Source organism: Chryseobacterium sp. T20 (assembly GCF_047345655.1).
GTDB lineage: Bacteria > Bacteroidota > Bacteroidia > Flavobacteriales > Weeksellaceae > Chryseobacterium.
Genome location: NZ_JBLFDU010000001.1, coordinates 864805 through 980147 on the forward strand (window position 1 = coordinate 864805; position 115343 = coordinate 980147).

The following is a 115343-nucleotide window of genomic DNA, read 5'->3' on the forward strand; positions in this document are numbered from 1 at the left end:
TTCCTGATTTACTTCCTCCTTTTACAGCCGCAATAATTCCGAGGGTGGAAAGTGCAAAAAACATGGTCTGGTCACAGATAATGGCAATACTCAAAAGCCCTTCGCCATAAAAGGCACTGATTAAGGGAAATCCGATGAATGAAGTATTGCTATAACCACTTGCTAATTCCAAAGTACTTCTGGACCGCCTTGAATATCCCCTGCTCTTACTGTAAAACATCATAAAGAAAAAGCAGAACACAGAAACTAAAAATGTGGCTGCAATGGGGAACAGCATTTCTGTTGTCCATTTTACTTTAGGCAGATATTTAAACGAAACTGCCGGAAGAGCAAGATAAAGAATCCAGGTATTGATACCTTTATGGGCATCGGGGTGGATAGATTTTGTTGCTTTGAATATCATTCCTGCAATGATACACACTGCAATCAGAACAAAATTTACCATAACTGTAATAAAATATGAGGCAAATTTACGGCTGATTTTTGAGTTGGAAGGGTAAAATTTATATTTTTTTCGGTAGAATTTCTAATGAAACTTTTCAGTATTAAACCTTATAGGTTTGGAGACCTACCTGCCGGAAATTTATACCCCTTGTCAAGGTTTTGAATCTTGACAAGGGTTTAGCTGCTTGAAATAATTTTTTCAAAATATTTTTTAATCCTTCATCACATCCCAAAGGCTCATTACTTCAATTTTTTCCAAAGGTTTTGAAAGGGTAATTCTTTTTGAAGTTCCCGGCAAGAGATCAAAGAAATTATCACTGAAATGAGTATCTCCTATCAGATAAACATCTTTGGCTAAAATATCTGTTGATATTTCAATTTCAGTAGATGAAATTTTTCTGATTTTAATTTCCGGGTTTGACAGTTTTAAATCTTTAGGCTTATTAAAAAAGAACAGTTTTTCAAATTTTGTGTCTTTTTCAAAACTGATTTTTAAAACAGCTTTAGACAAATCAAACTGACCCATTTCTGATTTACTGATACTGCATATTTTCTTACTTATATCTGCATTGATAACCTCTGACTGATTGGTTTTCCAAAGTGTTTTTCCTTTAAAATCAATGAGTTCAAACTTAATATCTGCGTTAAATTCTTTCACAAGATCACTGATCAGATAAATATCATAACTTTTATCGGTTTCAGCTACTGATACCAACACCGGTTCAAAGCTTCTTTTTGCCTGATAATGGAAGGCTTTCCAGTTTCCAAGATAATCAATGGAAGACCATGAAACTACCGGCCAGCAATCGTTAAGCTGCCAGTACAAGGTTCCCATATTATAGGGTTTTGCACGGCGGTGCGCTTCAATAGCGATCTGCATTCCTCTTGCCTGTAGCAGCTGTGAAACATAATTGTATTGTATAAAATCTGTTGGGATTTTATAATCACGCTTCAGGTATTCATTAATGATATCCCACCCGCGGGCATGTTTTTCGTGAGCTTTGATGGTTGGATTCTGAAGGCTTAAATCCGGAGTTCCGGAGAACATTGATTTTGTGGTTTCAAGACTGGGCGTACCCTGAAAGCCATATTCGGACATGAAACGTCCTACTTTTTCATTGTAAATTTCAAAAGGTTGCTCACCCCACCAAACACCCCAGTAATGGGAATCTCCTTCGGTAAGGCTTTCTTTGTGCCCCCAACCGATGGAGGGAGAACTTGGCCAATATATATTTTTATCCGATTTCAGATTTTCTGCCAATGCATTGGGAATTACATCATGAAACAGCTTTTTATAATCTTTCCAAACCTGAAGTGAATCATTTTTTGAATATTTGAACTGTTTCTGATAGCCCCAGTTGACAATCGCTTCGTCAATTTCATTATTTCCGCACCACAAAGCAATGGACGGATGATTCTGAAGTCTGTTCACCTGATCTTTTACTTCTTCTTTTACATTGTTTAAAAATGCATCATCTGCCGGATAAAAACTTCCTGCAAACATAAAATCCTGCCAGACTAAGATTCCGTTTTCATCGCAGGCTTTGTAAAACTCATCATCTTCATAGATTCCTCCACCCCAGATACGGATCATATTCATATTGGCTGCTTTGGTATCTTTGATCAGCTTCCGGTATTTTTCTTTTGTCATTCTTGGTGAAAAACTATCTCCAGGAATCCAATTCGTTCCTTTGATATACAATGGCTGTCCATTCACTTTAAAAGAGAATGATTTTCCTTTTTCATCTTTTGTCTGAACCAACTCAACGGTTCTTAAACCTATTCTGATATTTTTACCATCAATATTCTGTTGATCTTTTGAAAGCTTTACTTCGAAATCATAGAGATGAGCTTCACCACGCCCGTTGGGTTGCCAGAGTTTCATCCCGCTTGTTTTATAAGGAACCGATATTGTGTTACTTCCTTTTTTTAAAGATATTTTTTGGTGAATTTTATTAAGATCCAAGGTATAGTCACCAGCATTTTGAGCATAAATTTCTACATCAAAATGTAAATCATTCACCCCTTTATCAGATCTGTTCTGAATGTCTTTAACAGTAATAATTTTGGCATTATTCCAGAATTCCAGCTGAACATCTTTCCAAATTCCAGCCGTAACTAATCTTGGTCCCCAATCCCAGCCAAACTGATATTGAGCTTTTCTCACAAAACTTCTTGGTGACTCCGGCATGGTGAACGGAACTTTTTTCGCTAATTCCTTTCCTGTATTCACCGCAGATTTAAACTTAATCTGAACTGTATTTTTTCCTGTTTTCAGATATGGTTTCACTGGAATTTCCCATTTCCTGAACATATTATCTGTTTTCTTTAACAGTTTTCCGTTAAGATAAATTTCTGAGAATGTATCCAATCCATTAAAAACAAGATCAATATTGTCATTTTTCAATTCCTGAGAGGAAACTGTAAATGTTGCCTGATAATCCCAGTCTTCGTTTTCAATCCATTGTACTTTCTTTTCATTTTCATCTTGATAAGGATCGGGGATCACCTTGCTATTCATTAAATCCAGATGAACGGTTCCCGGCACTTTCGCAGGAAGCCAGTTTTGATCTTTTGAATTTCTGAACTGCCAGTTTTCAGAAGATAAATTTCTTTGGGAAAACTGTGCTGAAAGGATGTTCTGTGTAAAAAGGAAAGCAAAAAGGATCGTTCTATTCATCAATAATTTTGTTTGTATCTTACTATCAGTAGTTCTGTCATTCCGAGGCACGAAGGAATCTTCATCTTATTAGTTTAGATTCCTGCTACGCCTGGAATGACAAGCTGAGTGCATATTAATCATTTTATTTACTCCTCAACGCAACCACTTCACTCGCATTGGCAAAAGCCCCACCATCAGTAATGGCTGAAGAATGGAAGTATCCAGCATGGGTAACGGCTCTTATCCCTTCGATATTGGATGAACGAAGTCCGCCTCCAACAAGGATTTCTATTCTTCCATCGGAAAGTTCAACCAGTTTCTTAAGATTTTCTTTTCCTTCAGATACATTCGGTTTCTGGCCGGAAGTAAGGATGGTTGTAAAACCACATTCGATTACTTTTTCCAGAGAATCTTCCAAACTTGCGGCACGGTCAAAAGCACGGTGAAAAGTACACGGAAGCGGTTTTGCCAATTCGACTAAAACTTTATTCTGTTCTATATTGACCTCATCATTTTCATCCAGAATACCGAATACGAAACCGTCTGCATGTAAGGATTTTAAATGAACCAAATCATTTTTCATCTGCTCAAATTCCGAATCCGAATAGGTAAAATCTCCACCTCTTGGACGGATCATTACAAAAATCGGGATCGTAATTTTTTCACGAAGCTTCTTCATCGTTTCAAAATCCGGTGTGGTTCCGCCTTCACTGAGTCCATCACATAATTCTATTCTGTCTGCCCCATTTTCAAAAGCAATGATTGCTGATTCAGGATTAAAACAAGCTATTTCTATTTTTGACATTGTATTATCTATTAAATTTTATTTCGGTTCGTCTTGCCATACATCCGCAATCAGAAAGGAACCGTTTTCTTTTATTACTTTTATCACAGAGGGATATTGAGCTTTAAAGCCATCATCTCTCAATACTACCTTGAAAATATATTCATCTTTTGATGAGGATTTTAAATCACAGCTTTCAACTTCAATAGTATTCCAATCCTGAGCAGAGATCAAAAATCCTATACCGACTCCAGCTTTACTGGTATCAAACTTAGACTTCCATTTATCCTGAAATTCTTTGTCGGTAAGGCTTCCATCAACATCCAGATCAACATTCATGGCATCAGTTTTATAATCAAAATAATCTTTTGTGGTGATCTTCTTCATATTCTTTTCTTCACTTCCGATATCGGCCTTAAAATAATCTACAATGCTTTTCTTCATCCATTTTTGAGCTTCTTCAGCTTCATTGGACTCATTATGCAAAACTATTTTTTCTTCTGTCTGTACTGGTTTTACATCTGTTTTAATCCCCTTCTTTTCTTCCTTGCAAGCAATGATGAGAAATAAGGAAGCGATAATCGTTCTTTTCATATTTGTTTTATGTTTTGGCTAAAGCCAATAGGTGTCATTGATTTGTTTAAATGGGCTAAAGCCCATTTCTATTGAATTTTTAATTATTTTAAAGCAAATTCCGGTTTTTCCAGACGGTTTCCTTTCTGATCATAAACGGCAAAGTTGAAGCCATCCTGAATACAATAAGATCCATATTCTCCCTGTTTATTGATAGCAATAAAACCGACCTGAATATCCTTCAGATTTTTGTTTCTTCGCTGAGCAATTTTTACGATTCTTTCTACAGCTTCTTTACAGGCTTCCTGTGGATTTCTGCCCTGTCTCATCAATTCCACCACAAGATGCGTTCCTACCGTTCTTATCACTTCTTCACCATGACCTGTTGCGGTAGCGGCTCCCACTTCATTATCTACAAAAAGACCTGCTCCGATAATTGGGGAATCTCCTACTCTGCCATGCATTTTGAAAGCCATTCCGCTGGTTGTACAGGCACCCGAAAGGTTCCCCTGGGCATCCAAAGCAATCATTCCTATGGTATCGTGATTTTCAATATTGGCAATGGGCTTATACTGGCTGGTCTTTAACCATTCTTTCCATTCTTTTTCTGATTCAGGAGTGAGAAGATTTTCTTTTTTAAAACCTTGTGAAAGGGCAAACTGCAATGCTCCGTCACCTACCAGCATAACGTGAGGTGTTTTTTCCATAACAGCTCTGGCAACGGAAATAGGGTTTTTAACGTGTTCCAGACAGGCTACAGAACCGATATTATAATTTTCATCCATGATACAGGCATCCAGCGTTACTCTTCCGTCTCTGTCCGGACGTCCTCCATACCCTACACTTCTTTCTTTTGGATCTAATTCTACAAGACGGACTCCTTTTTCTACAGCATCCAAAGCTTTTCCTCCTTTTCCAAGGATTGTCCAAGCTTCTTCATTCGCTTTTAATCCGAAATTCCAGGTGGAGAGTACGATAGGTTTGTTGATGATTTTTTTACTTTCAGGCAGATTTCCGGCCATCACATCTAAAGGATTAATGGTAAGGGCTGCTGTGGCAATTCCCAGTTTTTTAATAAAACTTCTTCGGTTATTGTTCATTGTATGTCAAAATTATTTAATACAAAGCAAATATCTTAAAAAAATTCGTTGAAAGTCTTATGGCTTTTTCACTATTTTTTCTTTCCTATTTTTTCTTATTTTTATATTGGTTATTATAATGAATATTTATGTTTAAAACGTTTAGAAGAATGGATTGCTTTAAGGAATTATCTGATGAAGAAATTCAGGTCCTTGCAAGCATCAGTACTCCCAAACTTCTTCGGAAAAAAGAAAAACTTTTAGAGCCCGGTCAGCCATTTAACCATTTATTTATATTGACAGGTGGTCTTCTGAGATTTTTCTTTGATGATGAAAACGGAGTTGAAATCAATACTTTCCTACCCTCAGAAAAAGAGGTTGCTTTTATGGAAAGTCCGGAATCTTATTCCCCAGAAGGCGCAAAAAAGTATACCATACAGGCTGTCATTGATTCTCAAATTATTCTTTTTAATAAAGGTGAATTTGAGCAGGTTGCATTTCAGCATAAAGGCATTTACAATTTGTATTTAAAATCTTTAAAGCAGATTATCAGCATCTTATCCGCACGTACAGAGCAGTTTTGCAAAAGTTCTCCGCTTTCCCGCTATGAAGATTTCCTGAGCAGCCATCCGTTTGTGTGTCAAAATGCAAACAGAAAGTATATTGCCAATTTTTTGGGTATTACCCCTAATTCTCTTTCCCGCATAACTGCCCGCGACAATAAAAAAAAGAATCAAGGAAAAAAATAACTTAAGAATATTTTTAATTGTTCTGTTCAGTATAATTTTGTCCGGTCAAAAACTTGTTCTTCACCAATAAAAAAAACCAAATGAAAAAAAATACAATCATCTTCAAAGCATTACATCTTATAGAATAGTCTTTACATCTTAACAGAGTAGTATGTGATTGTCCGGATTTTCATCCGGGTGTTAATCTGTATTTTCTTAAGTCAACATTTTATTACCATTTTATACCAATTTATGCAAAGAATAACCACCATTCTCTGCCTGTTATTAGCATGCAATTTTGTGCAGGCCTCTACAGGCAATGTTGAAGACAAAATAGCCGATGGAGCATCCTGGCTGATCTTACTTGTATTGCCTATTGCAGGGATTTATCTCTTCTGGAAGGTTCATATTTATCCGGAAAAAGTAGCAGAAAAGAAAAACCATCCCCAGCTGAACGCGATCAAAAGCATGTGCCTCCTTTCTCTGATCTTTGGTGGTCTTTTATGGCCGGTTGCCTTAATCTGGGCCAACTATGACTATGGAAACCAGACGACGACTCCTGAAAAAGAGACAGACAACACAGATTTGCCTGAAGAAGAATTTAAACCTATCGAAAATTAAAAAACATGCTGGAATTACTCATCGCAATATATGCCGGAATATGCTGGCTTCTTATTAAAAAATTAAAACTGATCCCGTGGACATTTACCACACAGGTTGTTGTTTACTCACTCCCTATTTTTGGATCCATAGCTTTAATATTAAGCCTGAACTACTTTTGCCCTATTACTTCTGATGTAAAGGTAGTCAACCGAAGTGTGGATATTACTACTCAGGTTTTAGGAAAGGTAAAGAAAGTATATGTAAAGACCAATCAGGAAGTAAAAAAGGGTGATACTTTATTTGTAATTGACAGAGAACCCTATGTGCAGGAAATTAAATCACTGGAAGCTAAGCTGAGCAGTATGAAAGCCACTGTACACTCTTATGATGCAGACATTTCGGCTTCCAGAAAAAATATTTCTGCATTACAATCACAGCTTGATCTTGCCAACAAAAGGGTAGCCCAATATCAGGAGCTTGTACAGGCAGGAGCAGCCAACAAATTTGATCTTGAACAGGCGACAACCAATGCACGTGATCTGCAATCCAGAATCAGTGCAGCACAGTCACAGCAGCAGTCTTTGGAAACAAAATCCAACGCTTCTTATGGTGGGGAAAATTCATCAGTATCTGAGATTCAGGCTAAACTGGACCAGGCAAAATGGAATCTTTCCCAAACCGTTGTTCTGGCACCTACAGATGGGATAATTCCGAATGTACAGCTGAATGAAGGAGCTATTATGGCGCCTTTCAAATCCGCATTTGTTCTGATTCAGAAACAGCAGTCTGTTATTGGATTTTTTGCTCAGAACGAGCTTGAATCAGTAAAAAAAGGAAATGAAGTAGAGCTTGCTCTTAAAACAGAACCGGGAAAAGTAGTAAAAGCTAAACTTGAATATGTAATTGATGCTACCAGCCAGGGGATTATGAATAATGCGGGAGGTATGCTGGGTGGAAACGGTTCTACAGCCGGACTTCCTGATACTGCAAGGCAACTACCCGAAACTGATGGAAAGCTTATTGCCAAGTTTGTACTGGAAGATAATCAGAAACATCTTACAGTGGGAGCAAGAGGAGCTGCAGTGATCTATTCTGATCATGTTAAACCTCTTCATCTTATCCGAAAAGTAATGGTGCGTATCAACAGTAAAATCAATTATTTGATTCCTAAACTTCATTAACATGTATAAAAAGTTAATTTTATTGAGCGCAATTGCTATAAGTTTAAGCTCATGCATCGGTTATAAAGAAGCTACGAAGGAAAATATAAATGAGCTGAAAGAAAAGAGTGAAATTGCTTCTCATATACAAATTCCGGATGACTGGATTTTTGACAGAAAAGCAAATTCAAAATCAATTTCTTATGACTGGATCACTGATCTTAAGACCTCTCAACTGGAAGCCCTGATTAATGAAGGAATGTCATATAATGCGGATCTGATTATTGCCAGAGAAAAGCTTAATCAGGTTGAACTGGCAATGGAAATTGCCGGAAGCGATCTTTATCCTAGTGTAAGTGCTGTTGCCAATACTTCCAATAATTTGGTCAGCGGCAGTCAGGTTCAACGTCTTGCACTAAAAGCCAATTGGGAAATTGATCTTTGGGGTAAAAATAAATCTTCACAGATGGCAAGTACCAGCAGCTATTTTTCTGCAAAACATCAGAATACACTACTGCATCAATCTATTGCCGGGATGATTGCCAAGGCTTATTTTCTGAATATTGCCGGAAACATTCAGGAAGATAAGGTTGAAGGTTATATTCAGAAGTCTAAAGAACTTGAAAAGCTCTATATCATTCAAAAGAAAGTAGGAACGGCCAATGCTCTGGATATTTCCAATATCTCTGCAGAAATTATTTCCCTGCAGGGCTATCTTGAGAAGATTAAAAATGCCAATACACAGTCCAGAAGATCTCTGGAACTTCTCACCGGAAAATACCCGGCGGGAAAACTGACGACCCAAAACTCTTTTAACCCTATAAAAAGTAATATTCCTGAGTCTTTCCCTCTTGAACTTCTGGAGAACAGATCAGATATACAGGCCAGTCATTTTCAGATTGAAAAAGTTTTTTATGAAGTACAGGAAGCTAAAGCAGCAAGACTTCCATCATTAAATATAAGCTCATCACTTGGGAGTGCAGGAAGTAATGTGGAATCTATTAATTCTTTATTTTCCAATCCTTTGGTAAAAGTGGGTGGAGGATTAGTTTCTCCTCTATTCAATGGTGGAAAGCTTAAAAAGAATGTAGAAGTAAAAAATTCCCAGCAGAAACAAGTCGTAGAAGAATATTCAAAAGCTGTTCTGAATGCATTGAACGAAGTGGAATCTTCTTTAGCGAATCTCCGTTCTATTGAAAAGCAGATGACTTATACGACTAACGCTGTCAATGAGCTGAAAAATAATATTACCCTCACTAAGAAACAAATAAAGGTAGGTACCAACAACAGTTTTGTACTGATCCGTAAACAAAGAGACCTTTTGAAAAGTGAAATGAACCTCATCAATCTGGAACTTCAGTACAGAATAGAGCGTATAAATCTTTATATGGCTCTAGGTGCGGAGAACTTCATTTATTCATAATTTTATACTTGAAGAGACTGCAGATTTTTTCTGCAGTCTTTTTTTATAAGGTATTAATGAGGCAGTCGATCTCTGAAATATCCATATACCCATGTTCCGGCAATTGCACTTAACAAGGTAACGGATACTGCTAAAGCTCCTGTTCCAATCTGAGCAAAAAGAGGTCCCGGGCAGGCTCCGGTAATGGCCCAGCCAAAACCAAATATCAATCCGCCATAGATCTGACCTTTGTTAAACTTTTTAGGTGCCAGTGTAATAGGTTCCCCATCAATTGTTTTTATCTTGAATTTTTTAATCAGCCACACTGAAATCATTCCTACCAATACAGCACTTCCAATGATTCCGTACATATGGAAAGACTGCAGACGGAACATTTCCTGTATTCTGAACCAGCTGATTACTTCTGCTTTCACAAAAATAATCCCGAAAATAATTCCTGCGGCAAGGTATTCCAGATTGTGATACCATGGATGGGTAGCAGTACTTTCGTTGACACAAGTGGTATCCTGATCACATATATACTGTTCTTTTTCTTTGATCATGATGTAATTCTCTTTTTAAATTATACTTATAGGGAAAGGATGATAGGCAAAATAAGATTAGCCATTAAAAAGCCCCCAATCATAAAACAGACTGTTGCCACCAAAGAAGGCCACTGTAAGTTGGAAAGCCCCATGATTGCATGACCGCTGGTGCATCCTCCTGCGTATCTTGTTCCGAAACCAACCAAAAATCCACCCACTACCATCATAATAAATCCTCTCAGAGTCAACAGGCTTTCGAAATTCATCAGTTGTTCCGGAACCAGATTACTGTAATTTGTGATTCCATATCCTGCCAATTCTGCTTTCAGATTGGGATTGACTATTATCTCATTAGGATTGACCAGAAGATGGGCTGCAATCATTCCTCCGAAGAAGATTCCCAGTACAAAAAATAAATTCCAGGCTTCTTTTTTCCAGTTGTATTTGAAAAAATTCACATTGGCAGGAACACAGGCTGCACAGATATGTCTCAGCGAGGAACTGATTCCAAAGGATTTATTTCCCATAATCAATAAAGCGGGAACGGTAAGTCCAATCAATGGTCCGGCAACATACCACGGCCAGGGTTCTTTTATAATTTCTAACATTTTTTTATTTTTTAATTCAATTTATTTAAAATTTTAGTCTGACAGACAAAATCACTTTTCGGAATCTCTGTAGAGCTAATTGCTTTAAAACCTCCTTCAATTTCTGAAAAGTTTCTGTATCCTCTTGCCTGAAGAATACTTGCGGCCATTGTACTTCTGTAACCGCTACCACAATGCATGTAGAAATGTTCTGTTGGTTCTATTTTATGAATCCATTCGTTGATATAAGCCAGAGGTTTGCTGTAAGCTTCATGAATATGTTCTGCGTTGTATTCACTTTCTTTTCTTATATCAATAATTTTTGCTTCTTTTTCTTTGATTTCAACTTCAAACTGTTCTGCAGAGATGCGGTTGACAAAGTCTGTTTCTTTTCCGCTCTTTTTCCAGCTTTCAAAGCCTCCATCCAGAAAACCTAAAATATGATCAAATCCTACTCTGCTCAAACGGGTTACCGCTTCTTCTTCACTTTCTTTTTCAGTGACCAGCAGAATAGGTTGGTTGACATCTGCAATTAAAGCACCTACCCAAGGAGCAAAATCACCATCCAAACCTATATTGATGGACTGTGGGACAAAACCTCTGACAAAATCATGGTTGTTTCTTACATCTAAAATCAAAGCTCCAGATGCTTCAGCAATTTCTTCAAACTGTTCAGGTGGAAGAGCATGCAAACCTTTTGAAAGAACCTCATCAAAACTGCTGTACCCTTTTTTATTCATCATCACATTCATTCCGAAATAAGCTGGCGGAGGCAAAAGCCCATCTGTTACTTCTTTTATAAAACTCTGCTTATCCTTTTGATTCAAGGCATAATTGGTTCTTTTTTGATTTCCCAATGTATCTACTGTTTCTTTCTGCATATTTTTACCGCAGGCAGAACCGGCTCCATGAGCAGGATAAACCGTAATATCATCATGTAAAGGCAGAATTTTATGATACAAACTATCATATAAAAGGCCTGCCAGTTCTTCCTGAGTCATATTCGCTCCTTTCTGTGCGAGATCCGGACGCCCTACATCACCAAGGAATAAGGTGTCACCGCTAAAAAGAGCTTTTTCAATACCATCTTCATCAATCAATACATAACATGAACTTTCAAGCGTATGTCCTGGTGTATGAAGAACTTTAATTTTAATATCTCCCAGTTCAAATATCTGTTCATCTTCTGCAATAACAGCATCAAACTCGGGATTGGCTGTCGGTCCATAAACAATTGGAGATCCGGTTTTATGGCTTAAATCCAGATGTCCACTTACAAAATCTGCATGAAAATGAGTTTCAAAGATGTATTTCAATTCTACTCCATCTTCTTTCAGCTTATTGATATAAGGCTGTGTTTCTCTTAAAGGATCAATAATTGCGGCTTCTCCCGCCGAAGTAATATAGTAAGCGCCCTGTGCAAGACATCCTGTATAAATCTGTTCTATTTTCATTGTATTTTATTTTGATTTGTTATCTGATACAAATTTCCTGCTTTCTGCTTTCCTGTACAGCTACTTTTGTTACATAAGAAAATTAAAGAAAGATTTCTTTTGTGATGATATAAATACCCATTACCAGAATAAACCATCCGAATGCAGGTTTCAATTTTTTGCCGTCTATCTTTTTTGATAGTTTTGAGCCCATTATAATTCCTGCAACAGCAATGACCGTAATAGAAATCAGCAGTTTCCATTCTACTTTCACCTGGTTTACTGAAGAAAGGAAACCGATTAAAGAATTAAAAGAAATAATCACTAATGAAGTTCCTATCGCGGTTTTCATGGGTACTTTTAAAAGATTCACTAATGCCGGGATAATCATAAAACCGCCACCTGCTCCTACCAATCCAGTTAAAACACCTACCATTGAACCCTGTCCTGCTGCCAGAAAAGCACTATTCTTATTCGTCATGCTTTCTAAAGGTTCTTCTGAAGAATTTCTTTTTATCATTTTATAGGAAGCCAGAATCATTAAACCTGCAAAAATCAGTAGTAAAAAAATATTTTTGGTAACTGTAAAGTTCTGCATCTGGAATACGTTTTCAGGAATTAAAGGAAGAAGATATATTCTGGTCAGAAAAATAGAAATTATTGAAGGAATCCCAAATACCAGCGCCATCTTAAAATTAACCAATCCTTTTTTAAAATAGGACACAGAGCCTACAAGACTGCTGATTCCCACTACAAAGAGAGAATATTCTGTTGCCAGAAAAGCATCAATCCCAAAAAGATAAACAAGTACGGGAACAGTGAGAATACTTCCCCCACCTCCTATTAAACCGAGAGAAACTCCTATTAAAACTGCGGCTGCATATCCTATAATTTCCATTTTTATTCAACTAATTCTGATGCAAAAATGGGAATGCGGGATGGAATCTACAGCTACTTTTGTTACATAAGGAGATTTTTTAACATGAATGAACACTAATCACTTCACGAAGGACATAAAGAAGTTAGAGTAATTCCTCTTCTTTGAGATTGCTTCACCTTCGGTTCGCAATGACTTTGGCCAACCGTCAAAAATTCAAAGAATTCTTGCCACCCCTCCAGAAAAGGGGAATATGAGAACCTTTGATTGAAGTGAAATGAATGTTATCAGTTCAGGGTTTTCAGAAGGGTGATTTTGTTTCTGCCTAACTTGAGTTTTCCGTCTTCTTCCAGTTGTTTCAAAAGTCTTGATACCACTACTCTTGCGGTTCCCAGCTCATTAGCCAGCTGTTCATGGGTCGTATGAATAGTTTCAGAACCGGTGAGTTCAGATTTTTTCTGCAATAGGTTGAGAAGTCTTTCGTCTACTTTTTTGAAAGCAATGGCATTGATGATATCTAATAGTTCTTCAAATCTTTTATGATACAATCGGAAGATATAATCCAGCCATTCCGGATGTTCTTTGATAAATAAAGAGACTTTGTCTACCGGTAAGAAAAGGATTTCAGCATCTTCTTCAATCTCAGCTTTTACAATGCTTTTTTCATTATGCATACCGCCCAGAAAAGACATAATACAGCTTTCTCCTGCTTTGATATAGTACAGTAAAATTTCACGCCCGTCTTCTTCCGTTCTGATCACTTTCAGCATTCCTTTCATCACAATAGGAATGGAACGGATGGAAGCATTTTCATCCAGAATAATATCTCCTTCATGATAATTTTTCGTTGTACCATATTGGTACAGCTTTTCTACCAGTTCCGGTGATGATGAAAATTCGGAAGAAAGTATGGTGTCGTTCTGCATTTTTTTTATTCTAATTTACGCCAATTTCATCAACAAACAACCATGCTTTGGAATCTGCACCGGGATTTCCTGCCGGAATAATGCCTGCATTTTCAATAGTTACTTTCAGGTATTTCGCGTTCTGCGTTCCTACATTCAGTTTGATTTTTCCATTAGCATTTTTAATTTCTGCAGTTCCGATTTCTTTGATCAGTTTAAAATTTGTGTTATCATCAGAAATATAAATCTTTGCAGATTTAGCCAAATGAATCCAGCTTCCTTTATTCTCAAGAGTATTGAAATACACTTCTGAAAAAGTTGTTTTCTGCCCAAAATCTATTGTTGCCACTACATCTTTTCCCTGAAAGCCCAGCCATGTTTTACCCAACTGTTTTACATTTCCGATAATACCGTCTACTAAGGTGAAAGCACCTCCAAAAGAATAGTTTTCACTAGGTGGTTGTTCTAAAGTTATCTTTTTTCCGGTAGTCTTTGAAATGGTAAATTGTTGTGTAGAAACCGCACTCTTCAATTGCCCGTCTTCAAAATAGGCTGATTTAACCGTTAAAGAATTAGGAATCTGAACCGCCCCCTGATACGTTTTAGAATTGAGGGAAGGGTTGGTTCCGTCCAAAGTATATCTGATTCCGTTTGAATTCTGTGATGTTGACAATTCATAAACAATTCCGTTATTGGAAGGAATTACTTTTCCGGTGATGTTATAAATGCTTCTTGCATAGTTGACCTTCATACCATCCAGAACTTTAAACTGGTTAATCACTCTGTTTTCAAATTCTTTATAGTTCTTAGGATCTGATGTTCCCCATCCCACTTCAGAAAGTGCCATTAATCTTGGGAAAATCATGTACTGTACCTGCTTAAAATCTAAAATATATTCCGTCCACAGATTCGCCTGAACTCCCATGATATATTGAGACTGTTCCGCATTCAGTTCGGAAGGAATAGGATTGTAAGCGTATACTTTTTCTAAAGGCGTAAATCCTCCAAAAGCATTAGGTTCAGACTGTGGATCTCCCTGATAGTGGTCAAAATAACAGTAAGCACCAGGAGTCATTACGGCAAAGTGTTTTGATTTTGCAGCTTCAATACCTCCGTTCACGCCCGTCCAGCTCATTACGGCAGCATTCGGAGCTAATCCGCCTTCTAAAATTTCATCCCAGCCAATGATTTTTCGTCCTTTGCTGTTAACATATTTTTCAATCCGATGAATAAAGTAGCTTTGTAAGCCATGTTCATCTTTTAAATTATTTTTCTTAATCAGTTCCTGACAGTGTGCACATTCCTTCCATCTTGTTTTCGGGCACTCATCACCGCCAATATGAATGTATTGGGAAGGGAATAATTTGATTACCTCATCCAAAACGTTTTCCAGAAAGGTAAAGGTTTCATCTTTCGGGCAGAAAACATCATCAAAAACACCCCATTTTGTAGCAGGTTCAAAAGGCCCTTGGGTACATGCCAGTTCAGGATATGCAGACAGTGCAGCCAAAGCATGCCCAGGCATTTCAATTTCAGGGACCACAGTAATGTGTCTCTCCTGAGCGTATTTTACCACCTCTTTTATTTGTTCCTGGGTATAAAAATAAGGTCCGTAAGGCTTTCCGTCAAACGTATTATCAACATAAGCTCCAATCATGGATTCTTTACGCTTTGAGCCAATTTGTGTCAGTTTAGGATATTTTTTGATTTCAATTCTCCAACCCTGATCATCCGTTAAATGCCAATGAAAAGTGTTCAGTTTATACATCGCCAGATAATCGATATACTGTTTCACCTCATCAACAGTGAAAAAGTGACGGCATACATCCAAGTGCATTCCCCTCCATGCAAATTTTGGCTGATCTTCGATTTTCATTACCGGAATTTTCTTTCCCTCTTTATACTGCTCAATAATCTGAATCAAAGTTTGAAGAGCCAGAAAATACCCTTGTTTCGTATAGGACTTAATATGAATTTGATTTGGAGAAATTTCTATTGAATAATATTCTTTTTTCTGCTGAGTCTCTGCTTCCGAAGACGAAGGAATGACAGAGTTTGTTAAATGAATCTCACCACCCTTCTGAGCATATTGAAATTGTAACTGAGAACCAATCCTTTTTTTGAAATATTCTGTTTCCTCTTTTGGCAGGTTACCGCTTAGTACAAAAGTTTTGGGGATTACAAATTCTCCCTGTAAAAGTTGAACTTTTTGAGGATAAGGGATTAGGTTTAATTTATTTTGAGCAAAAATCACGTTTGAAATCAATACAAAAAGTACTAAAAAAGTCCGTATCATTGGATGTGGTTAAGGTTTGAGCTAAGATAATTATTTTTCAAAACTCTTTGAACCTTTTTTAAAAACAAAATGTAAACATTTTAAATAGTTTATATGCTTATGAAATAAATAATTTACAATTAATAAACCATATCTATAGAAATTATTCTATTATATCCTGTGCATTATGGTTTGTTTTTTGATCAATTTAGTCGACTTAAAAAAATTAAAAGGTTTAAATTTGTAAAAAAATAGGATGAAAAAAAACATTTTCCTGGCAGTCGGATTATTATTCTCAATGTCAACTCAGGCACAAATCTTTGATATTATAAAATCTGCTGTTAAAGATAAAACAGGTGTAGATCTTAATACTCCGGTAAAAAGTAATGGTACCGCAACTTCTACTAAAACTACCACTACAGCTTCCGGTTCCAACAATTCATCTGCCAACCTTGGAAACCTTACTTCTACTCAGATTTCTTCAGGATTAAAAGAAGCTTTAAGTATGGGCGTAACGGATGGAGTAAAAAAACTGGCCGTAACGGATGGTTTTTTTAAAAATGAAGCGGTAAAAATTCTAATGCCTGAAAAATTAAGAAAAATCGACACTACCTTACGTTCTATCGGGATGGGAAGCCTTGCTGACGAAGGCGTGAAACTACTGAACAGAGCAGCTGAAGATGCCGTAACAGAAGCAGCTCCTATTTTTACAAATGCCATTACTTCTATGACAATTACAGATGCTAAAAATATCTTGCTAGGGAGTAATAATGCTGCAACAAGTTACCTGCAGGGAAAAACTCAGACTCAACTTTTCAATGCTTTTCAGCCCAAAGTAAAAGCTTCTTTAGGAAAAGTTGGTGCTGATACGCTTTGGAAAAATCTGATTTCAAAGTATAATACATTTACCGGACAGGCTGTTACTACAGATCTTAACGAATATGTTACTACAGAAACCATTAATGGAGTTTTTAAAATGGTAGCAGATAAAGAAAGTGGGATCAGAAATACACCTGCAATGAGAACTACGAGTATTTTGCAGAAGGTATTTGGGGCTCAGGATGGGAAATAAATGAGAAGTTAGATATTAGAGGTTAGAAGTTAGAAGTTAGTTAACATGCTAACGTTTAGATATAAAAGCTGTTTCGTGATGAAGCAGCTTTTTTGTTTGGTTTTAATTTCTTTTGTCTTGAAACAAAAGAAACAAAAGTTCAAGACCTGGAACTCTCCGCTAAAAATAATTCCTGTTCTCTAAAAATTCTAAACTTGCGCGAAATCATTATTTCTTAATCGGTTCTGAATTGGTCTCGCGCTTCGGACAGGAGAATTTTCTTAACGTTCACAGGACTTATTTTTTTAACGCTACGATGTCCTATGTCGGTTTAATGTTTATCTATAGAAAAATTTGCCAGAATTTTAAACGATCAAAAACTATTTACGTAATGAAGCAGCTTTTTTTTAGGTTTTAATTTCTTTTGTCTTAAAACAAAAGAAACAAAAATTCAAGACTGGGAACTCTCCGCTAAAAATAAGTCCTGTTCTCTAAAAATTCTAAACTTGCGCGAATTCTTTATTTCTTAATCGGTTCTGAATGGGTCTCGCGCTTCGGACAGGAGAATTTTCTTAACGTTGACAGGACTTATTTTTTTAACGCTGCGAGTTCCGATGTCGTTTATAAAAAAATTTCGGCCTCCCAAAGTGAGGCCGAAATTTTTTTTATTTATTATCAGATTAGAACTGCATCTCAGGAATTTCTCCTTCAATAATCAGATCTGCTTCTGTTGCTTTGATAATATCTTCTACTGAAACTCCCGGTGCTCTTTCCACCAGTTTGAATCCTTGTGGAGTCACATCAAGAACAGCTAATTCCGTAACTACTTTTTTCACACAGTTTACACCCGTTAAAGGAAGTGTACATTTCTTAAGAATTTTACTTTCTCCTGCTTTGTTTACGTGCATCATGGCAACGATAATATTTTCAGCAGAAGCCACAAGGTCCATCGCACCTCCCATTCCTTTTACCATTTTTCCCGGAATCTTCCAGTTGGCAATATCTCCGTTCTCTGAAACTTCCATCGCTCCAAGGATCGTAAGGTCTACTTTCTGACCACGAATCATCCCGAAACTGAAGGCTGAATCAAAGAATGAACCTCCTTCCAGAATAGTAATAGTCTGTTTTCCGGCATTGATGATATCAGCATCTTCTTCTCCTTCGAAAGGGAAAGGTCCCATCCCCAAAACTCCATTTTCACTCTGGAATTCTACGGAAATACCTTCCGGTACATAGTTGGCAACCAAAGTAGGAATCCCAATTCCCAGGTTTACATAATAACGATCTTTCAGTTCTTTTGAAATTCTTTTGGCAATTTGTTCTTTTGTAAGCATAATAAAAACTTAGACTGCAATTTAATTATTTTCACGTGAATACAAAAGGGCTTTGTTGTATTCAACAATTAACACTGTTAGTTAAAATAATATCTGTAATTTTGTTCCATTATTTTTTAATAGAATGAAAATACTTTTTAGATATCTTAAACCTTATCAGTGGCTGATAATCATCTCGTTATTTTTGGCTACGATCAACCAGGTTTTCTCTTTATTTGCCCCGGCTATCACAGGAAACATCCTTGATCAGCTGGTTACGCATCCTAACTTTTTTGATAAAGAAAAGCTATTACCCAGAAACCTGAATGAATATTTATACGGAAGCTCTGTATATCATGGTGCTTTTTACTTCTTGGGTCTGCTTATCGGAACTGCAATGGTGAGCAGAATTGCCAAAGCTTTTCAGGATTATGTAGTCAGTGTGATTACCCAAAAGTTTGGAGCGAAAATATTTACAGACGGTTTAAAACATTCTATGGCACTTCCCTACCAGGAGTTTGAAGATCAGAGAAGTGGTGAAACCTTGTCAATTTTAACGAAAGTAAGAGAAGATACAGTCAAATTCATCACAAATTTCATCAATATTTTCTTCGGAATTCTGGTGAGTATTATTTTCGTTTCCGTGTACGCGATCCGTTTACACTGGTCTATTATGCCTGTTTATATCTGTGGAATTTTCTTTATTGCAATTGTTACCAATTTGTTGAGTAAGAGAATCAAAGTGATCCAGAAAAATATCGTCACTGAAACCACCGCTTTAGCCGGAAGTACTACTGAAAGCCTTAGAAACATTGAGATCGTTAAAAGTTTAGGATTAACCAATCAGGAAGTCATCCGTTTAAATAACAACACGTATAAGATTCTTGGTCTTGAATTAAGGAAAGTGAAAAGCATCCGTTCTTTGAGTTTTATTCAGGGAACAATGGTCAATTTTCTTCAACAGTTAATTACCCTGACTCTTTTATTTTTAATTTTTAAAAACATTGTGACTCCGGGTCAATATCTGTCTCTGATGTTTTACGGTTTCTTTATTTTCGGGCCTATGCAGGAAATCGGGAATATCATTATTTCTTATCGTGAGGCAGAGGCTTCTCTTCAGAATTTTGACCGTTTGATGAAAAAAGAAGTAGAAGAAAAACCTCTTCACCCGAAACAAATCGGAGCTATTGAGGAACTGGAATTCAAACATGTTTCTTTCAAGCATCAGTCTGCCCAGTACAAAGCTTTAAATAACATTTCTTTTGATCTTAAAAACGGTGAGACTATTGCCTTTGTAGGACCGAGTGGTTCCGGAAAAAGTACTTTGGTGAAACTATTGGTTGGATTGTACAGACCTCAGGAAGGGAATATTTTTTATAATGGAATCAATGGAAAGGAATTTGATTTTGATGAGCTGAGAAATCAAATTGGTTTTGTAACACAGGATACCCAATTATTTGCAGGAACAATTAAAGAAAACCTTCTTTTCGTTAATCCTTCCGCTACTGAAGAAGAACTGGCCGTTGCTTTACAGAAATCAAGCTGCACTGCATTATTGGAAAGAGCTGAGAAAGGAATTGAAACGGTTATTGGTGAAGGCGGTCTGAAGCTGAGTGGCGGTGAAAAACAAAGAATTGCCATTGCAAGAGCACTTTTGAGAAAACCTCATCTGTTGATTTTTGATGAAGCAACATCAGCACTGGACAGTATTACCGAAGAAGAAATTACTACGACTATCAAAGACATTTCGAAAGAAAGAGAACAGATTACCGTTCTTATAGCACACCGTTTAAGTACGATTATGCATGCAGATAAAATTTATGTTCTTGAACGCGGACAGGTAGTAGAAACAGGTTCCCACGCCAATCTTATTGATGAAAAAGGACTTTACTACGCCATGTGGAGACAACAGATCGGAGAAAGAAAAACACTTACTCCTCAAGCATAAAAAAAGCGCTGAACATCTATTCAGCGCTTTTTATTTTTATTGTTTGAACTTATTCTTTAGTTCTTACGGTTCTCTGCTCAATTCTTTTTTCAAATTTTTCTCCCTGGAAAATTCTTTGAATCATGATTCCCGGAATATGAATTTCGTTAGGATCTAACTGTCCCGGTTCTACCAGTTCTTCTACTTCAGCAATGGTAATTTTTGCCGCACCTGCCATCGGATGGTTGAAGTTTCTTGCTGATCCTTTAAAGATCAGATTTCCTGCATGATCACCTTTCCATGCTTTTACGATGGAAAAGTCTGCATCGTAAGCGTGCTCCAGAATATGAGGTTTTCCTTTGAAATCTTTTACTTCTTTCCCTTCTGCTACTTCAGTTCCGTAACCTGCAGGTGTATAAAATGCCGGAATTCCCGCCTGAGCAGCTCTGCATTTTTCCGCTAAAGTTCCTTGTGGAGTAAGTTCTACATCCAGTTCACCTGAAAGCATCTGTCTTTCAAATTCAGCATTTTCTCCTACATAAGAAGAGATCATTTTCTTGATCTGTCTTTTGTGAAGCAATAATCCTAACCCGAAATCATCTACTCCCGCATTGTTTGAAATGCAAGTCAGATCTTTCACATCGCTTTCTACCAAAGCATTGATTGAGTTTTCAGGAATACCACAAAGTCCGAATCCGCCAAGCATCAGTGTCATTCCATCATTAATTCCTTCGATGGCCTCCTTTGCATTTTTTACTCTTTTATCTATCATGAAACATTAGATTTTTCTGTTGGCTAAATTTAATAAATTTTCTTGTATATCCTATGAATGGAAACTGTACTGAATTCAATGCATTTTTTCAAAACTGCTCCAAAACATTTAAAAACATAATAATCAAAACATTACATTAAAAACCGAACAAGTCTGTTCATTTTTTGTCTTATTTCTCGTCAATTTCATCTATATTTGCCCTCTCAAAGCCGGAAATACTGTATTAGTTCCGGTTATCATCTAAACACAACTTTAATGTAGAAATTATTTCAATGGTGTACAAATACTACCCTTTTCACTTCTTTTGATCGCTACAGAGATCTGTTTCAACACCCTTCATCACATTATCATATATAAATATCAAAGCTTACAAAAAAAAACATGAAAAAATTATTTACCTCAGCATTACTTGCACTGGTACTCAGCATCAATGTATGCGCACAGGAAAAAACTTATTTCGATGAAAACTGGGAAAAAACCACTCAGGACAACATGGAATATTACCGTGAAACGACTCCTAAAGGAAAACTTACCCTCATCAAAGATTTCTATAAGGACGGAAAACTTCAAATGGAAGGTTTCGCTTCTGATACAACTCCCAACAGTGAGGTTTTCGATGGAAAAGTAACCTGGTATACACCTGAAGGAAAAGTCTTGAATTTTATCACTTATTCTAACGGCCAGCAGGTTGGCCCCGCTCAGTCTTATGACGAAAAAGGAAGGCTGACAGAAGATATAGTATATAAAGCAGATGGAAACTTCTCAGGAAAAATGTTCACTTATAAAGATGCTGAAGATGGAATAGATTTTAATATTCTGATCGATTACGAAAACTCATTTCCTACAAAAACTACCGTTTATGATGACGACATCAAAGGGATCAGACATGAAACGATCATTGACAAGGACAGCAATACCGAGACGAAATATTACGGTGAAAAGGGCAAGTATCTGGGAAGCGGTACCTCTTCTCCTTCAGGGGAAAATATGATGGTAGATTACTACTCAAGCCCAATGAGGATTTCTAAGATAGAAAAATACAGAAAAGACGGCAGTGTAAAAGAGGGGGTAACCTATAGCAAAACCGGAAAGATCTTACAGGAACAGAAAATGAACAAAAAAGATGGCTATAAAACTACCTATGACGAGTCGGGTAAAAAAATAGGGCATCTGGTATATCAATATGATAAAGAAAACGATATTTACAATCCAATGGATGGAGAAGACTATCAGCTGTCCTATGAATACACACAGGTTTCATCTATAGATACCTACGAAAAAGGCTCAATTGTAAATAGCAAATACTTTGATGAAGACAAAAAATTATCGTCTGAGAAGTTTTTAAAAGATGATGTTATACAGGAAATCAAATATTATTCTCCGGATGGAAAGCTGAAATCTACATTAACTTACCAGGATGGTATTCCATATAATGGTACTACTTATGAAGGCTTTAATGAAACCCTCTATAAAGAAGGTGTTATTGTAAATATCAAAAACTATTATGAAGGGCTTAATAAACTGAATTATGAAAAAAAGCTGAATGCTAAGCAAACAGGTTATGAAGCAACTGTTTATGACACTAAAGGAACTGTTCTATATACTTTTACACAACCTTTCAGTGAAGATGGTGAAGATTATTATTTCACAGCACAAATCACACAGTATGTAAAAGGTAAACCAGCCAATAAATCTTCTGTAAAAGCTGGTGTTATTCAATCCGGAAAAATCAGGCTGAAAACATTTGATGGAGCCAAAGAACTTGAACGCAGCGGGAAATGGATTCTGTTAAAGCTTTATAATATGGATGGAAAGCTTATTCAGGAAACAAAGACTCTTGCTGATACTCAGGATGAAACTGCTTCTGCTGAAAACCAGACGTTACTTAATGAGGATGATCTGTACTATCCATTTGACTAATTACCATGTATCTATATCAAAGGCGGTTTCAATTTTTTTTGGAATCGCTTTTTTATTTAACTAGAGACTCTCACAAAGATTGGTAATTTAATATATCTTATTTTCAACACTTAAGAAAAATCAAAAATTTTTAAAAACTTATGTGTACTTTTTCAGCGTGAGAATATGCTTTTCATCTTACTAAAATGCTTAAAAACTTTTGTGACTTTTGCGGTTTGTTTTTGCCCACAGATGACACAGAATTTCACAGATAATTATGGCGCATTATATTTATTTACATCAATAAAAAGAAGCTATCATTGCTGACAGCCTCTCCATTATAATTGTGTTTAGTTTACCTTACTGAATAATCAGCTTTAAAGTAAATAGTTTTCTTCCGTGTACTTTCACAAAGTAAACGCCTGCCGGAAGATTTTCATTCACCAAAGAGAAACGTTGGTTATTGATATTTTTCGATACATACAATAATTCTCCCGAAGCTGAAACCAATTCAATTTTTTCAATCGGGTAATCGCTTTTAATAAAAGTAGGCTGTCCCGGTTTGGTTGGGTTTGGATACAACACTACGTTTTTCTCTGTACTTCTTGTTTCTTCAGTTCCTAAAGTAGGTGAAGCCACCTGGAATTGTACTCTGTTTGAAACTTCCGTATAGGAATCATTGGTAAACATGACCATGTAATAATTTCCTGGTGTTGCAGGTACAGCTGTTCCCTGAATGGTTTTTGTTCCCTGAGTCACTCCATCAAAATAAGTATAAGAAACAAAATTATCATCCGGAGTCTGAACACTTTGAGGATAAATTCCTAACCAGTCTTTGATGATTCCCGGAGAATCTGTCCATGAAGCCGTAATATTTTCTCCTAAAGTGTATACAGGTTTGTTGATCCAAAGATCGGTAACAATATCTCCTACTTTAAAGAATACCTTCTCCCCGATTCCGTTATATCCATCTTCCAACAGATACTGAGCATAATAATATCCTTTTGGAAGTCCTGTAAAATTCAATGTTCCGGATGCAGTTGTCACATAGCTCCATTTGATAGAAGCTGTAGTTCCCGGAGTCTGTCCCATTTTATAAATTCCGATCCAGTCTTTCTGTAAGTTCGGTCCATCTGTAAAATTAATGGTAACCGTTCCTCCTACCGGATACGTATCAGCGGTAGTCTGCAACTGTACTTTCGGTCCTACATAGAAATTTTTTCTTGGAGTGATTTCTGTATATCCTCCATTTGCAAAGAATCCTGCAAAATACTGACCTTTAGTAGCCAGACCATTATTGAAAGTTACTGTTCCTGCAGTCTGCCCATTTGTATAAATATACCCTTGTGAAGTGGTAGAAGCCGGCGTTTGTCCTTTTTTATAGATTCCTACCCAATCCTGCTGATTTCCCGGACCACCTGTAAAAGTAGCTGTGATAGCTTCATTCTGAGTATATTCTGTTTTGTTTAAAGTAAATGTAGGATTTGAAACCACACTTCCTGTAATTTCGAACTGCTTCACATCACTCCAATCGCTCCATTCAAGGTTTCTGTCTCTGTAACGTGTTTTCACATAATAGATTCCGTTGGGAATAGAATTCGCTGCCAATGTCGCTTTTGTGATGTCTACTCCATCATTCAAATTTTTCGTTTTATCAGGAGTTCCGTTTCCATCTTTTCCAAACCAGTTTTCAAAATCGCGGTAGAATTCCTTTTCAATTACAGAAAAATTCGAGGCTTTACTGATCTGGAACTGTGTTGTATTTAAAAGCTCTCCATTAGAAGACGAAAATGCACTTCCGTTCAATGTCAAAGGCAAAGTAATTGGCCCTGAGAAAGTATTTGTAATGGCTGGTTTTGCCGGTTTAGGCTGATTTTTATATCTGTGGAAGGAATCTACCAATACATTGTTTTTCTTGTTGTAAACTCCACCGATGGAATAGCATTCAATATCTACTTTTCCGGTTGGAATATCTACTTCCACAATCTGATAAGTCCAATCTGTCAAAGTTTTCTGAACATCGTCAAAATCCTGTTCATTAGACATTCCCCAATATTGATCCCAGGCTGTTCCTCCGGAAATAATCTGATAGTTCGGTGTATTTTTAAGCTGACCTCTGTGGTATAAATGGTGGTGAGCTCCAACGTGCATTAAATATTTATCAGAAGTTACCAGAAGCGGTACGGCATTTTCTCTTACCCAGCTAGAAATATCTCCTACGTATTGTTCAGCCTGATACGGTCTGTGACTCAAAGAAATAATCCAGTCTACAGTAGAATCATTGTTGGCAGCTGTTAAGATCTGCTGAAGCCATGTCTGTTGTGCTGACCCTGTATGTTCAGAACTTAAACTTACAAATAATACATTTCCTGCCTGCTGGGCATAATAATTCTCATTTCCTGAGCTTATTCCTTTATAACTGATTTCATCAATATAAAAATGGGCATAGTAAGAATTCATTCCCATCGTTCCGTAGGTTTCATGGTTTCCTACTGTTGTCTGAATAGGCAGATAAGGTGATAATTTGATATTCTTTTTAAAGTGGACATTTTCATAGTGGTCCAATGTACCTACGTCTACCTGGTCACCTACCATAAAAGTAAGCGCAATATTATCTGACGGATCTGAAGTAGCTCCGAATTTTTCTTTTAGTTTTTTATACGCATTCAAAGTAAGCGTATCATATCTTGGCTCTGCTTTGATCTGGTTGTCCCCCATAATAAGGAAACGGATCTTTCCATTGGCAGTTACAGCCTGTCCCGGTAAAGGAAGTGTTCTGAAATTATAAACAGCAGACTCAGTGGTTCCTGTTTTAATCTTATAATAGTATTTCGTGTTCGGCTGAAGATTAGCAATCTTTGCTGTGTGATAATAGTAATTGTTGTTGTATCCCGTATCTGAGAAGATATTGGTAGTTCCCGTTACGGTTACATTCAGGTTCGTTGGAGAATCTCCGTAGATCACTGTTGTTTCATTATTGGAAGCTGTTTTCCAATTGACGATCATAGAATTCGGGGTGGGGTTTTGTAAATAAGGATACAAAGCCTGCCCGAAAGCCATCTGGACCGCGAAACAAAAAAAGAAGAAATAATGTTTCATAATCGTTTTAGTTTTAAAATAACATATAGAATTTCGAATTGTAAATCAACTATTTAAAAATCCTTGCTCAGATTTTTTTACTTCGGGCAAAAGTAGAGTTCCCATATAAACTCTGTCTGATGGTACTTTAAAGAAACCGTTAATTTTTTGGCAAAACCGGAATGAAAAAATTATAGTTTTTAGCACATTAAATATTTGGTGTATTCAAAAACTATTTTGTACATTTGCAACCTGTTATTCAACCTCTGACGAAGAACGTGTAAGTTGCTTAGCTTTAACATTTTATTTTATTAATAATGGATTTATTAAAGTACGTACAAGACAAGTACATTGCGAAAAAAGAATTCCCTGAATTCAAAGCAGGTGATACAATTACTGTGTATTACGAAATTAAAGAAGGACAAAAGACTAGAACTCAGTTCTTCAAAGGAACAGTTATCCAATTAAGAGGTACTGGTTCTACAAAAACTTTCACTATCAGAAAAATGAGTGGTGATGTAGGTGTAGAAAGAGTATTCCCTATTAACATGCCTGCACTTCAAAAAATCGAAGTTGATAGAAGAGGTAGAGTTAGAAGAGCTAGAATTTACTACTTCAGAGACCTTAGAGGTAAAAAAGCAAGAATCAAAGACGCTGCTTACAAGAAGAAATAATTCAGACAACAATAAATACAAAAAGAGGCTGTTTACATGTAAACAGTCTCTTTTTTTTTGTTTCAATATTTTTTACTTTTTATAGGGAGTTCCTTCTCCTATTTCCAGAAATTGTTTCAGACTGCCTATAAATTGCAGCCAACCATTTGAACAGATCTCATAACATTCAATAGCCGGGTTCAGACCGATATGAGTAAGTTTTATCTGGCTTAACTCTTTCTTTTCCTCTATTTCCCATACAATTGTTGTCCCGATCCACTCTGTTTTGTTTTTTAATTCAGGAAGAGCAATTAATGAGTCTTCAACAGACCATACAACTTTTGCATTGGCGGTTAATTCTTTCACACGCATTGTTTTGTGAATCTGATCTCCAAATCTTATGGTGAAAAGATTTCCAATCTCCGAAGAGGAACCTTCAAACAATTCAGTCCACCAAAGAGGAATTTCATGAGTCAAGGCATGATATACTTTATCTACAGTAGCGTTGATCTCAATTATATGTATGTAATTCTCAACGTTATGGGTATTCATCGTTTTCATAAAATTATTGTATTAGGTAATACAATTTTATGAAATTAACTCTGAATCAGGCTTTTCATAGGACAAGAAATATACGTTGAAATTCTTGAGCAGAAGTCGTTTTTGGAATTTTGTATTATTACATCAACCCCTGTCAAGGTTAAAACCTTGACAGGGATCATAATCAGTACTTTTTATCAGCAGCAAAAAGACTATTCATTCTTCATAAGATATTGCAGAGGTGTTGAACCTGTCTGTTTTTTGAAAAACTCAATAAAAGCACTGTCTGATGAAAAGTCCAGGATATGCGACACCTCTCCTATTGAATTACCTTCCACCAAAAGTTCAATAGACCGTTGTAGCCTCCATTGCTGTCTCCAATCCTGATAAGACAGTCCGGTTTCTTTTTTAAAAATACGGCTGATCGTTTTCTCCACTGCTCCGGTTATTTCTGCAAGATCTTTCAACATTGGAGGTATAGACTGACGGAGTGTCCATTCTTCAACGATTCTCTGAAAACGTCTGTCCTGCGGCATTTTAAGTTCGAGTTTTTCTTCCGTAGCCCTTTGCATTTCATCCCAGAATACATTTAAAAGATTGGTTTGATCACTTTTGAGAGCTGACCATTCCCAGAAACAAATCCTTTCAATAATTTCTTTTAACAAGGCGTTGACATGAAGAACTTTCAGATCCGATTTTATATAGTTTTGGGAATAATCTTCATCAAAATAGATGGATCTATAGGCAACAATATTCCTGAAATTCACACGATGAACTTCATGGGCAGGAATCCAAAGCATTCTGAACGGAGGAAGAACCAGCTGTCTGTCGGAAGTAGTCACTGTCATACAACCTGATGGCGCATACAACAACTGAGACTTTGTTTTATGAAAGTGAAAACCAGAATCATGCAATACCATATCAGAAGCTATTCCAATTACTTTTTCGTGAAGAGTATCTGCATTAAAGCTTTCATTTTGCTTCAGTATAGCCATGTCCTATTTTTGATATTTTTTGTTTTTATATCATTATAAATATACATGGATTTTTTGGAAACTTTGCAGAAAAAAAATGAAAAAGACAAATCCAATCTGGTTGCTGACTTTACTTGTAATGCTTCCTCAGTTTGTAGAAACCATCTACAGTCCAGTTTTACCAATGGTACAGGAGAAGTTTGGAGTGAATGAAGAATCAGTTACCTTAACAATCAGTTTATATTTTATAGCATTTGCGCTGGGTGTAGCATTCTGGGGTATTCAATGCGACAGAATCGGAAGAAAAAAATCATTGGAATATGGTCTCATTACCTATGGAATCGGAACTTTGGCAGCTGTTTTTGCTTCTGATTTTATGATTCTTCTTACAGCCAGGATTATCTCTGCATTTGGAATTTCAGTAGGCTCTATTGTGACCCAGACCATTTTAAGAGACAGCTATGACAAAGATAATCTGAGTAAAGTATTTTCCTGGATCGGAATCGGCTTATCCATCAGTCCTGTCATCGGAATGATTACCGGTTCTGTATTGGCTTCTTCTGTGGGACATCAAGGTGTATTTATAGCATTATGTATATTGTCCCTATTATTCTTCATTCTCTCCAGAGAAAAAATTTCTGAAACTCATCATACTCCAAAAGAAATTAGTATCAGTATTTTGGGAAATTTGCTCAAGCGGATGCTTCGTGATCAGGACATCATCAGATGCTGTTTATTAATCATGAGTTTTAATGTCCTTCTGTTTTCATACTATTCGCTGGCTCCGTTTATCTTTAAAGAAAATCATTATTCTTCTTATATCTTTGGGTACAGCAGTATGATACTGGCTACAGGTACATTTGCAGGCGCAAAACTTAACAGGCATCTGTTATTCAAGAACATACAACCTAAGTGTTTAGTTAAAGCAAGTACATGTACAGCATTTACCGCCTCCATTTTTGTATGGATTCTGACAGGTACAGGAATATACTTTTTAATTCCTTATTTCTTTATTGTGATGGCTTTCAGCATTGCCATCCCTAATATACTGAGTACAGCGCTTATCAATTATAAGAGCGAAACAGGAAGTGCAGGTGCTTTGTTAGGATTGATTTATTATATCCTGATAGGTTCAGGACTTATAGCCATTGGATTGATACAAAACCTGGGAATCGCATGTGTATTATTTTCAGGAATTGGAGTTTGTACTTTATTGCTGTTTGGGAACAAAAAGAATTGATTTTGAAACATTAAGTTTAATGAAAGTGATAGGATGAGTTAAGTTTCATCAAAGATGAAAAATTAAGCAAAATGTTTATAAAGCTTATTATTTTTAATCACTTGCAAAAAACTTAATGTTTCAAATATTTTATAGTTAGAATGAATTTATTGTATGAAATTATAAAGTGCTTCAATAAATTTAGGGTAGACTTCGATATGGGGAAGATGCCCTACATTTTCAATCTCTACAAGCTTTGAACCCGCAATTTCACGTTGGGTTTTCTTTCCCAATTCCTGATATTGTCCCATCTTAGGCTGAAGTTCTTTCGGTGCCCTGTCCTTTCCTATTGCTGTTCTGTCTCTTGTTCCAATGATAAGCAATGTAGGAACTTTAATATTTTTAAATTCATAACATACCGGCTGATTATAAATCATATCTGTGGTAAGTGCCGCATCCCAGGCTACCTGAGGATAATCTTTATGAAGAGTCCATCCTGCAACTAAGTCAAGCCATGGTTGGTATTCTTCTTTCCATTTGTTGTCGTAATAGAATTTAAGCTGATAATTTTTATACGTTTCGGCTGTATTTTTAAGTTCGGACTGATAAGCCTGATCAATGGTCTGATACGCTGCAAAAGTTTTATAATCTTCCAGCCCGATCGGATTTTCAAGAATCAGTTTCTGTACTTTCTCAGGATACAACAAAGTGAATCTGGTTGCCACCATTCCTCCCATTGAATGTCCTAATACTATGGTTTTATCAATTTTCAATTCATCCAGAACCGCTTTTGTATTTTCTGCCAGCTGTGAAAAAGAAAACTGATAAGCATGAGGTTTTGATGATTTTCCAAATCCTATCTGATCAGGAATTACTACTCTGAATCCTTTAGCAGAAAGATCTTTCGCCGTTCTTTCCCAATAGGCTCCATTAAAGTTTTTTCCATGAAGAAGCATGATCACTTTTCCATTGGATTTTTGGGGCTGCACATCCATATAGGCCATTTTCAAATCTTCCCCCTGAGACTTGAAATTGAGATAATGTACTTCGTAAGGATATTGATAATCAGACAGCATTGCATCCAGAGGTTTTACCTGTGAAAACATAAAACCGGAGACTGTCAAAGTAAAAACAGTCATTATATTTCTGAAATGTTTCATGAAACGTTTATTTTAAAGATTAAAATTAAAAAAAACCGCTCCAAAAGGAACGGTTTCAACTGTTATTTTTAGTTAAATATTTTTATAGATATTATGCTATTGAAACTTCTTTTTCTTTTTTTGAAGGTAAATTCATCAAAACAATAGCAAAAAGAATCAGGACAATTCCTACCCACTGGATCAAAAATACTTTCTCTCCCAGCAAAACAAAAGCCATGGTAACAGAAACCGGAAGTTCCAGTGATGAAACAATACTTCCAAGTCCCAATCCTGCATTTGGAAACCCAACATTGAATAAGATTGGCGGGATAATAGTTCCAAAAAGAGCCAGTACAAATCCATACGTGAGAAATATTGAATAATTAAATGAATGGATATGTTCTGTATTATCAGTAAAATTCAGGTATAATGATTTTAAACCGTCAAAATACATAGGCCCTATCTGAGCAAAGAATAAGAATGCAAAAACTACAACAGAACCACCTGCCAGCATAATGATACTCTTTCTGAAAACCGGAAGATGAGTAGCCAGTGTGTTAGAAGTGAACATCGTCAAAGTATAGGAAGCTGCTGCCATCAATCCCCAGAAAACCCCATGCCAGTCCAGCTCTATTTCCATATTAATAAGATTAGTTGCCAGAACGGTTCCCAGCAATACAATAACAACAGAAACTACTTTTCTTGCATTGGGTAACTTTTTGGTAATAATACTTTCCACCACCACACTGAACCATACCGACTGCATCAACAATACAATGGCAATAGAGACATTGATATATTGTACTGCAATATAATAGAATAAGCTTGTTCCTCCTAAAGAAGTTCCAGCAAGCAACAGCATTCTTACTTCTTTAGAGCTTGGCAGCGATAATTTCTGTTTTGAGGTTAGGGTCTGGATCAAATTAAGGATCAAAAGTCCCGTCAGACCTAATACGAATTGGGAAGTAGTTACTTCTGAGGTTGTAAAGCCATCATGATAAGCCATTTTCACAAAAGTGGCCAACATACCGTATATACTAGCTCCAATCCCTACAAATAAAACACCTTTTAGTATATTTTTCTTCTTCATAATTTTTTTAACAGCCTGCAAAGGTACAATATATAAATTAAATCATTCTGAAGTGTCATGGTGATAGATAAATAAAATCGCCACAAGCTTGCTTGTGGCGATTTTGAGATTGATTATAAAAGTAAATTATTTTTTAACCATTACTTTCGAAGCTGCTTCGAAACCTAATCCTTTGATTTTAACCATGTAAGTCCCGTTAACAAGATTGCTTGTAGAAATTGCTTTCTTGGCATCTGGTGAGATTTTATCTTCTGAAGAAACCAACTTACCAGACATATCATAAAGTTCTACACTTACTTTTCCAAGAGTGTTGCTTGGGAACTTAATATAGAACTCGTCCTTAGCAGGATTTGGATAGATAGAAATATTATTGTTCTTATCTGCATTTACATCATTAGTAGCCAATAAACATGCTTCCGGAACATTAAAATCCTGAACCTGGTCATTAATATTATTTTTAACTCCTGCTGATGCATTTACTCCTAAACCTCTTCTTGCAAACACGCCCCAAATCATACATTTATCCTGCCCCTGAGTAGTTGCCAGCTCAGCTGCTAAAATTGCATTTCTTCCATCAATAAAGCTAGGGTTACAACCCTGAAGTTTAAGAGCATCTGTTACCAACTGTAATACTTTTGTGCTTCCATTAGGTGTTGTGGATAATACGTCTGAAGAATAACCATATTTTTCAACATATTTCCAGTGAAGATCCCATAACATGGTTGCCCAAACAAAACCAATAGAGTGTACATCCGGAACAACCGATGATCCGTTATTGTATTCCATTCCGTTGGTGTTTCCGTATGTAAATCCGTTAACTGCAAGGCTTGTAGAATATTTTGCAGGTCTGATACCTGCTCCTGTAATAGCCTGACCTAATGCATAAGTCCCTGTACCTCTAGCCACTGTAGCATTATCACCAGCTTTATTAGTCAGCATTAAAGCAAAGAAATCAGACCATCCTTCTCCCATCTGTTCTTTACTCACTCCCGAATTCAGACAGTTGTAACCGGTACCGGTCATTCTATTTGATATCCCGTGACCATATTCGTGAGTTACGATTCCGTTATCAAAGCTTCCGTCAGGGGTCATATTTCCTTTTAAGGTAACATTTACTGTAGTACTGGCAGCAAGCTGAGTTTTGATATATTCTCCTTCTGCATTAGTAATCAATACTGAAGGGATTGTAATTGTCGGATCATCGCCCGCCATATTTCCCAAAGTAGAACCATTTACTGCATTATTATACACAATAGCAGCTTTAGCTCCTGCATCCTGAAGGTTTTTCACTTTTATGGCAAAAGCACATGTTCCTCTCTCAACCAGTCCTATTTTATCAACCAATGAACTTGCAGGCAAAGCAGTACACCCGTCCAAAACTGATGAAAGGGCTACATCTCCTGTTATTCCATTCATAGGTAAAGGATTACCAAACTGTGCAGTTCCTGCTCCCGGTGTACGGGAAACAGCAGCAGTAGGTGCATTATAGAAAAATACTCTTCCAACCGGAGACCAAAGATACATCTGCATTTTACCATTATATCCGTCTGGTGGTGAGGAGAAGTTAGCATTATTTAATCCACTTCCATCCTGAGCCTCTGCATATACAGAATCATCATCTCCTCCTACAGGTCCATTTCCAAAATTGTTCTGCTGAAAGTTTCTTCCGGTTTCTGTAAATCCGAATTTATAGAAAACATCATGAATTTTATTATTCAGATAAAATAAATTTGTGATGGCAGCATCTCTATTATTTACTGGTGATTCATTAATATTAAAAGGGAAATCAAAATTCCTTGTTACTCCTCCATCTGCCGGAGTTCCAGTAAGGTAATCAGGGGCTGTTAAAGCTGTTCCTGATACATCTTCATAGGCAAAAACATTATTCCCTCTTGTGGTAGTATAATGATTAGTTCCATCAGAATGCCATCCTTCAGGAGAAGCACTCAGAATCCATGGATTGTTAATGATAGATCTTGAACCAAAAGTAGGTGCTTCAATAGGCAATGGAAATACGTTATATGATGCATTATCCGGTAAAAGCAATGGAATATTATTATTCTGTGCTACACTATTTTGAGGCCCAACTAATGTATTTTCAAAATGATCAGCATGGCTCTCTCCTGCTTCTGAACCGTAAGCATCATGATGGAAATTACATGATAGTGTCAGATTGTTTTTCAACAGGATATTTCCATTGTTGGCATCTACTAAAATATTCCAGTAATTGGGAGATTTTGGCTCCATTAAAGTATATTCGTAAGCCAAACGTAAGTTTCCACTCTCGTCATTCGTATAAACTAATCTTTGATTAGCTGATGTAGCTCTTTTCTGAGTCTTTTCAAGATATCCGAGAATCGTGAAATTCGCAATATCAGGATTTTTCAGATCCTCAGCAATTTTTTGAAGAGCTGTATTTTTATTAATAGCAGCTGTACCTGAAGTAGAAGTAGTATAATCTGTAACAAAATTATCCGTGTAGTAAATAATTTTATTGTCTCTAATCAATGCTGTTCCTACAGAACTGTATACCGGCAGGCCATTATAAGTCTGTAAAAATTTTACAACATTACCATTCAATGATTTTGACGGATCTATATTATCAACAATGATATTATTAAGATCAGACTTTTTATATTCTCTTATTTTATTTTGAGAAATATAATCTTTAATCAGTTTTTCATTATCCTGCCCGAACAATACTGCCGGAAATGCAGAAAATACCGTAAATAGAAGAGGTAGAGCTTTATTTTTCATATCCATTATTAAAGTCGCTAATCTACAAATAATTCACACAACTTTAATGTTTTTTTTATTAAAAATTAACACATAAACAAATACTAACACAAAACAAAACTTTAAATTATTTTACATATTTATCAATCAATAGAACAGCATAATACATTCAGGCTTTTCAGATAATGTTTACTCTGTTTTTTGATTCTTTTCATTCAAATATTTCGCAACATAAATAGATATAATTAATATGAATTTCTGATATAAACTGGATTCAATTTTTTATTGTTTTATAGAATCATGTCTAATAAGCCCTCTTTCTCAATATTTTAAATACAGATTATAATATATACTCATAAAAAAAGCCGCTCAAACGAGCGGCTCCTTATGTATGAATGGTTCAAAGATTATTTACCTTCTTCCATTTTTCTTTTCAACTCTGCTAATGCATCGATGTCTCCAAGAGTAGATCTTTCTTCGTTGTTAGAAGAAGAAGTTACGTTTCTAGAAGAAGCTTCTTTTACGTTTTTCTTCTCTTCGTCTCTGAAGATACCTGTGTGAGATACTACTACTCTCTTGAATTCTTTGTTGAATTCGATTACTTTGAACTGAGCATCTTCACCTTTTTTGATTTTAGATCCATCTTCTTTCTCTAATAATCTTGAAGGGCAGAATGCTTCTACTTCAGCATCTTCGAATTGAACAGAAGCTCCTTTATCGTGAACTTCTACAGCTTTACCAGCGTGGATAGTTCCTTCAGCATATTTAGTTTCGAATTTATCCCATGGGTTTTCAGTCAATTGCTTGTGACCTAGAGATAATCTTCTAGCTTGGATATCTAATTCAAGAACTACAACGTCTAATTTATCACCTACTGCGCAGAACTCAGATGGGTGCTTGATTTTCTTAGTCCAAGAAAGATCAGAGATGTAGATTAATCCGTCGATACCTTCTTCTAACTCTACGAATACACCAAAGTTAGTGAAGTTTCTTACAGTTCCTACATGCTGAGATCCTACAGGATACTTAGCTTCGATGTTTTCCCATGGATCTTTAGACAATTGCTTGATACCAAGAGAAATTTTTCTTTCTTCTCTATCTAAAGTTAATACTTCAGCTTCTACTTCATCACCTACTTTTACGAAATCTCCAGCAGATCTTAAGTGAGTAGACCAAGACATTTCAGAAACGTGGATTAATCCTTCAACACCTGGAGCGATTTCTACGAATGCACCATAGTCAGCAAGAACTACTACTTTTCCTTTTACTTTGTCACCTACTTTCAAGTCAGCAGAAAGAGCATCCCAAGGATGAGCTTCTAATTGCTTCATACCTAATTGGATTCTTGTTTTCTCATCATCGAAATCAAGGATTACAACTTTTACAGTCTGTCCGTCCTCTAGGATTTCAGATGGGTGGTTCACTCTAGACCAAGAAAGGTCTGTAATGTGGATCAATCCATCAACACCTCCTAAGTCAATGAATACACCGTAAGAAGTGATATTCTTAACAGTTCCTTCAAGAACCTGACCTTTTTCAAGCTGAGCGATGATTTCTTTTTTCTGACCTTCGATATCTGCTTCGATCAATGCTTTGTGAGATACAACTACGTTTTTGAACTCAGGGTTGATTTTCACAACTTTGAACTCCATAGTTTTTCCTACGAACTGATCGTAATCTTTAATTGGCTTAACGTCAATTTGAGAACCAGGTAAGAATGCTTCGATTCCGTGAACGTCAACGATCATACCACCTTTAGTTCTAGATTTAACAAAACCGTTAACGATTTCTCCAGTTTCGTGAAGTTCGTTTACTTTATCCCAAGCTTTAAGTGTTCTAGCTTTTCTGTGAGATAATTGTAATTGACCAGTTTTGTCTTCTCTCTTGTCAACCATTACTTCTACCTCATCACCTACTTTTAGGCCTTGGTTGTAACGGAATTCGTTTAGAGAGATAACACCTTCAGATTTGAAGTTGATGTCTACGATAGCTTCTTTATCAGTTAATCTTACAACTTTACCAACTAAAACGTCGTTATCGTCAAGGTTGTTTAAAGATCCGTTGTAGATTTCTTCTAAATCGCTTTTTTCTTTTCTCGCATCTGCATCAAGACCTGATTCGAATGAATCCCAATCAAATTGTTCTGGTGCTACGTTTTGGTTTAATAAAACCTCTGCTGAATTTGTCTCTTTTGACATTTTCTAATAAAATTTGTATTCCTTCTTTTTTAACGGTTTGAATAAATGCGGATTAAAAAATACGGAAGTAATTAATTGTAAGTAATTTACTCTTCAAACCTTTTCGCCACAAAAGTGGGTGCAAAGATATGAATTTTATTTAAAATAAGCAATAGATTTCAGCAGGCTAATATTTAACTTATATATTTAAAAATCAATACTTTGATTAAAAGAATACTTCGACTGAGCTCGGCATGACATCCTAATACTAACTGTCTTAAATTTAGAATGAAGCAATATCAGCTGTCATGCCGAGCACAAACTGAAAGTTTACGAACGTAGTTCACGAATCATCTGTAATAAGCAGAGATTCTTCATTTCGCTACGCTTCATTCAGAATGACAGGAACACAGAATTAAAGAAGACCCTCACTTTTCTCCCCCTTTCAAACCCTTCAACTCTAAAACCCTACCACTCTAAAACCCTCAAACCCTCAAACTCTCCCACCCATCACCCGCTTAAATTCACTACCTTTGCAGCATGGAATTACAGCCGATCTATCAAAAACTGCAGATTCAGGATATGAATCAGATGCAGAAATCTACTTATAAAGCGTCTGAAGATCATACAGACATTGTTTTACTCTCTCCCACAGGATCAGGGAAAACGCTTGCCTTTTTATTTCCTGTTCTCAGAAATCTGAAAAAAAATGTTCAGGGAGTTCAGGCATTGATATTAGTTCCGGCAAGGGAACTTGCTTTACAGATTGAGCAGGTTTTTAAATCTATGGGAACAGATTTTAAAGTTTCTGTCTGCTATGGTGGACATGATAAAAAAATTGAGGTTAATAACTTAATCGAAGCTCCGGCTGTATTGATCGGAACTCCTGGAAGGGTTGTTTACCACTTAAGAAATAACAATTTTGATCCGAAAACGATTAAAACACTGGTTCTTGATGAATTCGACAAAGCTCTGGAATTAGGTTTCCATGATGATATGGAATTTATTTCCAATTCTTTAAAAGGACTTTCTCAAAGAATTTTAACATCTGCTACAGCAATGGATGAAATTCCGGCTTTTACAGGCTTAAAAGATGAAACAGTAATCAGTTTCCTTAAAGAAAATGATGTAAAACCGGATCTCCAGCTGAGAAAAGTAATGACTATTCCTGAAGAAAAACTGGATACTCTTTTCAATCTGGTTTGTAAAATCGGGAACAAAAGAACGTTGATTTTCTGTAATCACCGTGAAGCTGTAGACCGTATCTCTGAACTTCTCAACCAAATGGGAATCGACAGAGAAACCTTCCATGGTGGTATGGAACAGGATGAAAGGGAACGTGCCCTATTAAAATTCAGAAATGATTCTGCAAGAATTCTTATTACAACTGATCTTGCTGCCCGCGGACTTGATATTCCTGAAGTAGAATCTATTGTTCATTATCAGCTTCCCCCAAAAGAAGATGCTTTCATCCACCGAAACGGACGTACCGCAAGAATGAATGCCAAAGGTTTTGTCTACCTGATCATGACTGAAGAGGAAAACTTTCCGTTCATTAAAAATAATACCCCGGAAGAAAGTGTTGCCGGATTTACTAAAGTTCCGCAAAAAACACCTTTCCAGACTGTTTACATCAGCGCAGGAAAAAAAGACAAGGTTAATAAAGTGGACATTGTAGGATATCTGCTAAAGAAGGGAGAACTACAAAAAGAAGATGTAGGAATTATTGAAGTAAAAGACACCACATCCTATGTTGCCGTTGCCAGAAATAAAGTAAATGCTCTTTTAAGAAAGCTTCAGAACGAAAAACTGAAAGGCAAGAAAGTGAAAATGGAGGTTGCTTATTAGACTTTCCACTCAATTGTCATTGCGAACGAAGTGAAGCAATCTCATCTGTAATAAAAAGAGATTGCTTCGTCGCTATGGCACAAAATTATTTAATCCCTCTCACCCTTGTAGGGAAAGTATATACTGATTTCGAGGCAGTAATGAAGAGAATATCATTGTTTTTGCCACCAAAAGCCACATTGGATGTCCACTTCTCAGGAATAGAAATATGATAAATTTTCTTTCCCAAACGGCTAAAAACATGTACACCATCTCCCGTTAAGTAAAGATTTCCGTGTTTATCCAGCTCCATTCCGTCTGAACCCATTTCGCAGAAGAGTTTTTTCTCAGATAATTTTCCTTCTCCTAGAATATCATATACATAGGTTTTTCCGGCATCAATATCAGAAATATAGAGTTTCTTTAATTTTTCGCTTCCTACAATTCCATTAGGTTGTGTGAAGGTATCCAGTTTCGTGACTTTTCCTGTTCTATCCCTATAATAAAGACTTTTATGTTGGATTTCCTGTTTAAAACCAATCCAGTAATCTCTTTCATACAAAGGGTCTGTAAAGTACATTCCTCCCACTTCATCATTCCAGACATCATTCGGTCCATTCAGTCTTTTTCCTTCAAAACCTTTTAGCAGAACTTCAACTTTTTTATTTTTGGAAATCTTCCAGATCTCACCCTGATCGTCTGAACAGGTAATTAAATAGCCATCTTTATCAAAGTGTGTTCCGTTGGCTCTTCCCGTTTTATCTAAAAACTCGATCACTTTATTGCTTTTCCAATCCCAATAATAAATCTTATCGTTAGGCTGATCGGTAAAGTAAACATTCCCTTCTTTATCTGCTGATGGTCCTTCTGTGAAACTGAACTTGTCGGAAACCATTTCCGGTTGTACTCCTTCATAAAACATTTTACTATAATTTACTGATTGACAGTTTACCAATGCGAAAACCAAACCAATCATACTTATTTTAAAGATATTCTTCATGCTTCATTTTTAAAACTGCAATTTACGATATGACTCAAAAGTTTCAAAATATTTTCTCATTTTGATACAATAAAAATCATAGAAGTAAAATGTCCCAATTGTCCTATTTTGGACGTAGATCATATTAGTAATAAAAAGATATAATCCGGAGCTTTGCAGTAACAGGATCAATCACTTTTTTTCATGGAAAATATCTTAAAAAAATGATGAATCTGGATGAAAATTGTACCAAAATACTTTATAGCATACAACAATGAGCGCAGAGTCCAACAATATCAAGTCTTTGGAAATTGAAAATGAAGATTTCAGAAATTCCGTAGGAACCATGGATGAAACCGGGAAAAGAAAATGGATATTCCCCAGAAAACCTAAAGGAAAGTATACCAACTACAGAAATTACACCAGCTATCTTCTTCTTGCGATTTTCTTTGGGCTGCCTTTTGTAAAGATCAATAACAATCCTTTTCTTCTCATTAACGTGATCGATAGAAAGTTTTTTATCCTTGGACAGCCTTTCTACCTGCAGGACTTTTTCATTCTTGCTCTAGGAGCAGTAACCTCCGTAATTTTTGTAATGCTATTTACAGTAGTTTTTGGAAGAATATTCTGTGGCTGGCTGTGCCCGCAGACTCTTTTCATGGAAATGGTTTTCCGCAAAATAGAATACTGGATTGAAGGTGACCGAAATAAACAAATGAAGCTTGACAGACAGGAATGGGATGCAGAGAAAATAAGAAAGAGGCTGACTAAATGGTCTGTTTTCCTTCTCATTTCACTGATTATTTCCCACTTTATGTTCATGTACATTGTGGGCTACGAAGAAGTTTTCCGTATTATGAGTGAAGGACCGGAAGGAAACTCACTGAAGTTTCTTGTGATGATTTTCTTTACCATGACGTTTTATTTTGTTTTCGCATGGCTTCGCGAGCAGGTATGCACACTGGTTTGTCCTTACGGAAGACTGCAAGGAGTATTGATTGACAAGCAGACCATCAATGTATATTATGATTTTAAAAGAGGTGAAGGCCGCGCAAAATGGAGAAATAACGAAGACAGAAAAGCAGCAGGAAAAGGAGATTGCATCGACTGTAACCAATGCGTTGTGGTATGTCCTACAGGAATTGATATCAGAAACGGACAGCAGCTGGAATGTGTGAACTGTACAGCCTGTATCGATGCCTGTGATGAAGTCATGGAAAAGGTTGGTTTACCTAAAGGATTGGTACGTTATGCAACGGAAGCCGAAATTGAAAATCAGGATAAATTCCGCTTTACCCCAAGAATGAAAGCAACAACCGTTATCCTTGCTCTGTTAATTGGATTCCTTGGATTTTTAATGTACGACCGTGGTTCTATGGAAGCAAAATTCATCAAACCGGCAGGTTCTACATTCTTTGTTAAAAATGGTAAAATCACCAACACCTTTATTTACACTCTTCTGAATAAATCAAACGAGAAAAAGACCCTTACCATTAAAGTTATCACGCCAACAAATGCAGAGATCACTTACTTCGGTTCTGAAAAAATCATATTGAAAGGAGATCAGATCCTGAAAGGAAACATCAACATTTCCTTCCCTGAAGAACAAATTAAGTTCTCAAAACAAAATATGGTCATCGGAGTATTTGATGAAAAAGGACAATTAGTTGATTCGTTTGAAACGACTTTTGAAGGACCGTTTAAACTGGCTCTTTAGGTAGCAGATGATAGGTGATAGGTTGCAGTTTGTGGGGATCAGAAAAAGTCGTTGATATTTCCCTAATTCCCTTCCTCTGGAGGGGTGGCAAAAATTCAAAGAATTTTTGACGGGTGGTTTACAACAATCTCTCCATTAAACTTTGACCCATAAACTTTAAATTTTACACTCATTAAGCCTTATATTTCCTCATGAACTGAGTAGGAGTCATTCCGGAGCTTTTCCGGAATACTCTTACAAAGTAGGAATATTCTTCATATCCTAAACGGAAAGCAATTTCTACCAAACTTTCATCCAGATACATGAGCATTCTTTTGGCTTCCAGCACTACCCTTTCTGTAATCACATCAGTAGCCGTTTTTTGAACAACAGTCTGTGCAATCCTGTTCAGGTGTTTGGATGAAATACCTAATAAAGAGGCATAATGGGTAATGGATTTATGTTTGGTAAAGTTTTGTTCAATCAGATTTTCAAAATCCTGATAATGTTTAAAATAAGAAAGTCCGGCAGCTGAATCCATTGTATCAAAGTCCTTTGAAAACAATCTGGAAGCATTGATAAAAATCTGAGACATCAATGATAAAATCAGCCCTTCTTTCATTATACTTTTAGTCTGATGTTCTTCTCCCAATTCCTGAAATAAGCTAATGTTTTTCTTAAGCTCACCAGCATCCAACTGAAGTTTTCTTGGAAACGATACAGATCCGAAAAAAGGAAAATTTCTCAGTTTCTGATTCACATAATGCATTTCATAAAACTCCTGAGAACAGAAGAAAATATACCCATCAATATCTTCGGAAAGTTCCCAACTGTGAATCTGTCCTGGTGACAGAAAAAACAGACTTCCTTCCGAAACTTCATACCTTTGAAAGTCTATTTCATGTACACCTGTTCCTTTAGTAAAAAGAACAGCAGCATAAAAATCATGTCTGTGAGGTTTCTCTATATGACGATGTCCCACCACCAAATGATTCTTCATCGTATTAAAATAAAAATCTGAAGTATTTTTACCCGCCTGAAAAAGCTCGATATGAAGAACAGAGATTGGATTCATTTATATTTATGTTTCGTAAGAATTCACAAATTTAGACAAAAAAGAACCAGTATATCATGAACCTTTATATCTACTACAACAAACGTTTGTTATTAAAGGATGAATTTAACCCCATAAATTCCTTTGAAACAAAGTATGACTGCACTTTTTACAATATATTTTGGGTGAAACTTTAAAAAATTTTTATCTTTGAAGTTTAGGAGTTGTAAAATGAAAATAAATTTACCTGATAAGCTGTATTATTCGATAGGAGAAGTTGCGAAAGCATTCGATGTAAACACTTCATTAATACGTTACTGGGAACAGGAATTCCCGATTATCAAGCCTAAAAAAAACAGAAAAGGAAACCGATATTTCACTCCTGAAGACATCAAAAACCTTCAGATGATCTACCATCTGGTGAAAGAAAAAGGATATACTCTGGACGGAGCCCGTGTTGCCTTGACGACCAACAGTAAAATTTCCGAAACCATCACTCTAATTGACCGCCTGGAATTTGTAAAAGCTGAATTGATTAAGCTGAAAGAATCTTTGGGAGAAAGAGAAGAAGAATAATTTCTTTGAAAATATAAAAACCTCCGCTGCAATGAATTGCAGCGGAGGTTTTTATTTAAGTCTATCGGGAAATATAATCAACAGCTATTTTTATAACATACTTAATTCCCCCTTGGCTAAGGAGATTATAAGGGTTATAAAACGGGCTGAACGAACTTTCTAAGTGACTGGAAACGGTTTATTAAATGGTTAACAAGATTTCAGATTTCTGAGCCAAAAATAAAACCCACCGCGGTTGCAGTGGGTTTATTTTTATCTACCACAGGAAAGGATTCGTGCGGTAGCGGGGTATTCTATTAACTAAAAGCCATATAATTTATACAAGTAAATACATTACCTAAAATTTATATTATTTTTTAATATTTATTAATTCTCCACCTTCATAAAGTTGATACAATTTTAATGAAGAAAATTTGTTTAAAAACTTTTTAAATTCTCGAGGATTAGCAATTTCAGCATCAATCATTTTTCCACTAATCTCAGTAATTTTATATTCTTTGTTTATACCAATAGTCCAAAGCTTAGTATTTTCGTCCAATCTACCAGAATAAGTTTCCTGATCTACTATTTCAGTATTATTTTTTTCATCAACTTTAAAATTTAATGATTTAAAATATTGTTGACATTTACTTGTTGAATTAAAACCACAAAAAACAATAATATTATTATTTTGAAAAGTAAACCATTTATAAATAACGGTATTTTTATAAAGTTGAAAGTCTTTATCTAATGTTTCTATATATAAACCACTTTTATTAGAAGTCGAATCTGAAAATATGCTTATGGCTATATTATCTCCATATTTAAAAGGTCGTTTTAAAGTATCTTTCACATAAAGCTTCATTACTTCGTTCGTTATTTTGCCTAATTTTTCAACTTTATTTTGTGCTGAATATTGAGAAAATATCAAAAAAGATATTAAAATTATTAATTTTTCCATTTTTATTACTTTTTATGATAACCATTCTTGATTGAAGTAACTTCTTCTTGATTATAGTAAACAGTTTTAGGACCTACATAATATCCAGGATTGTAAATAAATAGTGTTGCTGTTTTTGGAAAACTAGAACTACTATTTTTATCTCCCTGTTTTACCGCTTTCCCGGGTAATTTCAATTTTTCAAAGTCGTTCCCATTACGTCCCGTCATTTTTATATCATATCCACTAGGACCAATTTCATAGACATTATCCGGATGGTTATGTCCAAACAATGAAATTGAATTGCTATCGAAATAATTTATAAAAGGATATATTGATACCGCCCCCGGGGTAGCCGGTTTATCTAATGCTCCATCTTTTCCTATTATGGATTGTTGTTTGCCATCTTTTAAACCTGTTGATACAATAAACTCAGCATCTGAATTATCAGATATGTATTCATGCACTCCTAAAGCTTTTTTTTCATTATCAAAATCGATTATGCTGTATGTCTGACTACTACCATTAGAGTACTCTACATTCCCTTCTTTTGTATGCTTCGCAATATAGCCAGCTTCACCAACATCAACGCCACCATCATTTTTTTCTTTGAGATTACCGTTGCTATCAAAATTTTTTGAAGCATAAATAACATCTCTATCTGATTCCGCTCTCCAGGTTATACTACCATTTCTATCTAGCTCATAAATATCTTCATTTCTTCCATCTGGGTCTATAAATCGTATCGGATTATTGTATGCGTATCTGTAAGGAGACCAAGCTCTATTTACTTCAGCCAGCGGATCCACAACGCCCCATCTTCCTATATCGGGCATATAGAATCTAGCTCCATAATCATACATTCCAGTCTCCTGAAGTTCCTTACCATTGTACTTATAATTCTTATAACTTCCAGATCCAAAGAATGCATTTCCAGTTTTCAGGTGATTCATCCCAAAAGGATAATAATCATTAGCATCTGTGATTTCAAGAGCACCTGCACTGTTTCTTGCAAAACTTATCCTTGTATTTCCAAGATGATCCTTATATTGGTAAATATACTGATCTTTCCCGTAATCATAAAATCCTTCTGCCGTAGGAAAAAACATGAGCTGAGGAGTCTTAACAGTAGTTATTCCTAATGGAGCGGCCTGTGCCATCGCAATGCCACTTTCAGCGCTGTAAGCCTGCTGTTCATAGGCATATTTTAATTTTTCGGAGATCATGCTTAGTTCTTCAAGGCCTCCACTGCCTCCTCCATTATTATCGGATTCATTATGATAATATTGAAAACCATCCAAATAGTCTGTAATATCAGTTACCGTATAACAGTTGATGATCCCACACTCACTTTTCGGAAGTTTTTTCTGTACCTTAACTCCATCTGCTCTGTACAGGTAATTATGCAGTCCTGAAAGCCCCAAAGTTCCATATTCTATTTTATTGGGAAGATTCAGATGATTGTAAGTGATTTTGGTAATGTTTTTATCCGGCATCTGCCACATATTTCCATTGCTGTCATATTGAATCGTTCCTCCTCCACCTTCATATCCTGAAGGATTATTCTTGTGGTCCTTAATCACAGATACTTGATTGGTTAGATTATTGGATCCATAAATATATTCCAGCTCATCGATAACGGTAGCAGTTGTATTGTTTCCTTCTACTGCAGAAGTTCTGTAAAGGTTTGTAATATTTCCATTCAGATCATAGGCCAACGATTCAGTATGCTCTTTACTATAACGATTCACAGGGTTTTGATAATATCCTGCTGTCAATCTATTCAAGGCATCATATGCATAACCATATCTCTTCGGTTCTATAGGTGGATTGGCTCCTATAGATTCTACGGCTCTCCAGTCAACTTCTGCTATATTCCCGTTGTATTTTGCCTTTACATTCTTCCCGGAGAATAATGTTGGATCAGGATTCTCTATTCCATTCATCTGATTGTATTTGATTTTGTAGGAAAATAGTTTTCCTCCTAAATCAGGAACTGACATCTGCGTTTTATTAATATCGGTCAGCCAACCTCTTATGTTATAAGCATAATCAATACTCTGCAGATTATTACCTACTTTTTTATTGGTAAGCTGAGCAAGTTCATTATAACTGTTTGCTGTAAGAATCTCTTCCTGTTTATCATCTACCTGATGTTTATGAACCAGTAATCTGTTCTGATTATCGTATTCAAAACGTTCCGTAATAGTAACTCCCGGTTCACTGGCTAATCTCTTATGAAGAGTAACCGTTTTCTTTGGTGCTCCTATAAAATCCAGCTCAGATTCTGTTCTGGTATATCCTCCCAAATGATTGATAGAATGGCTTCCAATAGCTCTTCCCTTTTGATCATAATAAGTATAGTTTTTCGTCCAGTTATCATCTTCAATATTCTTTACAAAGCTCATCAAAGGAAATCCTTTAGTGCTCCTTCCATCAGTCGTAGCATTGGCAGTAAGTACAGGCGCTCCCTGAATAGTTGAAGGAAATGTAGGATTGAAACTATAGGCAGGATAAGTATCATAATAATTAACACTTAATATCTGGCTAACATTGGAAGGGGTGGAAAGCTTCGTATAGTATACAGCCATGCCATTTAAGGTAAATCCGACTGCAGCAGTCCTGGTTTCATATAAACTAGTATTTACATTGGTGCTGTTTTGTATTGATGCCCTGCTTGCAGGATTATTTGTGATTCCCGTGTAAACAACTCTTCCAAACTGATCATATTTGGTAAAGAGCCATTGTCCTTTTCCTTTAAGAACAGTATCCTGGGTCAGAATAAGTTGATCAGCTCTATTATACACCATATATTCCCAACCTTTGCCAGGAACTTTTTTTTCTACCAGGCGGTTTCTGCCATCATATTTATACTGGTAACATAAGTCATTAAGTAGGGTATTAGGATTAGCCTCTATAGAAGCTTTAGGAGGAATAACAAATGCCAGATGATCATATTCATTGTAAAGGTAATAGGTATCAGCATTCTCTGTAGCACTGATTACTTTTCTTACCAATAGCAACTGTCCTTTGCCATTTTTAAATTCTATGGTTTTATTATCATCTTCATCCGTTACTGTATTTTTATACAATTTGGCCTCTTCATACATTCCAATGGTACTAATAGCTGACAATGTAGCATTATTCACCCAGGTTGTAGTAACGGTAAACTTTTTAATCTTGTCTAATGTAGAATTAACATCATATCCGAACTTTACAGATTTTCCATTCCAGTCATTACCTACCTGTTTCTGCTCCAAAATCCTGTCCAAAGGTGATTTTTCTAAAACCTTTTCAGAGTAAATCTTTTCATTGCCATAAGGACTACTTGCAAGATTGCCTAAAGGGTTAGGCGTAACAGCTCCGTTTAAAGTGCTCCCTTGTGGAACTGGAAGGTAATCTTTTATCTGTCTTCCAAACGGGTCATATTCAATAGGAGTAACCACATCTTTTCCTAATGGTGAGGCTTTTACATTGACTATTTGTTTTGGTCTTCCCAGCCCATCAAAATACTGTACAGTTTCTAAGGATTTTGTAGCTGTAACTCCATTATAATCAAGATATGTTTTACTCTGTATATAATTTTCTGTATTGGGAAGCGTAGTAAGCTGTGCTTGTAAAGTACTCGTTATCAACAAAGCACTTATGGGGATTATTATTTTTTTCATGATTTGTTAATTAATAGAAAAAGTAAAGTCTAAAGCTACATTAGTATTATTTACCAGAGAAGGTGAGGCTGATGATATGGTTGCTTTAATGTAACCGTTGGTGTCAATTGTCAGATTCCATATTCCGTTGGAGTACGCGCTAGAGGTACGGATTCCATTAGGGATACAAGTCCCATTAATTTTTCCTATAATCGCACCACCCTGATTCCAATATTGATTATTGGTTTCGTATAAGAACCCAATTTGTACTCTATAAGTCGTGGGATTGCTCACTGAGATAGATCCATAATTAAATTGATTAATCTGACTTCCTTTTGTTACAGTACAGTTTATTGTTGTACATATTGCATTGGGGTTATTATTAGCAGCATTCTGTCCATTTGCTGTAATTTCATCTACTGCCTTTTGGTCAGCATCAGATTGGCTAATCATTGAGGTATATTTATTAGCTGGTACAATGTAAGTAAAGGCTGTACCTATTCCCCCACTTCCACAATATTTAGCAAAAGTACCACTCCTTTCAGAATTATAATATTTTGTTGGAGCATAATTATATTTATATTCTTTTATAGTATTACTGTTAGCATCAACTATTTTTTCAAGTCTCCCCGCAGAATCATAAATATAATTCTCCCTAATTCCTGAAGGCGGGGTAATAGTCCTCACTCCAATTAATGGATCATAAGTATAAGTCGTTATTTCGTAATTGGATAGACTGTTTCTAAACGTATTTAAAGCATTCAATAAATTGGATTCATCATTGTTTGTCCCTGCAGCAGCATCTAGATCGGAAGCTTCTGAAATAGTAGACATTGATGTATAGCTAATATCAGTGAATTTCACATTCTTAATTTCAGCAATAGGCTGAGTTAGACCATACCCCCACACAATTACTGTAGAAATTCCATCTTTGGTAGTATATTGTACCAAATTTCCATTCATGTCATAGTGGTCATAAGTTATTTCTGTATTAAGCGTATTATTACCAATATCAGTAGATATTACAGCACTTGGTAATACGGTGTAGCTATGGTCATATTTAAACAGTTCCTTACTTAACAGTTTACCATTTTTCTTTTTCTCTATTTCAACGGGAGTATCTAAAATATTAGCATCAATCAATTTTTGTATGCTTTTATCTTTGGCGTTTCTATAATATTCCTCAGTGATATCCCCATTGGAAACAGACTTCTTATATGTTAGTCTTGTATCATCATAAGTAAAGAAGTTTTCTTCTTTCATACTGCCTCCTGTAAAGAGTTCTTCTCTGCTATTGGAGCTTGTATTATTGAAATATCTTAACAGGTAATTTGATGAAGTATAAGTCCCTGACATATTATATCCAAAATTAATATATGATGAAAATGCTTTCTGAACTTTAATAGAATCTTTAACATGATAATCATAAGTATAAGTTTCTTTTTTTATAGGTGTAGCTACTCCCTCTTTATAATAATTTGCAGAAAGCAGTTTTCCTCTTCTCCCATCAAAAGACTGGACATAAGAACTTGGAAATTTTAAGAATTTAAGAAGGTTTTTAACTCCCTGATCTGTAAAATTAGTATCAGATACCATAAATTTATCTGGGTAATCACTGAAATTGCTATAGTTTTTCTCTATATATCCTTTTCCTGTTACTTCTTCTACGATTCTGGAATATCCGACAATTGCGCCTGTATTAAATCCAATACCAGGAGAAACATATGTCCTTGTTGCATTAGAAGGAGTTGTAATGAAATTAATCTGCCCTGAAGACTTATTATTTGTATTGAGGTATTTATATTTTATTTCTTTACTTACACTGTTTTGAGAATCATATAGTTTCATACTATTGATTCTTGTACTTCCCAAAATATATTTTTCCCCTTCATAGATAAAATCATCATTTTCATAATTTAATTCTAAAGCTCCACCTGTTGGATACACTATTCTTTGTAACAATCCCAATTTAGAAAGAGGGGACGGTGTTTTATCTAATCCTCCACGTTCAAAATATGGTTGTTTATTGACTAATTTAAAGGGTAAAATATTATCAGTATTTAAATCAGGATAAAAGTAAATTTTTGCTTTAGAGAAATAGTTCAAGTCATAAGGGTGAAAGTCAGTTTTTGAAAAGGTAATATTAGAGCTATTATTATTATAGTACCCTAAAAAATCAACTTTTGAAGAGTTTCTTGGGGGGAAATTATTAATATCATAAGAAAAACTATAACTTCCTAAAGAAGAATCTTCAATTTTATCCAGCCTTAGACGTTTACATTCATAATTACCTGCTGTACACCCGCTGGAATCAAAATAGGAATATGTGAAGTTAGCCTGTTTTATGACATCTCCACTTTTACTCTTCACTTTAATATTGGAAAGTCCATTACCTGGATAATCTATTCTGTTAAATTCATATGTAAACTCAACGGTCTCCTGCTCTGTTATAAGTTTTTTTAATCTTTTAACAGCGAACTGAGAAGTGGTAAACTTATTATAGATCAAGGGCGGAGCTTCATAAATTGATGAATTGCTTCCTAATGAATAGTTAGTTGCGACATTATAGTTTCCAAAATCTAAATCCTCTATCGTATTGAGTGAAGGATGCTCATAATTATTTATATAAGTTTCATACTCAAATTTTACTTCTCTCCCCGAAACTGGATCTTTCATTTTAGTGAGATACCAATTATTAACCTGGTAAGAATCGTGACTTAAAAGATCTTGTGGGTACTCCGTTATTTTACCTATTTCGTAGTCATTAAAAGTATATATATACCCATTTTCTCCTATAATTTCAAACTTGTCTGCTTGATAAAAAACACTGGCTTTTCCAGCATTTCCCCAGTATGTACTTTCATAACCTCCACAAGTAGGTTTTATTGTTAAAATGAGATTGTTATTTAGTTTGGCATTGGTAGAATTAAAAAAATGAGCTTTAAACTGTGTATCATTAATTCTCGTCAGATAAAATTTATCATTAAATCCTGGTGCATTAATATAATAGAAATCAGGGGCTGCATCCACCATTCCATCATCATTCCACTCAATTCTATGGTTTATACATAATTGTTGTCCATTAATATTTGAATAGAAAAGCTGATCTGGCCATGTTGTACACAAATATCCTTTAGATTGCCTGTGCCATGAATACGATTGTTCTGGTTCAAAAGTGGAGTTTGTGTAATATGCGTAAGTTTCTGTAAAATCATTCTGATCATTTACCTTAACAGTTAGATTGCCACCTGCATTTAGATTCCAGCCTAGTCCTACTGATGTAGCAATATCAGCAACTTTATTTCCTTTGGTATTATAGGAAAGGTCAATCGGTATTTTTATTTTCCCAAAATTTACAGTATAGATAGGAACTGATATATTGGTCTTTCCAATATAATCCAGTTCAGAAAAATCACTGTACTTCATTAAGCTTGCTACTTCAGGAGAGGCTACATTATATACTTGCTTCTCAAGTAATGTTTGTTGTGATTTATATTCTGTATGTATAAAAAGCGAAAAAAGAATTATTAATTTATATTTGTTTTTCTTCATTGTATTCTATTTCTTTATCAATTTGGCATTCGCCATTTTATTGGTATCAGTTTTTACAGTCACCAGATAAGCTCCCTGCACCAAAGCCTGAGTATTAATCTTAGTCACATTGTTCTTTGTTTTTATACCCTGAAGCTGTCTTCCACTCATATCATATAACAGAATATCAGCCTCTTTAAAGTCAAAGCCAATTTCTACATATGTATAGTCTGAAACGGGGTTTGGATAGATCTTAATGTCATATTTTTCAATCAGCTGATCAACCTGTTTATCTCCTAGTTTAACAATTTTCCAGTTCTCTTTGCCCAGTTCTTCTGCACTGGTTCCGGCAAGAATAATGGAACCGTCTCTGTTGAGTTTTAAATCTGAAAGCCTTTCTTCTTTTTGTCTGGATTCTCCCTTTACGTGCTTTCTCCACTGCTCATTTCCGTTTTGATCCAAATACAACATCCAGAAAGTTTCATCTTCAGTTTGAATTCTTCCTTCAGCCTGAGTATAACCTCCCAATAGAATACCTTTAGAAGATTTATCATCTGCAGAATGGAGAACACTCATGCCCATTAGGATATCTCTGTTTTTGAAATTGTAGGATTTCTGCCACTGCTCATCTCCTCTTTCATTGAGAGCAATTAACCAAAGGTCTGTTCCTTCTTCAATACCTACGGTTTTGTTTCCTGATCTTTCTGATCTGGATTCTCCACCAATGATAAAACCAGTTGAAGTTAAAGCCAAGGTTCTCAAATGATCATCCCCTTTTCCTCCAAAGTTCTTCTCCCATTCTACCTTTCCGTTTTTGTCTAATTTCACAATCCAATAGTCGCCCTCACCGAAGTTTTCAGTTTGTTTCGAATTTCGGGATACTGGAGTCGAGTTTTGAACGTTTGATGCAGAACCCGCACTTCGCATCCCGGAACCTTGTTCAGAATCCGAAACACGAACCTCGGAACTTCTGGAATACATTCCCAATAATACTCCTCCATCTCTCGTTGGAATCATCTTCTCTACTTCATCTAAACCTTTTCCTCCTAAAATTAATTGTGATAATTCTTTTCCGTTTTTATCTAGTCTGGTAATCCAGACATCTTTAGATCCATAACTTTTTGCTGAATTCTGTACGTTTCCGGCCACAAAAAATCCTAAATCGGTAGTTTGGATAACAGCGCTGGCTTCTTCATCGGAAGAACTTCCCAGAGTTTTCTGCCATAGTTCATCTCCGAATTCATTGATTCTGATCAGCCAAATATCTGAACCTCCTTTGGAATCCTCTTTTTTATCCAGTCCTTTTCCGGAATAAGATGTTCCGGCTAACAGAAATCCACCATCTTGTGTAGTAACTGTTGCTGATAAATAATCATGATTTTGTCCTGAGAAATATTTCTCCCAGACTTCTTGGCCCTGTTGATTGAGTTTTACCAAATGAAAATCGTAACCGTTATTCTGCTTACTGCCTGAAGCCTGTTGCTTATTGCTTTGAATAGAACTTCCTGTGATCAAATACTGCTGATCAATGGTTGTAGTGACCTGGCTTAGAAAATCCTGGGTAGAAGATTGGATGTCTTTCTGCCACACCACTTCCTGGGCAGATACGCCCAAGACCGTGCATAAAGTAAATGCACCGAGATAAAGTTTTCTCATTCCCGTGTTGTCGTTTTTTGAGTTAGTAATTAGTTTATTAAAACGCAGCGAAGTTAATATTTATTAAGACACGAAAATCAACACATTGTATTTTTCCATAAATAATACTATTAATAATTAAATTCACTTTATTTTATATTGATATCAATCTTATTCTAATGCAAAAATATCTCTCCAGGACGACAGAACCTGTCGTGTTAAAAAATAAAATTCTAATCAGAGTATTCAATATCAATTAAGAAATTATATCGCCCAAAAGGCAATATTCCTATTAGCTTATCAACAATTAAATACTTTCTCTATATCATATTTAACTAATTCATTATCAACTATTGTCGTGATTTATTTTTATCCATAAGTTTACTACATGATGAGAAAAAGCTACTACCAAAAATTGGCATTTATGGTCACATTGCTGACTGTTTTATTGGTGTATCAGAAATATACCAGCCGTGAAAAAGAACCGTTTCCTGAAGTTATGTTCATTACAGATGCTTCAATACCAGTAAACCTATCAGATTTTGATCCCAATACACTGGACAAAGAACAGTGGCAGAAACTTGGATTTTCAGAGAAACAAACCGCAACCATCCTGAAATATAAAGATATTGTAGGGGGAAAATTTACGTCAAAAGAGCAGTTGAAAAAATGTTATGCTATTTCTGAAGAGAAATTCAGTGAATTGACTTCTTTTATTTTGCTCCCTGAAGCAGCAGAAAAAGAAGATTCCAAAAGATTCACTACATACGGAAAGAAAGGAATTATGATTTCAGGAAAATTCAATCCTGATCAGTTTTCTGCCAATGACTGGCTTAAAATGGGCTTTAGTGAAAGACAGGCAGAAGCCATTATAAAGTATAAAAATTATCTCGGGGGAAGTTTTATCAGTAAAGAAAAATTTAAAGAATGTTTTATCATCTCTTCGGAGAATTACAGCAAACTTGAACCCTATCTTTTGCTTCCGACAAAAACTCCGAAAAACTTCAGGAATTCCGGAAAGAATAATCCTGTAAAATCAAAAATTCAATATCATCCATTTGATCCTAATCAGCTTGGCCTAGATGAGTGGAAAGCACTGGGATTTTCAGAAAAACAAGCAATCACTATCATCAATTACCGGGACAGAAATTTACGGGGAAGCTTTAAAAGCTTAGAAGATCTGCAGAAATGTTTTGTGATTTCTGCAGAGAAATTTCAGGAGATGAAACCTTATATCAAACTTCAGGAAAAACAACAGGAAAAAACAGATTTTTCAAAAACAGATCTTAATACCATTACTTTCAAACAGCTTATAGAATTCGGACTGGATGAAAGAAGTGCTGGTTCACTGATTGGCTTTAGAAAGAAGCTGGGAGGTTTTATGAATAAGCAGCAAATTCTAAGCACTTACAACATAGATCAGGATCTGGTTCAAAAACTGATTTCAATAGCCCCGTTGAATATATCAAATGTTCCCCGGTACTCATTAGTAGAAGCACCTGAGGAATGGCTTAAAAATCATCCTTATTTCAAGTATTCAGCAGACAAAATCATATTCTACCGGATCAGTAACCCTGATGATAAGAAAATATGGAAACTTTTAAAACTGAAACCTGAATATGAAGAAAGAATGAAATTATATGTAAAATAACATGAACCCTAAAATAGGCTTAAACTCTTCCAAAATAATATTCTGGAAGAGTTCTGTCTTGTAAAATAACATCTTAGATTTTAGTGATGCATATAGTTGCTTGGCCCATTAGTCCCTTCAATGGATTCCGGCAGTATTCCGTATTTATTACGTAAATCTACTGTGCCTATTTTCTTTTCCGTATTAATATCAATTATACTGATCGTACCAGAGTTTAAGTTGGGAAGATCCAATAAATTATTTTGTACTGCAACAACATCTTTTCCTGATTTGGTTTTAAAGAAAGCCATATGATGTACACCTTTATCCGCATCAAGAGTCTTCAAAAGCTTTAGTTGAGGAAGATTATTAATATCAAAGACAAGTACTTTTCCAGGTTCCGCAAAACTTACATACAATTTGTTGGAGTCATCAATATACATTTCGAGTGCCCAGCCTAAACCTTTTGTACTTCCGTCAAAAATCTTAGTAAAAGAATCATATTTCTTGGTTGTAGCATTATAGGGAGCTATCCAGATATCTCCACCAAGCATTGTTGTAGCAAGTGCATATTGCAGGAACTTTCCACGCAGTAACAGTACTTCTACAGGAGCAGATAAATCAGTTGGAGAGTCTGCGACCTGATAGGTTTCCTTTATTTCGTAAGTGTTCAGATCTAATAAAGTACAGGTATTACCCATTCCGGTAGTAAGATCAGGATGAATAGTGGATGATACCATCATCAATCCTTTTTCTTCATTAATGGAAATGCCGTGTGGATACATGATAAACTTATTGGGATTAGTTTGAATGGGTGCTTTAATCGTTTTGATAAGCTGATTATTGGCCGCATTAAAAACACCTATACTACCATCTTTTGGACCTCCTGCCCCACCCATAAAGGTCATAAAATATCTTCCGTCATTGGTAAAAAATAAATTTTCTCCTACCGTATTCTCACCCGTATCAACAGGAGTTGCGTTCAATAATATGGGTTGTCCGTTTTGGTCTTCCTCGGTTTTTACCTCATAGAGATAGCTGCCTCCTAAAGCAGTTGTGAACATTTTATTGGCATTCTGATTGTAATAAATATGATGCGGCAGTACACCAATGCCCAATTCAAGTTTGCTGCTGATATTTCCAAAATTGGGTGCTTCAGGATCGAGTTCAATAACGGCAATTCCGTCTGGTAATCCTTTTAAACTTCTGTAATCAATGTAAAACGAAGAATCATGCGGGTGATCCGAATTATGATTATCATTTTGACAACTCACACATATTACCAAAGTAATAAATACTAGAACTGAATTAAGATTTAATTTAATGATTTTCAGGTTATTATTGTTGGTATTATAAATATAAAACATTTTCAATGAAAAATAAAATATATTACACCAATACGTGAAAAAACAATAAATAGCAATAGCAAATAATGCTTCCCATAGTTAATAGCAGAAAGCATGAAATTGAAACCGTTAAAGTATTTTAGATATTTTTAATCAATTGTTTTACTGGAATCTGCCAGCAAAGAATTGAGCGTATTAAGTTCCTCGTCTGTCATATCTCTCCATTTACCGATCGGCAAATCAAGTTTGATATTCATGATACGGATTCGTTTCAGTTTTTTCACTTCGTATCCAAGATATTCACACATTCTTCGGATCTGTCTGTTGAGTCCCTGAGTAAGAACAATTCTGAAATTCATTTCATCAATCTTCTCTACCTCACATTTTTTTGTTACGGTATCAAGAATTGGAACACCGTTTCGCATTTTTTCCAAAAATCTTGGTGTGATAGGCTTGTCTACACGAACAAGATATTCTTTCTCGTGGTTATTTCGCGCTCTAAGAATTTTATTAACGATATCACCGTCGCTCGTTAAGAAGATAAGTCCTTCACTTGGTTTATCCAGCCTTCCGATAGGAAAAATTCTTTTGGGGTGATTGATATAATCTACGATATTATTTTTTTCACGTTTTGTATCTGTAGTACAAACGATTCCTACCGGCTTATTAAAAACAATATACACAGGTTTTTCCTGAGGCTCTCTGATCGGTTTTCCGTCTACTTCTACAAGATCTTCATCAGAAACTTTGGTTCCTAACTCAGGAATTTTTCCGTTTATCTTGATTCTTCCTTCTTCCAAAAGTTTATCTGCTGCTCTTCTTGAACAGTATCCTACTTCTGATAAATATTTATTGATACGCGTTTTTTCCATTAGTCTTTTCCGTAGCCGGTATAATTTTTATTGCTGAAATCAGGATTTCCATAGCTTAAGCCTATGAAAAATCTTCAACCATCTTTCAGTTTATTTGATTCAAAAACAATTCCTCCTTTTTGGCTCAATCTTTTTGAATAGGAAATTTGTATTTTCAGGATTTCCTAATGCAAAGTTAGGAAGAAAATGATATTCTTATGAAAGTAATACTATAATCAATATTTCCTGATGATGTATTATTTTCAATATCCTGAGAATTGCTGGTTTAATTTTTACAGACCTTCAAATCTGTACTCGTTATTAAGGAACTGATCTGTAGCATCTTCAATGGCATAGTCACCAATCTTGGTACGTCTTAGCTGTGTCAGATAAGCTCCTACTCCCAATTCCTGGCCGATATCATGGGCAAGACTTCTGATATAAGTTCCTTTTGAACATCCCACCATAAAACTCACCAAAGGAAAATCAATTTTGATATCCTTGATGTAATGGATCGTTGTTTTTCTTGCTTTCATTTCCACTTCTTCACCCGCTCTGGCAAGGTTGTAAGCTCTTTCACCATCAATTTTAATAGCCGAATAAACGGGTGGTTTCTGTTCAATTTCTCCAACAAATTTCTCCAGAACTTCTATTACCTGTTCTTCAGTAATATGGGAAATCTCCTGTTGAAGAATTTCAGGCTTTTCAGTATCATAGGATTCCGTCTGTACACCAATCTTAATCTCTGTCCAATATTCTTTGGGAGCATCCTGGATCTCAGGAATTTTCTTTGTAAATTTTCCACAGCAGACGATAAGAAGCCCAGTTGCTCTGGGATCTAAAGTTCCGGCGTGTCCGATTTTAAATTTTTTAGGAAGATCAAACTCCCTTTTAAGTTTATATTTCATTTTATTGACAGCCTGGAATGAAGTCCAGTCCAAAGGCTTATCCAATAAAAAAATGTATCCTGATTTCAGTTCTTCAGCAGTCATGAATGGGTATAAAAGATTTCTTATTTAAAGAAATAAAAATAAATCAACAGGGCAACTCCAACAAAAATACGGTACCAGCCCCAAGGTTTGAATCCATATTTATTAAGCACTCCAATAAATGCTTTAATGGCAATAAGCGCCACAATAAATGCTACAATATTTCCTACCACGAAGATCATAATGTGATCCTGTGAAGCCATAATCATTTCATATCCTTTCTGCGGATTAGGTGTTTCTTTTCCCCAGGTTTTAACGAAAACAGAATATACAGTTACTGCCAGCATCGTAGGTACAGCAAGGAAGAAAGAGAATTCTGCAGCAGCCTTTCTGGTAAGACCTTGTGCCATTCCTCCAATGATAGAAGCAGCACTACGGCTTGTTCCCGGCATCATCGCAAGACACTGCCAGAAACCAATGGTAACAGCATTTCTTATAGTAATTCCTTTTTCATCATCAATCTTAGGATTCTTAAACCATTTATCGGCAAACAGTAAAACAACACCCCCTAAAACCAATACGGAAGAAATCGCAATCTGATTTCCAAGAACAGCTTCAATTTTATCATCAAATAAATATCCTAAAACCAATGCCGGAACTACTGCAAATGCAAGTTTGAAATAGAACTGAATATTATTTAAGTCAAAAAACTTTTTCCAATAGGCTACTACCACAGATAAAATAGCTCCAAACTGAATAGACACCTGGAACATTTTTAAAAATTCTGTTTCCTCCAATCCCATAAGATTTGCAGTAAATCCCATGTGTGCAGTAGAAGAAATCGGAAGATATTCTGTTAACCCCTCTACAATGGCAATGATAATTGCTTTGATTAAATCCATATTCCTTTAAAAAATTAAAAGATTAAGAGATCCGGAAACTCAGAATACATGATTCTCAATTTCTTAATCTCTTAATCTCAAAATATAAAAATTTATTTATTTTCTTTTTAAGATCGCGTACACTTCTATGACAAATCCTATAACCACAAACAGAGGTGCTATTCTGATTCTTCTGATAGAAAAGATATCGTCATTCCATGAGTTAGGATCAAATTTCCCATCTACAGTATTGGCGTCAGGTCCCATCATCAGTAGAAATCCTACTACAATAAATGCTAATCCGATCAGCATCCATTTGAAATTCTGCTGTCCAAAATAGAAAGCGTTTTCCTGTGGTACTTCAGCTTCATGTCCAAAGTCTGAAGCGGAAAATTTATTTGTTTTTTTGCTCATTATTAAGAGTAATATAAATCGTCAACGTTTGATTTTAAGAATCTCCATGTAGCGAAAATTGTACTTAAGACAGAAATAAAAATTCCTACTCCAAGTACCAGGATAACTAACCAGAAGTACTGATTGTTGTCCTGTACGAAAGCTGAACCAATCTGACTTGTGAAATAGTACCAAACTCCACCTAACGCCAGAAGACCTATTACAGAACCGATAGCTCCTAAAATAATAGCTTCCACGATGAAAGGTTTAAGGATAAATCTTCTTTTCGCCCCTACCAACTGCATCGTTTTAATAATAAATCTCTTCGAGAATATTTTCAGACGGATAGAGTTGTTGATCAATACAACCGCCAATATCAAGAACAGTACTGAAAATCCTAAGATCCATTTCAGAATTCTGCTCAGGTTATTGTAAACATCTACCATCAAAGTACTGTCATTTTTAACATCGATAATTCCAGGAACAGATTTGATCTCTTTGATGGCTTCATCAATTTTTGCTGGATCCACGAATTCCGGTTTTAAAGCTACTTCAATAGAAGAAGGGAAAATATTTTCTTCAAACAATGCATCACTGTCGATTCCCATAGTTTTTTTGGCTTCTTTAGCCGCCATATCCCTTGAAATATAAGTCGCTTTTTTTACAGGCGCTAATAACTGTACCTTTTTAAAAGTTTCTTCCTCAAGTTTTGCAATTTTTACAGAATCTTTAGCGTCATAGTTTTCATCAAAGTAGGCGTTCACCACCAACTGTTCTTTGATATAGTCAGAATATTTCTGGGCATTAATCAGAATAAGCCCCATTAATCCTAACAAAAATAACACTAAGGCAATACTTATCACTACTGTAATATTGCTGGACCGAAGCCTTTTCTTATTAAATTCATCTACAGATTTAGCCATTAATATTAAAATTTTTGGCTAAAATAGAAAAAATCTTCCGAAATTTGGGACGAAATAAAGAAAATCACTGTTAATAAAATCATAAAAAACTTTGAGTGTAAAAGCAAAAAAACATCTTGGACAGCACTTCCTGACAGATGAAAATATCGCAAGAAAAATCGTAGAAGGTCTTAGTTTTGAGAACTATACCAACATCATGGAAGTAGGTCCCGGAATGGGAGTTCTTACCAAATATCTTCTTGAAAAGGATCAGAACATTTACCTTGCCGAAATAGACACGGAATCTATTGAATACCTGAAAAACAACTATACGAAAGTAACGGAAGAGACTTTTGTAGGAGATTTCCTGAAGCAGGATTTCAGTTTTATCAAAGACGATCAGATTGCTATCATTGGAAATTTCCCTTATAACATTTCATCACAGATTCTGTTTCAGATTGTAGATCATTACCAGTTGATCCCGGAAATGGTGGGAATGTTCCAGAAAGAGGTTGCTGAAAGAACGGCTGCTGTTCCGAGAACTAAAGATTACGGTATTCTTTCTGTTCTGATACAGGCGTATTATGATGTATCTTATATGTTTACGGTACATGAGAATGTCTTCAATCCTCCGCCAAAAGTAAAATCGGGAGTCATCAGACTTACAAGAAATCCTAAGGAAGGACTTGCAGGCAATGAGATTCTGTTTAAGCAGATTGTAAAAACAGGTTTCAACCAAAGAAGAAAAAAGCTGTCTAATGCTCTGAAATCATTAAACATTCCTGAAGCCTTAAAAGGACATGAATTTTTGGATAAGAGAGCGGAAGAACTTAGTGTTGCAGATTTTATACACTTTGCGAATCTCTGGAAAGAAAATCAATAAGACAATTATTATAAAAGCTCCTCTGTCAGGAGCTTTTTTGTTGAATAAAGTACAATAACCTTATTCGTTAAAAATAGAAAGCCTTTCAAATAAATTCGAAAGGCTTTCTTTTATAGTACATTATCAATTTTAGTTTCTGTTCTTCAGCATGATCCATCCTGACCAGTTCATCTGAGCTTTTGATTTTGGATACTCAAAGTTGAACTTATACCAGTATGTTGCTGTAGGAAGTCTCTTACCACCTACCGTTCCGTCCCAGGTAGGATTTTCTTTTGAGAATCTGAACATTTCTACTCCATATCTGTCATACACAGAACCTGTAAAGTTTTTAAAGTCTCCAAGAGCCTTAAGATCCAGTACATCGTTGATTCCGTCTTCGTTCGGAGTAATGATATTGTTGATCTGCAATGTAAAGAATTCAAGAGATCCCACACAATGTGTCCCTACTCTTCTTACTAAAACAGTGTAGTTTGTATTATCTAAAAGGTTAGTAAATACATTGGAAGCCTGCCATGTAATACCGTTGTCAATAGAATATTCCAAAGTACTTGGGGTATTGTTCATTGGCGGGTTTTCCGCTGTAATTGTTACTGACTTTTTAATGCTTTCATAATTTAAAGCGGTAACGAAAGGAGTTGCTGCTCCCATTACTTTAGCTTCAAAAACTTTCTTACAGATACCGTTATCAATTTCCACTGAGTAAATACCCCATTGGTTTACATTAATTTTCTGCGTTGTAGCACCTGTGCTCCAAAGATATTTGTAACCATCACCAGCTCCTGCATCCAGCGTAACAATATCACCTACACACATTTCAACATCTTTTAATGTAGAGGTAATTTCTGGTGTTACTTCAATTCTAATTGTTGCCGGATTCAGAGATTTACATCCTTTTGCTCCCAGTGCATATACTGTAAATGTTGTGGTTTGGTATAGAGTAACGGTCTGCATATTCCCTGTTCCCATGAAATTGCTCCAAAGATAAGTATCTCCTCCTTCAGCAGTAAGGGTTACAGATTCTCCCGGACAGATTTTTATTCTGGAAGCTTTCACTTTAGCCGTTGGGGTTGCTTCTTTCTGTAATGTCAGTTCTACAATTTTGCTACAGAATCCTCCATTGGAAACAAGTACATACAAAATCTGTCCATCGTTACCATTATAGTTTAAAGGAGTCTGAATATAGTTGTTATTCTGTGCAACAGCATCCGCCTGATTTTCGTAGAATTTAAAGATAGCTCCAGGCGTTGGGCTGATGGTAGGCATAATTGTACTTAAATCAAAAGTAGTAATATCCGGTGTGGTACAAAGCAGCAATGTTGCATCCTGAGCCAAAGGTGTTGTTCCTCCGTGAATCTGTATGGAAGCTTTACCCGGACATGGATTACCAGGAACACTTACTTCGATAGTATAAGTACCAGGCTGTATTGCGGTAATTGTATTAGTCGTTGCATTAGGTACTGGTGCACCGTTATAGAACCACTGATATACAAGGTTAGGGTCATTTACAGAAGCTGTAATTACCTGAGGTACATTATCACATACATTGATGTCTGAAGGTAATTTTGTTCCTGCAGGATCTAAAAGGTCTACTCCAATATTGAAAGATCCTCCTTCAAGGAATACCGCAGAGTCATAACTGTGGTCACTGTAATCGGCAATTACCATTTTGAAGTGGTATTGCTGTCCTGCTACTACTGTTGCCGTAGCAGTTAATGGAATCGTTCTCCCGTTAAAATTTGTTTCAACGTTCCCTGTGTTATATCCTGCAAAATATTGTTCGTTTACGGCACCACAACTCCCTGGAATTGCAGGGTGGATATTGGTAATACTTACCGGTCCTGCTCCTCCCGGAAGTACAGCCATATTTACATAAGGGCCACCTGAAGTAGGTCTCAATAAGATAGCAAATGCATCTGCAAAGGTACAAGGGAACGAACCTGTATATTCTTCTGAAGCGATCAGATAATTAAATTTAATCTGAGAGGTTGTTGGAACGAAATCAAACTCCAAAAGTACAGCATCATTCAATCTACTTTCCACTACTCCAATCACCTGTGCAAGGTCAGCATCTGATCCTCCACCGTTGACATCACTAAGCCCACCTTCAAAGGTGTTACCAGCTCTTCTTGCATACCCTGTAGAAAGAATAAGCCCGTCTTTAAAAGGGAAATTGGTTGTAGCCTTATGAAAATATCCCCATGCTCTGTCCGCATCACTTGGAGCGTGGTTAGGAGTAATCTTCACATTGGTTACATTGGGAGTAAGACAGGTATTGGTCCCGGATGAGATCAATACATCTTTAACCATTTTTTCAATAGTGTAAGCGGTTTCAGGATACTGCGGAGCGTTTACATCAATAAAAGCACCAGCCCTTCTGGATAGATTTGAAGGAATTTCTTTTGCCTGTTTTCGCGGAGGCAGATCTTGTGAAAATAAAAAAGTCGAGATGACTAAAAAAAATAAACAAAGCGGTAGATATCTTCTCATAATATTTTTGTTTCAACAAATTTAATTTTTTTTTAAATATATCATATACATATTTACATTTTTTACCATAAAAAAACAAAATAAGAACCTCTTACAGTAAATTTTCATTAATCAATCCCTATTCGGACAAATCATAAATGGTGTGGTAGCATTGTATTACAAAATATTTTAACACATTCTCCCCCCTATTCCAAATAATTCACAAAACACAACAATATTTATTCTTAAAAACAACAAAATCTTTCATGGCTGAAAGATTCTGTTGTTGATTTTTTATTTTAGTAAATTCTAGTTTCTGTTCTTTAAGAGAATCCAACCTGAACGTTGTTCCATTTTCTTGCTGGCCGGATTTTCCCATTGTACCCTGTACCAATACGTAGCAGTAGGAAGATTGATTCCTTTTAAAGATCCTGTCCATATAACATTTCCTTTACTTGCTTTGAATACTTCCGCTCCGTATCGGTCAAAAATTGAAGCGGCGAAGTCTTTGTAACCGCTTATTCCAGTGAAGTCGATGGTATCATTTACTCCATCCATATTAGGAGTAATGGCATTGCTGATAATAAATGTAAAGTAATCCAGTGAAGTACCACATTTGGCACCTTTCACTCTTACCATTACAGAATACATCGTATTATTCAAAACACCTGTAAATACATTGGATGACTGCCATGTTAATCCTCCGTCTATAGAATATTCCAGAGTTCCACCTGTAGGATTACTTGCCGTAAGTGTAAGAATATGGTTATCATAAACAATATTGGTAAACTGTGGCAGATCAGGATTAATAAGCTGTGCAGAGAATGTTTTGGAACAAACCCCATTGCTGATTATCACAGAATACGTTCCGGGAATATTAGTCGTTATCGTTTGAGTTGTTGCTCCTGTACTCCATACATAAGTATAGTTAGGTCCTGCCCCTGCATCCAGAGTTCCTTTATCTCCGGCACAGACAAATACATCTTTTAATGTAGAAACGATCGCCGGAACTACTTCAATAGTAACTTTAGCAGGATTCACAGAGCTACATCCGTTTCCTCCTAATGCATATACTGAATACTCTGTTGTTACTGTAGGCGTAACTACCTGTGTGTTTCCGTTTCCTGTAAGTCCTACCCAGTTATAAGTGATTCCTCCTGTAGCAGTTAATGTTACAGATTCACCTTCGCAAATTTTTAATTTAGATGCGGTAAGACCTGCTATTGGTGGACCAACCTGAACTGTAACAGTTGCGGGCGTTGCAGAAATACATCCGTTAGCTCCAACTGCAAATACCGTATATACAGTAGTTGTAGTAGGTGAAACCACTTGAGTACTTCCATTTCCTGTAAGACCGTTGCCCCAGTTGTAGGTTACCCCTCCGGAAGCAGTCAACGTTACAGATTCTCCAATACAAATACGAGGTTGTGATGAAACTAATGCAGCAACCGGTTGTACTTTATCTTCCTGAACTGTTACTGTAGCAGTAAATGAACAGCTAAGGTTTCCTGGTTGTGATATGTTAGTAACTGTCAAAGTATATGTTCCACCAGCGCTTACAACAGGGGTAAGTGTGTTACCTCCTGATACAATAGTTCCTCCGGTTGTTGTCCATGCAATTGTAGATCCTGCAGGAACTACTGATGCTGAAGCATTGATAGTAATCTGAGGAGTAGTACAGGTAATTGTTTGTGGTGCAGCAATGGTAAGAGTAGTTTGGGCTGTGCTTAATAATTGCAGAGATACTACATAGCTACAACCTCCATTGCTTACTAACACATAAATAGTCTGGCTTCCTCCTGGAGGTGTATATGTTGTAGGTGTTGCAATAAAGTTTCCATTAGCTGCATTGGCGTCAGCCTGATTGACATAGTAAGTAAAAGTAACACCTGCAGTAGTTGTAATCTGAGGCTGAGCTTCAGTAAGATTATAAGTTAATCCTGGCTGATAACACTTGTGCAGTGTTGCGTTTTGTGCTGTAAAAGGTTCTGAAACTTCTATTGTTATCGTTGCAGGGTTTTGAGAGACACAACCATTTGCTCCTACTGCTGTTACAGTATAAGTAGTGGTAACAGTAGGTGAAACAACCTGTGTACTTCCGTTTCCTGTAAGGCCATTACCCCAGTTATAGGTAGCTCCGCCTGAAGCGGTAAGTGTTACAGAATCTCCTTTACAGATTTTTATTTTGCTTGCTGTAAGCCCAGTAACTGGTGGAGCACTGTTTCCTGTTACGGTCACAGTTCCTAAAGCTGTACAGCTGATATTTCCAGGCTGGTACACTTTTGTAATCGTTAAAGTATATGTTCCTGCCGCATTAATGACAGGGTTTAAAGTAGTTCCTCCTGAAACAATATTTCCTCCTGTAGTTGTCCAGTTGAAAGTCGCTCCTGCCGGATAAACGGAGGCTGATGCATCCAGTGTAGTCTGAGAGGTAGCACAGGTAAGTACAGCCGGAGGGGCAATAGTAGGCGTCATTTGTGGCGCTTTTACCAATTGGAGTTGTGCTACTTTTGCACAGAAACCGTTTGCTACTCTTACGTACACTGTTCCACCTGCACTCTGATGAGCTGTTGGATTAGGAATTGTGTTGGCGTTTCCTGCATTAGCATCCGCCAATGTGGTATAGTAGGTAAACACAGCTCCCGGTGTGGTACTTATTGAAGCTTGTGCTGATGTTAAATTAAAAGTTGCATTTCCCGCAGCATAACAGGCTGTCAATGTAGCATTCTGTACTGTAGGAGACGTTCCGCCTACCACAGTGATCGTAGCCTCTCCCGGACAGGTATTTCCCTGAATGAAAACCTTAACGGTATATACACCTGGCTGTGTTGCAGTATAACTTGCATTCGTAGCTCCTGGAATCGCATTAGTACCTAAATACCACTGGTAGGTAATATTGGGTCCCTGAACAGAAGCTGTAAAAGTCTGTGGTGTATTATCACACATATTTACAGATGCAGGAAGCTGTACACCTGCCGGATCCAGAATTTTCACCCCGATATCAAATGATCCTGCTTCAAGAAATACTGCTGAATCAAAGTTAGGATCCTGATAATCTGCAAGCACGATTTTAAAATGATAGGTTTGCCCCGGAATTACGGTTGCCTTTGCTGTAAGAGGAATGGTGCGTCCGTTAAAATTGGTTTCAATCTGAGCAGTATTGGTTCCCCCATAATAAGCTTCATTTTTAGGCCCGCAGTTTTGATATTGCGGGTGAATATTCGTTACACTTACAGGTCCTGCTCCTCCCGGAAGTACTGCAAGGTTGGTATAAGTAGGATCGGTGGATTTTTTTAACAGCAAAGCGAAACCATCTGTAATAGTACATGGAAAGTTTTGCTGATATTCTTTAGAAGCAAATAAATATCTGAAAGTAATTTCAGTAGAAGCAGCTACAAAGTCAAACTCTATAGAGGTTGCATTGGTTAGGTTATTGTTAGCAATCCCTAAAGCGTTCGCAAGATCTACATCTCCTCCGGTTCCCAGATCATCACTTAATGTTCCCTGAAAAGTATTCCCAGCTTTATTGGCATATCCGGTTGAAAGTATAATCCCTTTACTGAAAGGAAAGTTGGTATTTGATTTATTAAAATATCCCCAGCTACGGTTCTGATTAGTGGCAGACAAGTTCGGAGAAACGGTTACATTACTTACCGTTGAACTGGTACAAGTAGAGCCTCCTGATATAAGTACATCATTGATAAGTTGGGTTATAGGATAGCCTGATTCCGGGTAACTAGGTGCGTTTACATCTATAAAAACACCGGCCCTCAAAGAAGCAGCTTTAGGTTTTGCAGCAATTTCTACCCTTCCTTTATTTTGAGCCCAAATAAAGTTCCCCATGAAAGCTAAAAATAACGCTAAAAATAAATTTCCTCTCCTCCTATTTAACATTTTATATTATTTTGAACAAAAATACTATTTTTTTTGATTGAAATTCAAGTTAACACAATTTACATTATTACTAACGCAAATTTATTTATATTAGAATATCAACTCTGTTTATTTTAAAATAATAAAAAAAGACTGACGAAATAGTCAGTCTTTCAGTTATAGTTTAAATTATTCTATATTTTTAAGTAATATCCATCCTGTTTTTACAGTAAGTTCTTTACTTGCAGGATCTTCGAAGGTTACCTGATACCAATAGGTAGAAGTAGGAAGCTTTTTGCCCTGGAAATATCCGTCCCAATATGGGTTGATCTTCGCTGCTTTGAACACTTCTCTTCCATATCGGTCGAAAACCTGTCCGCTGAAATCTTTATAATTAACCACCCCGCTGAAATCAATAACATCATTAATATTATCACCATTTGGAGTAATTACATTTTTCATCACGAATGTAAAGAATTCAAGGAAACCTACACAGCTGGTAAATTTAACCCTAACTCTGATCGAAATGACTTTATTTTTAGGCACATTATTAAACACATTGGAAGACTGCCATGTAACCCCGTTATCTACTGAATATTCCAGGATACCGTTACTTGGATTACTTGCTGTAACAATCATAACTCCATTCTCACTATAATCTACTTTTATTACCTCAGGAATCACGGCTTTAATAACCTGAGTTTTGAACTCTTTTGAACAAACTCCGTTACTGATCGTTACCGAATATTCTCCAGGAGTAGCTACTGTAATGCTCTGACTTGTTTCACCAGAACTCCACTGATACGTATATCCAGGACCTGAACCTGCATCCAGAACAATTTTATCACCCTGACAGATGTGTCCTCCTTTCAAGTTTGAAACAATGGCCGGTACTACTTCAATGGTAATACGTGCCGGTTGAAGAGATTTACATCCCTGAGCTCCGATAGCATATACAGTATAGGTGGTAGTCTGAGTTGGACTTACAGTTCTTATTCCTCCGGTGGTGCTTGCAGAATCACTCCACTGGTATGTTACTCCACCTGTAGCTGTAAGCAATACAGATTCTCCGGCACAGATTTTCAATCTTGGTGCTGTAAGTAAAGCCGTTGGTGTTTCTTCTTTTCTTAAAGTTAATGTTGCAATCTTACTACAGAAAGCTCCATTTGAAACCAGTACATATAATATCTGTCCATCTGTACCCGCATAGTTGGTCAGATTGGTGATATAACTGTTATTTTGAGCCTGTGCATCAGCCTGATTCGCATAGAAACGGAATACTGCTCCCTGCGTTGTACTGATAAGAGGTTTTGCTGTTTCCAGATTAAAACTGGTAATTGCAGGTGTTGTACAGAGTTTAAGCTCGGCATTCTGTACGGTAGGGCTCGTTCCTCCGATAATGGTAATAGTAGCTTCACTTGGACACTGATTCCCCGGAACCATTACTTTTACCGTATAAACTCCCGGTTGGGTAGCTACATACACAGCACTGGTTGCCCCTGGAATAGCTACTCCATCTTTATACCACTGATAAGTCATTCCTGGAATTGCTGCTACCTGCGCTTTTAACTGTTTCGGGGTATTATCACACATGTTGATGGTACCTGGTAACACGACTCCAGCTTCATCAACAATTTTAATTCCCACATCAAAAGATCCTCCTTCCAGGAAAACCGCAGAGTCATGGGAAGGGTCTTTTGCATCTGCCAATACCATTTTGAAATGATAAGTCTGTCCCGGAATTACATCTGCAATTGCTGTTAAGGGAGTTGTTCTTCCAAAATAATTGATCACTAAGTGCGGATTCGCCAATGCTCCAAAATAACTTGCATTGATAGGTCCACAGCTGAATCCGTTTCCAGCAGGAACAATATTGGTAGCACTTACAGGCCCTGCACCTCCTGGCAAAATGGCAAGATTAGTATAGGTAGGATCTCCAACTTTCTTTAACAAAAGAGCAAATGCATCAGAATATCCTGTACAAGGATAGTTGGAAGTATATTCATCTGAAACGAATATATAATTAAATTTTACCTGGTTTGAATTCGGGACGAAATCAAATTCAAGAGCTACTGCATCCGTTAAGCTGACATTGGCTCCGGTAGCTGCTACAAGATCGGCATCACTTCCTGTTCCCACAGATTGTCCAACAGCAGCCACATAATTATTCCCTGCTTCGGAAGCATATCCTGTAGTCAGGACAATTCCGTCCGTAAAAGGAAAATTGGTTGTTCCTTTATGAAAATACCCCCAGAATCTGTTGCTGTTGCCTACTTCATGATTAGGAGATACTGTAACGTTGGTCACATTGGCTGTTGTACAGTTGGTACCGCCATTGATCAAAATATTCTTTACCAACTGCTCCGGCGTATAGTTTGAAGGCGTATAAGGAGGTACATTCACATCAATGAATGCTCCGGCCCTGAGAGCTGCAGCAGAGGGTTTTATCTTTTCTGATTTTCTGACAGGTCTCGTTTGAGAAAATGCAGAAGCAGAAATCAATAAAAAAGAAAAAAGGAAAAAATAGTTTTTTAGTCTATAGATTAACATTTTGTTTTCATTTGTTCAAATGTAGCAAAAATAATTATACTAATTCAGCCTACAACATTACTATTTTATAAATAGAGCAATAGATTCATAACATTTTTTTCTTATCATTACATTTTCCGTAAATCATGAAACCCAAAGATTCAGACATAAAAAAAACAGACCCCATAGAATGGATCTGTTTATATTTTAATACTCTTTATTCCGGCAGTTTATCATCTTTTTTCAATTGGTCTATTTCATTCTGCAACTGGGAGATAATATCTTTTAACGCTTTAATTTCGTTCTTGTTCGAGCTTACATTGCTCTTGAGTATTACGTTTTTCGCTCTTTCATTGTGATCTTCTTCATCTTCGTCTTCATTGATTTCTTCAATATCCTCACTGATTTCCTCAATATCTTCCTGAATGTCTTCGATATCCTCGTTGATCTCTTCAATGTCTTCACTGATTTCCTCAATATCCTCGCTGATTTCCTCAATATCTTCCTGAATATCTTCGATATCTTCCTGGATATCTTCAATTTTCTCGTGGCTTTTATTCACAGACATCTGAATGAAGATCGCCAGATAAATAGCTTCCAGAGAAAGTACAGTCGTCAGGATAAGAAGCATTTTATCAAAATCAACAATATTCAGCATCGGAAGCAAAAACGAAGTAAGAAACAAGAGGGTATGCACAACCAGAGACTGGATAGATCCTATCCATGATGTAATGCTGTCCGCTATTTTTTCAAGAACTTCTGTTTTTTCGTTATATTTTTTCATCCTTTATATTTTTACAACAGTTCCTTTGTTACTCCTAATCCAAACAATGCAAAGTCATATTTTGCAGGGTCTTTTTCATCAAATTTTCTGATGGCAATATCAAGCTCTTCTACGGTTTTCCAATCATTCTGTGTTCGGGAAACCAAGCCTAATTTTCTGGAGATGTTTCCGGTATGCACATCCAGAGGAATAGAAAGATTTTTCTGGTCTATATTCTCCCAGATGCCAAAATCCACTCCCCTTTTATCTTTACGCACCATCCATCTCAAAAACATAATAATCCTTTTGGCAGAGGAATTCTTATAAGGTGAACTGATGTGTTTATGGCTTCTGTGTTTTTCTGTTTCCAGGAAACCACTTCTGAATCTTTCTATCGCGTGCAGAAAGTTATTCTCTGTTTTGTTGACTTCAAATAGACTTTCCAGGCTTTCATTTTCTTTATAAATCCTGTTGAACTGTCTGATGAAATAGGAAAAATCCTGTCCGTTGAACGTTCTGTGAATGCTTTTATCCTGAATACTTTCCAGATCTTTTTCAGAATAATTCATCACAAAATCATAGGGAGAATTTCCCATAACATCAAGCATTTTATCTGCAGAATTAATGATCGATTTTCTGTTTCCCCAGGAGATTGTAGCTGCCAGAAATCCTGCAATTTCAATGTCCTGTTTTAAAGAAAAACGATGTGGAATCTGTATCGGGTCATTTTCAATAAAATCAGGAGCGTTGTACTGATCTGCTTTTTCGTTGAGAAAATCTCTGAGTTCTTCAAATTTCAACATATTCATTCTAAATCTTTACACTCTCCAATGCTTTTGGTAAAAATGTATTGGGAAATATTTCTCTCGCTTCATCAGTAAATACAGTCAAATCTCCATATCTGTTGGAAAAGTGACCTAAAATCAGTTTTCCAACCTGAGCTTTCTGAGCAATGGTAGCTGCTTCCAAAGCTGTGGTGTGACCCGTATAATCTGCCATTTCCTTCAAATCATGTAAAAATGTAGATTCATGATACAAAACTGTAACATTCTTAATAATAGGAATCACACTTTCAAGATAACGGGTATCACTGCAAAACGCATAGGATACTGATGGGGCCGGATCAACAGTCAGAATTTCATTTTTAAGGACATAACCATCGCTTAGTACAAAATCTTTTCCTGCCTTGATATTGTGATAATCGCAGGTTTCAATTTCGCTGTACTTGGCAATCTCTTTCATATTAAGATGCCTGTCTTTCGGTTTTTCTTTAAAAAGATATCCATTACAGTAAATCCTGTGATCCAAGGGAATAGTGTATACTTCTACCCGGTTATCCTCATATATTTTTTCAGAATAATCTTTATCCAGTTCATGATAAATCACTTCAAAACCACGATGGGTTTCTGTAATCTGAAAAATAGTTTCCATCATCTTCTTAATTCCTTTAGGACCATAAACATGCAAAGGCATATCTCTTCCTAAAAGACGGAAAGAGGCTATAAGCCCCGGAAGTCCGAAACAATGATCTCCATGAAGATGGGAGATAAAAATATGATTGATTTTTGAAAATCTTGCTTTTGCCTTTCTCAGCTGTACCTGTGTACCTTCTCCACAATCAATCAGGAAGAGTCTTTCTTCCATTTCCAGCAGCTGTGCTGTGGGTGATGTATTGATGGTTGGAATCGCAGAGTTAAAACCTAATATTGTTAAATAAGTACTCAAATCAATAATTTATGATAACAAATGTACAACAGAAAATATAAATGGGGATTTCGTCCTGATATTTAAACTTAATCAGTTACTTTTAAAAAATCCATAAATAGGTCTAATGCCTGTTTACGGTGACTGATTTTATTCTTGTCTTCAGGATCCATTTCCGCAAAGGTTCTTTCGTATCCTTCAGGAACAAAAATCGGATCATATCCGAAACCTTTGAAACCTTTATTTTCTGTCAATAAATTTCCATGAACTCTGCCTTCAAAATATTGAGCACCGTTTTCATCATAGTAGCACAGAACCGTCACAAAATAAGCTTTTCTGTTTTCAATTCCCTGCATTTCTTCCAATACCTTTTCGATATTTTTTGCGAAATCATGATCTCCGGCATAACGGGCTGAGAAAATTCCAGGTCTTCCATCCAAAGATTCTACTACCAAACCGCTGTCGTCTCCCAAACTTGGAACGCCTGTTTTTTCAAAGCAATATTTGGCCTTGATCAGAGCATTGGCATGAAAAGAATCGCCATCTTCTACAATTTCTTCGTGAATATTATAATTGGTAAGGCTTTTCACCACGCAATCACTTCCCAGTATCTGTTGGATTTCTTCTTTTTTATGTTCGTTGTGTGTAGCTACTAATAATTCCATTTCTATATTCATTTTCAATTTTACTTTTTTAATCGGGTTACTTACATTTCAGCATAATGTACTTTATACTTTTTCATAAAAAGATAATAGAACAAAGAGAAAAGTACAATTCCAACAGCTAGAATAAGCCATTCTGAAACACGAAGAACCTTTGCAAAACTTTCATCTTTACCATAAAGCACCAATAACGACAGGGTTAAATTATTAAACGCATGCAGCAATATCGGCATCAGCAAAGACTTTGTTTTATGATAGACTAATCCCAATACGCAGCCCAGCATCACCGCACTGATAAACTGCCATGGATTTCCGTGAACCACTCCAAAAATAATGGAAGCATACAGAATCGCCTTCCATGGTTCTACTCCTTTATTGATCAATCCTTTCTGGATAATTCCTCTGAATATAATTTCCTCAAAAATCGGAGCCATAATAACGGTCATGATAATCATTACAACAGGATTATCTGTCAATTGGCTCATCAATTGGGTAAAATACTCATAAAATTCACCGAAAAATGGTCCTGTGGTTGGGATCTGAGCGGCAATAAATTCGGAAATAAACATCATTCCCGCCATCATTGGAAAGATGAGAAGGTAGGTAGAAAAATTAACCGATGATAAGTTAAAGTTAAGCCTCTTTTGAGTGGTACGCCTTACAATGAAAAAATCGAAGAAAGCAATAGCTGTAAGGAATCCCACAGAATTTGCTACCATCAGAAACCAGTCTTTCAATTCAATATTTTCTCTGAAAACAACTTTCCAAAAAGTGCTGAATAAAGAAACGGCCATTGTTCCCACGAATAATCCAACCACCAAAACAACACCGCCAAACCATGTGAACGTAAACTTCGGATATTTGCTATTTTCCATCCTTTCTCTGTAAAAGTTTATGAGAAACAAAGATAATTTTTTTGACTGCTACAGGCAACTAAAAAAGGAATTTCTTATTTTCGTTCCTTTATCCATGAACATCACAAAATGAATACAGAATCTCCATTCCAAAGATTTGAGTCTACAACCAACAGATTGATGACCATTGTTCTGAATGTGCTTTTCTTTGTGATCTTTATTCCTTTCGTTTTGCTTTTTGTTTTAGGTCCTATCTACGGAATTTACAAAAGAGGATTTGAAGCTATGCTGTACCCTACCCTTATCAGTTGGGGACTTTCATTGCTGATTTTGATTCCTGCAATCCGCTATTATATTATTAAAAGGAAAAAACTGGCTCATACAATTGTGGTTGATGAAACCGGCCTCTTATTTTATAATTCAAGAAATGAAATTGCAGATCAGATCCTCTACACAGATCTCCGCCCTTCAAAACAGAATTTTGATATTTACACAGTCAATCCCGTGGGATCAGGTATTGCTCCTTTACTGGAGGTAACAATTCTATCAAATAAAAAAGACGAGACTACAAGACGTATTGATATGAATCTCCCTTTGAGAGTGGTAAAAAACAAATCTACTTTGTATGCCCATTTCCTACATGGTATTGTTACTTTCCGTCCTGATTTAACAATAGATCCTTTTGTTTTCCGAAGCTATTCTATTAATACAGAAACATGGAAAGTGAACAGCAAAGGGGTTTCGTTGGGAGGCTGGCTTTTAATGCTGGCCGCACTTATTATTACAGCACTTATATGCGGGCTTGTTTTTTTGTTAACTTAAGCTAAGAATTAATATGATTGAAAAATTCCAGACCATAGAGTCCAAAATCAATACACCCATTACTTATTTTCTAATGGGAATTCTCTGGATCGCTGTCATTCTGATTATGGTGGTAATCGGGGTTGTTTTCAATCTTATTTACAATAATTTCAGGCCATATTTGGAACATGATCTTGGCATTTTTTTCACGCTTCTTATTGCCCAACTGCTTCTTATATTTTGTTGTATCGCTTTGATAATGGCTTTAACGTACAGAAAAAAACAAAAGATCCGAAAAGCCATTGTGGATGAAAAAGGAGTAACATTCTACAACAACCGGAATGTAATCATTGAAACCATATTATATCAAGACCTTCAGCCAGCTCAGAACTCATCCACCGATGTACATGTTTTCAACACCCAGACCGTAAAATCTGGCAAAACGACATTGCAGGTCTACCTTAAAAATGAGGCAGGAGAGATTGGACCAACACGTGTTGATTTCAATTTTGAACTGGTAATTTTAAGCAACCAATATAATCTGTACCGTCATTTTCTAAAAGGGATTCAACACTTTCGTCCGGATCTGAGAATAAGTCAACAAACGATTGATCAGTACAATCTTAGTTCAGAACCACAAAAAACAGAATTTGGGATATTTGAATATATCATGGCAGCCATTGTTATCCTGATTGCTGCCGGACTGGTGTATGTTTTTATGTTGTTAATAAAAATAATAGTCTGATAAGCTGCATTGAAGAAAAGCCAGCTATTGACCGGTTCATAGCTATATTCATCATTCTGAAACCTGAATATCCTTCTATTCTTCTTCCTAATTAATATTGTCTTCATTTAAATTTGAAAACCTCATAAAAAATCACGATTTTTGCAACTTCAAAATACGATATGTCAGACTTAATCAAAGAAATACAAAAAAGAAAGACCTTCGGGATCATTTCCCACCCGGATGCCGGAAAAACAACTCTTACAGAAAAGTTACTTCTTTTCGGGGGAGCTATTCAGGAAGCGGGTGCGGTAAAATCCAACAAAATAAAAAAAGGAGCTACCTCCGACTTTATGGAAATTGAAAGACAGAGAGGGATCTCCGTAGCAACTTCCGTATTGGCTTTTGAATATAGAGACCACAAAATCAACATTCTTGATACTCCTGGTCACAAAGACTTTGCTGAGGACACTTACAGAACCTTAACTGCTGTAGACTCTGTAATTGTTGTGATTGACGTTGCAAAAGGGGTTGAGGAACAGACTGAAAAACTGGTACAGGTTTGTAGAATGAGAAACATTCCGATGCTGGTTTTCATCAATAAACTGGACCGTGAAGGTAAAGATGCCTTCGATCTTTTGGATGAAGTAGAACAAAAATTAGGATTAACAGTTTGTCCTCTTTCTTTACCAATTGGTATGGGAAGTGACTTCCAGGGAATTTATAACATCTGGGAAGACAATATTCAGTTATTCTTGGAAGAGAAAAAGCAGAAAGTTGGAGATTCTATTAAGTTTGATGATATCAATGATACAGCTATTGATGATGTGATTGGTGAAAAAGCAGCCAAAACTTTAAGAGAAGAGCTTGATCTTATCCAGTCTGTTTATCCTGAATTTAACCGTGAGGATTATATGAAAGGTGATCTTCAGCCGGTATTCTTTGGATCAGCTTTAAATAACTTTGGAGTACGTGAATTATTGAATGCTTTCATTGATATTGCTCCAATGCCACAGCCTAAGGAAAGTGATACCCGTCTGGTAAAACCTGAGGAAAGCACTTTCACAGGATTTGTTTTCAAAATCCACGCGAATATGGATCCTAAGCACAGAGACAGACTTGCTTTCGTCAAGATTGTTTCGGGAACCTTCAAAAGAAACGAAAACTATTTACTGGTAAGAGAAGGTAAGAAAATGAAGTTCTCCTCTCCTAACGCATTCTTTGCAGATAAAAAAGAAGTGGTGGAAGAAAGTTTCCCTGGTGATATCGTTGGTTTACATGATACTGGAAGTTTCAGAATCGGAGATACATTGACTGGTGGCGAAAAATTAAGCTTCAAAGGGATTCCAAGCTTCTCTCCTGAACATTTCCGTTATATCAATAACAACGATCCGCTAAAAGCTAAGCAATTGGCGAAAGGTATTGATCAGCTGATGGATGAAGGGGTTGCGCAGTTATTTACGCTTGAAATGAACGGAAGAAAGATCATTGGAACAGTTGGAGCCCTTCAGTACGAAGTTATCCAATATCGTTTAGAACATGAATATGGTGCAAAATGTACTTATGAACCGTTATCTATGCACAAAGCATGTTGGGTAGAAGCTGATGAGAAGTCTGAAGAATTCAAAGAATTTGCAAGATTAAAGCAGAGATTCCTGGCGAGAGACAAGTACAATCAATTGGTATTCCTTGCTGACTCTTCTTTCACGATTCACATGACGCAGGAGAAATTCCCGAATGTGAAATTACACTTCATCAGTGAGTTCAGAGAAAACTAAATAAAAGGCAAAATCGCAAAAAGGCGAAATTGTTTACAATATAGATCCGCAGAAGTTTTCTGCGGATTTTTTTATAATATATCGTATGAAACCACCCCGTCAAAAATTCTTTGAATTTTTGCCACCCCTCCAGAGGATGGGAATTTTTAGATTTCCAAACTCATATTTGGTGAAACGATAAAGTGTATGGATAAATTCAGCGTTCTGTTTGCCATTCCGTGGGAATCCAAATCCACAAGTAATAAAATACTGTTATTAAATGATCCTTTATAAAAGATAAATTCTATTCTTTCCCCATCAAAACCCAGAAAAACGCTTTGTAAATCTTTTGTAAAACAAATACAAAATATTGAAAATACAACAGTTATAATTTTACCAGCACAATACATTTCATTTACAATCTTTACAAGAACTTCCCTTCTAATTTTACTTCATCAAAAAAATTAATCTTATGAAAAAGTTCATCTTACTCGCTGCTGTAGCAAGCACTTTCGTAATGTGTAAAAAAGCAGAAGCTACACAGGATAAAATACATGAAGCAATCCATTCAGCCGACAGTGCGACTACAGCTGCTACAGAAACCGTTGAAAATGCCAGTAAAACAGTAAACCAGGTTATGGATTCTGCCAGTATTAAAATAAAAGACTTTGAGAATACAAAAAATGACATTCAGCAAAAGATAGAGAACACTTCCAAAATGGTAGATTCTTTATCGGATAAAATTGCCAATACAAAACTGGAATCAAAAATTGAGAAAAAAGATTCTATAGCAAAGAAATCTGAAAAAATTGCAGCAAAAGCTCCAGCACCAAAGGTTATTAAAGAAACCAAAATCATTTATAAAGAAAAGCCTAAGAATGACAGTTACGAACTGAATATGCCTAAAGATAAAATGGTAAAATCAGGATATCTTTCTATAACCGCAGAGAATGTGGAAACGGTAAAGGAAATTATCCGGGAAGAAGCAAACAGAAATAACGGGTATATCAAAAGTGAAAATCTTTCTTATGTAGAATCAGCCAGCCCTCATGGAGAGGATCAAAAAGTATATAGTCTGGATATCAAAGTTCCTATGCAGCATTTTGATGGGTTAATGGATGCTATCAATAGCAATGTTGGAGATATTGACACGAAAGACATTCAGGTTTCAGGGCGAAACTACGCTGACAATACCATCTGTACAATCAATGTAAATATCAGCGATAAAGCTAAAACAGAAACAGAGCCTAAAACTTTTGGTGGAAAATCACTGGCTGCCATTGAATCCGGCTGGGATGTTATTACTTCCATATTCCTGTTTATCCTTCCATTATGGCCTTTATTCCTGATTGCCGGTATTGGATATTATTTCTATAAAAAGAAGAATAAAAACATTCCTAATAATGATTCTCACTAGGTTTCAATCTTTCCTAAGGGGAGATTTTTAATATTTTTTTAATTAGGTTTAGAATTGAAGTTCGATACTAATGTTTAATTTTATCAAACGTTAAAAGAAAGTGCTTGCTTATTAGAAAAATAACTCTTAACTTTAAGTATAAGCAAAATGTAAAGAATCTTCGTTGTGAAACAAGGTTCAAAAATAAATTTGGAAATTTTATTTCATATATTAATATTTTGTGATTTGGTGTAAAATAAGGCCCTCATATCGAGAGCCTTATTTGTTTTTATTTCATATTCACTACTTTATCTACAATGAACTTTGTGTTTCCTCTCCAGGGAAGTGCACCATTGTACTCTTTGTAATGCAGATCAAAAGTTTTCCCGCTATTGGTTTCCAGTTGTTTGAAAACTTCGGGATCATCTACAGAAAATTCAAACTCATAGCTTGTAATGGTTCCTGTTTTTCCTCTTCCAAAGCCTTCCTGAATCAGTTTACCTTCATAAGTTTTGAAAACATAACCTTTTTTCATAGCATAGTTCAGGTATCCGGATTTTACTCCTTCCCCGAAAACAAAATAGTACTTATACCAGACAAATACGCCCAGTAACAGCAATACAACCCCAAGGGTGATCCACAAAGATTTTTTCATAGGTAGTGTGTTTTATAAAATGTTATTTTGCGATGCTTCTGGAGATCACGATTTTCTGAATTTCAGAAGTTCCTTCATAGATCTGAGTGATTTTTGCATCTCTCATTAATCTTTCTACGTGATATTCTTTCACATATCCGTATCCACCGTGGATCTGTACTGCTTCAATAGTAGTATCCATTGCCACCTGAGAAGAGTATAATTTTGCCATAGCTCCACTTTCAGAAATATCTTTTCCTGCATCTTTTTCACAAGCAGCTTTGAAACAAAGCATTCTTGCAGCAGTAATCTGAGTAGCCATATCAGCCAATTTGAATGCAATAGCCTGGTGATTGATGATTTCAGTTTTGAACGCTTTTCTTGTTTTAGCATATTTCAATGCCAGTTCGTAAGCACCTGAAGCAATTCCTAAAGCCTGAGAAGCAATACCAATTCTTCCTCCGTTCAATACTGCCATAGCAAAGTTGAATCCGAATCCGTCAGCACCAATTCTGTTTTCTTTTGGAACTTTTACGTTATTAAAGATCAAAGAGTGAGTATCACTTCCTCTGATTCCTAATTTGTCTTCTTTTAATCCGATTTCAAATCCTTCCCATCCTCTTTCAACGATGAAAGCATTGATTCCTTTGTGCTTTTTCTCAGGATCTGTCTGTGCAATTACGATATAATAAGTTGCTGTTCCACCATTGGTGATCCAGTTTTTGATACCATTTAAAAGGTAGTAATCTCCTTTGTCTTCAGCAGTAGTTTTCTGAGAAGTTGCATCAGAACCTGCTTCCGGCTCAGATAATGCAAATGCTCCAATCACCTGCCCACTCGCCAGTGGAGTAAGATATTTTACTTTTTGCTCTTCAGAAGCGAATTTTTCAAGACCGGCACAAACCAATGAGTTGTTTACAGACATCACAACAGCTGCAGAAGCATCCACTTTTGCAATTTCTTCCATTGCAAGTACGTAAGAAACGCTATCCATACCTGCACCGCCGTATTTTGGATCTACCATCATTCCTAAAAGTCCCATTTCTCCCATTTTCTTCACCTGTTCTGCAGGGAATTTCTGGTCACGGTCTCTTTCAATCACTCCAGGTAAAAGTTCGTTCTGTGCAAAGTCTCTTGCTGCCTGCTGAATCATCAGCTGTTCTTCCGATAAATTAAAGTCCATAAAAAAAATAATTAGATAGCCGTAAATTTACACTTTTTAAGCAAATCTGAAAAAATAAATTAAAAGCGGGAAAAAGGCAGGTTTGGGGAGGTTTAATGATAATGAATACACGTTTCGGGATCCGAGATCATGGGTTAAGAAGAGAATATAAAATACCTGGAGAAAAATAAACCTTTATAAAAGAATCATTGAAAATATAAAATCCCCTTTTCAAGGCTTCCGGCCTCCTTTTTGATTCAAACTATTATGGTAAGCATTTAACTAATTCCTAATTATTACATTGAGATGTTTTCAATTAAAAAAAATGCTTATATTTAAATTTCTTTATAAATTACGTAAAAAATCATGACGATCAAGAGATTATTCGATATTCCACACTATGCTTTAGAAAAATATCCTAAAACGGATATGTTTGTAACAAAATATCATGGTGAGTGGAAAAAAACTTCTACACAGGAGTTTATTAATGAGGGAAATAAGATATCCAGAGGATTATTGAAACTTGGTATAAAACCAGGTGATAAAATTGCTTTGATTACAACCAACTCCCGTACAGAGTGGGCTATCATGGATTTTGGACTATCTCAGATCGGCGTTGTTTCAGTACCGGTTTATCCAAGTATTTCTCCGGAAGATTATGAATTTATCTTCAATAATGCCGAAATTCAGTATTGTTTTGTTTCTGATAAAGAACTATTGAATAAAGTAATGAAAGTAAAACACAATATTCCGAGCTTGCAGGGAATTTTTACTTTTGATAATATCAGTGGAGCAGCCAACTGGAGAGAAATTCTGGATCTGGGTAAGGATGAATCTACCCAAATTGAAGTAGAAGACCTTTCTAATGCCATCAATACCGAAGATCTTGCAACCATTATTTATACTTCCGGAACAACAGGAAGACCAAAAGGAGTAATGCTGACGCATAATAATATTGTTTCAAACGTATTGGGAGCCATACCAAGAATTCCAAAGAAAAGAAGTCTGGATTATAAGGAAACAAGAGCGTTAAGCTTCCTTCCCATCTGTCATATTTTTGAAAGAATGCTTTTCTATCTTTATCAGTACAACGGTTTTTCTCTTTATTTTGCTGAAAGCATCGAGAAAATGGGTGAAAACGTAAAAGAAGTGAAGCCTCATTATATGACTGTAGTACCAAGACTGGTAGAAAAAGTATATGATAAAATCTATAATACAGGATCTTCAGCCGGAGGTTTAAAATCAAAAATCTTCTTCTGGGCACTGAATCTGATCACCAAAAAGAAAACCATTTCAAAACCGTCCGGACTTCAGGAAATTATTGCTGACAAGCTTGTATTTTCTAAATGGAGAGAAGGTTTAGGTGGTGAAATCGTGACTTTGGTTTCAGGATCTGCAGCATTATCTACAAGACTTAACCTGATGTTCCAGAATGCCGGTATTCCAATTCTCGAAGGCTATGGCTTAACAGAAACCTCACCTGTAATTTCTGTCAACAGCTTTGATAAAATGAGAGTAGGAACCGTAGGAATTCCATTGGATAATTTAAAGGTTAAAATTCAGGAAGACGGTGAAATTACAGTGAAAGGACCCTCCGTATTTAAAGGCTATTTCCAGAATGAAGAAATGACAAAAGAAGCTTTTACAGAGGATGGATTCTTTAAAACCGGGGATATCGGACATATCGACAGTGACGGATTTTTACAGATCACTGACCGTAAGAAAGAAATGTTCAAAACTTCCGGAGGAAAATATATTGCCCCTCAGACTATTGAGAACTTAGCGAAAGCTTCAAAATTCATAGAGCAGATCATGGTTGTAGGTGATGGTGAAAAAATGCCGTGTGCTTTGGTACAGCCTGATTTTGAATTTGCTAAAAACTGGGCTCTGAGAAACAATCTGAACATTGGTGCTACACCTGAAGAGATTGCAAAAAGCCCCGAACTGAAACAAAGAATTGAAAAAGAAATCGAAGGCATCAATGAACACCTTGGAAACTGGGAGAAGATCAAAAAAATTGAACTTACTCCTGAAGTATGGAGTATTGAAAGCGGACTACTTACTCCAACTTTAAAACTGAAAAGAAAGGCCGTAAAAGAGAAATTTATTGCTTTGTACAATAAGATGTATGATCATCAGGAATAAAAAACAGAAACCGCTTCAAAGTGAAGCGGTTTTTTATTTACAGAAAATATTTTCACTCCATTTATTTATAATTTCTTCAGGCTGAAATGACGGGACTCAGAGACACCAGCAGGAGCCTGTGACTGTACTGTACCTGTAGCAGAATCAAAAGACCCTCTATACATCGTTAAATAAATAACATCACCAGCAGCTAAATTTACCAGGCAATGAAATGAAATCGGTGTATTTCCTGCTCCGGCAATAAGCTGTCCTATATTCGCACGGGTACCAGCAATAATGTTGGCTGCAGCGATTCCATTTTTTGTAATACCAAGATTAACTCCGATATAACTACTGATCCCAACAGTGCCCCCTGCTCCGAAATAAGACAAAACATCAAGCTCATAGACACCTGTTTCATTAATAACAAAACGGTTGTTCCCAGCATCCCATGAGGCAGTTGAACCTTGGTTAATCTGTACTTCCCCCGCAGTAAAAGGCAATACCTGCGGAATACCAGAATTAAAATTAGCTGTAGAAGGTAAATTATAAGTAGAGTTTGTTGACATTCCGATAATAGTATTAATAATATTATTCGGGTTTATAACTATTGCTTCCCAAGTGACCACACCGCCTGTATCGCCATTACTGACTAACATAGCAAACCAGCCCTGTCCTAAACCGATGGATGACACAGGCAGCCCTTCCTGATTATCAATCAACTCACTTCCATTAGCTGCTACAGATAAATTAGATGTACCAGTATTTTTAATATAATACACACGTCCTTTGATATGTCCCTGTGCAGGATAAGAAACCGCAGCTGCAGGCAGCGTTACAGTACCCGCTGAGCTTCCGTTATAAGCTACATAATAATCCGTTATACCCATGCTGTAATTCGTAGAAATCAAACGGTATTGGGCTGAAAGACTTCCGTTAATTTCCAATGTGCTTCCAGGAGTGGCTGTATTAATACCGACATTCCCCAACTGCCCTAAAAGGCAATAACTCAAAAGAGATAAAAATCCCATCAATAATTTTTTCATTACATATAATTTTTTTGGGTTCTACATAAATTAATATCAGAATATCCAAATGATATTATTTATAAAAAAAATCATTTTTGATTATGTCAATGAAGCTATATTTAATAGATATTTTACTTTTGTGAGCATCTATAAAACCGGGTTGCTTATTTATCTCCTACTGAAATTTATTTAAAAACAAAATTTAGCAGATATTATTACAACAAATATACAAATAAATACAATACATTATTAATAATATAATAATTTAACCTTTAATTAAAAATATTAACAATAAACATTGAAAATAAATACTATTTTATCTTTTTGATTAAATTTTCAAAACAATATACTATATAACGCAAAAAAAGCTGTTCCATTTCTGAAACAGCTTTCGTATAACTCAAAATCAATAATTAGAATTTAATTACAGATTTCATTCTTTCGTTTTCTTCCATTACCAATTCATCATCAACAAGGATTTTTCCAGAGTGCTCATCAATGATGATTTTCTTTCTCTGAGCAATTTCCATCTGCTTTTGAGGAGGGATAGTGAAGAAAGATCCTTTTGGAGCTCCTCTTTCTAATCCTACTACAGCAAGACCGTTGATAGAGTTGGTTCTGATTCTGTTGTAAGAAGCTAATAATCTCTCGTCAATTTTACCTGCGAATTCTTTAGACTGCTCTAAAAGATATTCTTCTTCTTTTTGCGTTTCAGAGATCAAACCATCCAATTCTTCTTTCTTGAATTTCAAATGGCTTTTCAAATCATCGATCTTAGAGTTCAGTTCGCTTAAAGTTTCGTTTTTGTGAGCAATTTTAGCTCCGAACTCTTTAATTCTTTTTTCAGCAAGCTGAATTTCCAGATCCTGGAATTCCATTTCTTTCCCTAATGCTTCAAACTCTTTATTGTTTCTTACATTATCCTGCTGAGATTTGTATTTCTCAATTAAAGTTTTAGCATGGTTAATCACTTCATGCTTTGTTTTGATCTGATCGTCCTGATCTTTGATATCAGCATGAAATTTTTCAGCTCTTTTTTCAAGACCTTCAATCTCAATCTCAAGATCTTCAACTTCAATTGGCAATTCTCCTCTAGTATTTCGGATTTCATCCAATCTTGAATCAATGATCTGTAAATCGTATAAAGCTCTTAATTTTTCTTCAACTGAAATATCGTTGGTTTTTGCCATATTTAAATGAAATAATTTACTGGGTTTGTTTTTTCAATAGATTTTGAAATTGCAAATGTACTAAATTTTTGTGATAAAATTTCAAATAATTGTTGACTAACAAATTGTTCTGATTCATAATGTCCTATATCACAGATCAGCATTTTAGACTCAGCCAGAAAATAGTCGTGATATTTAAGATCTCCGGTAAGGTAAGCATCACATTTCCTGGCCGCTGCAGATCGTATTCCACTTGCCCCGGATCCTCCCAGAACCCCTACTCTTTTGATTTTTTTATTATTAAAAGAGGAATGTTTTATCACTTCCAAACCAAATTTTTCTTTTACCAATCCAAGGAAATCTTTTTCATCCATTTCTTCTTCAAGATCTCCATACATTCCCAAGCCGGCATGATGATTTTTATTATCCAGATTATAAACCTGATAAGCTACTTCTTCATAAGGATGCGCTGTTTTCATAGCGCCCACAATCTGCCCTTGTTTAAAACCTTCAAAAATCACAGAGATCATATCTTCATCCGCATTTTCGCGAATTCCCTGTTGTCCTGAAAACGGATTTGAACCTTCTACAGGTCTGAATGTTCCGTTACCATTCACTGTAAAACTGCATTCGTCATAAAATCCGATATTTCCAGCTCCGGCTGAGAACATAGCTTCTTTTACTTTTTCTGAATAGTCTTTGGGAACAAAAACCGTTAACTGTTTTAAATTATTTTCCTTCGGCTGAAGAATCTTCATATTCTTTAGTCCCAACTGGCTGCATATCCCGTGATTCACCCCAAAGAAATCATTATCAAATGCGGTGTGGATGGCATAAATAGCTACTTTATTTTCGATAGCCTTTAAAACTGCTCTCTCTACGTAGTTCTTCCCTGTTAAAGATTTTAATCCGGAAAATATAATGGGATGAAAGCACACGATCAGATTGCAGTTCCTCTCAATAGCTTCATCAACCACATTTTCCAGTGCATCATGGCAAACCAGAATTCCTGATACATCACGGTCATAAACCCCACACAGTAATCCTACATTATCAAAATCTTCCGCCTGTCTGATACTTATTTCCTCTTCAATCTTTGCAATTACAGTTTTTAGCTTCATTAATTTTATATTTTACAGTTACAGCGAAGATATTAATTTTACGGGAAAAATTTCCACACCCATAAAAAAACCGGCTTTCATCAACCGGTTTTATTTTGATATTAAAAAAGACTGTTAATCTTTGAAAAGAGATACTCTTGTAAAGGATTCCACAACCACACCACAGTTGATATCAGACTCCATAAAAAGCTGATATCCTCTTCCCGGATCAAGACTCGCAGGGTCTGCAATGGTATAGAAATAAAAGGTAAGAATATTCCCTGTTCCACTGGAACCACTCGGAACCAGCTGGATAGAGTTAATTTCAAAACCGGAATCGGGATTTTTTAAGGTAGCCTTTATTGATCCTGAAGAGTTGGACCCCGGAGTGATGGTAGCAATTGCTCTCCAAACGTGAACCTGCCCGTTAATTTCATTTTCTCTCCATTTACCGGTAGCTGCAATATAGATATTGCTGGTAACTCCCGGAAAGGGAACTGTGGTTTCCGGCCAGCTTGTGGTAGGGCTTGCAGCAAAGACCAACGGAGTGTTATAAAGCACCTGTTGTCTAGGGCCATAACCGCTACCTGCTGCACTTAAACTGAATGAGGGTTTTACATTTGCGTTTCCAGAATTTACTTTAACGACACCGTCGTTACCAGCCTGAGAAGATGTGGGAACAAAAAGCTGTCTCCAGAGGGTACCGTCCCAATACTGGAAATTATTCGTTGTCGTATTAAAAATAAGGGTTCCTGCAGTAAGGTTAGGGTTTACCACACCTGCAGGAGGTACTGTGGAAACGTCGTTATCTGCCAGGTTAGTATCCCGGTCAGTATCTGTAAGACGAGGAATAAGAATTCCTTTTTGGTTGGAAACTATATCCAGTACTGAAGCCCCATTCGGTGCTGAAGTATTAATCCCAACCTGAGCGTTAACAAAACTGTTTATAAAAAACAGAATAAACAAGGTTAAAATTTTTCTCATGATATAAAGCTTTTGTAGAATAAAATTACAAACTTGGATAAAAAAAATGTTAAAAATTTAATTTTTATATGTCATATTTTATTCGTATTTTACTAAATATAACATATTGAAAATCATATAATTAATTCAATATAATTCACTTTTTAATGATAGATTTTTCTTTAACATTTGCAAGATTCTTTTAACAATCATATATTTACCGTATACATTATAGAAATTATTAACTTCGCTGTGAAATAACCTTATATAAATGGAAAGAGAACATAATCTGATTCCTGAGGATACTCTATGGAAAAGATTCCTTTACCGGATAATTTATCGCTCCGATACGAAGCTTGGAAAACTGTTCGACATCATATTATTGTCATTGATTCTTGCCAGTACTGCTATTATTATGATGGAAAGTGTACCAAAGCTTGATAAAAGATTCCATTATACCTTTCTGATTCTCGAATGGATCATCTCTATTTTTTTTACAGCAGAATATTCTATGCGTATTGCGGTGGTAAAAAATAAACGGAATTATATATTCAGTTTTTTCGGAATTATAGATTTCCTGGCTCTTGTTCCTTTTTTTCTAAGCTTTATTTTCCCTGTTACTAAATATTTTCTGATTTTCAGAATGCTGAGAATGCTGAGAGTGTTCAGAATTTTCAACTTGCTGGATTTTATGAATGACGGGTATTTTATTGTAAGGGCTTTAAAAAATAGCTCAAGGAAAATTTACATCTTTCTCCTCTTTCTGATTATTTTCTCAGTTATTGTAGGATCCCTTATGTTTATGGTAGAAGGCGGAAGAGAAGGTTTTGAAACAATACCTCAATCCATCTACTGGGCAGTTGTTACGGTAACTACTGTAGGTTACGGGGATGTATCCCCCATAACGCCTTTAGGAAAGTTCTTTGCAGTTATTCTCATGCTGGCAGGTTATTCCATTATTGCAGTTCCTACGGGTATAGTAACGGCCGAAATGAGAAACAAAAGACAGAACCTGGAAATGGTATGCGACCGCTGTGGTAATGATGATATTGATGATGATGCAAGGTATTGTAAGAAATGTGGCAAGAAATTAGCTTAATATTTGGTATAAGTAAAATTTATTCACCAAATACCACAAAATCATGGAACCAAAAAAGAAAAACAGACCCAATAGCTTAGTGATTATTCTTTTTGCACTGATTGTGCTGATGATCATCATCTACTTTATATTAGCAATGTTCTTCCCTACCGTATTTGACCTTATGAATAAAGGAGAAATACAGCCTGTACCCAATAAATGATGAGTGATGGATAATGGGTAATATGTGATGGAAAATATTCGATAATCAATAATAGCCACAGAATAAAATAAAAAAGATGAGTGAAATATTTTGCTCATCTTTTTTCATCAATATTTTTCAAATCAAATTCTATTCAATCTCCATAAAAAAAGACGGATCATCAATGACCCGCCTCCCTTTTTTTATTTAAATGATGAATTATTTTTTAATAGCTTTAATAGTCTGCTTGGATCCGTCTTTCATTTCAAGTGTTATTAAATACACTCCTTGCATCAGATCTCTTAAATGGATTGTAGATTCAGGGTTGGTAATAGTTTTCACCAATCTTCCTGTAGCATCTGTCACCGTTACATTTTTTACATTTTTCACATCAGAGATATTCAATACATCCGTAAATGGATTAGGGTAAAGCTGGATATTATTTTTCGCTTTAGCAACTTCAGCTGTTGCCAGGTTCGCATTATTAATACTGATATCGTCAATATACAGATTATACTGGTCTGGATCTGAATAAGCATTAAATCCAAAGAAATACACTCCTGTTGCAGGCACAGTAAACGTTATAGATTCTGTATGAGCCATTTCATCATTGATTGAAGGATAATCTGCGATAGAACCTGTCATAGCAGCTGCAGCTGGTGAAGTTCCATATGCTACCTTCAATTTTTCAACATAGGTTGATGAGTTGTTACCATATTTATAACTGATGGTATACTGCACTCCTGCTGTCAAATTCAACCCTTGTGTAAAGAACCATGCATTACCAGAATTGGAAGAATTATACTGGTATTTCAACACATTGGTAGTGAATCCCTGGCTATCGGAAGGAGGATCCATTGTTTCCCAATCATTTCCTGTTCCCACATTAACATTATTTGTGCAACCAGGCAGATCCGGAACAGTAACGTTTTCAAAATCTATTGTGTAAGGAATATTCGTACTTGAACATAATGTTGTAAAGGTAGCAGAATCACTCCATATACTTTTACTTGTTGCGCTACATGAAGATCTTACCCATACGTAATAAGGAGTGGAAGCAGCTAAACCTGGAATATTATAAGTGGTTGCTGTAACTCCTGTAAAGTTAGGTGTACTTGTTGCTGTAGGTGCCGTATTGGTGGTACTGTAATAAATATCATAACCGTTAGCCGGAACCGGAGTGGCTGCTGCCCAGGAAACTGTAGCTCCTGCAGCGGTAATATTAGAAACAGCTAATGCATTAGGTTCACTACAAGCTGGCGCTACATCAACATTAATATCATCAACATATAATTTATTCATATTAGCATCGGAATACGCCTGGAATCCAAAATAATACACTCCCGTAGTTGTAGGCGTGAAGTTCGCAAAAGCACTTGTTGCGGTGCTGATAACAATATCCGAGTGGTCTGCTAATGTATTGGTCATTCCTGCACTGGTAGCTGAAGTTCCATAGGCAACTTTCAGTTTTTCAGCATATACAGTTCCTTCCGCATTGGCATATTTATATTTAATTCTGTAGGTCACTCCTGCAGTAAGATTAATTCCGTTAGTAAAAAACCAGGTATTCGCATTCTCTGCATAGTCGTACGAATACTGAAGAACATTTCCTGTAAAGCCCTGAGCATCCAGATCACCTGTTTCCCACATATTCCCTGCCCCATCATTCACTACCGAGGTACAAGTTGGCATATCTGGTGGAGTTATACTTTCAAAATCCAATGCATAAGGCACTCCCACAGCAACACACGAGGTCATAAATGTGGCCATCTGAGACCATGCACTCTTATTTGAAGAACTGCATACAGAACGTACCCATACATGGTAAGTAGTAGCTGGTGCAAGAGAAGGTATATTTGTAGTCAATCCGTTGATAGACCCGGAAACTACTGTCGCAGCAGTAGGATATGTACTGGAAGTTGAGTAATAATATTCATAACCACTACCTGGAGCGGAAGTCGGAGCTGTCCATCCTACCTGAGCTGAATTGGCAGTAATAGCAGATACTGTTAAAGCAGATGGCGCAAAACAAGTCGGAACCGCTCCAATTACTACTGTATAATCATGAGCTTCTCCATATCCGTCTGTATTACAAGGAATAGGATCTCCGGAGAATCTATCCCCCACTCTCATTCTGTAAGTACCTGGAGTTACAGTTGAAGGAATTGTAATAAGCCCTGCACTAATATTATTCCCTCCTACAAGCGTACTGCTTGCAGAAGCCACAAGCTCCGGAGCTGCATCATCAAAAGTTCCATCGTTATTGAAATCTATCCAGATACGAACATTCTGATCACTGTAATCATGTTTAACGCTAAAATCATAACTTAAACCTGCACTGAGATTGATCGTCATAGAAGTATAATCTCCATAGGCATTAGTAGAACAACCTGTATTAGAATGATCAAATCCGGCACCCGGAATTGCAAAAGTATCTATCATATCCCCACCACTACAGCCACTAGCAAACGCAGGCGTACAATAAGTCTGCGCGGAGGATAAAAAGCCAGTCATCAATAAACCAACGAGTAAAAAGTTTTTCATATAAATCAGTATTAGTTAATCAAATCTAGTGAAAATCAGCAATAAAAAAAATATTTTTTTCATCATATGACAACAAATACAAATTTTCTTTCAACAAAAGATAATTACCTTTATAAACAAAAGAGACTGCTCCAATTGAACAGTCTCTTATTTCTATTTTTAAAATAAATTATTTATTTCTTAATTGCTTTAACGGTTTGTTTAGATCCGTCTTTCATATTCAAAACAACTAAATATAATCCTTCTTTCAGATCTCTCAACTGAAGTTCAGAGGAAGGTTTTTCGATGGTTTTAATTAACCTTCCGGAAGAATCCAGAATAGAAACTGATTTTACTTTATCTGCTTTTGCAATATTCAGTACGTTTGTAAATGGATTGGGGTATATTTCTATAGTTTCTGTATTTTGGGAAGCCTCAGAAGTACCAAGACTGGTTACTTTTTCTATAGAAATTGTGAAAACACCTTCTACTATATCAAAATAGTAATCCCGATCTCCAATATTTATATAATATACAGTTCCCGCAATAGTTGGCAAATCCATTATAACCGTATTTGAACCAGTAAAATTCATTCTTTTTACACACGTCAGGTTTCCACAACTTCCTTTATATGCACCAATAGCAAAACTAAATCTACTATTTAAAGGTCTTGAAACTGTAATCTTATGCAGAAAACCATCACCTACGAAGGTAAACCATGTTCCGTCATTCATCCCAGAATTGCAAGAGTTTATAAATCCGTTATTATTGGTAGTATGCTCAGCATCAATCTGGGTATAAGTATATGGGAAATTTGAAACCGGCAAAGCACCAGTACAATCATCATTAACAGGAGGCAGTAATGTTCCCACACATATATTGAATTTAACAGCAATACCAACACCTGTACTATACACCCTTATATAATAGGTTTCACCCACAATCAACCCTGAAACGTTATTAATATAACTAGAACTATTAACGCTTCCACCACATTTTACACTTGTTAAATCACTACAGCTACCTTTGAAAATCTCAAATCGTATATCTTGCTGTACACTAGTCACACCAACATCCAGAATATTTTTAAAACTAATTCTGTGACTGGTTCCTGTTGCTACAAACTTAAACCATACGTCATTCTGAACCCCAATTCCAGCACACGAAACTGCAGGTAACATCGTTGAAACAGTTGCTCCCAAAGTACTTCCTTCAAGTCCCCCGACACAGCTTAAATCCGGATTAACAGTCAAAGAAACAGCGTTTAAACATTCATCATTTACTGGAAGCGGTGTCAAATCTTTTGCAATACATAAATCAAAATTAAAACCTGAAGCCGGTATCCCCTGCATAACAAAAACCTTCAGATAATAATTTTCTCCAGCCGTAAGGCCATCAACAAGTCCCGAAGTTCCTCCCACACCTTTACATACAAAGTTACCACAACTTCCTCCAAACACCTGAAATGCCAATCCTGCTAAATTATTTGGTAACCCCACAGGAATTATGTTTTTTATTTTAATTATATGTTTAACATCAGTAGCTGTAAATTTATACCAAACATCATATCTTGGTAAAGAATCACAAATCGACACTGGGGAAAATGTTGATGACATAGTAGTTCCTGAAACAACATTTATACAATCAGACCCAGTATTCACAGGCACATTGACAGCATTAACACATTCATCATTAGATGGGATGGCCGGCAATGTTCCTACACATATATCAAATTTATGAGCTGAATAGCCTGACCCACTAAACACTTTTATATAATAAGTTTCTCCTACAGTAAGGTTGTTAACAACAGAAAGATCGCATGATGCACTTGTCATATAACCACAATTAGAACCAGAGCATAATACACTTGTCAAATTACCACAATCACCTTTTAGAACCTGAAAATAAACATACCCGCCCCCTAATGGCACAGAGGTGACATTTTTGAGATTAACTGTATGAGTAACAGAAGTAGCAGTAAACTTATACCATACGTCACCAGTACTTGTACCACAAGCTGATGATGAGGGAGAGGATACCGTTGACATCACAGTAGTTCCAGAAGTAAAGGCAGCACAATTCAGATCTGGATTTACAGTAAGACTTATAGCATTTATACACTCATCATTGGAGGGTATAGCTGGCTGTGTTGTAAATTTCTGATTAACACAACCCGAGGACTCTCCTGCCGGCCCCACTGCTGTTACTTTAAGATAATAAACTGTACTTGCCAAAAATGGAGATGATGGAGTAAAGCTTGTTGTCGTTACCGACTGTTGATTAACAATATCTGTTCCCCCCAGGGTTGTTCCGACAGAAACTTTGTAGCTTGTAGTTCCCTGTACAGCAGCCCATGTAAAAGTAGGCAGAACCGGTACAGACGAAGCATTGTTTGCAGGGTAACTGATTACCGGACAATCCGGTAAAGGATTGGGAACTAACCCCATAAGACTGACCACAGGTTTATAAGGTAAAAAATGACCAATTGGAGGATTGGAAGGGTCAGGATTAACAGTATTACTTTCAGTATAAAGAGCCTGCTCCATCGTATTATACACAAAAAACGGATTATTTGAATTAGAATTAAATCCATTTTCATCTACTACAACAACCAAATTTCTTACATTATCATATGAGAAAGGGGTCGCAAAAGTCACCTCTACAACTCCATTTACATTAGTAACCGTACCTGAATACACTTGCGTCATTTCTCCAACAGGAATCCAACCTGTCTGATAATCTAGAGAAGTTTTTGTGGTATGCCCCAAATAAACCACCCAGTTTGATAAATAAGCAGGGCTTGCAGAAGATGTTAAATAAAATTTAAGCCCGGTAATATTTCCTGCAGCATCCGCGTTAATTTCTTGTTTTGTATAAATCTGTTGAGAATAAGAGTAGACAAAGCCACTATTAACAGGAGCATTACCTGTATCTGTACTTCCCGCACCTAATTTAATTTGAGCACTTAGTACAATACTTAACATCAGTAAGCATAAAAATAAGATTTTCTTCATGTATAAGTTTTTGGTTATTAATACATCCCCGAATTTACAATAATTTGAAACACCTTTATTTAAAGTTTAAAAAAAAGAAATAACTATAGATCCACGGAGAGCCACACCACAAATAACAATAAAAAAACGACAGCCAAATAGCTGTCGTTTGATAGGATATGATCAATCAATTTTATCTTTTAATCGCCTTAACCGTTTGTTTAGATCCGTCTTTCATATTCAATACTACTAAATACATTCCTTGTTTCAGATCTCTTAATTGAAGTTCAGAAGAAGGATTATCAATGGTTTTCATTAATCTTCCTGAAACATCAACAATTGAAACAGATTTTACTTTAGAAGCATCTGAGATATTCAGAACATCTACAAATGGATTAGGATAAGCTTTAATCTCATTATTTTTCTTTTCAACCTCAGCGGTTGCAAGACCCGAACAGCCTTGTGTTACTGAAATACTATAGTTACCCACTCTGGTTGCAGTATATCCTGTGAGCAAGATATAATACGTAGTACCAGCAACTCCTGTAAAGGTTAATGTCGGAGCATTATAAAGAGAAACTGTACATCCGGCATCAGCATATCCCACACCAGAACTATTACTGAAGCAAGTAAGTGAACCACAAGTCCCTGTGTATACTCTTAGATATGCATCATACTGGGTACCACAAGCATCAATAGTAATAGGTCCATTTTCAGTAGCTTTTACTGTATACCAAACTCCTTTATAAGATGCAGTAGAACCTGTACTACCACATGATGAAGCAGGAAGCGTTTCATCACCAGCCAGTGCATTTACACCCTGAACTGTTCCGTTACAAGCTATAGCAGTTGCTGTATCACATGTATCATTAGCAACAGGTGAAGGAGTAGTCACAGCAATCTGGAAATTAGATGTTGTAGTTGCCGTACTTGTAGAAGAATATACTCTTACATAATAAGTTTGACCTACAGCAAGATTTTGTAACAATATGTTGGAATTTCCATAAGCACCATCAAAACAAGTCATCGCTGTTAAAGCCCCACATGCTCCAGAATATATCTGTGTACTTGTTGCATTATCAGTATATAAAACATGTACAAGATGCGTAGCAGCGGTTGCAGTAAACGAATACCAAACATCATCATTGATTCCAGATGCACTACATGTAGGTGCCGTAACTCCTGAACTCTGAGTAGCACTTACAGTAGAACCATTCACAGCGTTTAGGAAAGCATCAGTACTGCTCACAGAAAGAGCTGTAGCGTTTGCGCAGTCGTCATTTGCCGGAGGTGGCGGAGGCGTACCAATACAAATATTGAAGCTATTAGCATACAGCGTAGTACCATTCGTATTAGAATTATAAACTCTCACATAATAAGTCTGACCTGCAGTAAGACCAGTAAGTGGGGTATTTACAGAAGTACCACATTTAATACTTGTCAAAGTACCGCAAGCACCACTGAACACCTGAGTATACAAACTCGTTGAAGAAGAAGTTCCAACCGCAGTAACATTTGAAAGCATTACCACATGATCCGGACCTGTAGCAGTAAATTTATACCAAACATCATCATCAGCTGTTCCAGTACATGGACTTACTGCCAACCCTGAGTTAGTAGCACTTAAAGTTGTTTCCGATACAGGCGTAGCGCATGATAAGGTAGAGCTTACTGATAAGGAAACAGCAGCTGAACACTCATCATTAGCAGGAGCTGCAGGAAGCGTTCCCATACAGATGTCAAAAGAATTTGCATAAAAACTCGCTCCTGAATTAGCATCATACGTATACACTCTTACATAATAAGTCTGACCTGCTGTAAGACCTGTTAAGTTTGTAAAGTTTGTATTTGAGCTGATACATGTAGTACTTACCAAAGCTCCACAAGCACCACTGAATACCTGAGCATACAAAGATGTCGTAGAAGCAGTTCCAACAGAAACTACATTCTTCAACTGGAAAGTATGACCAGTTCCTGTAGCTGTAAATTTATACCAAACATCATCATCAGCCGTTCCTGAACAAGATCCAAGAGCAACCCCTGAACTTGTTCCTCCTAATGTTGTTCCTGATGTTATACTTGTACAACTCATATCAGGATTGATGGTAATGGCCACTGCATTAGCACAGTCATCATTTGCCGGCGGTGGTGGCGGTGTACTTACACAAATAGTAAAACTCGCATTAGCCGTCACTGTAGTAGAGTAAGTATAAACTCTTACATAATAAGTCTGACCCGCTGTAAGACCGGTAACAATATTTGTTTCAGCATCAGAACACAGCAGACTCGTCAAAGTACCACAACTTCCTGACAATACCTGAAAATACATATCAGTAGTTCCTGTTGTAGTTCCAGTAGAAGCTATATTAGATATTGCTATTACATGACTTGCTGCCGTTGCAGTAAACTTATACCATACATCATCATTCGGGCCTCCGAAACAAGTACCTGCAGCCATAGATTCTGTAGCCCCCAAAGTATTACCAGGAGTTGTAGCAGTACAAGTCAAAGAAGGATTCACTGTTACATCCACAGCTCCTGAACAATTATCATTTGCCGGCGGTACTACAGTAGTCGTGAAATTTCTTTCAGTACAACCTGTTGATACTACACCACCGTTATAAGCTGTAACAGTATAATAATATTGAGTTGTCGGATTCAGTTGCTGCGCAGGAGTAAGGGTATAAGTAGTAACATTTCCCATATCAAAATTACTCAAAACATTGGAAGCACCAGCAGACGTTCCGATACTTAATCTATATCCTAATGCTCCGCTTACAGCAGACCAAGAGAAAGTAGGCAATACAGGTATACCTACCTGAGCACCTGTAGGCGCACTCACAGACGGACATCCCAATGTAGCCATTGTGGTAAAAGATCTTTCTGCACATCCTGTAGAAGTACCCGCGGAATTTACAGCATATACTGTATAGTAATATTGAGTATTGAAACTCAAAGAACTGGTTAAAGTATAAGAATTAGTAATCCCTACATCCTGCATATTCATAATATTTGTTCCTCCAGGCGTGGTTCCTATGCTAATCTTATATGATGAAGCATAATTGGAAGCCGTCCAGGTAATCGTAGGCATTACAGAAACATTAGTTGCTGCAGCTGCAGGTGCAGAAACCGCAGGACAAGCTGGAGCTGCTGCCGGAGTAAGTCCCAACAGACCCGTAACTGATTTTGTTGTTGTTCTTGATCCTGTTGGAGGTGATGCCGGATCTGGGTTCACTGTATCACTTCTATTATACAGTGTTGAATTAGAAGGTCCGGTATAGGTGTAGAATTTGTTTGTGGTTGCTGTATAATCAGCAGTATTCTCATCTATAGCAAACACAAGGTTATCTGTATTGTTATAAGCAAAAGGAGTCGTAAAATTAACAATCACTTCTCCTCCTGAAGCACTTACAGTACCTGCAAAAACCTGTGTCATACCAGACACAGGAATCCAATCCGATGTACTGGAAAAGGAAGTTTTGGTAGTATGAGCTACATACACTACCCAATCTACAGATTTTGAAATATCAGCATTGTTTGGAAGATAAAATTTCATCCCGGTAATAGTACCGGCAGCACTCGCATTAATTTCACTTTTAGTAAAAATCTGCTGGGTGTAATTATATCCGTAGTTGACATCCACCGGGACGTATCCGCCCTGGGACGTCCCACTGCCCAGTGTTACCTGGGCATTCATAATAGAAGCTATTAAAAATAGACTTAATAGTAGTAATTTCTTCATAAATAGTAATAATATAAGTTAGGGCGGTAAATGTATAAATATTAATTTAAAATTTAAACGAAATATTCAAAAATATCATAAAATATTAAACAAAAACACTTAAAAACAGCGTTAAAACACAATAAAACTAAACATTTATTTAAATTTAACTATTATTTCGCAATATATTGAAAAACAATAATTAACTAAAAATCAAACACTTAAATACTATACAACCAAAATAGACTTCAGAAAATTTTTCTATTTAACATAAAAAACTATTTAAAATTTTTCATCAATATTCTCAAATAGCAAACAAAAAAAGAGCGACCTAAGCCACTCTTTTTTTATTATAAGGTATTTTCTAGTTTAAATAAAACTCATATTTATTAAGAAGTTGAATTTCCTTAATCAGATCTCCATTAAGATCCACCGAATGCTTCATAGACTGCACTTCAATATGAGAGTCATCTTCGAGGTTTTTAATAAAGAATTTCAATTTTTGATTTCCTTTGTTTCTGTCGAGAACTGTTCTGAAAAAGTCAAGATCCTCAGGTCTTACATCCATTACATCCATTACTAAAGATATACTTTTTGCAAACCGTTCAAATGCTTCCTGAAGTTCGATTACATCATTTACATTCACGAAGACTCTTCCGTCTTTTACCTGTGCAAATTTTATTTTAAAAATAACAAACCTCTGAACTTCCAGTTTCTCCTTCAACCTCATATAATCCCTGTCTCCCAACCTGAATGAATAGGATCCTGAATAATCTTCCAGGGTAACAAAAGCTACTTTCTCGCCACTCCTGAAACCATCCTGAACTCTATACTCAGTAATAAGACCTGCTACCGTATATTCTTTTCCACCACCGCCATTTTCTCTTTCTTTCTGAAGCGTTTTCCAGTCTTTCTTTTTCTCTTCAAACAACTCTTCCTGTTTATTAGAAAAAGCCTGTTCTTTATAAGCATCTACCTCATCCAGATTCAGGAATAAGAAATTTCCTTTAGGCTCGGCTTTTTTAGTTACCTCTTCCACTACTTCCTCTTCACCTGCCACTACATCATCTGAGACAATTTCCGTAAGATCTACAGCATCATCCTGAGCATCCTGCTCCAATACTGACGCTTCATCCGTAACGACTTTATCTTCCTCATTTTTTTCAAGAACAGATTTTTTAGAAAGCTGCCCCTGCATAAACTGGAACTGATATTTAAATTCATCCAGCGGATGTGCAGAAAGATAGAACCCAATGATCTCCTTTTCTTTATTAAGCTTATGCATATTTGGCCATTCCGGACAAGGTGCTAATTTCGGCTGCTCAATCTGAACTTCTTCCGCAAAATCTGCAAATAAAGAATGCTCCATCTCGTTTTTACTTTCCTGGAAGCTCTGTCCGTATCTGATCAACCTTTCAAGGTTGGTCTTTCCAGCCATGTCAATATCAAAATACTGTCCTCTGTGGAAAGAATCAAGTTCATCAAAAGCTCCGGCAAGCACCAAACTTTCCGCTACCCTCTTATTCATCTGGGAAGGCATTATTCTTTCGAAGAAATCGTAAATATTTTTAAATCTTCCGTTTTCTCTTTCCCTTGTAATTCCTTCACTTGGTCCTTCACCAATTCCTTTGATTGCTCCCAACCCGAAACGGATCTGCCCTTTTTCGTTTACGGAGAACTTGTATTGAGATTCATTTACATCCGGTCCTAATACATCAACACCCATACTTTTACAATCTTCCATGAACATGGTAATTGAATCCGTATTGTTAATGTTATTACTCATTACACTCGCCATATATTCTGCCGGATAATTCGCTTTTAAATAAGCAGTCTGATAAGCAATAAACGCATAACAGGTTGAGTGAGACTTGTTAAAAGCATATTCTGCAAAGGCTTTCCAGTCATTCCAGATTTTCTCCAACCTCTCCTCATTCAGATTGTTTTTTCTACCTCCTTCAATGAATTTCGGATACATTTTATTAAGAACATCGATCTGCTTTTTACCCATCGCTTTTCTCAAAGTATCGGCTTCACCTTTGGTAAAGTTGGCCAGTTTTTGAGATAAAAGCATTACCTGCTCCTGATAAACGGTAATCCCGTATGTTTCCTTTAAATATTCTTCTGTTTCCGGTAAATCGTAGACAATTTCTTCAATTCCATGCTTTCTGTTGATGAAGTTTGGAATGTATTTAATAGGACCTGGACGGTATAATGCGTTCATAGCAATAAGATCGGCAAAAACTGTCGGCTTAAGCTCTCTCATATATTTTTGCATCCCGGGACTTTCATACTGGAAAATCCCAACCGTTCTTCCTTCTTTAAATAGCTGATAGGTTTTGGTATCATCAAGCGGAATAAGATCCGGATCAATATCTATATCATATCTTGCTTTTACCAGCTTCAATGCATCTTTAATAATGGTCAGAGTTCTCAACCCCAGGAAGTCCATCTTCAAAAGTCCTGCACTTTCCGCAACGGAGTTATCAAACTGCGACACCAAAATATCAGCATCTTTCGCTGCAATGGTCACCGGAACCAGGTTACTCACATCTTCCGGTGTAATAATTACTCCACAGGCGTGAATTCCGGTATTTCTGATACAGCCTTCCATCTTTTTGGCACTTGCCAAAACTCCATGTCGGGCATCATCAGGACTGTCAAGAACATATCTCATTTCATCAACGAGCATCTGTTCTTCCGGTTTTAATTTATCATATTTTGCTAAAGCTTTCGCTATGTTCATCCCCGGACTTGGAGGAATCAACTTGGCAATATTGTTCGTATCAGGAATTGGAACATCCAGAACCCTTCCGGCATCTTTAATGGCAGATTTTCCACCCAACACCGAATACGTAATAATCTGTGCTACCTGAGTTTTTCCATATTTTTCAACTACCCATTTGATAATTTTATCTCGCCCTTCATCATCAAAGTCGATATCAATATCGGGCATGGAAACCCTTTCCGGATTCAGGAATCTCTCAAAAAGGAGATCGTATTTAATCGGGTCTACATTGGTAATTCCAATACAATAAGCAACAGCAGATCCGGCAGCAGAACCCCTTCCAGGACCAACCCAAACCCCCATATTACGGGCTTCGTTACAGAAATCCTGTACAATAAGGAAGTACCCCGGATAACCGGTATTGGCAATGACTTCAAGCTCGAAATCCAGACGTTCTTTAATTTCATCTGTAATACCTGTATCTTCATATCTTCTTTTTGCCCCTTCATAGGTAAGATAGGTAAGATAAGCCATCTCCCCTCTTTTCCCTCCGTCTACCTCATCTTCCGCATGAATAAATTCTTCAGGAATATCAAATTTTGGAAGGAGAACATCCCTTTTTAAAGTATATGGTTTAAATTTTGCCGTAAATTCTTCATAAGCATCAAAAGCATCAGGATACGCTAAAAAGGCTTCTTTAATTTCATCAGAATTTTTAATAAAATATTCACCTGTTGCCAACCCTCTTCTTTTACCGAATCCTTTTCCAATAGGCGTTGTCAGCTTTTCACCATCTTTGATACAGCTTACAATATCCTGAATATTAGAATCATCTTTATTGGTATAAAAAGTCTCGTTCTGAGCAAGAATTTTAACATCATATTTATCAGCCAGATATAAAAGAACCTCATTCAAGTGCTCTTCTTCAGGCAGTTTATGATTCTGAATCTGAACATAAAAATCATCTTCAAAGGTGTCTTTCCACCATTTGAAAAGCTCTTCCCCTTTCTGTTCACCGGTATTTAAAATCGCATCGGGAATATCTCCCATAATTCCGGAAGTCAAGGCAATGACTCCTTCTTTATATTGAGCGATCAATTCTCGACTCACCCTTGGAACTCCAAAATAGAACCCTTTCAGGAAACCGATACTGGAAAGCTTTGCCAGGTTTTTATACCCATTAAAATCTTTCGCCAAAAGCACGACCTGTGTTCTCCTATCCGGATCATCTTTGGTAAACTGCTTCTGTTCATAACGTTCTGAAATATAAAATTCGCAGCCTACAACTGGTATAAGCGGTTCGGAAACAGGTTCAGCTTCATTAAACTCAGTTCCGTTTTCTTCTGCTTCCTGTTTTTTGACTAAATATTCTTTATGTTTCTTTGCTCTGTCACCATTAGCTCCTTCCACCGCTGAAACAAACTTGAAAGCCCCCATCATATTTCCGAGATCCACCATTCCGACAGCCGGGAAGTTTTCATCAGAAGCTTTTTTAATCAAATCATTGATGCTAGAAGTAGCGGTAAGTGTTGAGAAAACACTGTGATTATCAAAATTGAAATATTTACCTAAATCAATTTCATCAATACTTCCGAAATCCTGCTGCTTTTTCTTATTATGAAAATCAGCAACCTGCCTTCTGATAACAATATTGAAGGGCTTAATCGGATCCGGATAAAGGCTTCTGAAATAAGCAAGCTGATCTTCTGAAATCTTTAATGTCTCAGCGGGTACTACTCCAATTCTTACCATTTCAAAGAAAGCTCTGGCAGTAGCATTTACATCGGCAGCAGCATTATGGGCTTCATCAAATTTGTTCCCATAAAGTTTTTCATAAAGTTCTTCAAGTTTCGGAGGTTTGAATCTACCTCCACGTCCTCCGCCAAGCTGACAGAACTCAGTTCCCAAAATCATGGTATCTGCTTTGGGCTTTTCCTGAAGGTTATCCTTCATATTTTTTCTGTAAAATTCTGCTCCTACAATGTTATAGTCGAATTCTACATTATGTCCGGACACAACCCTTACTCTTTCAAGGACTTTAGAAAACTCTTCAAGAATCTCCTGCAGGTCCCGTCCTTCTTCATTGGCAATCTTTGTTGTAATTCCGTGAATACGTGCTGCGTTGAAGGGAATATCGTACCCTTCAGGTTTTATGATATAATCCTGGTTTTCAATCAAGTTTCCATCATCATCGTGTACTTGCCATGCAATCTGAACCATTCTTGGCCAGTTATCCGAGTCTGAAAGCGGAGCGTTGAAATTTTTTGGTAAACCGGTTGTTTCTGTGTCAAAAATTAAATACATATAATGTTCTAACTTTTTTATAAAAAGAGAATGTAAAGTTACTTCATTTTTTCCAATTATTAGTTTATGATAAAACACAAAAACTCATAATATTCAGAATAGCTAAACGACTTTATTTTATAAAAAAATCAACCAATTCAAACAATGTTGAAATAAAACATTAAAATACAATTAAAAAAATTAGAATTATTCACTAAAAGCTATTAATTACTAAATATTTACCATATATTTGATGAATTACAATTTTAATATTTCAACAACTAAAATGAAGAAACATCTACTTCTCATCAGCACATTAGCAATAGCTTTAGTAAGTGCACAAAACAATGATGGCTTAAAGAGAGAATTTGAAAGACAAAACAAAGAGAATAATGAAAAGTTTGACTCTTATGTTTCTAGAAGATTTGGTAGTGATAGAAATCCTGAAACTCAAAAAATAATTCAGGAAATGAGAGAAAATCTGGCCGGGTTTAGTGGAAATGTTCCCAACTTTTACCAGTCAGAAGATCAAACTCAAATTTTAAATAACAACGTTGATGCCTTAACAACTGCCGGAGGTGTCAATGGACTAGCCGGATCATTTAAAGGCGAAGGAATTGTATATGCAATTTTTGATGGAGGAAGAATTTATGAAGCTCATACCGCTTTTAATAACGCGGCAGGTAGAATTTCCAACAAAGAAGCAGCCACTAATGCTTATAGTGCCCATTCAACAGGGGTAGCAAGTATTATCGGTGCTAAATCTTCACCATTGTCAGCCACAAGTAATGGAGTCGTAGTCACAGGAAATGCAATGGGAATCGCATTAAATTCAACAATGGATTCCTACAGATTTGCAACTACAACACTACCGGGTAACTCAACTACAAGTACTGTATTTGATAAAATCTTGCTGGCCCAGCCTAAAATATCCAATCACTCTTATGGTATAAATGCTGCCTGGGATTATAAAACTACAGCAAACGGATATCCTGCTAACGCATGGTATTGGGGAGGAAATTATATTTCCGGAACTAATTACGATTTAATGGGAACCTATTATACAAACGACAGATCTTATGATGCTATCGTTTATAATAATCCAACTTATACTATCGTGAAATCTGCCGGAAATTATTTCGGATTTGGACCAGGATATTCAGGTAGCACTACAACAGCTTATTATTATAATGGTTCGGGATATTCTACCTATACAACAGGTACAGAACCACCTGCTAACTGTGCACAAGGTTATGACTGTATAGGTTATGGCTCATTGGCTAAAAACATTATTGTAGTTGGAGCAACAGATCCTATCACAACAAACAATAATAGATATAGTGCAGCTACAGATGTTTTAAAGTCTGATTATAGTAGTGCGGGTCCTAGAGATGATGGTGGTATTAAACCAGATATTTCTGCTCCGGGAACCGATGTCTGGATGGCATCTACTGCAGAAAACACCACAGGAAGTATAACCTGGCAAGTGAATAGTGGAACCTCAATGGCTGCTCCTCAGGTAGCCGGAATTATTGGACTTTGGATGCAGATCTACAAATCTTTATTCAACAACACAGAGCTTATTGCTTCCGCTTCAAAAACTTTAATGGTCCATTCAGCTCTTGAAGCTGGAGAGATAGGCCCAGATCCATGGTACGGATGGGGATACATTAATGCAAAAAAAGGAGCTGAACTGCTTGTAGGAAAATCTAATAATACCATCATATTTAATAATGAAACATTAAATAATGGTGCCGTTAATACTAAAACAGTTAAAGCATCCGGAACTGAACCGTTAAAAGTAACCATATCCTGGATTGATCCGGAGTACACCAACATTACGAATCAGTGGGATAATCTATACAACAACAGAACTTCAAGATTAATTAATGATTTAGATGTAAAGATTATCAATACAACAAACAATACAACTTATCTTCCATGGAAACTGGATGCCAATAACCCAATGTTGCCTGCAACAAAAGGAGACAATGCAGTGGACAATGTTGAGCAGGTAGTTATTGACACTCCAACACCAGGAGCTGTTTATAGAATTGAAATTTCCCATAAAGGAACATTAAAAAATAACGCTTCTCCGAGTGTTACTTCTCCTCAAAACTACTCTGTTATCGTAACAGGATTTACCGAAGTATTGGGAACTAAAGAAACCGGATTCGCAATGGATGCTTTAACCGTAGCTCCAACTGTTGTAAAAGACTTTACCAATATATTAAAAGCACCTAAAAAGTCTACTTTTAATGTTTATGATCTTTCAGGTAAAAAATTACAGACAGGTATCATTAACAATGATAAAGAAGCAGTAGATTTATCCGCTTACACAAAAGGAATTTACATCATTGAAATAAAAACAGACAAAGATGTTATTTCTAAAAAAGTGATCAAGGAATAACCTATATCAACAAAGATTTTACACAAAATACTAACAGTTGTTAGTATTTTGTTTTTTTATGTATATTTGCTTCCTATGGAAAATGCACTTCACGAAAAAGTTTCTCAGGATATATTACTCAAAGCGTATAATCATATGATGCTGGCGAAAGCCATGGCAGACATCTACGAAGAAAACAGAAATGTATGCAAATACGTTCACAGTACTTCCAGAGGTCACGAAGCTATTCAGCTTGCAACAGCTTATCAGCTAAAGAAAGAAGACTGGGTTTCTCCTTATTACAGAGACGAAAGTATTCTTTTAGGAATTGGCTTTGAACCTTACCAATTAATGCTTCAATTACTGGCCAAAGCTGATGATCCTTTTTCGGGAGGAAGATCTTATTACTCACACCCTTCAAGTAGGGATGAAAACAAGCCAAAAATTGTTCACCAGAGTTCTGCCACAGGAATGCAGACTATTCCTACGACAGGAGTAGCCCAGGGAATTAAATACATTCAGGATTTCAACCTTCAGAATTTTGAAAACAATCCTGTTGTGGTTTGTAGTCTTGGAGATAATTCTGTTACAGAAGGAGAAGTGAGTGAAGCTTTACAATTTGCCGCTTTACACCAGCTTCCTATTATCTTCCTGGTTCAGGATAACGAATGGGGAATTTCCGTAACAAAAGACGAGGCAAGAACCTGTGACGCTTATGATTTCGTAGCGGGTTTCACCGGATTAAGCAGAATGAGAGTAGATGGAACTGATTTCGTGGAAAGTTTTGAAGCCATGAAAAAAGCCGTAGACTTTGTAAGAACAGAAAGAAAACCTTTGGTTGTCTGTGCAAAGACTGTATTGATCGGGCACCATACTTCGGGAGTAAGAAGAGAATTCTATAGAGATGAAGAAGATTTAACAAAACACAGAGCTAAAGACCCGGGAGAAATCCTTAGAAAATATTTACTGGAAGCAGGTGTAGACGAAGATCTTTTAAAGCAAATCACTAAAAAGGCACGTCTTGAAGCAGAAGAAGCTTTCGAAAAAGCTAAAAATGCAGAAGATCCAAAGCCCGAAACCGTAATGCAGCACGTTTTCGCTCCTACTCCAATTACAGAGGAAACAGGAACTCGTGAACCTGCCAACGGAGAAAAAATTGTAATGGTAGATGCTGCCATCCACGCAATACAGGAATTGATGTGGAAACACCCGGAAGCTCTTCTTTACGGACAGGATGTAGGAGAAAGAATTGGTGGAGTTTTCCGTGAAACGGTTACTTTAGGAAAAAAATTCGGAAGCAAAAGAGTATTCAATACAGCCATTCAGGAAGCTTATATCATTGGATCTACAGCAGGAATGAGTGCTGTTGGACTAAAACCAATTGTTGAGGTTCAGTTTGCAGATTATATTTATCCGGGAATCAACCAGTTAATTACGGAAATTTCAAAATCCAGTTATTTAAGTGGCGGAAAATTCCCAGTAAGCAACATTATCCGTGTTCCTATCGGAGCCTATGGAGGTGGTGGTCCTTACCACAGTGGAAGTGTTGAAAGCATCTTAGCCAATATCAAAGGAATCAAAATAGCATACCCAAGTAACGCTGCCGATTTTAAAGGGTTATTAAAAGCAGCCTATTATGATCCGAACCCGGTAGTAATGCTGGAACATAAAGGATTATACTGGAGTAAAGTTCCGGGAACTGAAGATGCTAAAACGATAGAACCTGCTGAAGACTATGTTCTTCCATTCGGAAAAGGTAAAGTGATTATTGAAGCTGATAAAGATGAAACTGAAAAAGGCAGAACTTTATTAGTGGTTACTTACGGTATGGGAGTTTACTGGGCTAAAGAAGCAGCCAAAAACTTCAACGGAAAAGTTGAAGTGATTGATTTAAGAACATTAATTCCTCTGGATGAGGAACTTGTTTTTGAAAGAGTAAAAGCGCACGGAAAATGTATCGTTCTTACAGAAGAGCAGTTAAACAACTCTTTTGCAGAAGCATTCGCACATCGTATTTCTAAAAACTGCTTCAAGTATCTTGATGCACCAGTAGAAACTATGGGATCACTGGATGTACCTGCTGTTCCAATCAATCTGGTACTGGAAAAAGAGATGCTTCCAAATGCTGAAAAGCTCAGCAATAAGATCGAAGAAATGCTGAAATATTAATTTTATATAAACTTAAAACCTCTAAAAATATTTAGAGGTTTTTTTATGCATTTTTTTCACTACTTTTATTTAAGATTATCAATCTCAATTCTAGTCGATTATCAACCAACAAAACACAATTATCCATTATCTGAGAGGTACTACGAAATACAATGAATCCCAGTTTGGTATTTATTTTGTCTATACACGCAAAACACATCCATTTTTATGATCACAACCAAATACGTCAACTATAAACAGGTCCTCAATCTTGCCGGTGTACATCTTATCCTTATTTCTATATGGTGTACATTGATTGCTGTTTTCTTTTATTTTTTTAACTGGCACTGGATGACGATTCCATGGGTTCCTGTTGCACTTATTGGTACAGCAGAAGCATTCCTTGTGGGTTTTAAAAACAACCAGGCCTATGACAGACTTTGGGAAGCCAGAAAAATATGGGGTGGAATTGTGAATTCCAGCCGTTCGTTTGCTTCTATGGTGTATGCTTTTGATACTAAAAATGAAGAAATTGGAGTTTTTGATCTCGAAGACCGTAAGAGAAGAATCGTTTACCGTCATATTGCATGGTTATATACTTTCCGTGAACAACTTCTGGTACCTACAGAATGGGAACACATCAGTACAGAAAATAATAAATTCGGGAATATCAACCTGAGAAGAAACAGATTGATCAAGGCAGGTTTTCCGGATTATGGAAGAGCTCCTATTTTCCTTCACAAATATCTTTCGGAGGAAGAATATGAGCTTAAAAACGATTATAAAAACTTCGCTACCTATCTGGTTGCCCAACAGGCAAAAGACATCAATGAGCTAAAAAACATAAATGCTATCACAGAATTCAACCAAACTCAGTTGCAGAATAGCCTGAATGAATTCTACAATTTCCAGGGACAGGCAGAAAGAATCAAAAAATTCCCTTCTCCAAGACAGTTTGCCAGCACAGCTTTTGTATTCAATATTCTTTTTATCATGCTGCTCCCATTAGGATTAGTGAATGAGTTTGCAAAGCTAGGTGATTGGGGAATCTGGACCTCTATCCCTTTCTGTATCATCATCGGATGGATTTATATCATTATGGAACTGGTAGGAGATTATTCTGAAAATCCTTTTGCAGGATTAATGTTTGATGTTCCGATGCTTTCGATCTGCAGAACGATTGAAATAGACCTTCTTCAGATGAGCGGAGAAACAGAGCTTCCTGATCCTATTTCTTCCAAAAACGGAGTTTTGGTTTAACTTCTTTAATCATTGTAAAAACTTTAAAATATTCTTTAAAACCTATTCAAAAAGTTCATTGTTTTTCATAATTTAGAAGCATTGAAAGCACAAGCTATATTGATTCATCTGAATCGATTTAGCTTTTACTTTTTTCATCAACTAAAATTTTATCCTTTCTTTTGTAAACAATGAAATCCAAGCAACTTCTGCAGACTATCACAATGTTATGTCTTGCCTTATTCTGCCCTAAAGCGAAATCACAGATAGCTTTCAACAAAGAGTTACCCAAAGAGTTTACAGACGGATTTACCAAAGAAATTAATGACAGTATTCCTTCTCTGGGATCTTTCATTGTTTCACAAAACAATAAAATAATTTATGAGCAGTATTTCCATAGTGCCAATAAAGAGACTATTTTCAGTATAAAATCTGTTACCAAAAGTATCGTCTCTGTGCTGGCAGGTATTGCACAGGATAAAAACATACTTCCCAACCTCAATACTCCGGTTTTAAAAATTCTTCCGGAATATAATATATCAAGAAGCAGCTTCAAAAACATTTCCAATATTGAAGGGAAGGTAGCTCATGATTCCATCAGAAATACATTAACATTAAAAAATCTGCTGACCATGCAGGGTGGTTTTGACTGGGTTGAAAATTCAAAAATTTCAACAGCCATGTTGTTTTCCGGTGATCCTGTAAAATTTGTACTGGATCTTCCTTTTGAAGAATATCCAGGGACAGTCTTCAATTATAACAGTGGTGAAACCCATCTTTTCGGTGCAGCATTAGCCAAAATCGTAAAGACTAACCTGAAACAGTTCGCCACAGAAAATCTTTTCAGGCCATTAAAGATGAATACTCCACGCTGGGATACAGATTCCATGAACAGGAATATTGCAGGTTCGGAAATGTTTATGAAACCTGAAGACATGCTGAAGTTTGGTACAATGATCCTGAACAACGGAAAATTTAGCGGCAAACAGATCGTCTCTTCAAAATGGATTCAGGAATCTACTTCTGAACAGGTAAAACTGGATACCTGGGATGTTATGCCGAATGCCAACGGTTACGGCTATTACTGGTGGCGTAGAAAAACCAACGGGCATCAGGCTTTCGTAGCCACCGGCTATGGCGGACAGCTTATCTGTGTCATTCCTGATTTAAAAATGGTCATTGTAACCACCTGCTTTCTGAATGATAAAAATAAAGGCAGAACAGAGATTAAAAGACTCCACTATTTCATTGATAAAATAACCAAAGAAACCAATAACTGACTAACAATTTATTGATAATCTACAGTATGATCGCTGTAGTATTTTTCACTTCGGAAATCATAAAAGAACTGTGCGTACTTGCAATGTGTTGAAGCGTTGTAAGTTTCGTCAGCATAAAACTGCGGTAGTCTTCAATATCTTTCACCCCTATTTTAAGGATATAATCATAGTCTCCGCTTACGTGGAAGCATTCTGTCACTTCCTGAAGATCCATCACCTCCTTTTCAAACTGCAGTACAAATTCTTTTTTATGCTGGCTTAGCTTCACATGACACAACACGATAAAATTTTTCTTAACTTTACTCTTGTCCAGCAAGGCTACATATTTTGAAATAACACCTGCATTTTCAAGCTTTTTTACACGCTCATAAATTGCTGTAACCGACAATCCAAGCTTACCGGACAGCTCTTTGGTGGTTTGCTTACAGTCTTCCTGTAAAAAAAGTAACAGTTTCTTATCTGTTTCGTCAAGTTCCATAGATATTTTTTTGGTAAAAATTTAATAATATCGAAGATACTAAATATTTTTTCTAAATAAACAATATTTTACAGTTTTATATTCTATAAATTCAATTTTATATTGTAATTATTAGGAAATTAATGCAAATTGGAACGATAAAATAAAAACAATATTTATGGAAAACTTTAACGCAGCCAATGAGATCCAGGATCTTCAGTATTTTGGTGAATTCGGAGGAGTGAATCCTTCTATCTCTGATAGCTCTACCTATACATTCCTTTCTGCAAAGACCATGTTTGATACTTTCGAAGGAAATGCGGAAGGATGTTATCTGTATTCCAGACATTCATCACCGATGAATCTTTATCTGGCTCAGGCTCTTGCCAAGATGGAAAACACGGAATCTGCCAACGTTACAGCATCCGGAATGGGAGCTATTACTTCCGTTTTGATGCAGGTATGCAAAAGTGGAGACCATATTATTTCAAGCCGAACCATCTACGGAGGAACTTATGCTTTTCTTAAAAATTTCTTCCCTCAATTCAATGTAGCGACTACTTTTGTTGACATCAACAATTTTGAATCTATAGAAAAAGCAATCACTCCCAATACTAAAGTTATTTATTGTGAAAGTGTAAGCAACCCGCTTCTTGAAGTAGCAGATCTTAGAAAGCTTTCCGAAATCTGCAAAAAACACAATCTGAAGCTGATTGTAGATAATACCTTCTCTCCTCTTTCTATCTCTCCCACTTTATTCGGGGCAGATGTTGTGATTCACAGTTTGACAAAATTTATCAACGGAAGCAGTGATACGGTAGGAGGAGTATATTGTGCTAGCCAGGCATTTATTGATGATACTAAAAATGTCAATTCCGGAGCGTGTATGCTTCTTGGTCCAACGATGGACAGTTTAAGATCTTCAAGCATCTTAAAAAACCTGAGAACATTACATATCAGAATCAAACAGCATAGCCACAATGCCATGTATCTGGCTGAGAGATTCGAAAAAGACGGCTTAAAAGTATCTTATCCCGGCTTACCATCTCATAAAAACCATGAATTAATGAAAAGCATGATTCATGAAGAATACGGATACGGAGGATTACTGACTCTGGATGCCGGAACAACAGAAAAAGCAAATGAACTGATGGAGCTGATGCAGACAGAAAATCTGGGGTATCTTGCCGTAAGCTTAGGGTTCTATAAAACCTTATTCTCATGCTCAGGAAAATCTACCTCATCTGAAATCCCGGAAGAAGAAAGAGCTTCCATAGGGATTTCTGACGGACTGATCAGATTCTCCATTGGTCTAGACCACGATATCAAAAGAACTTATCATAAAATGAAGGAATGTATGCTGAAAGTAGGAGTTCTTAATCACCATGAAAACATTTCTACCATCTAAATTTATTATAAAAGGCTGTTTCGTTTGAAACAGCCTTTTTTATTTTCTTAATTTATAACTCCAACCGTTTAGATTCCTGCGGAATGACAAAGATTGTGTATAATTACAAGCAAAAAAATCAATAGAAATGGGCTTCCAAAACTTAAATTACTTTTTATAATAATGATGAGGAAAAGCATCCTCAGGCTTCATTCTGAAAACATTCAGCAAAATCCATGATTTCAGGAAACCATACCCATAAGAAAACATCTGAATATAAGTGGAAATAACCGCCATTCCGGCAATGCTGATATTTTTAGTCAACAATAATGCATGGAACAATACTAAAAAAGTATACAATCCGTAGAAAGCAAGGATAATTCCTCTTCCCATAATAAAATACTCCAAAAAGCCCATTATATACCCTAGCATAAACAAGGTAGGAAATGCAAAGGAAATCTTTACATAATTCGGGTGTCTCTGATTAAGAATCGGTCTTGCACAACCAAATTGGTAGACCTGCTTGGAGAATTTCCCAAAATCAACCCTACGCTTATGATATACGGCAATATCATCAAAAAAAGCAGTGGTGAAACCATTTTCCCAAAGTGTCATGGAAAGATCCGGATCCTCACCTATCCTCATCTCTGAAAATCCGCCTACTTTTTCAAAAACAGCCTTTTTCACCCCCATATTAAAACTTCTGGGTTGAAATTTCGAAACCGCTTTCTTGCTCCCTCTGATTCCTCCTGTTGTAAAAACAGAAGTCATAGAATACGAAATAGCCTTCTGCATCAGATTAAATCCTTTATGCGCTTTATCTGCTCCTCCAAACGCATCACAAGGAATGGTAAGAATATCGTTTTTAATATGTTCAATATAATCTTTTTCAACGATGACATCACTGTCTACAAATACCAGCCATTCGTTAGCGGCTCTTGCTGCCCCATAATTTCTTGTCAGTCCGGGTCCTGAGTTATCTTTTCTGAAATATTTAATATCCAGTATTCCATCAAAATTTTCAATGGTAGGTTTCAGATCGATTAAAGAACCATCATCCACAATAATGATCTCAAACTCCTTATCTGTCTGCTGAGTAAGAGAAGTCAGCAACTCGAAAAGTTCATCTTTTCGGTTGTAAATGGCAACGACAATAGAAATAGTAGGCTTCAAATTGAAAATTTTTCAAAATTACTTATTCGCAGAACAATCTACAAACAGTTTAACAGCTTATTCAGATAAATTAACGATAGAGAATTTTATCTGCCTTACTACATGGAGATTACAAATGAAATTCTGAGCCAAGTCATTTGACATTTTAAACAAAATAAACATAAAAAATCCCTCCTAATTTTGCTATAGAAATTTAAACCAATAAAAAAATGGAAACAATAATCAGTACATTGCAACAACCTATTCAATCAGGCTTTGATGCATCTTCAACAGCTCAGGAAGTTATTAAAGGAATAGATCTTACCGGAAAAACAGTCATCATTACCGGCGGTTATGCAGGAATTGGACTTGAAACCACAAAAGTTCTTACTTCAGCTGGAGCTCATGTTATTATTCCCGCAAGAGATATCGAAAAAGCAAGGGAAAATCTTACAGGAATTGAAAATTTTGAACTTGAGAAAATGGATCTGATGGATCCGACATCCATTGATGCTTTTGCAGAAAGATTTATTGCATCAGACAGAAGCCTGGATCTTCTCATTAATAATGCAGGAATTATGTGGGTACCACTCCGCAGAGACAGCAGAGGTTTTGAATCTCAACTGGCCACTAATTATCTTGGACAGTTTCATCTTACCTCAAAATTGTGGCCCGCTCTGAAAAAAGCAAATGGTGCAAGGGTTATCAGCGTTTCTTCTTATGGGCATCAGATGGCACCTTTTAATTTTGAAGATCCTAATTTTGAAAAAAGAGATTACGATACCCTTTCCGGATACGGACAATCCAAAACAGCTTGCAATCTGTTTGCCGTAGAACTCGATGAAAGAGGAAAAAAATTCAATATCAGAGCGTATTCCCTTCACCCTGGTTCTGTATATGGAACAGATCTGGGTAGAGAAGAACCTATCGAACTTTTTAAACAGTTGGGAACCCATGATGAAAACGGAAATATCAAACCCGAAGTGGAAGCACGATTAAAAACCATTCCACAAGGAGCTGCAACAACAATCTGGTGTGCTGTAAGTCCTCAACTTAATGAAATAGGTGGAGTTTATTGTGAAAACTGTGATATTGCTGAAATAGACAAAGGACAAATTGAACATAGATTTGATGAACCGGCAACCATTCGAGGAGTACAATCCTACTCTGTTGACAAAAACAATGCTGAGCGTTTATGGAAATTAAGCGAAGAAATGCTGGGATTTGAGTTTGACACCCAATAACTGTTTTTTTAAATACATTTGTAATGAAAAACTTTTGACAATGGAATTCCAGATACAGTACCTCACACCGGATATCAAAATTTCCAGTTATGACGACAAGCTGTTCAAAACGGAAACCGTTTTTGAATATCATATGCTGGTATGGTTCATATCAGGAGAAACGAAAATTATTCAGGCAGATAAAACCTATCTGTTCAAAGCAGGAGATATTTTTCTGATTCCGAGAAATCATCTGGCTACAATTATCAATTACCCCAAAGATGGACTTCCACATAAAGCTGTAGTAATGCATCTTACCACAGAACGGCTGAAAAATTTTTATAGCTCTGTTGATTATAAAAGGAAAAACGGGCATCGGGAATCCAGCATTCACAGTTTTAGCAGCCATCCGCTCCTGAACAGTTGCCTGGCTTCTCTCATTCCTTATTTTGATATTGAAGGTCCGTTTCCTGAAAACATTGCTCATTTAAAGATCACTGAAGCCATCAGTATTTTAAGGGAAATTGATCCGGATATCGATACTTTACTTGCAGATTTTGATGAACCCGGAAAAGTAGATCTGATTAACTTTATGGAGAAGAATTATATGTTCAATATGCCATTGGAACGATTCGGATATCTGACAGGAAGGAGTTTGTCTACTTTCAACAGAGATTTCAGAAAGATTTTTCAAACGACGCCACAGCGATGGCTCACGCAAAAACGTCTTGAACTGGCCTATTATCATTTATCAGAAAAGAATAAAAAACCTTCCGATGTTTTTCTGGAAGTAGGTTTTGAAGATCTCTCCCATTTTTCGCATGCTTTTAAAAAACAGTATGGCTTTGCACCTTCACTGGCAAGATAAAACAAAACAGGTTGTACTCATTCGTACAACCTGTTTTTTATTTTAATTACCACTGAAATTATTTTTTCTCTGGACTACCCGGATCTTTTAAATCCTTCTTTTGAGATATTATATTATGATTTAAAGCTTTTCTTTCTGGTTTTGAACGTGATTTTGAACGTGACGATTTTGATTCAGACCCCAACAGACCGAATAAATCAAAAACTACATCAAATATGTCAAAAAAATTCCAGGACATCAGTTTATTATTTTAAATCCTACTTATTATCTTTCAGTTTATATATGTTCTTCGTCGTTTCCAATTTTCCGTTGAAAAGTCTGATCTTTCTTGAAGGACGTCAACCGATTTTCTTCACTGTTTCCACGTCTGGAAAAATCAGCGGACTATATGGTCTATCAATTTTACTAAACCCGTTTTGTTCTGTTATATAAACCATCCTGACTTAAAGTAAGCACACAATACTGCCGAAATAAAAAAAGTGATTACTGAACAACTGAAAAGAAGTAATTTGAGCAGGGTTTTAAAGTAATAAAGTTCCAAAACATAGAGAACAAAAAACACTAACAGCGAAATACCAATTCCTATTAAAGAAGCTACTATTAAGGTTTGTGTATAGTTTTGTACCGGTAAAGGATCTTTAAAAACAATAAAAAGCCCAAATGCCGCTAACACCAAAGCTACAGCACTTACTTTCTCAGTAAAATATTTAGATCTTTTTGATTCCTTTTTTAGAGGTTTTTCATCATAATTAAGACTCTTTCTGTCAGAGGTTGAACTTGATGAGCCTGAGCCCGAGCTAAACAACCCCAACGCGTCTACAATTATTCCCAATAGATCTAATAACATCAGTTTATTATTTTAAATCCTACTTATTCTCCTCCAGTTTATGTACTTTCTTCGTTCCTTCATACATTTCATACTGTAAAAATCTTGTTTCCAGCTTTCCGTTGAAAAGTTTGATCTTTCTTGAAGGACGTAAACCGATTTTCTTCACCGCTTCAAGATCGGAAGAAATCAGCCAAGCCAATGTATTCGGGTAATGCGTTTTAAAAGTATCTCCGATTTTCTTGTAGAAATCATCATCATTGATGGAAATTCTCTCATCATATGGAGGATTGAATACCATTAATAAAGGGAAAAGTTCTTTTTTAGAATCAAAGAAGTTCTGTTTTTTAATCTCAATAACATCTTCCATTTCTGCAGCTTCTACATTCATTCTTGCAGCATTCAGCATTCTTGCATCAATGTCATATCCAACAATTTTTCCATCAAATTGTCTTACTCTGTTAATTCTGAATTCTTTGATTTTTGCAAATAAGTCTGCATCATAGTTATTCCAGTTCTGGAACCCGAATCTCTTTCTGAAAATCTGAGCCGGAAGATCCATCGCAATCATTGCTGCTTCAATCAATAAGGTTCCGGAACCACACATTGGATCCAGGAAATTTCCCTTTCCGTCCCAGCCTGCCAGCTGAAGCATTCCGCTTGCCAGCACTTCATTGATAGGAGCCTCGCCCTGTTCTCTTCTGTATCCTCTTTTAAACAAAGGATCTCCTGAAGAATCCATTGAAATCATTACCAATTCTCTGTCTATGTGAAGGTGGAATTTGATATCCGGATTTCTCGTTTCTACATTCGGACGCCTTTTGAATTTTTCC

Annotated in this window: 82 protein-coding genes (2 of these 82 only partly in view); 28 read left to right on the forward strand and 54 right to left on the reverse strand. The window is 36.4% G+C overall.

All coding sequences use genetic code 11. The features are described from left to right. The 5 genes from ACMA47_RS03925 to ACMA47_RS03945 all read right to left on the reverse strand — a co-directional run. Window positions 1–445: the beginning of an AEC family transporter gene (locus ACMA47_RS03925; RefSeq protein ID WP_079241068.1), read on the reverse strand. Its footprint begins 464 nt before the window's first position; 445 of the gene's 909 nt are visible here — the first part of the coding sequence; the start codon lies at window positions 443–445; its stop codon lies off the left edge, out of view. A gap of 210 nt (window positions 446–655) precedes the next feature. Beyond that, window positions 656–3124 (reverse strand): beta-mannosidase, encoded by a 2469-nt coding sequence (locus tag ACMA47_RS03930; RefSeq protein ID WP_413928756.1) that lies wholly within the window; start codon window positions 3122–3124, stop codon window positions 656–658. A 124-nt stretch (window positions 3125–3248) separates the two neighbouring features. Continuing rightward, window positions 3249–3911 (reverse strand): copper homeostasis protein CutC, encoded by a 663-nt coding sequence (locus tag ACMA47_RS03935; RefSeq protein WP_413928757.1) that lies wholly within the window; start codon window positions 3909–3911, stop codon window positions 3249–3251. A gap of 18 nt (window positions 3912–3929) precedes the next feature. Beyond that, entirely contained in the window at window positions 3930–4484 is a 555-nt protein-coding gene (locus ACMA47_RS03940) for a hypothetical protein (RefSeq protein WP_413928758.1), read from the reverse strand. Between the two features lie 83 nt (window positions 4485–4567). After that, complete coding sequence (locus tag ACMA47_RS03945) at window positions 4568–5563, reverse strand: isoaspartyl peptidase/L-asparaginase family protein (RefSeq protein ID WP_413928759.1); 996 nt, start codon at window positions 5561–5563, stop codon at window positions 4568–4570. Window positions 5564–5691: 128 nt separating this feature from the next. Here ACMA47_RS03945 and ACMA47_RS03950 point away from each other — a divergent pair, with 128 nt between their 5' ends. The 4 genes from ACMA47_RS03950 to ACMA47_RS03965 all read left to right on the forward strand — a co-directional run bounded on the left by ACMA47_RS03950 (window position 5692) and on the right by ACMA47_RS03965 (window position 9456). After that, a complete protein-coding gene (locus ACMA47_RS03950; RefSeq protein ID WP_413928760.1) occupies window positions 5692–6291 on the forward strand; it encodes a Crp/Fnr family transcriptional regulator in 600 nt (199 codons plus the stop codon). Window positions 6292–6522: 231 nt separating this feature from the next. Next, a complete protein-coding gene (locus ACMA47_RS03955; protein ID WP_413928761.1) occupies window positions 6523–6891 on the forward strand; it encodes a DUF3302 domain-containing protein in 369 nt (122 codons plus the stop codon). A 5-nt stretch (window positions 6892–6896) separates the two neighbouring features. Then, complete coding sequence (locus ACMA47_RS03960; protein WP_413928762.1) at window positions 6897–8054, forward strand: HlyD family secretion protein; 1158 nt, start codon at window positions 6897–6899, stop codon at window positions 8052–8054. 1 nt (window position 8055) lies between these two features. Continuing rightward, window positions 8056–9456, forward strand: a complete 1401-nt coding sequence (locus ACMA47_RS03965; RefSeq protein WP_413928763.1) for a TolC family protein — start codon at window positions 8056–8058, stop codon at window positions 9454–9456. 53 nt (window positions 9457–9509) lie between these two features. Here the strand turns inward: ACMA47_RS03965 and ACMA47_RS03970 are convergent, their stop codons facing one another. The 6 genes from ACMA47_RS03970 to ACMA47_RS03995 form a co-directional block, all read right to left on the reverse strand. Further along, window positions 9510–9998, reverse strand: coding sequence for a DUF6691 family protein (locus tag ACMA47_RS03970; RefSeq protein ID WP_413928764.1), 489 nt, complete (start codon window positions 9996–9998; stop codon window positions 9510–9512). Window positions 9999–10024: 26 nt separating this feature from the next. After that, on the reverse strand, window positions 10025–10588 hold the full coding sequence (locus tag ACMA47_RS03975) for a YeeE/YedE family protein (RefSeq protein ID WP_413928765.1): 564 nt from the start codon (window positions 10586–10588) through the stop codon (window positions 10025–10027). Between the two features lie 11 nt (window positions 10589–10599). Further along, on the reverse strand, window positions 10600–12021 hold the full coding sequence (locus tag ACMA47_RS03980) for an MBL fold metallo-hydrolase (protein WP_413928766.1): 1422 nt from the start codon (window positions 12019–12021) through the stop codon (window positions 10600–10602). A gap of 82 nt (window positions 12022–12103) precedes the next feature. After that, window positions 12104–12898 (reverse strand): sulfite exporter TauE/SafE family protein, encoded by a 795-nt coding sequence (locus ACMA47_RS03985; protein ID WP_413928767.1) that lies wholly within the window; start codon window positions 12896–12898, stop codon window positions 12104–12106. 266 nt (window positions 12899–13164) lie between these two features. Next, window positions 13165–13803 (reverse strand): Crp/Fnr family transcriptional regulator, encoded by a 639-nt coding sequence (locus ACMA47_RS03990; RefSeq protein ID WP_413928768.1) that lies wholly within the window; start codon window positions 13801–13803, stop codon window positions 13165–13167. Between the two features lie 10 nt (window positions 13804–13813). Next, a complete protein-coding gene (locus tag ACMA47_RS03995) occupies window positions 13814–16078 on the reverse strand; it encodes a family 20 glycosylhydrolase (RefSeq protein ID WP_413928769.1) in 2265 nt (754 codons plus the stop codon). A 235-nt stretch (window positions 16079–16313) separates the two neighbouring features. On the opposite strand from ACMA47_RS03995, the gene ACMA47_RS04000 reads away from it, so the two are divergent. After that, window positions 16314–17129 (forward strand): DUF4197 domain-containing protein, encoded by an 816-nt coding sequence (locus tag ACMA47_RS04000; protein WP_413928770.1) that lies wholly within the window; start codon window positions 16314–16316, stop codon window positions 17127–17129. Window positions 17130–17788: 659 nt separating this feature from the next. Here ACMA47_RS04000 and ACMA47_RS04005 read toward each other — a convergent pair. Further along, on the reverse strand, window positions 17789–18442 hold the full coding sequence (locus ACMA47_RS04005; RefSeq protein ID WP_034695353.1) for a CoA transferase subunit B: 654 nt from the start codon (window positions 18440–18442) through the stop codon (window positions 17789–17791). A 124-nt stretch (window positions 18443–18566) separates the two neighbouring features. On the opposite strand from ACMA47_RS04005, the gene ACMA47_RS04010 reads away from it, so the two are divergent. Continuing rightward, window positions 18567–20369: an ABC transporter ATP-binding protein gene (locus ACMA47_RS04010; RefSeq protein ID WP_034695352.1), complete on the forward strand. Its 1803-nt coding sequence runs from the start codon at window positions 18567–18569 to the stop codon at window positions 20367–20369. 49 nt (window positions 20370–20418) lie between these two features. Here the strand turns inward: ACMA47_RS04010 and ACMA47_RS04015 are convergent, their stop codons facing one another. Then, entirely contained in the window at window positions 20419–21120 is a 702-nt protein-coding gene (locus tag ACMA47_RS04015) for a CoA transferase subunit A (protein ID WP_034695351.1), read from the reverse strand. Window positions 21121–21501: 381 nt separating this feature from the next. Between ACMA47_RS04015 and ACMA47_RS04020 the strand changes: the two genes are divergently transcribed. Next, window positions 21502–23040 (forward strand): membrane-binding protein, encoded by a 1539-nt coding sequence (locus ACMA47_RS04020; RefSeq protein ID WP_413928771.1) that lies wholly within the window; start codon window positions 21502–21504, stop codon window positions 23038–23040. 339 nt (window positions 23041–23379) lie between these two features. Here the strand turns inward: ACMA47_RS04020 and ACMA47_RS04025 are convergent, their stop codons facing one another. Then, entirely contained in the window at window positions 23380–26118 is a 2739-nt protein-coding gene (locus ACMA47_RS04025; RefSeq protein ID WP_413928772.1) for a fibronectin type III domain-containing protein, read from the reverse strand. Between the two features lie 296 nt (window positions 26119–26414). On the opposite strand from ACMA47_RS04025, the gene rplS reads away from it, so the two are divergent. Next, window positions 26415–26771: a 50S ribosomal protein L19 gene (gene rplS, locus ACMA47_RS04030; RefSeq protein ID WP_002980648.1), complete on the forward strand. Its 357-nt coding sequence runs from the start codon at window positions 26415–26417 to the stop codon at window positions 26769–26771. Between the two features lie 72 nt (window positions 26772–26843). On the opposite strand, the gene ACMA47_RS04035 is transcribed toward rplS, so the two are convergent. Further along, window positions 26844–27311, reverse strand: coding sequence for an SRPBCC family protein (locus tag ACMA47_RS04035; protein ID WP_413928773.1), 468 nt, complete (start codon window positions 27309–27311; stop codon window positions 26844–26846). Between the two features lie 191 nt (window positions 27312–27502). Then, a complete protein-coding gene (locus tag ACMA47_RS04040; RefSeq protein WP_413928774.1) occupies window positions 27503–28285 on the reverse strand; it encodes an AraC family transcriptional regulator in 783 nt (260 codons plus the stop codon). 76 nt (window positions 28286–28361) lie between these two features. On the opposite strand from ACMA47_RS04040, the gene ACMA47_RS04045 reads away from it, so the two are divergent. Beyond that, window positions 28362–29504 carry an MFS transporter gene (locus ACMA47_RS04045; protein ID WP_413928775.1) on the forward strand — a complete coding sequence of 381 codons (1143 nt, stop codon included), beginning with the start codon at window positions 28362–28364 and terminating at the stop codon, window positions 29502–29504. 146 nt (window positions 29505–29650) lie between these two features. On the opposite strand, the gene ACMA47_RS04050 is transcribed toward ACMA47_RS04045, so the two are convergent. The 4 genes from ACMA47_RS04050 to rpsA form a co-directional block, all read right to left on the reverse strand. Next, window positions 29651–30643, reverse strand: coding sequence for an alpha/beta fold hydrolase (locus ACMA47_RS04050; RefSeq protein ID WP_413928776.1), 993 nt, complete (start codon window positions 30641–30643; stop codon window positions 29651–29653). A gap of 91 nt (window positions 30644–30734) precedes the next feature. Continuing rightward, window positions 30735–31712, reverse strand: a complete 978-nt coding sequence (locus tag ACMA47_RS04055) for an EamA family transporter (protein ID WP_413928777.1) — start codon at window positions 31710–31712, stop codon at window positions 30735–30737. Window positions 31713–31838: 126 nt separating this feature from the next. Continuing rightward, window positions 31839–34469 (reverse strand): T9SS-dependent M36 family metallopeptidase, encoded by a 2631-nt coding sequence (locus ACMA47_RS04060; RefSeq protein WP_413928778.1) that lies wholly within the window; start codon window positions 34467–34469, stop codon window positions 31839–31841. A gap of 386 nt (window positions 34470–34855) precedes the next feature. After that, window positions 34856–36646, reverse strand: coding sequence for a 30S ribosomal protein S1 (gene rpsA / locus ACMA47_RS04065; protein WP_034695342.1), 1791 nt, complete (start codon window positions 36644–36646; stop codon window positions 34856–34858). Window positions 36647–37165: 519 nt separating this feature from the next. On the opposite strand from rpsA, the gene ACMA47_RS04070 reads away from it, so the two are divergent. Continuing rightward, on the forward strand, window positions 37166–38473 hold the full coding sequence (locus tag ACMA47_RS04070; RefSeq protein WP_413928779.1) for a DEAD/DEAH box helicase: 1308 nt from the start codon (window positions 37166–37168) through the stop codon (window positions 38471–38473). Between the two features lie 85 nt (window positions 38474–38558). On the opposite strand, the gene ACMA47_RS04075 is transcribed toward ACMA47_RS04070, so the two are convergent. Next, a complete protein-coding gene (locus tag ACMA47_RS04075; protein ID WP_413928780.1) occupies window positions 38559–39452 on the reverse strand; it encodes an SMP-30/gluconolactonase/LRE family protein in 894 nt (297 codons plus the stop codon). 253 nt (window positions 39453–39705) lie between these two features. On the opposite strand from ACMA47_RS04075, the gene ccoG reads away from it, so the two are divergent. Further along, the gene (gene ccoG / locus ACMA47_RS04080) at window positions 39706–41148 is read left to right on the forward strand and encodes a cytochrome c oxidase accessory protein CcoG (RefSeq protein ID WP_253317805.1); all 1443 of its coding nucleotides are present in this window, start codon (window positions 39706–39708) and stop codon (window positions 41146–41148) included. Window positions 41149–41320: 172 nt separating this feature from the next. Here ccoG and ACMA47_RS04085 read toward each other — a convergent pair whose 3' ends face one another. Then, window positions 41321–42202, reverse strand: a complete 882-nt coding sequence (locus tag ACMA47_RS04085) for an AraC family transcriptional regulator (protein WP_413928781.1) — start codon at window positions 42200–42202, stop codon at window positions 41321–41323. A 210-nt stretch (window positions 42203–42412) separates the two neighbouring features. Here ACMA47_RS04085 and ACMA47_RS04090 point away from each other — a divergent pair, with 210 nt between their 5' ends. Continuing rightward, window positions 42413–42757 carry a MerR family transcriptional regulator gene (locus tag ACMA47_RS04090; RefSeq protein ID WP_034695336.1) on the forward strand — a complete coding sequence of 115 codons (345 nt, stop codon included), beginning with the start codon at window positions 42413–42415 and terminating at the stop codon, window positions 42755–42757. A 349-nt stretch (window positions 42758–43106) separates the two neighbouring features. Here the strand turns inward: ACMA47_RS04090 and ACMA47_RS04095 are convergent, their stop codons facing one another. From ACMA47_RS04095 to ACMA47_RS04110, 4 genes are read right to left on the reverse strand one after another with little or no spacing between them, the layout of a single operon-like run. Next, window positions 43107–43697: a hypothetical protein gene (locus ACMA47_RS04095; protein WP_413928782.1), complete on the reverse strand. Its 591-nt coding sequence runs from the start codon at window positions 43695–43697 to the stop codon at window positions 43107–43109. Between the two features lie 5 nt (window positions 43698–43702). Next, the gene (locus tag ACMA47_RS04100; protein WP_413928783.1) at window positions 43703–47344 is read right to left on the reverse strand and encodes a DUF6443 domain-containing protein; all 3642 of its coding nucleotides are present in this window, start codon (window positions 47342–47344) and stop codon (window positions 43703–43705) included. Window positions 47345–47350: 6 nt separating this feature from the next. Beyond that, window positions 47351–50875, reverse strand: a complete 3525-nt coding sequence (locus ACMA47_RS04105) for a DUF5977 domain-containing protein (protein ID WP_413928784.1) — start codon at window positions 50873–50875, stop codon at window positions 47351–47353. Window positions 50876–50881: 6 nt separating this feature from the next. Next, window positions 50882–52510 (reverse strand): T9SS type A sorting domain-containing protein, encoded by a 1629-nt coding sequence (locus tag ACMA47_RS04110; RefSeq protein WP_413928785.1) that lies wholly within the window; start codon window positions 52508–52510, stop codon window positions 50882–50884. A 403-nt stretch (window positions 52511–52913) separates the two neighbouring features. Here ACMA47_RS04110 and ACMA47_RS04115 point away from each other — a divergent pair, with 403 nt between their 5' ends. Further along, window positions 52914–54140 (forward strand): hypothetical protein, encoded by a 1227-nt coding sequence (locus ACMA47_RS04115; protein ID WP_413928786.1) that lies wholly within the window; start codon window positions 52914–52916, stop codon window positions 54138–54140. A gap of 80 nt (window positions 54141–54220) precedes the next feature. On the opposite strand, the gene ACMA47_RS04120 is transcribed toward ACMA47_RS04115, so the two are convergent. From ACMA47_RS04120 to ACMA47_RS04145, 6 genes are all read right to left on the reverse strand, one after another. Next, the gene (locus tag ACMA47_RS04120; RefSeq protein WP_413928787.1) at window positions 54221–55393 is read right to left on the reverse strand and encodes a hypothetical protein; all 1173 of its coding nucleotides are present in this window, start codon (window positions 55391–55393) and stop codon (window positions 54221–54223) included. 221 nt (window positions 55394–55614) lie between these two features. Continuing rightward, the gene (gene rluF / locus ACMA47_RS04125) at window positions 55615–56337 is read right to left on the reverse strand and encodes a 23S rRNA pseudouridine(2604) synthase RluF (protein WP_062671111.1); all 723 of its coding nucleotides are present in this window, start codon (window positions 56335–56337) and stop codon (window positions 55615–55617) included. A gap of 272 nt (window positions 56338–56609) precedes the next feature. Beyond that, window positions 56610–57308: a tRNA pseudouridine(55) synthase TruB gene (truB, locus tag ACMA47_RS04130; RefSeq protein WP_129037073.1), complete on the reverse strand. Its 699-nt coding sequence runs from the start codon at window positions 57306–57308 to the stop codon at window positions 56610–56612. A 20-nt stretch (window positions 57309–57328) separates the two neighbouring features. Beyond that, complete coding sequence (locus ACMA47_RS04135; RefSeq protein WP_413928788.1) at window positions 57329–58147, reverse strand: undecaprenyl-diphosphate phosphatase; 819 nt, start codon at window positions 58145–58147, stop codon at window positions 57329–57331. Window positions 58148–58243: 96 nt separating this feature from the next. Next, entirely contained in the window at window positions 58244–58540 is a 297-nt protein-coding gene (locus tag ACMA47_RS04140) for a DUF3098 domain-containing protein (protein ID WP_079241025.1), read from the reverse strand. Between the two features lie 2 nt (window positions 58541–58542). After that, window positions 58543–59442, reverse strand: coding sequence for a cell division protein FtsX (locus tag ACMA47_RS04145; RefSeq protein ID WP_114821147.1), 900 nt, complete (start codon window positions 59440–59442; stop codon window positions 58543–58545). 91 nt (window positions 59443–59533) lie between these two features. Between ACMA47_RS04145 and rsmA the strand changes: the two genes are divergently transcribed. Beyond that, on the forward strand, window positions 59534–60304 hold the full coding sequence (rsmA, locus tag ACMA47_RS04150) for a 16S rRNA (adenine(1518)-N(6)/adenine(1519)-N(6))-dimethyltransferase RsmA (protein WP_413928789.1): 771 nt from the start codon (window positions 59534–59536) through the stop codon (window positions 60302–60304). Window positions 60305–60433: 129 nt separating this feature from the next. Here rsmA and ACMA47_RS04155 read toward each other — a convergent pair whose 3' ends face one another. From ACMA47_RS04155 to ACMA47_RS04190, 8 genes are all read right to left on the reverse strand, one after another. Then, window positions 60434–62791: a choice-of-anchor L domain-containing protein gene (locus ACMA47_RS04155; RefSeq protein ID WP_413928790.1), complete on the reverse strand. Its 2358-nt coding sequence runs from the start codon at window positions 62789–62791 to the stop codon at window positions 60434–60436. Between the two features lie 288 nt (window positions 62792–63079). After that, window positions 63080–66664 (reverse strand): choice-of-anchor L domain-containing protein, encoded by a 3585-nt coding sequence (locus tag ACMA47_RS04160; protein WP_413928791.1) that lies wholly within the window; start codon window positions 66662–66664, stop codon window positions 63080–63082. Between the two features lie 168 nt (window positions 66665–66832). After that, the gene (locus tag ACMA47_RS04165; RefSeq protein WP_413928792.1) at window positions 66833–69193 is read right to left on the reverse strand and encodes a choice-of-anchor L domain-containing protein; all 2361 of its coding nucleotides are present in this window, start codon (window positions 69191–69193) and stop codon (window positions 66833–66835) included. A gap of 196 nt (window positions 69194–69389) precedes the next feature. After that, a complete protein-coding gene (locus tag ACMA47_RS04170; RefSeq protein WP_034695317.1) occupies window positions 69390–69956 on the reverse strand; it encodes a DUF1003 domain-containing protein in 567 nt (188 codons plus the stop codon). Between the two features lie 11 nt (window positions 69957–69967). Continuing rightward, window positions 69968–70738, reverse strand: a complete 771-nt coding sequence (locus ACMA47_RS04175) for a TIGR02757 family protein (protein WP_413928976.1) — start codon at window positions 70736–70738, stop codon at window positions 69968–69970. A 7-nt stretch (window positions 70739–70745) separates the two neighbouring features. After that, a complete protein-coding gene (locus ACMA47_RS04180) occupies window positions 70746–71660 on the reverse strand; it encodes a ribonuclease Z (RefSeq protein ID WP_034695314.1) in 915 nt (304 codons plus the stop codon). Window positions 71661–71728: 68 nt separating this feature from the next. Then, window positions 71729–72304 (reverse strand): RdgB/HAM1 family non-canonical purine NTP pyrophosphatase, encoded by a 576-nt coding sequence (gene rdgB / locus ACMA47_RS04185; RefSeq protein ID WP_413928793.1) that lies wholly within the window; start codon window positions 72302–72304, stop codon window positions 71729–71731. Between the two features lie 41 nt (window positions 72305–72345). Further along, window positions 72346–73176, reverse strand: coding sequence for a lysostaphin resistance A-like protein (locus ACMA47_RS04190; RefSeq protein ID WP_413928794.1), 831 nt, complete (start codon window positions 73174–73176; stop codon window positions 72346–72348). Window positions 73177–73284: 108 nt separating this feature from the next. On the opposite strand from ACMA47_RS04190, the gene ACMA47_RS04195 reads away from it, so the two are divergent. The 4 genes from ACMA47_RS04195 (at window position 73285) to ACMA47_RS04210 (ending at window position 77854) form a co-directional block, all read left to right on the forward strand. Beyond that, window positions 73285–73977, forward strand: coding sequence for a hypothetical protein (locus ACMA47_RS04195; RefSeq protein ID WP_413928795.1), 693 nt, complete (start codon window positions 73285–73287; stop codon window positions 73975–73977). A 13-nt stretch (window positions 73978–73990) separates the two neighbouring features. After that, the gene (locus tag ACMA47_RS04200; protein WP_413928796.1) at window positions 73991–74701 is read left to right on the forward strand and encodes a hypothetical protein; all 711 of its coding nucleotides are present in this window, start codon (window positions 73991–73993) and stop codon (window positions 74699–74701) included. Window positions 74702–74862: 161 nt separating this feature from the next. Beyond that, entirely contained in the window at window positions 74863–76458 is a 1596-nt protein-coding gene (locus ACMA47_RS04205; RefSeq protein ID WP_114821157.1) for a peptide chain release factor 3, read from the forward strand. Window positions 76459–76909: 451 nt separating this feature from the next. Beyond that, window positions 76910–77854, forward strand: a complete 945-nt coding sequence (locus ACMA47_RS04210; RefSeq protein ID WP_413928797.1) for a DUF4349 domain-containing protein — start codon at window positions 76910–76912, stop codon at window positions 77852–77854. 268 nt (window positions 77855–78122) lie between these two features. Here the strand turns inward: ACMA47_RS04210 and ACMA47_RS04215 are convergent, their stop codons facing one another. Then, complete coding sequence (locus ACMA47_RS04215; RefSeq protein ID WP_034695305.1) at window positions 78123–78488, reverse strand: hypothetical protein; 366 nt, start codon at window positions 78486–78488, stop codon at window positions 78123–78125. 22 nt (window positions 78489–78510) lie between these two features. Beyond that, window positions 78511–79650: an acyl-CoA dehydrogenase family protein gene (locus ACMA47_RS04220; RefSeq protein ID WP_034695304.1), complete on the reverse strand. Its 1140-nt coding sequence runs from the start codon at window positions 79648–79650 to the stop codon at window positions 78511–78513. A 345-nt stretch (window positions 79651–79995) separates the two neighbouring features. On the opposite strand from ACMA47_RS04220, the gene ACMA47_RS04225 reads away from it, so the two are divergent. After that, complete coding sequence (locus ACMA47_RS04225) at window positions 79996–81774, forward strand: AMP-dependent synthetase/ligase (protein WP_413928798.1); 1779 nt, start codon at window positions 79996–79998, stop codon at window positions 81772–81774. A 65-nt stretch (window positions 81775–81839) separates the two neighbouring features. Here ACMA47_RS04225 and ACMA47_RS04230 read toward each other — a convergent pair whose 3' ends face one another. From ACMA47_RS04230 to ACMA47_RS04245, 4 genes are all read right to left on the reverse strand, one after another. Continuing rightward, window positions 81840–82799 (reverse strand): hypothetical protein, encoded by a 960-nt coding sequence (locus ACMA47_RS04230; RefSeq protein ID WP_413928799.1) that lies wholly within the window; start codon window positions 82797–82799, stop codon window positions 81840–81842. 395 nt (window positions 82800–83194) lie between these two features. Continuing rightward, the gene (locus ACMA47_RS04235; RefSeq protein ID WP_034695298.1) at window positions 83195–83971 is read right to left on the reverse strand and encodes a zinc ribbon domain-containing protein; all 777 of its coding nucleotides are present in this window, start codon (window positions 83969–83971) and stop codon (window positions 83195–83197) included. A gap of 2 nt (window positions 83972–83973) precedes the next feature. Next, window positions 83974–85071 carry a Nif3-like dinuclear metal center hexameric protein gene (locus ACMA47_RS04240; RefSeq protein WP_413928800.1) on the reverse strand — a complete coding sequence of 366 codons (1098 nt, stop codon included), beginning with the start codon at window positions 85069–85071 and terminating at the stop codon, window positions 83974–83976. A 114-nt stretch (window positions 85072–85185) separates the two neighbouring features. Next, on the reverse strand, window positions 85186–86034 hold the full coding sequence (locus tag ACMA47_RS04245; protein ID WP_413928801.1) for a hypothetical protein: 849 nt from the start codon (window positions 86032–86034) through the stop codon (window positions 85186–85188). 250 nt (window positions 86035–86284) lie between these two features. Here ACMA47_RS04245 and ACMA47_RS04250 point away from each other — a divergent pair, with 250 nt between their 5' ends. Together ACMA47_RS04250 and ACMA47_RS04255 are read left to right on the forward strand one after the other, a co-directional pair. Further along, the gene (locus ACMA47_RS04250; protein ID WP_413928802.1) at window positions 86285–87112 is read left to right on the forward strand and encodes an ion transporter; all 828 of its coding nucleotides are present in this window, start codon (window positions 86285–86287) and stop codon (window positions 87110–87112) included. Window positions 87113–87155: 43 nt separating this feature from the next. Beyond that, entirely contained in the window at window positions 87156–87314 is a 159-nt protein-coding gene (locus ACMA47_RS04255; protein WP_156106430.1) for a hypothetical protein, read from the forward strand. A 198-nt stretch (window positions 87315–87512) separates the two neighbouring features. Here the strand turns inward: ACMA47_RS04255 and ACMA47_RS04260 are convergent, their stop codons facing one another. The 4 genes from ACMA47_RS04260 to dnaE all read right to left on the reverse strand — a co-directional run bounded on the left by ACMA47_RS04260 (window position 87513) and on the right by dnaE (window position 101562). Continuing rightward, window positions 87513–89837, reverse strand: coding sequence for a GEVED domain-containing protein (locus ACMA47_RS04260; protein ID WP_413928803.1), 2325 nt, complete (start codon window positions 89835–89837; stop codon window positions 87513–87515). A 173-nt stretch (window positions 89838–90010) separates the two neighbouring features. Then, window positions 90011–92830, reverse strand: a complete 2820-nt coding sequence (locus ACMA47_RS04265) for a T9SS type A sorting domain-containing protein (protein ID WP_413928804.1) — start codon at window positions 92828–92830, stop codon at window positions 90011–90013. 172 nt (window positions 92831–93002) lie between these two features. Beyond that, entirely contained in the window at window positions 93003–96551 is a 3549-nt protein-coding gene (locus tag ACMA47_RS04270; RefSeq protein WP_413928805.1) for a T9SS type A sorting domain-containing protein, read from the reverse strand. 343 nt (window positions 96552–96894) lie between these two features. Beyond that, on the reverse strand, window positions 96895–101562 hold the full coding sequence (dnaE, locus tag ACMA47_RS04275; protein ID WP_413928806.1) for a DNA polymerase III subunit alpha: 4668 nt from the start codon (window positions 101560–101562) through the stop codon (window positions 96895–96897). A 265-nt stretch (window positions 101563–101827) separates the two neighbouring features. Between dnaE and ACMA47_RS04280 the strand changes: the two genes are divergently transcribed. From ACMA47_RS04280 to ACMA47_RS04295, 4 genes are all read left to right on the forward strand, one after another. Further along, window positions 101828–103951, forward strand: a complete 2124-nt coding sequence (locus ACMA47_RS04280; protein ID WP_413928807.1) for a S8 family peptidase — start codon at window positions 101828–101830, stop codon at window positions 103949–103951. A gap of 75 nt (window positions 103952–104026) precedes the next feature. Beyond that, on the forward strand, window positions 104027–106099 hold the full coding sequence (locus ACMA47_RS04285) for a thiamine pyrophosphate-dependent enzyme (protein ID WP_413928808.1): 2073 nt from the start codon (window positions 104027–104029) through the stop codon (window positions 106097–106099). A gap of 207 nt (window positions 106100–106306) precedes the next feature. Further along, a complete protein-coding gene (locus ACMA47_RS04290) occupies window positions 106307–107338 on the forward strand; it encodes a bestrophin family protein (protein WP_413928809.1) in 1032 nt (343 codons plus the stop codon). Window positions 107339–107508: 170 nt separating this feature from the next. Beyond that, entirely contained in the window at window positions 107509–108597 is a 1089-nt protein-coding gene (locus tag ACMA47_RS04295) for a serine hydrolase domain-containing protein (protein ID WP_413928810.1), read from the forward strand. Between the two features lie 19 nt (window positions 108598–108616). Here the strand turns inward: ACMA47_RS04295 and ACMA47_RS04300 are convergent, their stop codons facing one another. After that, window positions 108617–109075 (reverse strand): Lrp/AsnC family transcriptional regulator, encoded by a 459-nt coding sequence (locus tag ACMA47_RS04300; protein ID WP_034695278.1) that lies wholly within the window; start codon window positions 109073–109075, stop codon window positions 108617–108619. A 157-nt stretch (window positions 109076–109232) separates the two neighbouring features. Here ACMA47_RS04300 and ACMA47_RS04305 point away from each other — a divergent pair, with 157 nt between their 5' ends. Beyond that, complete coding sequence (locus ACMA47_RS04305) at window positions 109233–110462, forward strand: aminotransferase class I/II-fold pyridoxal phosphate-dependent enzyme (RefSeq protein WP_413928811.1); 1230 nt, start codon at window positions 109233–109235, stop codon at window positions 110460–110462. Window positions 110463–110609: 147 nt separating this feature from the next. On the opposite strand, the gene ACMA47_RS04310 is transcribed toward ACMA47_RS04305, so the two are convergent. Continuing rightward, window positions 110610–111614, reverse strand: a complete 1005-nt coding sequence (locus tag ACMA47_RS04310) for a glycosyltransferase (protein ID WP_413928812.1) — start codon at window positions 111612–111614, stop codon at window positions 110610–110612. A gap of 209 nt (window positions 111615–111823) precedes the next feature. Here ACMA47_RS04310 and ACMA47_RS04315 point away from each other — a divergent pair, with 209 nt between their 5' ends. Together ACMA47_RS04315 and ACMA47_RS04320 are read left to right on the forward strand one after the other, a co-directional pair. After that, window positions 111824–112837 (forward strand): SDR family NAD(P)-dependent oxidoreductase, encoded by a 1014-nt coding sequence (locus ACMA47_RS04315; protein ID WP_413928813.1) that lies wholly within the window; start codon window positions 111824–111826, stop codon window positions 112835–112837. A gap of 40 nt (window positions 112838–112877) precedes the next feature. Continuing rightward, window positions 112878–113684 carry a helix-turn-helix domain-containing protein gene (locus ACMA47_RS04320; protein WP_413928814.1) on the forward strand — a complete coding sequence of 269 codons (807 nt, stop codon included), beginning with the start codon at window positions 112878–112880 and terminating at the stop codon, window positions 113682–113684. A 424-nt stretch (window positions 113685–114108) separates the two neighbouring features. Here the strand turns inward: ACMA47_RS04320 and ACMA47_RS04325 are convergent, their stop codons facing one another. Together ACMA47_RS04325 and ACMA47_RS04330 are read right to left on the reverse strand one after the other, a co-directional pair. Then, the gene (locus ACMA47_RS04325; RefSeq protein ID WP_413928815.1) at window positions 114109–114531 is read right to left on the reverse strand and encodes a branched-chain amino acid ABC transporter substrate-binding protein; all 423 of its coding nucleotides are present in this window, start codon (window positions 114529–114531) and stop codon (window positions 114109–114111) included. A 19-nt stretch (window positions 114532–114550) separates the two neighbouring features. Further along, window positions 114551–115343, reverse strand: the 3' portion of a protein-coding gene (locus ACMA47_RS04330) for a THUMP domain-containing class I SAM-dependent RNA methyltransferase (protein ID WP_034695266.1). The gene runs 374 nt beyond the window's last position; the window shows 793 of its 1167 coding nt (coding positions 375–1167); the start codon falls outside the window, past its right edge; its stop codon occupies window positions 114551–114553.

What these genes read in the sequence shown, in the direction of transcription:
- ACMA47_RS04215 (WP_034695305.1), bottom strand. Translation starts at nt 78,488, where the DNA reads ATGAAAAAATCTTTGTGGATCACCCTTGGGGTTGTATTGCTGTTACTG.
- ACMA47_RS04070 (WP_413928779.1), top strand. Translation starts at nt 37,166, where the DNA reads ATGGAATTACAGCCGATCTATCAAAAACTGCAGATTCAGGATATGAAT.
- ACMA47_RS04295 (WP_413928810.1), top strand. Translation starts at nt 107,509, where the DNA reads ATGAAATCCAAGCAACTTCTGCAGACTATCACAATGTTATGTCTTGCC.
- ACMA47_RS04075 (WP_413928780.1), bottom strand. Translation starts at nt 39,452, where the DNA reads ATGAAGAATATCTTTAAAATAAGTATGATTGGTTTGGTTTTCGCATTG.
- ACMA47_RS03930 (WP_413928756.1), bottom strand. Translation starts at nt 3,124, where the DNA reads ATGAATAGAACGATCCTTTTTGCTTTCCTTTTTACACAGAACATCCTT.
- ACMA47_RS03945 (WP_413928759.1), bottom strand. Translation starts at nt 5,563, where the DNA reads ATGAACAATAACCGAAGAAGTTTTATTAAAAAACTGGGAATTGCCACA.
- ACMA47_RS03935 (WP_413928757.1), bottom strand. Translation starts at nt 3,911, where the DNA reads ATGTCAAAAATAGAAATAGCTTGTTTTAATCCTGAATCAGCAATCATT.
- ACMA47_RS04280 (WP_413928807.1), top strand. Translation starts at nt 101,828, where the DNA reads ATGAAGAAACATCTACTTCTCATCAGCACATTAGCAATAGCTTTAGTA.
- ACMA47_RS04140 (WP_079241025.1), bottom strand. Translation starts at nt 58,540, where the DNA reads ATGAGCAAAAAAACAAATAAATTTTCCGCTTCAGACTTTGGACATGAA.
- ACMA47_RS04255 (WP_156106430.1), top strand. Translation starts at nt 87,156, where the DNA reads ATGGAACCAAAAAAGAAAAACAGACCCAATAGCTTAGTGATTATTCTT.
- ACMA47_RS03940 (WP_413928758.1), bottom strand. Translation starts at nt 4,484, where the DNA reads ATGAAAAGAACGATTATCGCTTCCTTATTTCTCATCATTGCTTGCAAG.
- ACMA47_RS04160 (WP_413928791.1), bottom strand. Translation starts at nt 66,664, where the DNA reads ATGTTAAATAGGAGGAGAGGAAATTTATTTTTAGCGTTATTTTTAGCT.
- ACMA47_RS04325 (WP_413928815.1), bottom strand. Translation starts at nt 114,531, where the DNA reads ATGTTATTAGATCTATTGGGAATAATTGTAGACGCGTTGGGGTTGTTT.
- ACMA47_RS04305 (WP_413928811.1), top strand. Translation starts at nt 109,233, where the DNA reads ATGGAAAACTTTAACGCAGCCAATGAGATCCAGGATCTTCAGTATTTT.
- ACMA47_RS04260 (WP_413928803.1), bottom strand. Translation starts at nt 89,837, where the DNA reads ATGAAAAACTTTTTACTCGTTGGTTTATTGATGACTGGCTTTTTATCC.
- ACMA47_RS04035 (WP_413928773.1), bottom strand. Translation starts at nt 27,311, where the DNA reads ATGAAAACGATGAATACCCATAACGTTGAGAATTACATACATATAATT.
- ACMA47_RS04090 (WP_034695336.1), top strand. Translation starts at nt 42,413, where the DNA reads ATGAAAATAAATTTACCTGATAAGCTGTATTATTCGATAGGAGAAGTT.
- ACMA47_RS04195 (WP_413928795.1), top strand. Translation starts at nt 73,285, where the DNA reads ATGAATACAGAATCTCCATTCCAAAGATTTGAGTCTACAACCAACAGA.
- ACMA47_RS04005 (WP_034695353.1), bottom strand. Translation starts at nt 18,442, where the DNA reads ATGCTTACAAAAGAACAAATTGCCAAAAGAATTTCAAAAGAACTGAAA.
- dnaE (WP_413928806.1), bottom strand. Translation starts at nt 101,562, where the DNA reads ATGTATTTAATTTTTGACACAGAAACAACCGGTTTACCAAAAAATTTC.
- ACMA47_RS04020 (WP_413928771.1), top strand. Translation starts at nt 21,502, where the DNA reads ATGAAAAAATTATTTACCTCAGCATTACTTGCACTGGTACTCAGCATC.
- ACMA47_RS04190 (WP_413928794.1), bottom strand. Translation starts at nt 73,176, where the DNA reads ATGGAAAATAGCAAATATCCGAAGTTTACGTTCACATGGTTTGGCGGT.
- ACMA47_RS04240 (WP_413928800.1), bottom strand. Translation starts at nt 85,071, where the DNA reads ATGAAGCTAAAAACTGTAATTGCAAAGATTGAAGAGGAAATAAGTATC.
- ACMA47_RS04155 (WP_413928790.1), bottom strand. Translation starts at nt 62,791, where the DNA reads ATGAGAAGATATCTACCGCTTTGTTTATTTTTTTTAGTCATCTCGACT.
- ACMA47_RS04050 (WP_413928776.1), bottom strand. Translation starts at nt 30,643, where the DNA reads ATGAAACATTTCAGAAATATAATGACTGTTTTTACTTTGACAGTCTCC.
- ACMA47_RS03970 (WP_413928764.1), bottom strand. Translation starts at nt 9,998, where the DNA reads ATGATCAAAGAAAAAGAACAGTATATATGTGATCAGGATACCACTTGT.
- ACMA47_RS04085 (WP_413928781.1), bottom strand. Translation starts at nt 42,202, where the DNA reads ATGAATCCAATCTCTGTTCTTCATATCGAGCTTTTTCAGGCGGGTAAA.
- ACMA47_RS03960 (WP_413928762.1), top strand. Translation starts at nt 6,897, where the DNA reads ATGCTGGAATTACTCATCGCAATATATGCCGGAATATGCTGGCTTCTT.
- ACMA47_RS04135 (WP_413928788.1), bottom strand. Translation starts at nt 58,147, where the DNA reads ATGGATTTAATCAAAGCAATTATCATTGCCATTGTAGAGGGGTTAACA.
- ACMA47_RS04015 (WP_034695351.1), bottom strand. Translation starts at nt 21,120, where the DNA reads ATGATAGATAAAAGAGTAAAAAATGCAAAGGAGGCCATCGAAGGAATT.
- rpsA (WP_034695342.1), bottom strand. Translation starts at nt 36,646, where the DNA reads ATGTCAAAAGAGACAAATTCAGCAGAGGTTTTATTAAACCAAAACGTA.
- ACMA47_RS03975 (WP_413928765.1), bottom strand. Translation starts at nt 10,588, where the DNA reads ATGTTAGAAATTATAAAAGAACCCTGGCCGTGGTATGTTGCCGGACCA.
- ACMA47_RS04290 (WP_413928809.1), top strand. Translation starts at nt 106,307, where the DNA reads ATGATCACAACCAAATACGTCAACTATAAACAGGTCCTCAATCTTGCC.
- ACMA47_RS04060 (WP_413928778.1), bottom strand. Translation starts at nt 34,469, where the DNA reads ATGAAAAATAAAGCTCTACCTCTTCTATTTACGGTATTTTCTGCATTT.
- ACMA47_RS04225 (WP_413928798.1), top strand. Translation starts at nt 79,996, where the DNA reads ATGACGATCAAGAGATTATTCGATATTCCACACTATGCTTTAGAAAAA.
- ACMA47_RS04300 (WP_034695278.1), bottom strand. Translation starts at nt 109,075, where the DNA reads ATGGAACTTGACGAAACAGATAAGAAACTGTTACTTTTTTTACAGGAA.
- ACMA47_RS04265 (WP_413928804.1), bottom strand. Translation starts at nt 92,830, where the DNA reads ATGAAGAAAATCTTATTTTTATGCTTACTGATGTTAAGTATTGTACTA.
- rplS (WP_002980648.1), top strand. Translation starts at nt 26,415, where the DNA reads ATGGATTTATTAAAGTACGTACAAGACAAGTACATTGCGAAAAAAGAA.
- ccoG (WP_253317805.1), top strand. Translation starts at nt 39,706, where the DNA reads ATGAGCGCAGAGTCCAACAATATCAAGTCTTTGGAAATTGAAAATGAA.
- ACMA47_RS04115 (WP_413928786.1), top strand. Translation starts at nt 52,914, where the DNA reads ATGGTCACATTGCTGACTGTTTTATTGGTGTATCAGAAATATACCAGC.
- ACMA47_RS04055 (WP_413928777.1), bottom strand. Translation starts at nt 31,712, where the DNA reads ATGAAGAAGAAAAATATACTAAAAGGTGTTTTATTTGTAGGGATTGGA.
- ACMA47_RS04000 (WP_413928770.1), top strand. Translation starts at nt 16,314, where the DNA reads ATGAAAAAAAACATTTTCCTGGCAGTCGGATTATTATTCTCAATGTCA.
- ACMA47_RS04010 (WP_034695352.1), top strand. Translation starts at nt 18,567, where the DNA reads ATGAAAATACTTTTTAGATATCTTAAACCTTATCAGTGGCTGATAATC.
- ACMA47_RS03995 (WP_413928769.1), bottom strand. Translation starts at nt 16,078, where the DNA reads ATGATACGGACTTTTTTAGTACTTTTTGTATTGATTTCAAACGTGATT.
- ACMA47_RS04040 (WP_413928774.1), bottom strand. Translation starts at nt 28,285, where the DNA reads ATGGCTATACTGAAGCAAAATGAAAGCTTTAATGCAGATACTCTTCAC.
- rluF (WP_062671111.1), bottom strand. Translation starts at nt 56,337, where the DNA reads ATGGAAAAAACGCGTATCAATAAATATTTATCAGAAGTAGGATACTGT.
- ACMA47_RS03985 (WP_413928767.1), bottom strand. Translation starts at nt 12,898, where the DNA reads ATGGAAATTATAGGATATGCAGCCGCAGTTTTAATAGGAGTTTCTCTC.
- ACMA47_RS04165 (WP_413928792.1), bottom strand. Translation starts at nt 69,193, where the DNA reads ATGTTAATCTATAGACTAAAAAACTATTTTTTCCTTTTTTCTTTTTTA.
- ACMA47_RS04320 (WP_413928814.1), top strand. Translation starts at nt 112,878, where the DNA reads ATGGAATTCCAGATACAGTACCTCACACCGGATATCAAAATTTCCAGT.
- ACMA47_RS04200 (WP_413928796.1), top strand. Translation starts at nt 73,991, where the DNA reads ATGATTGAAAAATTCCAGACCATAGAGTCCAAAATCAATACACCCATT.
- ACMA47_RS04095 (WP_413928782.1), bottom strand. Translation starts at nt 43,697, where the DNA reads ATGGAAAAATTAATAATTTTAATATCTTTTTTGATATTTTCTCAATAT.
- ACMA47_RS04105 (WP_413928784.1), bottom strand. Translation starts at nt 50,875, where the DNA reads ATGAAGAAAAACAAATATAAATTAATAATTCTTTTTTCGCTTTTTATA.
- ACMA47_RS04315 (WP_413928813.1), top strand. Translation starts at nt 111,824, where the DNA reads ATGGAAACAATAATCAGTACATTGCAACAACCTATTCAATCAGGCTTT.
- rdgB (WP_413928793.1), bottom strand. Translation starts at nt 72,304, where the DNA reads ATGGAATTATTAGTAGCTACACACAACGAACATAAAAAAGAAGAAATC.
- ACMA47_RS04245 (WP_413928801.1), bottom strand. Translation starts at nt 86,034, where the DNA reads ATGAGAAAAATTTTAACCTTGTTTATTCTGTTTTTTATAAACAGTTTT.
- ACMA47_RS04285 (WP_413928808.1), top strand. Translation starts at nt 104,027, where the DNA reads ATGGAAAATGCACTTCACGAAAAAGTTTCTCAGGATATATTACTCAAA.
- ACMA47_RS03990 (WP_413928768.1), bottom strand. Translation starts at nt 13,803, where the DNA reads ATGCAGAACGACACCATACTTTCTTCCGAATTTTCATCATCACCGGAA.
- ACMA47_RS04235 (WP_034695298.1), bottom strand. Translation starts at nt 83,971, where the DNA reads ATGGCAAAAACCAACGATATTTCAGTTGAAGAAAAATTAAGAGCTTTA.
- truB (WP_129037073.1), bottom strand. Translation starts at nt 57,308, where the DNA reads ATGACTGCTGAAGAACTGAAATCAGGATACATTTTTTTATTGGATAAG.
- ACMA47_RS04025 (WP_413928772.1), bottom strand. Translation starts at nt 26,118, where the DNA reads ATGAAACATTATTTCTTCTTTTTTTGTTTCGCGGTCCAGATGGCTTTC.
- ACMA47_RS03955 (WP_413928761.1), top strand. Translation starts at nt 6,523, where the DNA reads ATGCAAAGAATAACCACCATTCTCTGCCTGTTATTAGCATGCAATTTT.
- ACMA47_RS04170 (WP_034695317.1), bottom strand. Translation starts at nt 69,956, where the DNA reads ATGAAAAAATATAACGAAAAAACAGAAGTTCTTGAAAAAATAGCGGAC.
- ACMA47_RS04145 (WP_114821147.1), bottom strand. Translation starts at nt 59,442, where the DNA reads ATGGCTAAATCTGTAGATGAATTTAATAAGAAAAGGCTTCGGTCCAGC.
- ACMA47_RS04175 (WP_413928976.1), bottom strand. Translation starts at nt 70,738, where the DNA reads ATGTTGAAATTTGAAGAACTCAGAGATTTTCTCAACGAAAAAGCAGAT.
- ACMA47_RS04220 (WP_034695304.1), bottom strand. Translation starts at nt 79,650, where the DNA reads ATGGACTTTAATTTATCGGAAGAACAGCTGATGATTCAGCAGGCAGCA.
- ACMA47_RS04205 (WP_114821157.1), top strand. Translation starts at nt 74,863, where the DNA reads ATGTCAGACTTAATCAAAGAAATACAAAAAAGAAAGACCTTCGGGATC.
- ACMA47_RS03980 (WP_413928766.1), bottom strand. Translation starts at nt 12,021, where the DNA reads ATGAAAATAGAACAGATTTATACAGGATGTCTTGCACAGGGCGCTTAC.
- ACMA47_RS04110 (WP_413928785.1), bottom strand. Translation starts at nt 52,510, where the DNA reads ATGAGAAAACTTTATCTCGGTGCATTTACTTTATGCACGGTCTTGGGC.
- ACMA47_RS03965 (WP_413928763.1), top strand. Translation starts at nt 8,056, where the DNA reads ATGTATAAAAAGTTAATTTTATTGAGCGCAATTGCTATAAGTTTAAGC.
- ACMA47_RS04230 (WP_413928799.1), bottom strand. Translation starts at nt 82,799, where the DNA reads ATGAAAAAATTATTGATGGGATTTTTATCTCTTTTGAGTTATTGCCTT.
- ACMA47_RS04045 (WP_413928775.1), top strand. Translation starts at nt 28,362, where the DNA reads ATGAAAAAGACAAATCCAATCTGGTTGCTGACTTTACTTGTAATGCTT.
- ACMA47_RS04270 (WP_413928805.1), bottom strand. Translation starts at nt 96,551, where the DNA reads ATGAAGAAATTACTACTATTAAGTCTATTTTTAATAGCTTCTATTATG.
- ACMA47_RS04210 (WP_413928797.1), top strand. Translation starts at nt 76,910, where the DNA reads ATGAAAAAGTTCATCTTACTCGCTGCTGTAGCAAGCACTTTCGTAATG.
- ACMA47_RS03950 (WP_413928760.1), top strand. Translation starts at nt 5,692, where the DNA reads ATGTTTAAAACGTTTAGAAGAATGGATTGCTTTAAGGAATTATCTGAT.
- ACMA47_RS04250 (WP_413928802.1), top strand. Translation starts at nt 86,285, where the DNA reads ATGGAAAGAGAACATAATCTGATTCCTGAGGATACTCTATGGAAAAGA.
- ACMA47_RS04100 (WP_413928783.1), bottom strand. Translation starts at nt 47,344, where the DNA reads ATGAAAAAAATAATAATCCCCATAAGTGCTTTGTTGATAACGAGTACT.